Origin of the sequence: Faecalibacterium sp. An122, from assembly GCF_002160895.1 — a bacterium.
Classification (GTDB): domain Bacteria; phylum Bacillota; class Clostridia; order Oscillospirales; family Ruminococcaceae; genus Faecalibacterium.
This window is the reverse complement of sequence record NZ_NFLL01000007.1, coordinates 1-115,343: the sequence shown is the minus strand read 5'-3', so window position 1 is coordinate 115,343 and position 115,343 is coordinate 1. Positions and strand designations below refer to the sequence as shown.

Annotated in this window: 101 protein-coding genes, 3 tRNA genes and 2 riboswitches; of the genes, 54 read left to right on the top strand and 50 right to left on the bottom strand. The window is 61.3% G+C overall.

Going from position 1 to position 115,343, the window contains the following annotated elements; translation table 11 throughout:
• Positions 1-247: 247 nt before the first annotated feature.
• Positions 248-408: riboswitch (M-box (ykoK) riboswitch) on the bottom strand.
• Between the two features lie 58 nt (positions 409-466).
• Both B5E67_RS07000 and B5E67_RS06995 read right to left on the bottom strand, forming a co-directional pair.
• A complete protein-coding gene (locus tag B5E67_RS07000) occupies positions 467-1,816 on the bottom strand; it encodes an MATE family efflux transporter (RefSeq protein WP_087384291.1) in 1,350 nt (449 codons plus the stop codon).
• 167 nt (positions 1,817-1,983) lie between these two features.
• Positions 1,984-3,336 (bottom strand): MATE family efflux transporter, encoded by a 1,353-nt coding sequence (locus B5E67_RS06995; protein ID WP_087384288.1) that lies wholly within the window; start codon positions 3,334-3,336, stop codon positions 1,984-1,986.
• Between the two features lie 202 nt (positions 3,337-3,538).
• On the opposite strand from B5E67_RS06995, the gene B5E67_RS06990 reads away from it, so the two are divergent.
• The 6 genes from B5E67_RS06990 to galE all read left to right on the top strand — a co-directional run bounded on the left by B5E67_RS06990 (position 3,539) and on the right by galE (position 10,131).
• Positions 3,539-4,015, top strand: coding sequence for a peroxiredoxin (locus B5E67_RS06990; protein WP_087384285.1), 477 nt, complete (start codon positions 3,539-3,541; stop codon positions 4,013-4,015).
• Between the two features lie 15 nt (positions 4,016-4,030).
• Positions 4,031-4,372 (top strand): phenylpyruvate tautomerase MIF-related protein, encoded by a 342-nt coding sequence (locus B5E67_RS06985; RefSeq protein WP_087384282.1) that lies wholly within the window; start codon positions 4,031-4,033, stop codon positions 4,370-4,372.
• A 292-nt stretch (positions 4,373-4,664) separates the two neighbouring features.
• Positions 4,665-6,749, top strand: coding sequence for a penicillin binding protein PBP4B (pbp4b, locus tag B5E67_RS06980; protein WP_087384279.1), 2,085 nt, complete (start codon positions 4,665-4,667; stop codon positions 6,747-6,749).
• Between the two features lie 268 nt (positions 6,750-7,017).
• Positions 7,018-8,082: an aldose epimerase family protein gene (locus B5E67_RS06975; protein WP_087248828.1), complete on the top strand. Its 1,065-nt coding sequence runs from the start codon at positions 7,018-7,020 to the stop codon at positions 8,080-8,082.
• A 24-nt stretch (positions 8,083-8,106) separates the two neighbouring features.
• Entirely contained in the window at positions 8,107-8,835 is a 729-nt protein-coding gene (locus B5E67_RS06970; protein WP_087384276.1) for a hypothetical protein, read from the top strand.
• A gap of 270 nt (positions 8,836-9,105) precedes the next feature.
• The gene (gene galE, locus B5E67_RS06965) at positions 9,106-10,131 is read left to right on the top strand and encodes a UDP-glucose 4-epimerase GalE (protein ID WP_087248832.1); all 1,026 of its coding nucleotides are present in this window, start codon (positions 9,106-9,108) and stop codon (positions 10,129-10,131) included.
• A 96-nt stretch (positions 10,132-10,227) separates the two neighbouring features.
• Here the strand turns inward: galE and B5E67_RS06960 are convergent, their stop codons facing one another.
• A complete protein-coding gene (locus B5E67_RS06960; protein WP_087384274.1) occupies positions 10,228-11,151 on the bottom strand; it encodes a cation diffusion facilitator family transporter in 924 nt (307 codons plus the stop codon).
• A 119-nt stretch (positions 11,152-11,270) separates the two neighbouring features.
• A riboswitch (NiCo riboswitch) is annotated at positions 11,271-11,369 on the bottom strand.
• 221 nt (positions 11,370-11,590) lie between these two features.
• A complete protein-coding gene (locus B5E67_RS06955; RefSeq protein ID WP_242956847.1) occupies positions 11,591-13,054 on the bottom strand; it encodes a class I adenylate-forming enzyme family protein in 1,464 nt (487 codons plus the stop codon).
• Between the two features lie 396 nt (positions 13,055-13,450).
• Here B5E67_RS06955 and B5E67_RS06950 point away from each other — a divergent pair, with 396 nt between their 5' ends.
• From B5E67_RS06950 to B5E67_RS06930, 6 genes are all read left to right on the top strand, one after another.
• Complete coding sequence (locus B5E67_RS06950) at positions 13,451-14,227, top strand: hypothetical protein (RefSeq protein WP_143405400.1); 777 nt, start codon at positions 13,451-13,453, stop codon at positions 14,225-14,227.
• Complete coding sequence (locus B5E67_RS06945) at positions 14,181-14,462, top strand: PqqD family protein (protein ID WP_087384269.1); 282 nt, start codon at positions 14,181-14,183, stop codon at positions 14,460-14,462. Before B5E67_RS06950 ends, B5E67_RS06945 begins: the two co-directional genes overlap by 47 nt.
• A complete protein-coding gene (locus B5E67_RS06940) occupies positions 14,446-14,883 on the top strand; it encodes a S24/S26 family peptidase (protein WP_158098860.1) in 438 nt (145 codons plus the stop codon). The genes B5E67_RS06945 and B5E67_RS06940 overlap by 17 nt, the downstream gene beginning before the upstream one ends.
• Positions 14,884-14,960: 77 nt before the next feature.
• A complete protein-coding gene (locus tag B5E67_RS06935) occupies positions 14,961-15,185 on the top strand; it encodes a hypothetical protein (RefSeq protein ID WP_087384263.1) in 225 nt (74 codons plus the stop codon).
• 108 nt (positions 15,186-15,293) lie between these two features.
• Positions 15,294-15,470: a hypothetical protein gene (locus tag B5E67_RS15595; protein WP_158098859.1), complete on the top strand. Its 177-nt coding sequence runs from the start codon at positions 15,294-15,296 to the stop codon at positions 15,468-15,470.
• 139 nt (positions 15,471-15,609) lie between these two features.
• A complete protein-coding gene (locus B5E67_RS06930) occupies positions 15,610-17,010 on the top strand; it encodes a radical SAM protein (RefSeq protein ID WP_087384260.1) in 1,401 nt (466 codons plus the stop codon).
• 125 nt (positions 17,011-17,135) lie between these two features.
• Here the strand turns inward: B5E67_RS06930 and B5E67_RS06925 are convergent, their stop codons facing one another.
• The 4 genes from B5E67_RS06925 to B5E67_RS06910 all read right to left on the bottom strand — a co-directional run bounded on the left by B5E67_RS06925 (position 17,136) and on the right by B5E67_RS06910 (position 20,077).
• The gene (locus B5E67_RS06925; protein ID WP_087367456.1) at positions 17,136-17,459 is read right to left on the bottom strand and encodes a PTS lactose/cellobiose transporter subunit IIA; all 324 of its coding nucleotides are present in this window, start codon (positions 17,457-17,459) and stop codon (positions 17,136-17,138) included.
• Positions 17,460-17,462: 3 nt separating this feature from the next.
• Complete coding sequence (locus tag B5E67_RS06920) at positions 17,463-17,765, bottom strand: PTS sugar transporter subunit IIB (RefSeq protein WP_087384256.1); 303 nt, start codon at positions 17,763-17,765, stop codon at positions 17,463-17,465.
• Positions 17,766-17,772: 7 nt separating this feature from the next.
• Positions 17,773-19,185, bottom strand: coding sequence for a 6-phospho-beta-glucosidase (locus tag B5E67_RS06915; protein WP_087384253.1), 1,413 nt, complete (start codon positions 19,183-19,185; stop codon positions 17,773-17,775).
• 229 nt (positions 19,186-19,414) lie between these two features.
• Complete coding sequence (locus B5E67_RS06910; RefSeq protein WP_087384250.1) at positions 19,415-20,077, bottom strand: MurR/RpiR family transcriptional regulator; 663 nt, start codon at positions 20,075-20,077, stop codon at positions 19,415-19,417.
• 423 nt (positions 20,078-20,500) lie between these two features.
• On the opposite strand from B5E67_RS06910, the gene B5E67_RS06905 reads away from it, so the two are divergent.
• The 6 genes from B5E67_RS06905 to B5E67_RS06885 are packed head-to-tail and all read left to right on the top strand — an operon-like array spanning position 20,501 to position 24,816.
• Entirely contained in the window at positions 20,501-21,847 is a 1,347-nt protein-coding gene (locus B5E67_RS06905; RefSeq protein ID WP_087384247.1) for a PTS transporter subunit EIIC, read from the top strand.
• 3 nt (positions 21,848-21,850) lie between these two features.
• On the top strand, positions 21,851-22,705 hold the full coding sequence (locus B5E67_RS06900; RefSeq protein ID WP_242956846.1) for an aminotransferase class I/II-fold pyridoxal phosphate-dependent enzyme: 855 nt from the start codon (positions 21,851-21,853) through the stop codon (positions 22,703-22,705).
• Between the two features lie 36 nt (positions 22,706-22,741).
• Positions 22,742-23,041, top strand: a complete 300-nt coding sequence (locus B5E67_RS15900) for a hypothetical protein (RefSeq protein ID WP_242956844.1) — start codon at positions 22,742-22,744, stop codon at positions 23,039-23,041.
• A 4-nt stretch (positions 23,042-23,045) separates the two neighbouring features.
• Positions 23,046-24,161: an ethanolamine utilization protein EutH gene (gene eutH, locus B5E67_RS06895; RefSeq protein ID WP_087384244.1), complete on the top strand. Its 1,116-nt coding sequence runs from the start codon at positions 23,046-23,048 to the stop codon at positions 24,159-24,161.
• 2 nt (positions 24,162-24,163) lie between these two features.
• The gene (locus B5E67_RS06890; RefSeq protein WP_087384241.1) at positions 24,164-24,535 is read left to right on the top strand and encodes a RidA family protein; all 372 of its coding nucleotides are present in this window, start codon (positions 24,164-24,166) and stop codon (positions 24,533-24,535) included.
• A 20-nt stretch (positions 24,536-24,555) separates the two neighbouring features.
• Positions 24,556-24,816: an HPr family phosphocarrier protein gene (locus B5E67_RS06885; RefSeq protein ID WP_087384238.1), complete on the top strand. Its 261-nt coding sequence runs from the start codon at positions 24,556-24,558 to the stop codon at positions 24,814-24,816.
• A 159-nt stretch (positions 24,817-24,975) separates the two neighbouring features.
• Here B5E67_RS06885 and B5E67_RS06880 read toward each other — a convergent pair.
• The 3 genes from B5E67_RS06880 to sdaAB all read right to left on the bottom strand — a co-directional run bounded on the left by B5E67_RS06880 (position 24,976) and on the right by sdaAB (position 26,711).
• Positions 24,976-25,052, bottom strand: a tRNA-Arg gene (locus B5E67_RS06880).
• An 84-nt stretch (positions 25,053-25,136) separates the two neighbouring features.
• Positions 25,137-26,021, bottom strand: a complete 885-nt coding sequence (sdaAA, locus tag B5E67_RS06875) for an L-serine ammonia-lyase, iron-sulfur-dependent, subunit alpha (RefSeq protein WP_087365333.1) — start codon at positions 26,019-26,021, stop codon at positions 25,137-25,139.
• A gap of 24 nt (positions 26,022-26,045) precedes the next feature.
• Positions 26,046-26,711 carry an L-serine ammonia-lyase, iron-sulfur-dependent subunit beta gene (gene sdaAB, locus B5E67_RS06870; RefSeq protein WP_087384235.1) on the bottom strand — a complete coding sequence of 222 codons (666 nt, stop codon included), beginning with the start codon at positions 26,709-26,711 and terminating at the stop codon, positions 26,046-26,048.
• 164 nt (positions 26,712-26,875) lie between these two features.
• Here sdaAB and tig point away from each other — a divergent pair, with 164 nt between their 5' ends.
• The 5 genes from tig to B5E67_RS06845 all read left to right on the top strand — a co-directional run bounded on the left by tig (position 26,876) and on the right by B5E67_RS06845 (position 31,976).
• A complete protein-coding gene (tig, locus tag B5E67_RS06865) occupies positions 26,876-28,177 on the top strand; it encodes a trigger factor (protein WP_087246748.1) in 1,302 nt (433 codons plus the stop codon).
• A 229-nt stretch (positions 28,178-28,406) separates the two neighbouring features.
• Complete coding sequence (locus tag B5E67_RS06860; protein WP_158098858.1) at positions 28,407-29,528, top strand: 2-dehydropantoate 2-reductase; 1,122 nt, start codon at positions 28,407-28,409, stop codon at positions 29,526-29,528.
• A gap of 60 nt (positions 29,529-29,588) precedes the next feature.
• The gene (locus B5E67_RS06855; protein ID WP_087384229.1) at positions 29,589-30,491 is read left to right on the top strand and encodes a DUF4097 family beta strand repeat-containing protein; all 903 of its coding nucleotides are present in this window, start codon (positions 29,589-29,591) and stop codon (positions 30,489-30,491) included.
• Between the two features lie 60 nt (positions 30,492-30,551).
• A complete protein-coding gene (locus tag B5E67_RS06850; protein WP_087384226.1) occupies positions 30,552-31,103 on the top strand; it encodes a histidine phosphatase family protein in 552 nt (183 codons plus the stop codon).
• A 453-nt stretch (positions 31,104-31,556) separates the two neighbouring features.
• Positions 31,557-31,976: a DUF2798 domain-containing protein gene (locus B5E67_RS06845; protein ID WP_343286517.1), complete on the top strand. Its 420-nt coding sequence runs from the start codon at positions 31,557-31,559 to the stop codon at positions 31,974-31,976.
• A gap of 67 nt (positions 31,977-32,043) precedes the next feature.
• Here the strand turns inward: B5E67_RS06845 and B5E67_RS06840 are convergent, their stop codons facing one another.
• Positions 32,044-32,865, bottom strand: a complete 822-nt coding sequence (locus B5E67_RS06840; RefSeq protein ID WP_087246753.1) for a purine-nucleoside phosphorylase — start codon at positions 32,863-32,865, stop codon at positions 32,044-32,046.
• A gap of 209 nt (positions 32,866-33,074) precedes the next feature.
• Here B5E67_RS06840 and B5E67_RS06835 point away from each other — a divergent pair, with 209 nt between their 5' ends.
• The 3 genes from B5E67_RS06835 to B5E67_RS06825 all read left to right on the top strand — a co-directional run bounded on the left by B5E67_RS06835 (position 33,075) and on the right by B5E67_RS06825 (position 37,825).
• A complete protein-coding gene (locus tag B5E67_RS06835; RefSeq protein WP_087384220.1) occupies positions 33,075-35,153 on the top strand; it encodes an MMPL family transporter in 2,079 nt (692 codons plus the stop codon).
• A 5-nt stretch (positions 35,154-35,158) separates the two neighbouring features.
• Positions 35,159-36,901, top strand: coding sequence for a hypothetical protein (locus B5E67_RS06830; RefSeq protein ID WP_087384218.1), 1,743 nt, complete (start codon positions 35,159-35,161; stop codon positions 36,899-36,901).
• Between the two features lie 186 nt (positions 36,902-37,087).
• Complete coding sequence (locus tag B5E67_RS06825; protein ID WP_087384216.1) at positions 37,088-37,825, top strand: Type 1 glutamine amidotransferase-like domain-containing protein; 738 nt, start codon at positions 37,088-37,090, stop codon at positions 37,823-37,825.
• A 72-nt stretch (positions 37,826-37,897) separates the two neighbouring features.
• Here the strand turns inward: B5E67_RS06825 and B5E67_RS06820 are convergent, their stop codons facing one another.
• From B5E67_RS06820 to B5E67_RS06805, 4 genes are read right to left on the bottom strand one after another with little or no spacing between them, the layout of a single operon-like run.
• Positions 37,898-38,653 (bottom strand): ABC transporter ATP-binding protein, encoded by a 756-nt coding sequence (locus B5E67_RS06820; RefSeq protein ID WP_087384213.1) that lies wholly within the window; start codon positions 38,651-38,653, stop codon positions 37,898-37,900.
• A complete protein-coding gene (locus B5E67_RS06815) occupies positions 38,650-39,636 on the bottom strand; it encodes an iron ABC transporter permease (RefSeq protein ID WP_242956841.1) in 987 nt (328 codons plus the stop codon). Before B5E67_RS06815 ends, B5E67_RS06820 begins: the two co-directional genes overlap by 4 nt.
• Complete coding sequence (locus B5E67_RS06810) at positions 39,626-40,642, bottom strand: ABC transporter substrate-binding protein (protein WP_087384210.1); 1,017 nt, start codon at positions 40,640-40,642, stop codon at positions 39,626-39,628. Before B5E67_RS06810 ends, B5E67_RS06815 begins: the two co-directional genes overlap by 11 nt.
• A 60-nt stretch (positions 40,643-40,702) precedes the next feature.
• Complete coding sequence (locus B5E67_RS06805; RefSeq protein WP_087246760.1) at positions 40,703-40,930, bottom strand: hypothetical protein; 228 nt, start codon at positions 40,928-40,930, stop codon at positions 40,703-40,705.
• Between the two features lie 241 nt (positions 40,931-41,171).
• On the opposite strand from B5E67_RS06805, the gene B5E67_RS06800 reads away from it, so the two are divergent.
• The gene (locus B5E67_RS06800) at positions 41,172-41,837 is read left to right on the top strand and encodes a hypothetical protein (RefSeq protein ID WP_087384207.1); all 666 of its coding nucleotides are present in this window, start codon (positions 41,172-41,174) and stop codon (positions 41,835-41,837) included.
• A 379-nt stretch (positions 41,838-42,216) separates the two neighbouring features.
• On the opposite strand, the gene B5E67_RS06795 is transcribed toward B5E67_RS06800, so the two are convergent.
• On the bottom strand, positions 42,217-42,543 hold the full coding sequence (locus tag B5E67_RS06795) for an acylphosphatase (protein WP_242956838.1): 327 nt from the start codon (positions 42,541-42,543) through the stop codon (positions 42,217-42,219).
• 35 nt (positions 42,544-42,578) lie between these two features.
• Positions 42,579-44,234 carry a putative manganese-dependent inorganic diphosphatase gene (locus B5E67_RS06790; RefSeq protein WP_087246830.1) on the bottom strand — a complete coding sequence of 552 codons (1,656 nt, stop codon included), beginning with the start codon at positions 44,232-44,234 and terminating at the stop codon, positions 42,579-42,581.
• A gap of 281 nt (positions 44,235-44,515) precedes the next feature.
• Here B5E67_RS06790 and B5E67_RS06785 point away from each other — a divergent pair, with 281 nt between their 5' ends.
• The gene (locus tag B5E67_RS06785; protein ID WP_087384204.1) at positions 44,516-45,871 is read left to right on the top strand and encodes an MATE family efflux transporter; all 1,356 of its coding nucleotides are present in this window, start codon (positions 44,516-44,518) and stop codon (positions 45,869-45,871) included.
• A 117-nt stretch (positions 45,872-45,988) separates the two neighbouring features.
• Entirely contained in the window at positions 45,989-46,465 is a 477-nt protein-coding gene (locus tag B5E67_RS06780; protein ID WP_087384201.1) for a hypothetical protein, read from the top strand.
• 70 nt (positions 46,466-46,535) lie between these two features.
• Here the strand turns inward: B5E67_RS06780 and B5E67_RS06775 are convergent, their stop codons facing one another.
• The 5 genes from B5E67_RS06775 to B5E67_RS06755 all read right to left on the bottom strand — a co-directional run bounded on the left by B5E67_RS06775 (position 46,536) and on the right by B5E67_RS06755 (position 52,491).
• On the bottom strand, positions 46,536-46,769 hold the full coding sequence (locus B5E67_RS06775; RefSeq protein WP_087384198.1) for a hypothetical protein: 234 nt from the start codon (positions 46,767-46,769) through the stop codon (positions 46,536-46,538).
• A gap of 233 nt (positions 46,770-47,002) precedes the next feature.
• Positions 47,003-47,947 (bottom strand): tRNA glutamyl-Q(34) synthetase GluQRS, encoded by a 945-nt coding sequence (gluQRS, locus tag B5E67_RS06770; protein WP_087384195.1) that lies wholly within the window; start codon positions 47,945-47,947, stop codon positions 47,003-47,005.
• Positions 47,944-49,278, bottom strand: a complete 1,335-nt coding sequence (locus tag B5E67_RS06765) for a M18 family aminopeptidase (protein ID WP_087246766.1) — start codon at positions 49,276-49,278, stop codon at positions 47,944-47,946. The genes gluQRS and B5E67_RS06765 overlap by 4 nt, the downstream gene beginning before the upstream one ends.
• A 181-nt stretch (positions 49,279-49,459) precedes the next feature.
• Positions 49,460-51,013, bottom strand: coding sequence for a PTS transporter subunit EIIC (locus B5E67_RS06760; RefSeq protein WP_087384191.1), 1,554 nt, complete (start codon positions 51,011-51,013; stop codon positions 49,460-49,462).
• Positions 51,014-51,807: 794 nt separating this feature from the next.
• On the bottom strand, positions 51,808-52,491 hold the full coding sequence (locus B5E67_RS06755) for a hypothetical protein (RefSeq protein WP_087384187.1): 684 nt from the start codon (positions 52,489-52,491) through the stop codon (positions 51,808-51,810).
• A 169-nt stretch (positions 52,492-52,660) separates the two neighbouring features.
• Between B5E67_RS06755 and B5E67_RS15440 the strand changes: the two genes are divergently transcribed.
• The gene (locus tag B5E67_RS15440; RefSeq protein WP_143405399.1) at positions 52,661-52,882 is read left to right on the top strand and encodes a hypothetical protein; all 222 of its coding nucleotides are present in this window, start codon (positions 52,661-52,663) and stop codon (positions 52,880-52,882) included.
• 278 nt (positions 52,883-53,160) lie between these two features.
• Positions 53,161-53,760, top strand: coding sequence for a hypothetical protein (locus B5E67_RS06750; protein ID WP_087384184.1), 600 nt, complete (start codon positions 53,161-53,163; stop codon positions 53,758-53,760).
• Between the two features lie 70 nt (positions 53,761-53,830).
• On the opposite strand, the gene B5E67_RS06745 is transcribed toward B5E67_RS06750, so the two are convergent.
• Both B5E67_RS06745 and B5E67_RS06740 read right to left on the bottom strand, forming a co-directional pair.
• On the bottom strand, positions 53,831-54,955 hold the full coding sequence (locus B5E67_RS06745; RefSeq protein ID WP_087246769.1) for a DUF362 domain-containing protein: 1,125 nt from the start codon (positions 54,953-54,955) through the stop codon (positions 53,831-53,833).
• A gap of 114 nt (positions 54,956-55,069) precedes the next feature.
• Positions 55,070-55,900, bottom strand: coding sequence for an undecaprenyl-diphosphate phosphatase (locus B5E67_RS06740; RefSeq protein ID WP_087246771.1), 831 nt, complete (start codon positions 55,898-55,900; stop codon positions 55,070-55,072).
• A 366-nt stretch (positions 55,901-56,266) separates the two neighbouring features.
• Between B5E67_RS06740 and B5E67_RS06735 the strand changes: the two genes are divergently transcribed.
• The 4 genes from B5E67_RS06735 to B5E67_RS06720 all read left to right on the top strand — a co-directional run bounded on the left by B5E67_RS06735 (position 56,267) and on the right by B5E67_RS06720 (position 59,812).
• Positions 56,267-56,710: a PH domain-containing protein gene (locus B5E67_RS06735; RefSeq protein WP_087384181.1), complete on the top strand. Its 444-nt coding sequence runs from the start codon at positions 56,267-56,269 to the stop codon at positions 56,708-56,710.
• Positions 56,707-58,098, top strand: a complete 1,392-nt coding sequence (locus B5E67_RS15895; protein ID WP_087384178.1) for a hypothetical protein — start codon at positions 56,707-56,709, stop codon at positions 58,096-58,098. The genes B5E67_RS06735 and B5E67_RS15895 overlap by 4 nt, the downstream gene beginning before the upstream one ends.
• The gene (locus B5E67_RS06725; protein WP_087384175.1) at positions 58,095-58,742 is read left to right on the top strand and encodes an HAD family hydrolase; all 648 of its coding nucleotides are present in this window, start codon (positions 58,095-58,097) and stop codon (positions 58,740-58,742) included. Before B5E67_RS15895 ends, B5E67_RS06725 begins: the two co-directional genes overlap by 4 nt.
• 95 nt (positions 58,743-58,837) lie before the next feature.
• On the top strand, positions 58,838-59,812 hold the full coding sequence (locus B5E67_RS06720; protein ID WP_087384172.1) for a bacteriochlorophyll 4-vinyl reductase: 975 nt from the start codon (positions 58,838-58,840) through the stop codon (positions 59,810-59,812).
• A gap of 267 nt (positions 59,813-60,079) precedes the next feature.
• Here the strand turns inward: B5E67_RS06720 and B5E67_RS06715 are convergent.
• From B5E67_RS06715 to rpmH, 17 genes are all read right to left on the bottom strand, one after another.
• Positions 60,080-60,151, bottom strand: a tRNA-Glu gene (locus B5E67_RS06715).
• Positions 60,152-60,239: 88 nt separating this feature from the next.
• Positions 60,240-60,316: transfer RNA gene (locus B5E67_RS06710), tRNA-Met, on the bottom strand.
• Positions 60,317-60,634: 318 nt separating this feature from the next.
• The gene (gene serS / locus B5E67_RS06705) at positions 60,635-61,960 is read right to left on the bottom strand and encodes a serine--tRNA ligase (RefSeq protein WP_087384169.1); all 1,326 of its coding nucleotides are present in this window, start codon (positions 61,958-61,960) and stop codon (positions 60,635-60,637) included.
• Positions 61,961-62,024: 64 nt separating this feature from the next.
• Entirely contained in the window at positions 62,025-62,909 is an 885-nt protein-coding gene (locus B5E67_RS06700; protein WP_087246780.1) for a ParB/RepB/Spo0J family partition protein, read from the bottom strand.
• Between the two features lie 16 nt (positions 62,910-62,925).
• Positions 62,926-63,744, bottom strand: coding sequence for a ParA family protein (locus B5E67_RS06695; protein WP_087246782.1), 819 nt, complete (start codon positions 63,742-63,744; stop codon positions 62,926-62,928).
• A 183-nt stretch (positions 63,745-63,927) separates the two neighbouring features.
• A complete protein-coding gene (locus B5E67_RS06690; protein WP_087384166.1) occupies positions 63,928-64,239 on the bottom strand; it encodes a GNAT family N-acetyltransferase in 312 nt (103 codons plus the stop codon).
• Entirely contained in the window at positions 64,224-64,733 is a 510-nt protein-coding gene (locus tag B5E67_RS06685) for a GNAT family N-acetyltransferase (RefSeq protein WP_087384164.1), read from the bottom strand. The genes B5E67_RS06690 and B5E67_RS06685 overlap by 16 nt, the downstream gene beginning before the upstream one ends.
• A gap of 261 nt (positions 64,734-64,994) precedes the next feature.
• The gene (locus B5E67_RS06680) at positions 64,995-65,804 is read right to left on the bottom strand and encodes a ParB/RepB/Spo0J family partition protein (RefSeq protein ID WP_087246789.1); all 810 of its coding nucleotides are present in this window, start codon (positions 65,802-65,804) and stop codon (positions 64,995-64,997) included.
• 150 nt (positions 65,805-65,954) lie between these two features.
• Complete coding sequence (gene rsmG, locus B5E67_RS06675; RefSeq protein WP_087384161.1) at positions 65,955-66,662, bottom strand: 16S rRNA (guanine(527)-N(7))-methyltransferase RsmG; 708 nt, start codon at positions 66,660-66,662, stop codon at positions 65,955-65,957.
• Positions 66,655-68,544, bottom strand: coding sequence for a tRNA uridine-5-carboxymethylaminomethyl(34) synthesis enzyme MnmG (gene mnmG / locus B5E67_RS06670; protein WP_087246793.1), 1,890 nt, complete (start codon positions 68,542-68,544; stop codon positions 66,655-66,657). Before mnmG ends, rsmG begins: the two co-directional genes overlap by 8 nt.
• Before the next feature lie 56 nt (positions 68,545-68,600).
• Positions 68,601-69,971, bottom strand: a complete 1,371-nt coding sequence (mnmE, locus tag B5E67_RS06665) for a tRNA uridine-5-carboxymethylaminomethyl(34) synthesis GTPase MnmE (RefSeq protein WP_087384308.1) — start codon at positions 69,969-69,971, stop codon at positions 68,601-68,603.
• A 183-nt stretch (positions 69,972-70,154) separates the two neighbouring features.
• The gene (locus B5E67_RS15430; RefSeq protein WP_143405398.1) at positions 70,155-70,394 is read right to left on the bottom strand and encodes a hypothetical protein; all 240 of its coding nucleotides are present in this window, start codon (positions 70,392-70,394) and stop codon (positions 70,155-70,157) included.
• An 853-nt stretch (positions 70,395-71,247) separates the two neighbouring features.
• Positions 71,248-72,432, bottom strand: a complete 1,185-nt coding sequence (gene jag, locus B5E67_RS16035; RefSeq protein ID WP_087384160.1) for an RNA-binding cell elongation regulator Jag/EloR — start codon at positions 72,430-72,432, stop codon at positions 71,248-71,250.
• 5 nt (positions 72,433-72,437) lie between these two features.
• On the bottom strand, positions 72,438-73,523 hold the full coding sequence (locus B5E67_RS06655) for a YidC/Oxa1 family membrane protein insertase (protein WP_087384157.1): 1,086 nt from the start codon (positions 73,521-73,523) through the stop codon (positions 72,438-72,440).
• Positions 73,524-73,605: 82 nt separating this feature from the next.
• Positions 73,606-73,896: a membrane protein insertion efficiency factor YidD gene (yidD, locus tag B5E67_RS06650; protein WP_087246799.1), complete on the bottom strand. Its 291-nt coding sequence runs from the start codon at positions 73,894-73,896 to the stop codon at positions 73,606-73,608.
• Entirely contained in the window at positions 73,893-74,312 is a 420-nt protein-coding gene (rnpA, locus tag B5E67_RS06645) for a ribonuclease P protein component (RefSeq protein WP_087246801.1), read from the bottom strand. Before rnpA ends, yidD begins: the two co-directional genes overlap by 4 nt.
• A 282-nt stretch (positions 74,313-74,594) precedes the next feature.
• A complete protein-coding gene (gene rpmH / locus B5E67_RS06640) occupies positions 74,595-74,729 on the bottom strand; it encodes a 50S ribosomal protein L34 (protein WP_087231281.1) in 135 nt (44 codons plus the stop codon).
• 411 nt (positions 74,730-75,140) lie between these two features.
• Between rpmH and dnaA the strand changes: the two genes are divergently transcribed.
• A complete protein-coding gene (gene dnaA, locus B5E67_RS06635; protein ID WP_087246803.1) occupies positions 75,141-76,463 on the top strand; it encodes a chromosomal replication initiator protein DnaA in 1,323 nt (440 codons plus the stop codon).
• A gap of 133 nt (positions 76,464-76,596) precedes the next feature.
• On the opposite strand, the gene B5E67_RS15425 is transcribed toward dnaA, so the two are convergent.
• Positions 76,597-76,812: a hypothetical protein gene (locus B5E67_RS15425; RefSeq protein ID WP_143405397.1), complete on the bottom strand. Its 216-nt coding sequence runs from the start codon at positions 76,810-76,812 to the stop codon at positions 76,597-76,599.
• Positions 76,813-76,869: 57 nt separating this feature from the next.
• Between B5E67_RS15425 and dnaN the strand changes: the two genes are divergently transcribed.
• The 8 genes from dnaN (at position 76,870) to B5E67_RS06595 (ending at position 88,730) form a co-directional block, all read left to right on the top strand.
• Positions 76,870-77,976: a DNA polymerase III subunit beta gene (gene dnaN / locus B5E67_RS06630; RefSeq protein ID WP_087246805.1), complete on the top strand. Its 1,107-nt coding sequence runs from the start codon at positions 76,870-76,872 to the stop codon at positions 77,974-77,976.
• Positions 77,977-77,990: 14 nt separating this feature from the next.
• Positions 77,991-78,206: an RNA-binding S4 domain-containing protein gene (locus B5E67_RS06625; protein WP_087246807.1), complete on the top strand. Its 216-nt coding sequence runs from the start codon at positions 77,991-77,993 to the stop codon at positions 78,204-78,206.
• On the top strand, positions 78,206-79,309 hold the full coding sequence (locus tag B5E67_RS06620; RefSeq protein ID WP_087246809.1) for a DNA replication/repair protein RecF: 1,104 nt from the start codon (positions 78,206-78,208) through the stop codon (positions 79,307-79,309). The genes B5E67_RS06625 and B5E67_RS06620 overlap by 1 nt, the downstream gene beginning before the upstream one ends.
• Positions 79,310-79,332: 23 nt before the next feature.
• On the top strand, positions 79,333-79,602 hold the full coding sequence (locus B5E67_RS06615; RefSeq protein ID WP_087384154.1) for a DUF370 domain-containing protein: 270 nt from the start codon (positions 79,333-79,335) through the stop codon (positions 79,600-79,602).
• 285 nt (positions 79,603-79,887) lie between these two features.
• On the top strand, positions 79,888-81,876 hold the full coding sequence (gene gyrB / locus B5E67_RS06610) for a DNA topoisomerase (ATP-hydrolyzing) subunit B (RefSeq protein WP_087246813.1): 1,989 nt from the start codon (positions 79,888-79,890) through the stop codon (positions 81,874-81,876).
• Positions 81,877-81,966: 90 nt separating this feature from the next.
• Positions 81,967-84,552, top strand: a complete 2,586-nt coding sequence (gene gyrA, locus B5E67_RS06605; RefSeq protein WP_087246814.1) for a DNA gyrase subunit A — start codon at positions 81,967-81,969, stop codon at positions 84,550-84,552.
• Positions 84,553-84,991: 439 nt separating this feature from the next.
• A complete protein-coding gene (locus tag B5E67_RS06600) occupies positions 84,992-85,570 on the top strand; it encodes a manganese efflux pump MntP family protein (RefSeq protein ID WP_087384151.1) in 579 nt (192 codons plus the stop codon).
• Between the two features lie 139 nt (positions 85,571-85,709).
• Positions 85,710-88,730, top strand: a complete 3,021-nt coding sequence (locus B5E67_RS06595; RefSeq protein WP_087384148.1) for an ABC transporter ATP-binding protein/permease — start codon at positions 85,710-85,712, stop codon at positions 88,728-88,730.
• A gap of 569 nt (positions 88,731-89,299) precedes the next feature.
• Here the strand turns inward: B5E67_RS06595 and B5E67_RS06590 are convergent.
• Both B5E67_RS06590 and B5E67_RS06585 read right to left on the bottom strand, forming a co-directional pair.
• A complete protein-coding gene (locus B5E67_RS06590) occupies positions 89,300-89,959 on the bottom strand; it encodes an RluA family pseudouridine synthase (RefSeq protein ID WP_242956834.1) in 660 nt (219 codons plus the stop codon).
• A 1-nt stretch (position 89,960) separates the two neighbouring features.
• A complete protein-coding gene (locus B5E67_RS06585; protein WP_087246820.1) occupies positions 89,961-90,509 on the bottom strand; it encodes an NUDIX hydrolase in 549 nt (182 codons plus the stop codon).
• 438 nt (positions 90,510-90,947) lie between these two features.
• Between B5E67_RS06585 and nifJ the strand changes: the two genes are divergently transcribed.
• From nifJ to mgtE, 3 genes are all read left to right on the top strand, one after another.
• Positions 90,948-94,493, top strand: coding sequence for a pyruvate:ferredoxin (flavodoxin) oxidoreductase (gene nifJ / locus B5E67_RS06580; RefSeq protein ID WP_087384145.1), 3,546 nt, complete (start codon positions 90,948-90,950; stop codon positions 94,491-94,493).
• A 462-nt stretch (positions 94,494-94,955) separates the two neighbouring features.
• On the top strand, positions 94,956-95,663 hold the full coding sequence (locus B5E67_RS06575) for a hypothetical protein (protein WP_087384142.1): 708 nt from the start codon (positions 94,956-94,958) through the stop codon (positions 95,661-95,663).
• A gap of 718 nt (positions 95,664-96,381) precedes the next feature.
• Positions 96,382-97,968, top strand: a complete 1,587-nt coding sequence (gene mgtE / locus B5E67_RS06570) for a magnesium transporter (RefSeq protein WP_242956831.1) — start codon at positions 96,382-96,384, stop codon at positions 97,966-97,968.
• 292 nt (positions 97,969-98,260) lie between these two features.
• Here mgtE and B5E67_RS06565 read toward each other — a convergent pair whose 3' ends face one another.
• From B5E67_RS06565 to B5E67_RS06545, 5 genes are all read right to left on the bottom strand, one after another.
• On the bottom strand, positions 98,261-99,685 hold the full coding sequence (locus B5E67_RS06565; protein WP_087384139.1) for a hypothetical protein: 1,425 nt from the start codon (positions 99,683-99,685) through the stop codon (positions 98,261-98,263).
• On the bottom strand, positions 99,682-100,500 hold the full coding sequence (locus B5E67_RS06560; RefSeq protein WP_087247432.1) for a carbohydrate-binding protein: 819 nt from the start codon (positions 100,498-100,500) through the stop codon (positions 99,682-99,684). The genes B5E67_RS06565 and B5E67_RS06560 overlap by 4 nt, the downstream gene beginning before the upstream one ends.
• A gap of 23 nt (positions 100,501-100,523) precedes the next feature.
• Entirely contained in the window at positions 100,524-102,320 is a 1,797-nt protein-coding gene (locus tag B5E67_RS06555; protein ID WP_087384135.1) for a heparinase II/III family protein, read from the bottom strand.
• 84 nt (positions 102,321-102,404) lie between these two features.
• On the bottom strand, positions 102,405-103,667 hold the full coding sequence (locus B5E67_RS06550; protein WP_087368442.1) for a response regulator: 1,263 nt from the start codon (positions 103,665-103,667) through the stop codon (positions 102,405-102,407).
• Entirely contained in the window at positions 103,645-105,459 is a 1,815-nt protein-coding gene (locus B5E67_RS06545; protein WP_242956828.1) for a histidine kinase, read from the bottom strand. The genes B5E67_RS06550 and B5E67_RS06545 overlap by 23 nt, the downstream gene beginning before the upstream one ends.
• Before the next feature lie 302 nt (positions 105,460-105,761).
• Here B5E67_RS06545 and B5E67_RS06540 point away from each other — a divergent pair, with 302 nt between their 5' ends.
• The 7 genes from B5E67_RS06540 (at position 105,762) to B5E67_RS06510 (ending at position 115,332) form a co-directional block, all read left to right on the top strand.
• Positions 105,762-106,931, top strand: a complete 1,170-nt coding sequence (locus tag B5E67_RS06540) for an MFS transporter (RefSeq protein WP_087384133.1) — start codon at positions 105,762-105,764, stop codon at positions 106,929-106,931.
• A 265-nt stretch (positions 106,932-107,196) separates the two neighbouring features.
• A complete protein-coding gene (locus B5E67_RS06535; protein ID WP_087384131.1) occupies positions 107,197-108,513 on the top strand; it encodes an extracellular solute-binding protein in 1,317 nt (438 codons plus the stop codon).
• A 98-nt stretch (positions 108,514-108,611) separates the two neighbouring features.
• On the top strand, positions 108,612-109,541 hold the full coding sequence (locus tag B5E67_RS06530) for a sugar ABC transporter permease (RefSeq protein WP_087247442.1): 930 nt from the start codon (positions 108,612-108,614) through the stop codon (positions 109,539-109,541).
• Positions 109,542-109,556: 15 nt separating this feature from the next.
• Positions 109,557-110,417, top strand: coding sequence for a carbohydrate ABC transporter permease (locus B5E67_RS06525; protein ID WP_087247444.1), 861 nt, complete (start codon positions 109,557-109,559; stop codon positions 110,415-110,417).
• 158 nt (positions 110,418-110,575) lie between these two features.
• Positions 110,576-111,736 (top strand): glycoside hydrolase family 88 protein, encoded by a 1,161-nt coding sequence (locus B5E67_RS06520; protein WP_087247446.1) that lies wholly within the window; start codon positions 110,576-110,578, stop codon positions 111,734-111,736.
• A 99-nt stretch (positions 111,737-111,835) separates the two neighbouring features.
• On the top strand, positions 111,836-113,632 hold the full coding sequence (uidA, locus tag B5E67_RS06515; protein WP_087384128.1) for a beta-glucuronidase: 1,797 nt from the start codon (positions 111,836-111,838) through the stop codon (positions 113,630-113,632).
• Between the two features lie 14 nt (positions 113,633-113,646).
• Positions 113,647-115,332 carry a DUF2264 domain-containing protein gene (locus tag B5E67_RS06510; RefSeq protein ID WP_087384126.1) on the top strand — a complete coding sequence of 562 codons (1,686 nt, stop codon included), beginning with the start codon at positions 113,647-113,649 and terminating at the stop codon, positions 115,330-115,332.
• Positions 115,333-115,343 lie beyond the last annotated feature (11 nt).

Sequence of the window (115,343 nt, the reverse complement as noted above, 5' to 3'; positions counted from 1 at the left end):
ATGATGTGATCCTCCCTTCCCGGGAGAAGGGCGCAAAAAAGCGCCCGTCTCCACCGTTTCCGGCAGATCACGGACGCACAGAGCGCACGGAATCAAGGCATCAGGCCGGGATGCCTGTACCCTCTCCAATGGCTGTGCTGTCTGCGGTCTGCCCGCCTTCGTCTACTGCTGGGGTCCATTGCATCCACCTGCCTTTCTGGACCAAAAAACAAAATCCCGCTCGTCCGACAGGACAAGCGGGCAAAAAACACACATACGTTCGCCTGAGCTTTAGCTCTGCAGGGCGGTGTAGCTGCATTATGATGCGCCTTGTTGCGACGCATCCTGTTCAGACCTGCGCACGGTGTCTCCACCGTTTTGCGGCAGCAGCCCATATCCCTGTAGGAGCCTTACCTATCAAACGCCTACACTGTATCACAGCCTCCCGGGAATGTCAACCCGATTTGTTTGAGGATTTTGTGAACCTTCACACCGCCGCCGGCCGGTCCAGGGCGCCTTTGCGCCGCAGCCAGGCCATCGCAATCAGGCAGACCACCACCGACAGCAGCGAGCCGGCCACGGCGGCGCAGCCCATGGGCAGCAGCGTTTCCGGGAACAGCAGGGACATGAGATAGGCCCCCGGAATGCGGATCAGCACAATGGACAGGGCGTTGTGGAGGAAGGACACCCCCGACCGGCCATAGGCGCAGAAATACCCGCTGAAGCTGAAGTGCACCCCGGCGAACATACAGTCCCAGATATAGCCCCGGATGTACTGGCTGCCGGCGGCCACCACCCCGGGGGTGCTGTCAAAGAGGGCCACAATGTTTCCGGCGGTGAACTGCACCACAATGCCCACCACCAGCCCAAAGCCCAGGCACATCCCCACCGCATACCGGAGGGTCTGGGCGGCCCGGTCGTATTTGCCGGCGCCGATGTTCTGGGCCGCCAGGGCCGACACGGTGGACAGCATCGAGCTGGGCACCAGGAACACAAAGCTGATGACCTTTTCCACAATGCCCACGGCGGCCGCGTCGTCCAGGCCGCGGCTGTTGGCGATGACGGTAATCAGCAGAAAGGAAATCTGGATGAACCCGTCCTGCAGGGCCACCGGCACGCCCACCCGCAGGATGGAGCCCAGCACGTCCTTTCGGGGGCGGAAGCTGGCTTTCCCCAGGGTGAGGGCGGTTTTCTGGCGGGTCACCATCACCAGGGACACCACCACGCTGAGGGTCTGGGACAGGGTGGTGCCCAGAGCCGCGCCCGCCGGGCCCAGGTGCATCCCGCCGATGAACAGATAGTCCAGCAGGATATTGGCCGCGCAGGCCACCGCCACAAATTTCATGGGGCTCCTGGAGTCTCCCAGCCCCCGGAAAATCGAGCTGATGATGTTATAGGCGGTGATAAAGGGAATGCCGATAAAGCAGATGATGAGATACTGCACCGTTCCCTCCACCGCCTCGGCGGGGGTGGACATCACCGCCACAATGGGCCGCACCAAAGCCAGCAGCACCGCCGTCAGCACCACCGACAATCCCATAAACAGGGTGACGCTGTTGCCGATGGCCAGGGAGGCCTTTTCCCTCTCCTGACCTCCCACTGCCCGGCCGATGGCGATGGTGGTGCCCATGGCCAGGCCCACAATCATGACGGTGATCATGTGCATCACCTGGCTGCCGATGGACACCGCCGTGATGTCCGCCGTACCGCTGAACTGGCCGGTGATGAACAGGTCGGCCATACCGTACAGGGTCTGCAAAAAATAGGCCAGCAAATAGGGCAGTGAAAATCCCACAATGTTGCGGAATACGCTGCCCGTCGTCAGATTCTTTTCCATACACATCCGGCCGCATCCATGGCAGCCGCCCCTCCTTCAGGCAATACTTTATTCCAGTAAACACCCAAATTCCCGGCCTGTCAAGATGCGGGTCCTCCCTGGGGTCAGCTCCAGCAAAAAAGGAGACGCCCCGCCCGGAGCGTCTCCTGTCGATGATGGAACTGAATTTATGCCGGGTCGTAGATCTTCATCTGTTCCTTGTAGGCCCAGGCGAAGTAGATGATCTCGGCGATGGCTGTGATGCTCCAGGAGCAGACAAACAGCAGATAGAGGGACTGGAGGGTGCCGAAGTAGGCAAAGATGGTGTACACCCATGCCACACGGAACACGCAGGAGCCCATAATCACAATGATGGTGGGGACGATGGTACGGCCCAGGCCGCGGGAGGCGGCAATGGTGCAGTCCATGAAGGCCGACACCGGGTAGCACAGGCCCATAATCACCAGGCGCTGCATACCGGCCTCGATGACCGCCTGTTCGGTGGTAAAGAGGGCCAGAAAGGTCCGGCCAAAGAACACCAGGGACAGGCCCAGTACCGCGCCGATGCCGAAGGAATAGCCCAGGGAGATGAAATAGCTCCGCTTGACCCGGTTCCGCTTGCCGGCGCCGTAGTTCTGGCTCATAAAGCTGGAACAGGCGGTGTAGAAGGCGGCCATCACGTCGTAGACCAGGGGGTCGGCGTTGGCGGCGGCCGAGTTGCCGCTGACCACCACCGTGTCAAAGGTGTTGATGCCGGCCTGAATGAAGAGGTTGGCCAGGGCAAAAATGGCGTTCTGGCAGCCGGCGGGAACGCCCAGACCCAGAATGCTGCGGGTCATGGCGGGGTCCAGGCGAAGCTGATCCCGGCGGATGCCGTAGCAGCTTTCGGTGCGGGCCAGCGCCCGCAGAATCAGGCCCGCCGAGAGGTACTGGGTCAGGATACTGGCCAGGGCCACGCCCGCCACGCTCATCTGGCAGACAATGACAAAGAACAGGTTGAGCACCACGTTCAGTGCGCCCGAAATAGACAGGTAAATCAGAGGTTTGCGGGTGTTGCCCACCGCGCTGAACACGCCGTTGCCAAAGTTATAGATGGCCATGGCGGGCATGCCCAGGAAATAAATCCGCAGATAGAGGATGGCTCCCTCCAGCAGGTCGGGCTTGGTGCCCAGAAGCCGCAGCAGCGCCGGCGAGAACACCACGCCGATCAGCAGCATCAGGATGCCGGCGGCCAGACAGACCAGCAGGGAGGAATGGACCGATTTCTCCACATCCCGGGTGTTGCCGGCGCCGTAGAACCGGGCCACCAGCACGTTGACGCCGCCGCCCAGACCGATAAGGAAACCGGTGATGAGGGTGACGAAGATGGTGGTGGAACCCACCGAGCCCAGAGCCTGGGAACCGGCGAACCGTCCCACTACGGCGATATCCGACATATTGAACAGGGCCTGCAGCAGGTTGGACAGGACCAACGGCACGCTGAAGACCAGAATCTGCTGCGCCAGCGGCCCTTCCGTCAGGTTCTTTTCTCCAGATGGCATAACATGAATTCTCCTTTTGTTTGGTTCTTTTTCTCGTCCTTTTTCATGCGGAGGCTGCGCCGCTGCAGCCCCCGTCCGGGACAGTATAACGCGCCGCCGTCAGGCCGTCAAGAGGCAGCCCGTCCCCTGCTCCAAAGGCTTGCTCCCAGCTCCTAAATATGGTATCCTGAAGGCATCATCCACACAAAAGGAGGCATCTCTCATGCTCAGTGAAAACACCCTCGCACCCGACTTCGCCCTGCCCGACGCCGAGGGCCAGGTCCACCGCCTGTCCGACTTCCGGGGCAAGAAGGTGGTGCTGTATTTCTATCCCCGGGACAACACCCCCGGCTGCACCCGCCAGGCCTGCGCCTTCGCCGCATCCTATGGCGTATTCCAGCAGCGGGGCGTGGTGGTCATCGGCGTCAGCAAGGACTCCGCCGCATCCCACCAGAAGTTTGCCGCCAAATATGAGCTGCCCTTCCTGCTGCTGTCCGACCCCGACCACGCCGTCCTGGAGCTGTACGACGTCTGGAAGGAGAAAAAGCAGTACGGCAAGGTGAGCATGGGCACCGTCCGTTCCACCTACCTCATCGGGGAGGACGGCACCATCCTCAAGGCCATGCCCAAAGTCAAACCCGACACCAACGCCGCCGACGTTCTGGCCGCCCTGGATGCCCTGGACGCCGCCAACGGCTGACAAGGAGGACCCGCCATGCCTTTCATTGACCTGCGCACCACCCTGCCCGTCCCGGCCGACCGCCGGGAATCCCTCAAGGCCGCCTTTGGCCAGGCCATCACCACCCTGCACAAGACCGAAACCTATCTGATGGTTTCCATTCAGGACAGCTGCGACCTCTGGCTGGGCGGCCGCAAGCTGGACCAGGGGGCCTATATCGCCGTGAGTCTCTACGGCTCCGCCTCCCCCGCCGACTACGACAAGATGACCGGCCAGCTCAGCCGGATTCTTTCCGACCAGCTGGGCATCCCCGCCCAGGCGGTCTATGTCACCTATCATCCGGTGAGCGACTGGGGCTGGAACGGCCAGAATTTCTGACACGCCCCCGCCCATGCCGGCCCGCCGGGCGGCAAGGGCGGGATTTTCTTTTGCCTTCCGATTCCCGGAATATTGTATACCCATCCCCGTTTTTGTCCATTTGTTCTATAACTATTGGTCAATTATTCTGCATTTCAGGGTTTTATGAAACAACGTTTCTGTTTGTTCGAGTTTTATTGACAATTCTGTTCTTTCGCATTACAGTGTAGCCATCTCATCCGCCGCGGCGCTCTGCCGCCTGGCGTTTTATTTCGGTCGCCGTTTACACCAGCTTGGAAAGAAGGAACTTGTTATGACACAGATCAGCCGCCGCAACTTCCTCAAAGCATCGGTCGCCGCCGGGGCTGCCGCCCTGGCCAGCAGCGCCGCCCTCCCCGCCGCAGCCGCAGCCGGCACCGCCGCCCCGGCCCCCTCCGAAACCGCAGAGGAAAACTGCCTGTTCTCCTCCAAAGCCTCTGTCACCGCCGCCAGCCTCCCGGCCGGCACCTGGCAGGCCCAGCCCACCTTCCCCGACTGGGCCGGGTATGTGGACGATACCCTGGCCATGAACGGGATGTACACCTTCTTTGGCTACAGCGGCCAGGGCACCCTGTACGTCTGCCCCGCCGCCGGAGTCACCAGCTTCGCCTTCTTCGTCAACAACCACAGCGTGGACACCAGCCGGATGGCGGGCGGCGGCGTGTGGGCGGTGGATATCTCGGGCCTCACCGTCAACGGCCTCAACACCCTCCAGGTGAGCTGCATCCAGCCCGCCGGCCAGACGGTCCAGATCTCCATCCCCTATCCCACCGTCATTGAGGGCAAGCCCTCCGACGTGGGCCTCAGCACCTCGGTTCTGAACGCCATCGACGCCATTGTGGCGGCGGATGTGGCCCACGGCTTCACCAGCGCCCAGATGGCGGTCATCAAGGACGGCCGGATGATCTACCGGAACGCCTGGGGCACCGTCAACGCCTACAATCCCGACGGCACCCCCAAGACCGACAGCCCCGCCGTCACCAACGACACCCTCTACGATCTGGCCTCCAACACCAAGATGTATTCGGTGAACTACGCATTGCAGTATCTGGTCACCAACAACCAGATCAGCCTGGACGCCCGGATCGCCGACCTGCTGGGCAGCGCCTTTGTGGACAGCACCATCGACATCACTTTCAACGGCTACGAAAACCCCGGCCTGGCCACCGTCAAGCAGTGGAAATCCCAGCTGACCATCCGGGACGTGCTGCGGCATCAGGCCGGCTTCCCCGCCGATCCCCAGTACCACAACGATGCCTTTGACCAGACCACCCAGAAGGCCGCGCCCGGGGTGCCCAACGTCCTGTATTCCGGCTCGGCCGGGGACGACGCCACCCGCCACCGCACCCTGGAATCCATCTGCAAGACCCCGCTGATGTACCAGCCCGGCACCAAGACCCTCTACTCGGACGTGGACTATATGCTGCTGGACTTTGTCATCGAGCAGGTCACCGGCAGCCGTCTGGATGATTTCCTGTCGGCCCACTTCTGGCAGCCCATGGGCCTGACCCACATTACTTACCAGCCCCTGAACCACGGCTTCAGCCCCAACGACTGCGCCGCCACCGAGCTGAACGGCAACACCCGCGACGGCGCCATCTCCTTCACCGACGTCCGCACCTACACCCTCCAGGGCGAGGTCCACGACGAGAAAGCCTACTACGCCATGGGCGGCGTGTCGGGCCATGCCGGCCTCTTTGCCAACGCCTCCGATCTGGCGGTGCTGGCCTCGGCCATGCTGGACGGCGGCTACGGCAACCACCGTCTGTTCAGCCGCAACGTGCTGGACACCTTCACCGCGCCCAAGATTGAGTCGGCGGCCAACTGGGGCCTGGGCTGGTGGCGCGAAGCCGACCTGGCCCGCGCCTGGTACTTCGGCACCCAGTCCTCCTCCGGCACGGTGGGCCACCAGGGCTGGACCGGCACCCTCTCCCTCATCGATCCCGCCGAGCGGCTGGTGGTGATTTACCTCACCAACAAGATCAACTCCCCCGTCACCGACCCCGCCGTCAACCCCAACCAGTTCGACGGCAACTGGTACACCGCCTCCACCCTGGGCTTTGTGGCCCAGCTGCTGTACCAGGGCCTCAAGAACCGGGCCGGTTCCCCCGATGCCGCTCTGGATGCTCTGCTGGCCGACATGACCGCCGAGCACTTCAAACTGGTGAAGGACGAGCCCACCGCCACCAGCGCCTCCCATCCCCGCGTCCAGTCGGCCTACGCCATGCTGGAAGTGCTGACCGACCGGGCCGGACAGACCTTCCGTCCGGCTCCCCGCACCTACGCCCGCGACGCTCTGCAGCTGCTTGATCCCGTCCGCGATGCCGACGAACTGGCCGCGCTCCGCGAACGGCTCTAAACTCCTCCATACCTCCTTTCGCTCTGCCGCCCCGATTTTTCGGGGCGGCGTCTTTGTTTAAGCGGTTTTCTGCGCTCTGCCGTCTCGGTTATATTCCACAAAGAACTCCCGAAAATTTATATTCACAACACAAAAGATTTCCCTGCAAATGTCTGAAATTTGTGATATAATCATAGAGAAACGGATCGTTTTTTGTACCAGGTCCAATTTGGCCGGTGCGGTGTGTTCTGTGTGTCCGCCCGCATACCGGCAGAAGGAGGCAGACACAATGGCCAAGATCGAAACAAGGCTTTTTGGTTTCACCCACAGCGGAACCCCCGTCAACGAGTACATTCTCTCCAATCCCGGCGGCTTGACGGTCAGCGTGCTGGACTATGGGGCGATCATCAAAAACATCATCGTCCCGGCCAAGCGCGGCCCGGTGGACGTGGTCCTGGGCCACGACACCATGCAGGAATACGAGCTGGACACCGCCACCTACTGCGGCGCCTTTGTGGGCCGCTACGCCAACCGGATCGAAGGGGCGGCCTTCACCCTCAACGGCAAAACCTACCAGCTGGAAGCCAACAACGGCCGCAACCATCTCCACGGCTGCTTTGCCCGCAAGTCCTATGAGGTGAAAGCCTTCGGCGACACCCTGCTTCTGGAGGCCGAAAGCCCCGACGGGGAGGACGGCTTCCCCGGCAACATGAAGATTGCCGTCCGCTACACCCTCACCCCGGACAATGCCTTCCGGATGGATTACCGGGTGTCCTCCGACGCCGACACAATTGTCAACCTGACCAACCACACCTATTTCAACCTCAACGGCGGGGGCTCGGTCCTCAACCAGCGGCTCAAGCTGTTCGCCTCCACCTACCTGGAGAGCAACGAGGAGACCTGCCCCACCGGCCGCATTCTGCCGGTGGCCGGCACCCCCATGGACTTCACCAAGGGCAAGGCCATCGGCCGGGACCTGAACCCCGGCAGCGACCAGACCCGCATTGTGGGCGGCGGCTACGACCACTGCTTTGTCATCGACCGGCCCCGGGCCGGCGCCCGCCAGAGCATCTGTGCCTGGGCCACCTGCGATGAGAGCAGCATCAGCATGAAGGTCTACACCACCCAGCCCGGCGTCCATCTCTACACCGGCAACTATCTCCAGGACTGCCCCAGCCCCGGCAAGGGCCTGCATCCCATGCAGAAATACGACGGCTTCGCCCTGGAAACCGAACACTTCCCCTGCAGCCCCTCCCACCCGGAGTTCCCCTCCACGGTGCTGCGGGCCGGCAAGGTGTTCCGGGTGTCCAACACCCTCCGCTTTTTCACCGGCAAACAGTGCGGCGTGATCTGACCGCCGCCTTCTGAGGAGGTTTCTATGACCCGCACCATCCACCGCCTTGCATCCGTTCTGATGGCCGCGGCCCTGGTCTTTGTGCTGGCCGCCTGCGGTGACGTCACCCCCGACCAGGCCAGGGCCTACATCCAGGGCGATCTGGACGCCTGCTATCTGGGCCAGTACAACCAGGATTATCTGGATCTGATCGGCATCACCGCCGAGGAAGCCGAGGAACAGAATTACGTCTGGAACACCACGGCGGAAGCAGAAATCCTGATGGACTACTTTGACATCTATCCCACCGACGCCTCCGCCGAACGGGCGGTGGCCCTCATCCGGGATATTTACGCCCTCAGCAAGTACCAGGTGGGCGCCGCCAGCAAGCTGGACGACGGCAGCTATGCGGTGACCGTCACCGTTCAGCCCATGGACATCCTGGTCCGCTACACCAGCCAGAACGATGCGGCCAGCCTCTGGGCCGCCGCCCTGGACCGCCACGGCATCTACTCCCAGGAGGCCCTGGACGCCATGTCCGACGCCGACTATGAGGCCCTGGAGGACGACTATGCCGCCTCGGTGCTGGACGGTATCCGGGCCCTGCTGCCCGAGATGGGCTATGGCCCCGAACAGTCGGTGGTGCTGCAGCTCAAGCTGGAGGACGACACCTACACCCTGGTGGAGACCGACTGGCAGCACTTCGACAGCATGGTCATCGACTACAGCGGCCAGTACTGCGATGGGAGTACATCCTCCGTCGCCACCGCATAACCGGACATCCCAAAACCAGGCTCCCTGCCGGGGGGCCTGGTTTTGCGCGCCCGGGCGCAGGAATCCGGTGGTCTGATTCTTCATCAAGGCCGCATCAAAAATCGCGTGGGCCCATCCTCCATTTTTGCAACGCGCAACAAAATTACATGTATATAAGCGCACCGCCCCTTGATTCCGGGCGGCGTCTGCGGTATCCTGTAATCAAGAAGAGCCGGGGCGCTTGCCCAGGCAGGCAATATCCACAGAGTCGATCGAGAGGAAGGTTTTGTTATGGCAATTTTGGTATCGGGCGGCGCCGGCTACATCGGCAGCCACACCTGCATTGAGCTGCTGAACGCAGGCTACGACATTGTGGTGGCAGACAACTTCTACAACTCCTGCCCCGTCGTGCTGGACCGCATCAAACAGATCACCGGCAAGGACTTCCGCTTCTTTGAGGCGGACATGACCAACCCCGAGCAGGTCGAGCACATTTTCACCGAATGCCCGGACATCACCGCCGTCATCCAGTTCGCGGCCTACAAGGCTGTGGGCGAGAGTGTCCAGAAGCCCATTGAGTACTACTCCAACAACCTGAACTGCACCCTCACCATCCTGGACGTGATGCGCCGCCATGACTGCCACAACTTTGTGTTCAGCTCCTCGGCCACCGTCTACGGCGATCCCGCCACCGTCCCCATCACCGAGGACTTCCCCGTCGGCGCCACCACCAACCCCTACGGCACCACCAAGGTGTTCACCGAGCGGATTCTGGCCGACGTCTGCAAGGCAGATCCCAGCCTGAACGTGGCCGTCCTGCGGTACTTCAACCCCATCGGCGCCCACAAGTCCGGCCTGATCGGCGAGGACCCCAACGGCATCCCCAACAACCTGATGCCCTACATCGCCAAGGTGGCCGTGGGCAAGCTGGAGAAGGTCCATGTCTTCGGCAACGACTACCCCACTCCCGACGGCACCGGCGTGCGGGATTACATCCATGTGGTGGACCTGGCCCGCGGCCATGTCTGCGCCATCCGCAAGCTGGAGACCAAGTGCGGCCTCTTCATCTGCAACCTGGGCACCGGCAAGGGCTACAGCGTGCTGGAAGTCCTCCACGCCTTTGAGAAGGCCTGCGGCAAGACCCTGCCCTACGTCATCGAGCCCCGCCGCGCCGGCGACATCGCCGAGTGCTACGCCGATCCCTCCAAGGCCAAGCGTGAGCTGGGCTGGGTGGCTGAGTACGGCATCGAGGAGATGTGCGCCGACAGCTGGAACTGGCAGAGCAACAACCCCGATGGCTACCACACCGTGAAGTAAAAGTTTCCCCCATCCCTCTTCCATAAAGCAAACGCCCCCGCTGCGCAAGACCATGCAGCGGGGGCGTTTCTGATTTTTATGGGATGTTCCAGGCCGTCAGGCAGATTTTTCCGCCGGGTTGACGTGGATCATAATGTGCTTGATGTCGGTGAACTGGCTCTCCAGCTGGTCGTGAATTCGCTCGGCCACCTGATGGGACTGGCTCAGGGTTTCGCTGCCGTCCATGGCGATTTCCAGGTCAATGTAGACCTTGCTGCCGAACATCCGGGTGCGGAGCTGGTCCACCCCCACCACGCCATCCTGGGCCGAGACAAGGTCGATGATTTTGCTCTCGTACTCCTCGCCGCAGGAGGTGTCCAGCATCTTCACCACGGCGTCCTTCATGATGTCATAGGCCACCTTGATGATAAACAGGCAGATCACCACGCTGGCCACCGAGTCCAGCACCGGGAAGCCCAGCCGTGCCCCTGCAATGCCGATCAGGGAGCCCACCGAAGAAAAAGCATCCGACCGGTGATGCCAGGCGTCCGCCATAAAGGCGGAGGAATGGATCAGCTTGGCATAGTAGCGGGTATACCAGTACATGGCCTCCTTGCCCACAATGGACAGCACCGCGGCCACCAGGGCGATCATCCCCGGCGCCGCCAGAGTCTCATACTGCCCCGAGGCAATGGTTTCCAGGCCGTTTTTGCCCACCCACAGGCCGGTGATGAGGAGCACCGCTCCTAGCACCAGCGAGGCCACGCATTCCAGCCGCTCATGGCCATAGGGATGGTCCCGGTCGGGGGCCTTCTTGGAAATTTTCACCCCGAACCAGGCGATGAAGGTGGTGAGCACATCCGAAAAGGAGTGGATGGCATCCGAAATCATGGCGCCGGAATGGCCCGTCACGCCGGCGAACAGCTTGAACCCCGACAACACGGTGTTGCCCAGGATGCTGCACAGCGACAGTTTGCGGATGACGGCCTTTTCATTCAGGCTGACGGCGGTGGTGGTCTGCTGGCGGTTGTTGGTTGTCATAAAAGAACCCTCCTGTACATGTTTGCGTTGAATGACAGTGAATTTTTCTCTTATGAGCACATCGCCGAGATACGTTTGTTCCACCTGTGAAAAAAGAAAAAGACACCTGTGGAACATACAACTGTCCCACAGATGTCATAACACACTTCATCTGCTGCCGCACACGGCGGCCCGGCCCCATGACCTTGTCGGTTCATCGCCTGCTCAGTTTGTACTGTTGATCTCGCACCCGGCCGGGGCCGGATGTAATGCAGTGCAAAGAGGAATGTTCTGATCATATCTGCGGGATGCCGGTTTGTCAAGGCAAAAATCCACCATCCGACGTATACTTTCATTTTTTGTCCCGCACATCCTTTTTCTTGCATGGCATCCGGCAAAAAGGCAGGCCGCCCTTTTGGGGGCGGCCTGCCTTGCGTTTATTTGGTTTTCGTCCTCCGCATCAGCCGCGGACCAGCTTGCCGGTGGCGTTGCGGGCGAAGGGCTCGCTGCGGAACTCCACCAGGGTCATCCGCTTGTACAGGGGCAGAGTGCGGTTCACCTCGGTGATGTGGGCCCGCACGGCGTCCTGAGCCTCTGCCGGGCAGTAGACCTCGGCGCAGATTTTGCCGTCCTTCTCCTTGACAATGCACTCCTGCACATCGGTGCAGGCGGACAGCAGTTTCTCCAGCTCTTCGGGGCTGACGTTCTCGCCGCTGGCCAGGATAATCAGGTTCTTTTTCCGGCCGGTGATGTAGTAATAGCCTTCCTCGTCCTTCCGCACCAGGTCGCCGGTGTGGAACCAGCCGTCCACCAGCACCTCGGCGGTGAGCTCGGGCTCCTTGTAGTAGCCCATCATGACGGGATCGCCCTTGATGCACAGCTCCCCATCCTGGATGGAGTACTGGCAGATGGGCTCATCCCCCATGCCCACCGAGGAGATGTGCTTTTCGCTCTGGTCGTTGTTCCAGGTGCCGTCGCCGCTGGTCTCGGTCAGACCGTACATCTGCATGATGAAAAAGCCGTTGTGCATCAGATCCAGCATCATCTGGGGGGTGCAGGCGGCAGCGCCGCAGGTCAGGGTCCGCAGCTTGCCCAGACGGTCCTTCCGGCCCCGCATCACATCCCGATGGATGGACTGCAGCAGCACCGGCACAGCCGCCATGGTGTCGCAGGGCATCAGGGACAGGTCGCGGTAGAAGTTCCGCAGGTCGGTGCACAGGTTGTGAGCCATGCCCATGATGGCCCAGGACACCAGACTGGTAAAGGCCGCAATATGGAACATGGGCAGGACGGTGAAGTGGTTGAAGTCGTAGTGATCCACACCCATCTCCGCCAGCATCACATTGAAGGGATCGCAGTAGGCGGGCATGGGTGCAAAGAGGTTTTTCTGGCTGAGCATAACGCCCTTGCTGCGGCCGGTGGTGCCCGAAGTGAACATAATGGCCATCAGGGCCTCCCGATCCTGGCAGACCCGGCCCTCCGAGGGCTGGTACTTCTGATACCCGGTGATGGGCAGCAGTTTGTCGGCGTACACCTCGCCCAGCGCAGGCTCCCGGTCCAGATATTTCCCGTCGTGGAGAACGGCGGCTGCCTCCACCAGATCCAGCTCATAGTGGATGTCGTCCCAGCTCTTCTGCAGGTTCAGAGGCACCACCACGGCTCCCGCCAGAACGGAGCCGAAAATGCTGGCTGCATAGTGGTAGCTGTTGGCAGCCAGAATGCAGACTTTCTTCCCCACGGGGTCCGACAGGGTCGCTTCCAGCTCCCCTGCAATGCAGCGGATATCGTGGGCATACTGCCGGTAAGTAACCTCCTGGACGCCCTCTTTGGCGTCGTCGTAATAGCGCATGGCGATCCGGTCGGGGTATTCGGTCTCCATCCGGCGAACCAGCTGGTCAATGGTAAAGACAGGGAGAGTAAACATGGCGCTTTGTCCTTTCTGTTGTGGATGGCAGCCCGGGCCGGGCCAGGCCCGGCAGGCTGAGACAAATCCTGTGCCGGCCCAGGCTGCCGCAGCAGCCAAAACCGGCGTTTCAGATCCAATCGGCGTTCAGGGGCGGCCTGTGCCGTCCCAAAACTGTATACCTGTATTACAGGTCAGCAAGGACAGGATACCACGCCCCGGCCCCGCTGTCAAGGTCCGGGCAAAACCCGCCGCAAATTCTACTCTGCGCCATACACTTTTTGTTTTTAACCGCACAATTTTATTGACGAAGCATCTTATATATTATATACTGTAATAGGAATTCATCTTACTTGAGAGAGATCTGTGGAGGGGCTGTTTGAACACCTCCGGCCCCGCAGGAAAGGGAGAGAGTCTGTGTTTTGCGTCCGGATGGCCGGTATCCCCATCGGCATCAAACATCGCTATTCCTACATTCGCCGGCTTTGCGCCGGCTACATCACCCAGGACACTCCCCTGTTCACCGTCTGCGCATCGGACCAGGATCTGATCCGGGAGGCCGGCCCCGGCCGGTCCGACTCCCCCGCCGATGCCGAAAACGATTCCCGTTTCTGGGGCTACTGTGAGGGCCTCTGTCTTTACCGCGCCATCTGCCTGCATCTGGTGGATTACGGCGCGTTCCTGATCCATGGCGCCGTGGTGGCGGTGGACGGCGCCGCCTATGTCTTTTGTGCCCCCAGCGGCACCGGCAAAACCACCCACATCCGCCTCTGGCTGGAACAATTCGGCCCCGACGCCCAGGTCATCAACGGAGATAAACCCATTCTGCGGTTCATGGATGGGGTCCTGTGCGCCTGCGGCACCCCCTGGAACGGCAAAGAAGGAATGGGCTCCAACTGCATCTGTCCGGTGCGGGCGGTCTGCTTTCTGGAGCAAAGCCCGGAAAACCACATCCGCCGCCTGTCCGGCCCCGAGATCACTCCGCGGCTGTTCCATCAGCTGCTGGTCCCCCGGGACCAGCCCCGGCTGGACCGGTTTTTTGTCCTGCTGGACCAGATGGTCCGCACCATCCCCTTTTATCTGCTGCAATGCAACCGGCAGCCTCAGGCAGCCCGGTTGGCTTATGATACCATGAGGAGGAACCAAGATGATAAAGACCAAACCGGGCTTTCTGCTGCGCCGGCTGGGAGATGAATCCATGGTCATCGCCATCGGCGAGGCCAGCGAGAGCTTCAACGGGATGATCCGTTTGAACTCCACCGGCGTATTCTACTGGGAACTGCTGGAACAGGGCGCCACCGAGGACCTGCTGGTGGCCAAGACTCTGGAACGCTTTGACGGACCGGACGAAGTCACCGCCCGCCAGGATGTACAGGAGTTTTTGCAGACCATCTCAATGGCCCTGGATTTCGATGCAAAAGACCATTGAGCAGGTCCTGGCCGAGGAGGGCCGCGGCTTTTTTCAGACCTCCGGCGACAGCATGGAGCCGCTGCTCCATCACCGGAAGAGCACCGTTGTCATCCAGGCCCCGGCGTCCCGGCTCAAGCGCTGGGATGTGGCGCTGTTCCGCCGGCCTACCGGGGAGTATGTTCTCCATCGGGTCATCCGGGTGGAGCCGGACAGCTACCGCATCCTGGGAGACAACCGCCTCTGGCCCGAGATGGTGCCGGCCGGGTGGGTCATCGGGGTGATGGCCGGGTTTTACCCGGATGAGAGCGGGCAGTACGTTTCCTGCCAGAGCCCGGCTTATCAGTCCTATCTGAAAACCCTGCGGCTGCGCCGCGCGCGGCTCTGGCTTCTGGCTCTGCCGGGACGGGTGCGCCGCAAGGCGTTTTCCTTCCGCCGCTGAGCCGAAACCCCCGCGCCCCGCACAATTCCCAACCAAAGCGAAAGAATTTCACGCAAATTCGAACCAAATCAGCGCTATTGATTGACAGTGCCCGCCAAATCCGATATACTGTCATCTGCAAAGAAACCACCGGATTCAATGGGGAGGAATTTTTATGGTACGAAAAGGCAGCAGCTGAGATCGTCCTGTTTGACAACAGCGACGTCATTACCACCAGCGGACTCGACGGCACCAACGACGGCGATTGCCTGCACGGCCAAAGCAAGGGCAACTGCTACGGCAGCAATAGCAAGGGACTCTGACCCCGCCCTTCCCCCGCAGTCTATGCGCCGGGAATCCGCAAAAATAGGGAGAATACGCAGGAGATTCCATCTGTTGTATATTTCTCTGGTTGAAAGGAGGAACATTTCATGACTTACACAAAGGCTTCTATGGAGGAACATTCCACGACTTACACAAAGGCTTCCGCTGAAGTGATCTGTTTTGACAACAGCGACGTGATCACCACCAGCGGTGAAAATGGTGGTTGTCTAACCTGGTCCAACCAGAACGGCGTGGCCTGTCATTATGGTTTGACGGAAACCTAAAAACGAAAAAGGCGCGGCATCTCCCCCCTTTTGGAAGGAGCGTTCCGCCAAAGCCTCAAACAATCGGCAAACCCGGTATTGTCAGCCGTGTTTGCCGATTTTTATACCTGCGCATTTGAGAAGAAACCGAGGATCAGCTATGTTTTACAGACTCACCCCCGGCCATATACTCCGCGGCTGGGAACAAATGACCCACGTTTTGATCCGGCGGCCCCAAAATTTGACCCGCCCCCTCCCGGCGGAGGCCTTTCGGCTGCTGCTGCTCTGCGACGGCGAGACCGATCTGAACCGCATCCCCCTTACGCCCGGGATGGAGGCCGCCCGCCTGCAATATGAGCAGGAGGGGGTCATCGTACCCATCTCTCAGCCCCAGCCGCTGGAACCGGATCAGTATTACAAGTATTACAAAAATCGTTACGTCCAAAGTATTTTCTGGTCTATTACCGGGCGGTGCAATTACCGCTGCCGGCACTGCTTCATGGACGCCCCCTGCGGGAAACTGGGCGAACTCACCACCGAACAAGCCTTCGATTTCATCGATCAGATGGCAGACTGCGGGGTACTGCGGGTGGATATCACCGGCGGCGAGCCCCTGATCCGAAAGGATTTCTGGCAGCTGGTGGACCGGATTCTTTCCTACAAAATGACCATCGGAACGATTTATACCAATGGCTGGCTGCTGAACGAACAGGTGCTGAACGAATTGGAACGCCGGAACATCAAACCGGGTATTTCCATCAGTTTTGATGGTGTGGGCTGGCATGATTGGATGCGGGGTGTGCCCGGTGCGGAAGACGCCGCTTTGCAGGCGCTGAAACTCTGTGACGAGCGCGGATTCCTGACCGATGTGGAAATGTGCATTCACCGCGGCAATGTGGACACATTTTCCCAGACCATCGAAGCGCTGCGGGACGTGGGTGTCCAAAATGTAAAAGCGTCCAACGTGGCCCCCACACCGCTGTGGGAGCACAACAGTGAAGGAAACGCCCTGACCAATCAGGAATTCATCGAGGCGATGCTGCCCTATATTACCTGGTATTACCAGGCGGGCAAGCCCATTGAGTATTTGACCCTCGCCAACATGGTTGTTCTGCGCCGGGACCAGCCCGGCAAGATCGTAGCAGAGGCCCACGACGGCACGGAAAAGTGCCTGAACTGTTACATGTGCGGTGCGGCGCGGATGTCCTGCTATATCACGCCGGAAGGCCGCCTGCTGCCCTGTATGCCCATGACATCCAGCCCGGACCAGGAGAATTTCCCCAAAATACAGGACATCGGTTTGAAGCAGGGGCTGAGCAACAGCTACTATATGCAGTTTGTCAACGGAAGAATCAAGGACTTGTTTGCAGCCAATGCCGAATGCGCCGCCTGTGCGTACCGCTACAAATGCGGCGGCGGCTGCCGTGCAACCGCCCTTTTGGACGGCAGCCATTCCCTGATGGGCTGCGACAGCATCATGTGTATGCTGTGGAAGTCGGGCTACGTTGAACGCATCCGGCAAACCCTCACCCAGGCCGAGGCCGCCTACGGTTCCGCCTGATTGTTAAAACATCAAACCGCCGCTTCTTCCCAGACGGACGAGGCGGCGGTTTATAGACAAAACGGCCGCCCCTCACGCCACGGTGCGTGGAGGGCGGCCGTCTGTTGTTTCAGCGCCTCAAGCGATTAGTCTTTCACGCCGTATTTATCTTTGTACAGGTAGATGAATTCTTCTGCCATCATGCGCGTTTGTTCCGCGCTCATCATCTGATCCTCGGCGTGGATCAGGATCAGACTGGTGGGCAGGCCTTCCTCGGAATCCTGCATCCCCAGCAGGTCAATGTGGATATCATGGGCCTCCTTGTAGAAATCATCGCCCTCTTTCAAGAGGCGGTCAATCTCGTCAAAGTTGCCTTCCCGGGCGGCTGCCATTGCTTCCATGTAGTTGGACTTGGCGCTGCCCGCTGCACCAATGATCTGGAAGATCGTTACCAGCAGTTTTTCATCCATAGCTCAGTCCCCCAGGGCCTTCTTGGCCATTTCAACTACGGATTTTCCATCCATCAGGCCATAGGCCCGCATATCCACCGCATCCACCTTTTTGTCGGGGAACTGGGCGGCGATCTTCTTGACGGCATAGCGGACCTGGGGTCCCAGCAGAATCATATCCGCCTCTGCGCCCTTGACATCCACTTCCGACAGAGGCCAGGCGGCAATGGTGACATCATACTGCATGGCAGCGGCGGCGGCCTGCATCTTTTTCACCAGCATGCTGGTGCTCATACCCTGGTTGCAGAACAGGTAAATGGTTTTCATAGAAGCATTACTCCTTTACAATAGCCCCGTTGGTTTCAATCACTTTTTTGTACCAGTAAAAACTCTTTTTCCGGCTGCGGGACAAATCCCCGTTGCCATCATCGTCCTTGTTCACATAGATCAAGCCATAGCGCTTGCTCATTTCTCCGGTGCTGGCGCTGACCAGGTCAATGCAGCCCCAGGGAGTGTATCCCATCAGTTCCACATGATCTTTCTCCACAGCATCCATCATGGCCCGGATGTGCCGGGCCAGATAATCGATGCGGTAGTCATCCTGCACCCGGCCGTCCTGGTCCACCGTATCCCGTGCGCCAAGGCCATTTTCTACAATGAACAGCGGTTTCTGATAGCGATCGTAGAGATAGTTTAACGCCAATCTCAAACCCGTGGGATCAATCTGCCAGCCCCATTCGCTGCTTTCCAAATAGGGGTTTCGGCCTCCGGCCAGGATATTGCCTCCCGTTTCATCTACGCCGGCGCCAACGATGTTGGAGCAATAGTAGCTGAACCCAATGAAGTCCACCGTACCCTGCGCCAAAATTTCTTCGTCGCCGGGCTGGCGGCTGGGTTCCGCGCCAAACTGCTGCCACACCGCCTGACAGGCCCCCGTGTAACGGCCGCGGCAGTGGACATCCCCAAAGTAATAGGTCTGGCGCATCTGCTGGTAGGCCTCCAGCTGGTCCCGAGGCGCACAGGTGGCCCCGTAACGCAGCGGGTACAGGAGCATGCAGCCGATCCGGTTGGCCGGGTCAATTTCATGCCCCAGCCGCACCGCCCGGGCGCTGGCCAGCAGCTGATGGTGGGCAGCGTTCAGCATGGATTGGGCGGCGTTTTCATCCTCTCCATAGACAAGGCCCGCCTGCAGCCAGGGACGGCTGCTGAGCATCAGGGCATTGATCTCGTTGAAGGTCAGCCAGTACCGGACAACGCCCTTATACCGCCGGAACACCGTCTCACAATAGCGGGCAAAAAACTCCACCAGCCGGCGGTCCCGCCAGGCGCCGTATTTTTGGACCAGGGCCAGGGGCATCTCGTAGTGGCTCAGGGTCACCACCGGCTCCATGTTGTACCGGTGCAGCTCCGCAAAGACTTCGTCGTAGAACTTCAGCCCGGCCTCATTGGGTGTTTCCTCATCGCCCTGGAGGAAAATCCGGCTCCAGGAGATACTCATTCGAAAGCACTTGAAGCCCATTTCAGCAAACAGGGCAATGTCCTCTTTGTAATGGTGGTAAAAATCCACCGCCTCGTGGCTGGGATAGTAGGCGCCGGGCTGGATCTGGCCGTCAATCTGCCGGGTCTGGCCGCAATGACAGCCGCGGTGCACATCGTTCACCGACAAACCGCGCCCGCCTTCACGGTAGGCACCCTCGTATTGGTTGGCCGCTGTGGCGCCTCCCCAAAGAAAATCGGGTGAAAGCATCGGGTCGACATTCCTCCTTTTTGTGCAGCGAACCGGAATGTCCGCTCAAATTTTGCTTGAAACGTGCAACGAAACTAGAACTTGCGTCAAGGATATCATGCCGGCCCGGTAGTGTCTATAGATCCACTGTACCGCATTCGGGGAGACTGTTTCAGATTTGGTTACAGCTTCCCAATATGCACAAAAAAGGAGCAGGAGCTTTGTGCAAAGCTCCTGCTCCCTTGTCTTTTCAATACGTTTCTTCGTTGAAATACTGCTGACAGATCAGATTTCCCAGCAAATCCAGACTCAGATTGGCGCCGTCCAGATAGTGGCCGGTGCCCGTATTCAGAGTCATGGTAACATAGGGCTCCGGGCGGTAGTCCGGATTGCAGGTCAGCATGACCAGTTCCACATCCTTCGGCAGATGCAGCTGGAACCCTGCCGGAAAATACTTACTGAAGAACACCCCGGACACCGAGAACACCAAAATCAGCTGGGGCTGCGCGCCAAAGTCTGGCGACATGAAAAATTCCACCTGTTCCGCCGGGCGTATATACGAATCAATCATTTTGCCCGCGCAGAACAGATTCTGCTGAAACGCAATGGCATTGCAGGCCGCCTGCATATGACCCATCACCACCACGTGATCGTACCGGCGGATTTTCTGAACAATCTGACGGATCTGCTCTGTGGGCACATGCCGGCGCATCTGACGGATCTGTTCCTCCACCCGCCCCAAATACGGCTCATAGATATCCTTTTGCCCGTGCAAAAAGGGCAGCAGCAGCATCTCTTTGGGATCGCTCCGGTTGCGCACCCAGTTGTACAGGTCCATCCGGAGATCACTGAAATCCTCATACCCCATATCCCTGCAGAACCGGGTCAGGCTGGTTTTTGAGACATTGCACATCTGGGCGACCTAACCGCTGGAGATCTTCTCGATGGTATAAAGATTTTGCAGCAGTTTTTCTGCAATGATAAAATTGACCGACTGGCGCGGCTCCGTCTGATAGATCCCCCATAGCAAAACCACACATCGTGAGTTCCCCATGGATACCGCCTCCTTTGTCTTTGCAGTAGAAACAAACCTGTTTGATGGAAAGGTTTTTCTGCCAAAAATGTTCCCAAAATTCCTGGAGTATACAAATTATAATCAGTATAACAAAGTGGTCTTTGTTTGTAAACAAGAAACACTGTTTCTGTTTCTGTGACAGTCGGATGATGGATTTTGCCCTCCCAATCTGCTATAGTGAATTCAGCTTGAAACGAACTGCAACGAAACGAACAACGAACCGAATATCCATCCACCAAAACTTATGAGGAGCAAACTGAAATGAAAAAATCTTTGAAAGACGTTTTCATGGATGGCCTTCTGCGCGTTGCAGATTTCATGCAAAACGAACGTCATTTTGCGGCTGTCAAAAATGGCTTTGCCATCATCATGCCCATCATCCTGGTGGGCTCCTTCTGCACCCTGTTCAGCAGCATGGTGTGCAACACCTCCGAGGGATACATCTCCCTGGCCAATATTCCCGGCATGGCCTGGCTGGGCAATTTCCGCCCCATGTTCGATGCGGCCAGCTACGGCACCATGACCATCATGGGCTTTGCCGCCGTCATCGCAATTTCTTCTGAGCTGGCCAAGAGCTACGGCGTGGAGGACAAGGTCCTGCCCATCATCGCCCTGGGCAGCTACATTTCCCTGTGCGATACCACCGTCCTGACCGAGGTGAATGGCGTCGAGCAGCTGGTTTCCAATGTGCTTTCCAGCCGTTACAGCGGCTCGGAGGGCCTGTTCGTGGCCATGTTCACGGCACTGGCTACGGCCGAACTGTACTGCCGGTTTGTCAAGACCGACAAGTTCGCCATCCGCCTGCCCGACGCTGTGCCCGCCAACGTGGGCCGCTCCTTTACCGTTCTGTTCCCGTCGGTCTTTACCATGTTCATCATTTCGGGCTTCGGTATGGTCTTCAACTGGGTGTTCAAGATGAGCCTCTTTAACGCCATCACCTACCTGATCCAGGCTCCTCTGACCAACGTGGTCGGCAGCCTGCCCGGCTATGTCTTTATCATGAGCCTGACCTGCGTGCTGTGGTTCTTCGGCATCCACGGTTCCTCGGTTCTGAAGCCCGTCTACGTCGCCTTTACCTTCGGCGCTCTGGCTGCCAACTCGGAAGCTTATCTGGCCGGCGAGCCCATCCCCTACATCCTGAATTCTCCCTTCCAGAACTGCTTCACCATTACCACCGGCGCCGGCATCACCGGCGGCCTGATCATCGCCATCCTCCTCTTCTCCAAGCGGGAGGACTACCGTTCCATCGCCAAGCTGTCTCTGCCCTGCGCCATCTTTAACATCAACGAGCCCCTGATCTTCGGCCTGCCCATTGTCATGAACCCCATTATGGGCATCCCCTTTGTGATTGCCCCGGCCGTCACCTCCATCATGGGCTATATTCTGACCGATATCGGCTTCTGCGGCCGGATGATCTCGGAGGCCCCCTGGACCACGCCTCCCTTCCTGAAGGCTTTCCTGTCCTCGGGCGGCAGCGTCGGCGCAGGCATCGCCGAGCTGCTGGCCATTGCCGTGGCAACCCTGATTTACATTCCTTTCGTTATCCTCTCCAACAAAGAGGCCGAGAACGAAGCAAAACAGGCTGTCTGTGAGGAAAGCGAGGGTTAAATCATGTCTGTATCCTATGATTTTACGACCGTCACCCCCCGTTACAACATGGGTTCGGGCAAATGGGATGAGATGAAGACCATCAACCCCAACGTCGCGCCGGATGTGATCCCCTTTTCGGTGGCCGATATGGAATTCCAGATGGCGCCGGAAATCATCCACACCTTGCAGCAGGAGCTGAACACCCGGATTCTGGGCTACACCAATGCCACCGAGAGCTACAAACAGTCTGTTTGCAGCTGGATGGAGCGCCGCCACGGCTGGAAGGCCCGGCCCGAATGGATCGAGCCCTTCCACGGGGTGGTGGACGCTCTGTTCACCTCGGTGAAGGCATATACCCAGCCGGGCGACGGCGTTCTGCTGATGACCCCTGTCTATTATCCCATGTATTCGGCCATCCAGCGGATCGGCCGGGTGTTGGAGGATTGCCCTCTGATTCGCACCGGCGATACCTACAAGATTGATTTCGACAAGCTGGAAGCGCTGGCTGCCAAGGATTCGGTCAAGCTGATCCTGCTGTGCAGCCCCCACAACCCCTGCGGCCGGGTATGGACCCGGGAAGAGCTGACCCAGGTGGGTGAGATCTGCCTGCGGCATCACGTCCTGGTGGTTTCGGACGAGATTCACTCGGATATCATTATGCCGGGCCACACCCACACGGTTTTCGCCAGCATCAGCGAAGAATTCGCACAGAACAGCATCATCTGCACCGCCCCCAGCAAAACCTTTAACATCGCTGGCCTGCAAACCACCAATGTCCTGATTCCCAACCCGGTACTACGGGATCAGTTCCACCAGGAACTCCGCCGCAGCGGCTCCAACCCCAAGTGCAATGTGCTGGGCTACATTGCCTGTTAGGCCGCCTATGAAAAGGGCGAACCCTGGATGAACCAAATGCTGGACGTTGTGTGGAAAAACTATCAGATCGCCAAAGACTTCTTGCAGCGCGAGTTCCCCCAGATCACCGTTTTCCAGATGGAGGGAACCTATCTGATGTGGATGGACTGGAACGCCCTGGGCTACGACGCCAAGGAGCTGGAGCGCAAAAACCGGATGGAAGCGCAGCTTTTCTTTGATGAAGGCGCTGTGTTCGGGGAAGCCGGCCGGTGCTTTGAGCGCTGGAATCTGGCCTGTCCCACCCATTGTGTCGAGGCCGCTCTGGAACGGATGAAAGCCGTCTACGGCAAGAAATAAGCCAATGACCGCAAACGAAGTCTTTATGTCGGTGATGGCTGTGGGTGTCGTGCTGGGCGGAGCGGACAAGCTGCTGGGCTGCCGTCTGGGGATCGGCCAGCGCTTTGTGGACGGGCTGAACTGCATCGCCCCCATGGCCATGAACATGGGCGGCATCCTGGTCATCGCCCCGGCTTTGGCGCAGCTGCTGCAGCCGGCCGTTTTGCCGGTCTTTCAGGCCATCGGCGCAGATCCGGCCATGTTCGGAGCCCTGTTTTCCATCGATATGGGCGGCTACTCTCTGGCCTCCGCCCTGGCTGAGGACCCGCAGCTGGGCCTGTTTTCGGGGCTGATTGCAGCCGCCCTGTTTGGCGGCATCATCTCCTACATCATCCCGGTGGGGATGGGGCTGATCCAGCCCGAGGAACAGGAATTTTTCATCAAGGGCATCCTCCTTGGCCTTTTAGGGCTGCCGGCAGGTTGTTTCGCCGGTGGTCTGCTGATGCATCTGCCGGCAGAAACCCTTCTGCGGAATCTGAGCCCCATCATCCTGCTGTCTCTTTTTCTTCTGGTGGGGCTGCTGCGTTTCCCCCGGCAGCTGCTGCGGGGCTTCGGGCTTTTCAACCGCGGCATCTCCGCCCTGGCTATCCTGGGTTTGATGGTGGGTGCCATGGAATATCTCACCGGCATCGCTCTGCTGCCCGGCGCCCAGCCCATTCTGGATTCTTTTGTGATTCCAGGGCGGATCGCCGTCATGCTGATGGGCTGCCTGCCCCTGCTGGAATTGTTATTCCGGCTGGCACACCGTTTGCTGGACCCTCTGGGCCGCCGGCTGGGCGTCAATGGTGTCACCCTGGAAGCACTCCTGCTCATTACCACCACGGCCATCCCCGCCTTTTCCATGCTGCGGGATATGCCGCCCAAAGGCAAAACCGCCGCCATCGCCTGGATGTGCGGCACCATGGGTCTGATCACTTCCCATTATGCCTTTGCGCTGGGGGTTGATCCCTCCGTCTGCCTGCCCCAGGCCGCCGCCAAACTCATTGTAGGCGGCATCGGGCTGGGCATCGCTCTGGCCATCCCCGCCGCATCCGCTTTTTACAACGGGACCGCCACCGGTCCCCTTCCAAAGGAGCATTGAACATGAACGTACTGCAAACCGAAAAAGCACCCGGCGCCATCGGGCCCTACTCCCAGGGTTATGAGGTAAACGGGATCCTCTACCTGTCCGGCCAGATTCCGGTGGACCCTGTCACCGGCACCGTACCGGAAGGCATCGCCGCACAGGCCGAACAAAGCTGCAAAAATGTGGCCGCCATCCTGGAGAGCGCCGGCAGCAGCCTGGACAAGGTGTTCAAGACCACCTGTTTCCTGGCGGATATGGGCGATTTTGCCGCCTTCAACGAGGTATACGCCCGCTATTTCACCTCCAAGCCCGCCCGCAGCTGTGTGGCCGTCAAAGCCCTGCCCAAAGGCGTTCTCTGTGAAATTGAGGCCATCGCTGTCAAAGCCTGAGGGAAAGGAGAGTCTTTCTTATGCAGCAGTTTACCTACACCATCCAGGACCCCCTGGGCATTCATGCCCGGCCGGCTGGCATGTTAACCACCGCGGCCAAGCCCTTTGCTGACACCACCATTACGATTGCAAAAGGCGACAAGGCCGTCAAAATGACCCAGCTGATGCGTCTGCTCAGCCTTGGTGTCAAAACCGGCGACACGGTTACCGTCACCGCCGAAGGTCCTGCCGAAGAAGAAGCTTTGGCCGCCATCAAGGCTCTCTTTGAGAAAAATCTGTAAGATGCGCTCTTGATCCGCAAAAAAGCGGTATCCATTCTTTCCGTTGAAAGTTTGGATACCGCTTTTTCCTGTGATTATTCCTTCAACAGGGCGTCGAGCTCCTTCACGCACAAGTTTCCGGAAAAACAAAAAAGCTTCACGATTTCTCGTGAAGCTTTTTGGTGCGATGGAAGGGACTCGAACCCCCGGCCTACTGATTCGTAGTCAGTCACTCTATCCAGCTGAGCTACCAACGCATGTGTTCCGTTCGGAACGAAACATATTCTACCATCAGTTCGGCCATTTGTCAATGGGTTTTTGAAAAATATTTTAAAAAATTTTTAGACCCCTCCGGCCTCACTGGCCAGACGGCGGGCAATGGCCCGTCCGGTGGGGGTGGCGGCCAGGCCGCCGGCGCCGGTTTCCCGCAAATCTGGGGACAACTGCAGGCCCACGCGGCCCATGGCGTCGATGACCTCGTCGCAGGGAATGGCGCTGTCAATCCCCGACAGGGCCATATTGGCGCAGGCCACGGCATTCACCGCGCCCACCACGTTCCGCTTGACGCAGGGCACCTCCACCAGGCCGGCCACCGGGTCGCAGACCAGGCCCAGCAGGTTGCCCAGGGCCATGGCGGCAGCGGAGGCGCAGGATGCAGGGGTGCCGCCTTTCAGGTAACACAGGGCGGCGGCGGCCATGGCGCTGGCCGCGCCCACCTCGGCCTGACAGCCGCCCTCTGCGCCCGCCAGGGTGGCCCGGGCAGCAATCACCTGTCCAAAGCCCGCCGCCACATACAGGGCGTCACAGATGGCGTCGTCGTCCGCCTCCCCCATCCGGGCCAGAGGCAGCAGAACCGCCGGCAGAACGCCGCAGCTGCCCGCCGTGGGGGCCGCCACAATCCGCTTCATGCAGGCGTTGCACTCGGCGGTCTTCAAAGCTTCCGCCGTCACCGCCGACAGGTATTCCCCGCCCAGCAGCTGGCCGGCTGCGGCCGCCCGCTCCACTTTGGCGGCGTCGCCGCCCACCAGGCCACTGCGGCTGCGGCGGTCGGGATCATAGTCCCGGCTGGTGGCCTGCATCACCTGCCACAGCCGCCGCATCTCGGCCCGGCTGTCCGCCTCGGTGAGGCGGCTCTCGGCCAGGTCGCTGCGCAGCACCGCTTGGGCCAGGCTGCACCCCTGTTCATGGGCATAGGTCAACATCTCGGCACAGGATAAAAAGGACATCTTCTTCCCTCTCTTTTTTCGTCGTTACGGGGTGTCATCCACATTCAGGCAGGTGACCTTGTGGATGCCGGACACCGCCCCCAGCTGGGGCTCCAGGTCCGCCGGAATATGGCTGTCGCATTCCAGCACCATTACCGCCTCGCCGCCCGGCGCAGAGCGGAACACCTGCATGGATGCGATATTGATTCGCCGGGCCGCCAGAGCCCGGGTCACCTCGGCAATGCAGCCGGGGGTGTCTTCGTTGTGGATAATCAAGGTGTTGGCGTCGCCCCCGAAGTCGGCGCTGACGCCGTCAATGGAGGTCACCCGAATCCGTCCGCCTCCCACCGAGGCCGCCGTCAGGCTCAGCTTCCGGCGCTTGCCTTCCAGGGTCAGGACGGCGGTGTTGGGATGGGCTGCACGCAGCTCCACCGAATGAATCACGAACTCCATCCCGGCCTCCTCGGCCAGGGCGAAACTGTCGGGCAGGCGGGGGTCGTCCGGCTTCATATCCAGCAGGCCCGCCACAATGGCACGGTCGGTGCCGTGGCCCCGGCCGGTAGTGGCAAAACTGCCGTACAGGCCAATGTCGGCGCGCATGGGCGCTTCACCCAGAAGCTGGCGCGCCGTGCGGCCGATCCGGGCCGCGCCGGCCGTATGGCTGGAGGATGGGCCGATCATCACCGGGCCCAGTACGTCAAATAGGCGCATCGTTGCAAAACCTTGCCTTTCGTTGTGGGTTTGGCGCGCTCACCCGGGGGCTGCGCGCAGAAAATTACAATTTTATTATACCGCTTTTGCGTTATATGTGCTATAATAATTTTAAATTGACTATACTGCGCCCGTAGGGGGCTGCACGGAGGGTAAGATCGACTATGAAATTGGTAAGTGTAGAAACGCCTGAAAAGAACGTCTGCAAGATGACCTTCAGCGCCTCAGCCGCCGAGCTGGAGGAGGCCGCCGAGGCCGTATATCAGCGCACACGGGACACCTTTACGATCAAGGGCTTTGCCAAGGGCCAGGCCGACCGCGCCCAGATCGAGGCGGACCGGGGCGAACACATCTTCTGGTACGACGCCATCAACGACCTGATGGACCGCGACGTCCCCGGCCTGTACGAAAAGGCTCTGGCCGACGGCAACCTGCGCCCGGTGGACGAGCCCAGCTACGATCTGGTCAGCGTCAAGAAAGAGGACGGCTTTGTGGCCACCGCCACCGTCGCCCTGCAGCCCGAGCTGAATCTGACCAAGACCTCCGGCTTTGAGGTCACCTGCACCATCCCCGCCACCTCCGACAAGGAAGTCAACGGGGTCATCGAGCGCCGCCGCGCCGGCTTTGCCGAGCTGGTCCCCCACAAGGGTCCCGCCGTCAAGGGCAATATCGTCCACATGGACTACACCGGCTATCTGAACGGCGAGCCCTTCCCCAACGGCAGCGCCCAGAACCAGGCCATCGAGCTGGGCCGCGGCCGGATGATTCCCGGCTTTGAGGAGGGTGTCATCGGCCACCAGGCCGGGGACGAATTCGACCTGAAGGTCACCTTCCCCGCCAACTACCACGCCAAAGACCTGGCCGGCCAGGAAGCCACCTTCAAGATCAAGGTCCACGATGTCTGCATCCGCCAGCTGCCCGCCCTGAACAGCGATTTCGCCAAGAAGGCCGGCAAGGTGGACACCATGGAGGCATACCGCGCCCAGGTTCACGACCAGCTGGCCGCCCGCAAGCGCACCTCCGCCCTGAACCACGCCCGCAACCAGGTCCTGATGCTGCTGGCCGACGCATCCGAAGGCGAGCTGCCCGAGATTCTGGTGGAGAACGCCTACCACAATGAGATGCAGAGCTTCCAGCAGCAGCTGCAGATGCAGCGGATGAGCCTGGACAAGTACCTGGGCCAGATTCACCAGACCCGGGACGAGTTCAAGGCCACCGTCCGCAAGGTGGCTGAGAAGAACACCCGCGCCCGGATGGCTCTGCTCCAGATTGCCGACACCGAGAAGCTGGTTCCCACCGACGCCGAGCTGGACGCCCAGCTGGCCCAGCGCGCCGAGATGGCCAAAAAGACCCTGGAAGAGGTCAAGTCCAAGACCGACATGCGGGCTCTGCGCCGCAATGAGTCCATCCGCCGGGCTGCCGACTGGGTGATTGAGCACTCCACCATCACCGAGAAGCAGGCCTGAGCCTGAAATTTATCCCATTCGACCTTTCCCCCGTCCTTTCCGGACGGGGATTTTTGTTTCCGGGGCGGGACCTGTCAACTCCGCCAAAAGCGGGGCGATATTTTCTCACCGGGTTTATGGGTTTTGTGACCCAAACACATTGACGGGGTGTTTCGGCTCCGTTATAATGAGGATAAAATATCAAATATTTGACAGGTGTCCCGGACCCATGCCAAAGGAGGGCAAAACCATGGAACTGTATCAGGTGACCCAGATGAGCGAGGCCGACTACGGCTGCGAAGAACTGCCGGAGGGCGCGCCGGTACTCTGTGCGGTGTCTCTGGCCGATTCCCAGGGCCAGACCCGGACGCTGGAGCTGCCCGACGCCGCTCTGACGGCCGCCGGCATCCAGGAGGGTGACACCGTCCTCTGCACCGAAACCGGCCTGGAAAAGGTCCGGCCCATCCGCACCAGCGCCCTCATTGGGCTGGGCGCTCTGGGCATCCTGTTCGGGCGGAAGATGCCGGGGGTTCAGGTGATTGCGGGGCCGGAGCGGGCCGCCCGCTACGCCGCCGAACCGGTTCTGTGCAACGGCGAGCCCTGTCATTTCAACTACTGCGCCCCCGCCGACGGGCAGCCGGTGGACCTGATTCTGGTGACCGTCAAGGCCACCGCTCTGGAGGACGCCATCCGGGACATGGCCGCCTTTGTGGGCCCCCACACCGTGATTTTGAGCCTGCTGAACGGCATCACCAGCGAGGAGCGGATCGAGGCCGCCTACCCCGGCCACACTCTGTGGAGCGTGGCCATCGGGATGGACGCCAACCGCAAGGGCCGCCAGCTGGTGTTCCAGGCGCCGGGCCGGATTCAGTTCGGCGAAAAGGACGGCTCCATCACCCCGCGGGTGGCGGCGGTGGCCCAGTATCTGGACCGCTGCGGCATTGTAGGCGAACCCTGCACCGACATCCTCTACAAGCAGTGGCACAAGCTGATGATCAACGACGGCCTGAACCAGGCCTCGGCCGCCTTTGGGATGACCTACGGCGGCCTGGCCCAGGACGGCCCCGAGCGGGCCAAAATGCTGGAGGCCATGCAGGAAGTCATTCGTCTGGCCAACGCGGAGGGCGTTCCCCTGCCCCCGGACGACGACGTCCAGTGGCTGGCGGGGGCCATCCCCACCTTCAAGCCGGACAACAAGCCCAGCATGGGCCAGGACGTGGCCGCCCACCGTCCCACCGAGGTGGAGGAGTTCGCCGGCGTGGTCCGGCGGCTGTCGGCCAAGCACGGCCTGCCCACCCCCGCCAACGACTTTTTCTATGAGCGCATCCGGGCCATTGAGGCCAGCTGGAGCGATCCCCAACAACAAGCCTGATCCGGGCCCTGTGCCCGGCCCATCCACCATGAACCCTATACAAGAAAGGAGCCTGTTTCCATGAAGCACCATCTGTCCACCATTGTTCTGTCCGCACTGGCTGTTGTGGCTGTCGGCGGACTGACGGTCCTGCGCACCAACCTTGTGGCAGACGCCGCCTGGCGGAGCACCGCCACCCTGGTAACCAAGAATTATCCGGTGAGCGCCGGCTTTACCGACATTTCCATCACCGAATATTACGCCGACGTGGAGCTGCGAGCTTCCCGTGACGGCACCGTCAGCGTCACCACCCGGGACGCTGAGGATGTCACCCACACCGTCACCGTCAAAAACGGCACTCTGAGCATTTCCCGCCCCGAGCCCACCGTCGGGGAGCGGTGGTTCCACGACGATGACGACGACCCCAAGGTCGTGGTCTATCTGCCCGCCGGGGATTACGGCGCCCTGACCGTCAATACCACCAGCGGCGATGTGGAGAGCGCCAGCCAGCTGAATTTCTCGGCGGCCAGCCTCACCACCGTCAGCGGCGACATCGACCTGATGGGCTCGGTGACCGGCGCTGTGAACTGCACCTCCACCAGCGGCGACATTGAACTGCGCAGCCCGGCGCTGGGTGCGGTCAAAACCAACACCACCAGCGGTGATACCGAAATCACCGGCGCCCTGATCCAGAGCCTGAAGGCTGAGACGGTGAGTGGCGATGTGGATCTGGAGCGGACCACCGCCTCCGGCGCCATCGAGATCAACACCACCAGCGGCGACGTGGATATGGAATCGGTGGACGCCGCCAGCCTGAACATCCTCACCACCAGCGGCGAGGTGGAGGGTTCTCTCCTGTCGGGCAAGAACTTCTCGGCTTCCAGCACCAGCGGCCGGGTGAATGTCCCTGCATCCACCCCCAACGCCGGCGCATGCACCGTCTCCACCACCAGCGGCAGCATCCGGCTGACCGTCCGTCCGTAACGCCTGTTCTGCCCGGCCCCCGCAGGGCCGGGCTTTTTGGATGACCCCCATGGAGGAGCTATGAAAACGGTTTACTTCACCCGCCACGGCCAGACGGTCTGGAACGTGGAAAACAAAATCTGCGGCGTCACCGACAGCCCTCTCACCGATCTGGGCCGCCAGCAGGCCCGGGCCCTGGGGCGGCAGCTGGCCGCCGACAACCACGGCATCACCCGGATTCTCTGTTCGCCCCTGAGCCGGGCCCGGGAGACCGCCGAGATTGTGGCCGCCAGCACCGGCCTGCCCCTGACGGTGGAACCCCGCCTGCGGGAACAGGCCTTCGGCCGGTATGAGGGCACTCCCCGGAACGGCGCAGCCTTTGCGCTGGCCAAGCTCCACTTTGCCGACCGGTTTGAGGGCGGCGAGAGTATGTTCCAGCTGGCGGCCCGCATTTACAGCCTGCTGGACGATTTGTCCCAGCAGGACGGCACCGCCCTGCTGGTGGCCCACAACGGCATCGCCCGGATGGTTCACTCCTACTTCAACGAGATGACCAATGAGGAATTCGCCCTGTTCGGGATCGGCAACTGCGCTTTGATCGGCTACGATTTCCCCGAATCCAAACCCTATTGATTGTTCGGGCTGTCCACTGGGTACCATACACTCTAGCCGCTCTTTATGACGCGGCAGGGAGTTGCAGACTATGCCGCGCTCACCCAGGTCCGGGCTGTGCCCGGATACGATGCAAACTCCAATATAACCCTGGAGTTCTCTTTTTGAGAAATCTGTGTGAAGATTTGGACGACTGTCTCAAACAATAAAAAGCTCCTCCGCCGACAGGATGAAGGCGGGGGAGCTTTTTGCAGGGGCAGAAAGGAGAGAAAACCGTGGGACGTCTCGGGCTGTCCGAAGGACAGCCCGAACCTTTTTTCCCATCACCGCCCGAATCAACCTCGCATCGTACCCGGCCGCAGGCCGGACGTAACGTGAGCGCGGCCCAGCCTGCAACCTCCTCAAACGTCATAAAGAGCGGCCAGAGTTCATGGTACCCATTACGTCGTCTTTACCGCCATCATGGCCATCTGTATGGTCTATGGCATGATCGTCTACAACGTGGCCCTGAACACCGGCGGCGTCCACGCCGAAACCTTCGCGCTGGCTCTCCATGAACTGTACATCATGGCCCCCATCGCCTTTGTTCTGGAATTCTTCGTGGTGGACAACCTGGCCCACCGGCTGGCTTTCACCTTCATGAAACCGGACGACCGCCCCCAGTTCATCTCCTATGCCATCTCCTGGTGCATCTGCTGCGTGATGTGCCCCATCATGAGCCTGATCGCCACCATCCTGTTTAAGGAAGAACACACCTTCGCGGTGTGGGTCCAGACCTGGGGCATGAACCTGCCCTGCGCCCTGCTGTGGCAGCTGTGCTACTGCGGCCCCCTGGTCCGGCTGATTTTCCGGACCCTGTTCCGCGAAAAACAGGACTCCCCCGCCTCCCGCTAATCCAAACGCCCCCGCCCCGGCTGACGCCGGAACGGGGGCGCTTTTTTGTATCGTATGCAGATGGGGCTTACATCTTCTGGATGACTTCGCCCAGCCAGCGGCACATCCGTTCGCCGGCGGCATTGGCAATCTCCAGCACCCGCTGATGGCTGTGCTTGACGGTCTGGATGCCGGTGGCCATGTTGGTGATGCAGCTGACCGCCAGCACCTTGATGCCCAGATAGTTGCAGACCATGGCCTCGGGCACAGTGCTCATACCCACGGCGTCGGCGCCCATGCCGGCAAAGGCCCGGATCTCGGCGGCCGTCTCATAGCAGGGACCCATGAAGCCCAGATAGACGCCCTCTTTGTACTCGATGCCCTGGGCGTCCGCCACGCTCTTGGCCAGGTCCAGAAGCTGGTGGTTGAACATCTCGGTCATGTCCGGGAAACGGGGGCCGAACCGCTCGTCGTTGGGTCCGATGAGGGGATTGGTGCCCATCATGTTGATGGTGTCGGTGATGAGCATGAGGGTGCCGGGCTCAAAGGTGCGGTTGACGCCGCCGGCGGCATTGGTCAGGACCACCTTTTCGATGCCCAGCAGCTTGAACACATAGAAGGGATAGCAGACCTCCTTCATGGTGTAGCCCTCGTAGAAATGGAACCGGCCCTCCATGGCCAGCACCGGGGTGTCCCCCAGCTTGCCCTCCAGCAGGGCGCCCTTGTGGCCCGCCACCGTGGACTGGGGGAAGCCCGGAATATCCCCGTAGGGGATCTCCCGGGTATCGGTGAAATCGGCGGTCAGGTCTCCCAGGCCGGAGCCCAGAACCACCGCAATCTTGGGATCAAAGCGCAGCTTCTCCTTCAGGTAAGCCGCGCTGGCAGAGGCTTTTTCATACAGTTGTTCCATGGTATGACTCTCCTTTGCTTTTTTCTTTTATTATACGGTTCGGCCCCCGGCTTTGCAAGATACAGTCCCCCTTTAACAAACCTTATCTTATGTACAAAAAAATTCACAGGTTGTTCATTCCCTTTCTCTGGCAAAACTCTTATAATAAAGGGCAGAATGTTCCGGCGCAGACTCTGCCCCGGGAACACGTTTTAGAAAGGAACCGCTTCATGAAAGGAACAGGCTTTTTTGCCGCCGTTGTCCGGCGCCGCAAACAGGTGCTGGCCGGCTATGCCATCGCATCGGTCCTGTGCGCCGTGCTGTGGATGCTGGTGTCGGTCAACTACGATATCAACGATTACCTTCCCCCTACGTCCCCTTCCACCACCGCCATCGAGGTGATGGAGGACGCCTTTGCGGGAGGCATCCCCAACGTGCGGGCCATGGTGCAGGACGTCACCGTCCCGGAGGCCCTGGCCTACAAACAGCAGATTTCCCAGCTGGAGGGCGTCACCGCCGTCACCTGGCTGGACGACGTGGTGGACGTCACCGTCCCCCTGGAAATGCAGGACCAAAAGACGGTGGAGGCCTACTACAAGGACGGCGCCGCCCTCTTTACCATCACGGTCCTGGACAGTGAGCGGACCGAGGCGGTGGACGCCATCAGCCAGCTGCTGGGAGACCAGGGCGCCCTGACCGGCTCGGCGGTCTCCACCGCCGCGGCCACCAATTCCACCGTGGTGGAGGTGGCCAAGATCGCCGCCATCGCGGTGGTGTACGTCTTCTTCATTCTGGGCCTCACCACCAACAGCTGGGCCGAACCATTGCTGATTATGATCGGCATGGGTGTGGCCATCCTGCTGAACAACGGCACCAACCTGATGTTCGGGGAGATTTCCTTTGTCACCAGCGCAGCCGGCAGCATTCTGCAGCTGGCGGTGTCGCTGGACTATTCGGTCTTCCTGATTCACCGGTTTGAGGAAGTGCGGGCCGCCCGGCCCGGCGCAGACCCCGGGGACTGCATGGTGGAAGCCCTGTCCAAGTCGGCCTCCTCCATCCTGTCCAGCGGCCTCACCACCGTCATCGGCTTTGCGGCCCTGATCCTGATGCAGTTCCAGATCGGCCCCGACCTGGGCCGCGCCCTGGCCAAGGGCGTCGCCCTGAGTCTGGTGACCGTCTTTACCTTTGTGCCGGCCCTGGTGGTCACCGCCCTGCCCTGGATGGACCGCACCCGTCACAAGCCCCTGCTGCCCAGCTTCCACGGCTTCGGCCGGTTTGTCAGCCGGATCATGCTGCCCATGGTGGCGGTGCTGGTCATTGTGATGGTCCCCTCCTATCTGGCCTCCAACGCCAACACCTACTACTACGGCGCCGGCCATATGTTCGGCACCGATACCAAGGTGGGCCGGGACACCCAGGCCATCGACGACACCTTCGGCCAGAGCGACACCTATGTCCTGCTGGTCCCCGCCGGGGACACCGCCACCCAGAGCGAGCTGTCCGATGCCCTCCACGGTCTGCCCGAGGTCACCAGCATCATCTCCTATGTGGACAACGCCGGGCCCGAAATTCCCCCGGAATATCTGGACGACGCCACCCTGTCCCAGCTGGTTTCGGACGGCTACACCCGAATGGTGATTTCGGTGGCCGCCGACTTTGAGGGAGACGCCGCCTTTGCCCTGGTGGAGAACGTCCGGGCCATCGCCCAGGAATACTACCCCGACAGCTGGTATCTGGCCGGCCAGGGGGTCAGCACCTACGACCTGATGGACACCATCACCGGCGACATGACCAAGGTGAATTTGGTGGCCATTGCGGCGGTGTTCCTGATCCTGCTGGCCCTGGAACACAGTCTGGTGCTGCCCATTGTGCTGGTGCTGAGCATCGAGACCGCCATCTGGTTCAATTTGGCCCTGCCCTATTTCACCAGAACCACCGTCTTTTACATCGCCTACCTGATCATCAGCTCGGTGCAGCTGGGCGCCACGGTGGACTACGCCATCCTGTTCTCCGACCGCTACCGGGAATACCGGGAGACCATGGACAAAAAGCCGGCCATCGCCTCCACCGTGGCCACCGTCACCACTTCGGTGCTGACCACCGGCAGCGGCCTGGCGGTGGTGGGATTCCTGATGGGAGCCATCTCCACCAACCAGCTGCTGAGCCAGCTGGGCACTTTCCTGGGTGTGGGCAGCATCGCTTCCCTGACCATCGTGCTGCTGGCCCTGCCCGGCATCCTCTATCTCATTGACCCGCTCATCACCCGCAAAAAGCCCGGGGCTTCCGCCCCTGTGCCCAAGGAGGGCTGAACCCCATGAAACTTGCATCCCTTTCCCGCCGCGCCATCGCGGCATTGCTGGCGGCTGCGGTGCTGTGCACCACAGCCCTGCCAGTCTTTGGAGCCGACGAGGCTCCTGCCGTCAACGACCTGCCCAAAGAGGAGGTCATCTACGGCAAGCTGGCCGCCGACGGCAGCGTCCAGAGCATCTATGCCGTCAACCACTTTGAGGCCTCCGCCGGCGACGCCATCACCGACTACGGCCATTACACCGCCGTCCGCAACATGACCACCACCGACCCCCTGACCCAGGGGGACAACACGGTATCGGTGACCCCTGCCGGCGACGGACCGGTGTATTACGAGGGCACCATGGACCCCTCCACTCCGCTGCCCTGGCTGATTGAGGTCCATTACATTCTGGACGGCGTCGAGAAAACCGCCGAGGAACTGGCGGGACAGAGCGGCGCGCTGATCATCCGCATCAACGTCAGCCCCAACCCCGACTGTCCCGGGGACTGGTTTGACCAGTACGCCCTTCAGACCACCGTCACCCTGGACACCGCCAACGCCTCCAACATCCGGGCCGACGGCGCCACCATCGCCAGCGTGGGCAGCCAGCGGCAGATTGTCTTTACCCTGCTGCCCGGCCAGACCAGCGAGGTGGAAGTGGCCGCCGACGTAACCAACTTCACCATGCCGGCCATCACCCTCAACGGTGTACTGCTCCAGCTCAAGCTGGACATCGACGGGGTGTCCCTGACCAACCGGATCAACCAGCTCACCACCGGCACCGGCCAGCTGGACGAAGGCACCGTCGCCCTCAGTGAGGGCATCGCGGCCCTGGAGGAAGGTCTGGCCATGCTGAACGAACAGTCCGGCCTGCTGACCAGCGGTTCCTCCGCCATCCACAGCGCCCTGCTCCAGCTGCAGAGCGCCGTGTCGGGGATTTCCGCCTCCAATGACCAGCTGAACGCCCTGCTGACTGCTTCCAGCCAGATCGGGGACGGTCTGGCCCAGCTGGACGACGGCGTGGCCCAGCTGGACAGCCAGGTGAATTACGACGCCTTCAAGGCCATTCTGGCCCAGAACGGCCTGGATCTGGACACCCTGGCCGCCGGCAACGCCCAGGCCATTGCCATGCTGCAAAATCTGACCGGCCTGCCCTTCGGCATCGGCGACCAGATCAGCCAGATTGTCCTGCTGCTCCAGGGCAACGCCGCCCTGGCCGGGACGGTCCAGGTCTATCTGGACACCGTCAGCGAGGGCATCGGCACCCTGCGCCAGGGCACTTCCGCGGTGCGGGAGGGATACGCCGCCTTTGACAGCGGCATCCAGGCCATGGCCTCCATCCTCACCGGGATGCTCCAGAATCTGGCCCTGCTGTCCGACGCCGTCACCACCCTGGCCACCCAGTACGGCACCTTCGACACCGGCGTCCACGCCTACACCGCCGGCGTGGAACAGATTCTGGCCGGCGCACAGCAGCTGAACGCCGCCTCGGCCCTGCTGGTGGCGGGCGCGCACCAGCTCTACACCGAGACCAGCAGCCTCCACCTGGATGAAGAGCTGAGCAGCCTGCTGGACGCCCTGTCGGGCGGCCAGGCTCCCGCCTCCTTCACTTCCAGCCAGAACACCAACGTCACCGCCCTGCAGTTTGCCCTCCAGACCCAGCCCATCGCCCTGGACGAAAGTGCATCCGCCCAGGAAGAGCCGGCCAAGGAATTGACCTTCTGGGAAAAGCTGCTGGACCTCTTCGGTCTTTACAAAGAGGACTAAAACAAAAGAATATTCCGAAGAAGTTTCACTTTTGTGCGTTTTGTGAAAAGTGAAACTTTTTCTTTTGGTGGAAATTGCACTCCCCACTTGCGGCGTTTTGTGCTACAATAGTACCGCTGTACATACTGGCCGGCTCTGCGCCGCCGGATGTAGCTTTATGTTTCTGGCCATGAAAGAGGAATCCGTATGACCCTGTTTTTGACAAGCAGCCCCACCGGCTGCCCCTTCGAACCCGGCCCTCAGCCCGCTGCTCTGGACCCCAAAAACCAATTTGTTGACAAGCTGCGCGCTGTCTGGCCCGAGGAGCCCCCCGAAGGGCTGTATCTGGCAGCCGACCCCGAAGCCCATGCCGCCAACGACGAGGCCTGCGCCTTTTTCGCCGGCTGCTTTGCCCGGGCAGGGCTGCGTCTGGACGGTCTGACTCCCTGCGACAGCCGCAATAAAGACGAGATCGGCGAACTGCTGACCCGGTGCAATTTCCTGATTCTGGGCGGCGGCCACGTTCCCACCCAGAACCGCTTTTTCTCTGAGATCGGCCTGCCTGCCCTGATCCAGAGCTACGAAGGCATTGCGGTGGGCATCAGCGCCGGCTCCATGAACGCCGCCCGCATCGTCTACGCCCAGCCCGAAGAGGCCGGCGAAGCCACCGATCCCCTCTACAGTCGCTGGATGTCGGGCCTGGGCCTGAGCTATGTGAGCATCTGGCCCCACTATCAGTGCTCCAAAGACCTGTCGGTGGACGGTCAGCCCCTGATGGACATTGCCCTGGCCGACAGCAAGCGCCGGCCCTTCATGGCTCTGCCCGACGGGTCCTATATTCTCTGCGCGGACGGCCACGAGACCCTCTACGGCGAAGGCTGGTATTTCAGCAACGGCCGCGTCTCGCTGGTCAACGAGGAGGGCGAGGAGCTGCCCCTCTGGTAACCCGCCGCAAGATCATTCTGCAACAAAAAATCCGCATGTTTCCGGCTGGAAACATGCGGATTTTTCTTTTTGTCACAGGTAATAGTAGTGCCAGCCGTTTTCGGCCTGAATCCGGCCGATCCGGACCCCGAAGGCCTCTTCCAGCGCTCCCGACTGCCAGACTTCCTCAGGGGTGCCCAGAGCCATCAGCCGGCCGCCGGCCAGCAGGGCCACCCGATGGGCGGTCCGCAGGGCCAGACTCAGTTCATGGGACACCAGGCCCACAGCCCGGCCCTCGGCGGCCAGATCCCGGGCGGTGGCCATCACTTCCAGCTGGTGTTTGGGGTCCAGCCAGGTGGTGGGCTCGTCCATCAGGATGGTGGGGGCCTGCTGGGCCAGCGCCATAGCCAGATAGACCTTCTGGCGCTGGCCGCCCGAGAGGGTATCCATCATCCGGCCCGCCAGGTCGGCGGCGCCGGCGGCCTTCAGCGCCGCATCGGCGGCGACATAGTCCGCGGCCCGATACTGCCGCGGGAAAGACAGGTACGGGAACCGCCCGTGAAGCACCATCCGCCGGACGTCAATCCGGGGCGCAGGGCGGTTCTGGGGCATATAGGCGGCCTTGCGGGCGGCCTCGGTGGGGGTCATAGCGGCCAGGTCGGTCCCATCGTAGAGGACCTGTCCCGCCACCGGGTCCAGCAGACCCAGGGCGGTTTTCAGGAGGGTGGTTTTGCCGCAGCCGTTGGGTCCCAGCAGCACCGTCACTTCCCCCGGCCGAAAGGACAAGCTCACGTCCTCCACCACCGGGCGGCCGTCGTAGCCTGCGCTCAGGTGAGAACATTCGATCAACGCCGCCGTCCCCCTTTCTGCCGCAGCAAAAGCCAGATGAAGAAGGGCCCGCCGCCCAGGCTCAGCACCACGCCCACCGGGATTTCATAGGGGGCAAAGAGGGTGCGGGCGGCGGTGTCGCAGACGGTCAGCAGGGCCGCGCCTCCAAAGGCGCAGCCGATCACCAGCGGGCGGCTCTCCTCCCCCAGAAACCGGCGGATGAGGTGGGGCACAATCAGTCCCACAAAGCCGATGAGGCCCGACACGCTGACGGCGGCTCCCGCCAGACCGGCGGCCAGAGCCAGCAGAATCACCCGCATCTTCCCCACCCGCAGGCCCAGGCTGCGGGCGGTCTCGCTGCCCAGAGCCAGCACGTCCAGCTCGTTGGTCAGCAGCAGGACGCCCGCCAGGCAGATCAGCCCCACCGCGGCGGCGGGGCCCACCCGGGCCATGGTGACGCTGCCCAGGCCGCCCACCCGGAAATCCGAATACCCGTTCAGGGCGTCGGGAGCCAGAGTCACCACCAGATCCACCAGGGCGGAAAAGATACTGGACAAAGCCACGCCGGTGAGAATCAGGGTCATCCGGGAGGAACCCGCCCGCTGGGAAATGGCCAGCACCAGCATGGCGCTGCCAAAAGCTCCCAGAAAGGCGGCCACCGGGGTGATGCCCACCACGGTGGGGGCCACCGCACAGCAGAGGGCCACCGCCGCGCCGGCGCCGGCGTTGATGCCGATGACGTTGGGGGAAGCCAGCGGGTTGGCCAGCACGGTCTGGATCACCACGCCCGCCACCGCCAGCGCCGCCCCCGACACCAGGCATCCCACCGTCCGGGGAAGGCGGACATACAGCACAATGGCGGTGCCGGTGCCGGTGCTCTTTCCGGTCAGGGCGGCCAGAAGGTCCCCGGGCGGCACCGTCACAGCGCCCACGCAGATGCTGAGCACCGCTGCCAGCACCGCCAGCAGAACGGTGACCCCCAACACCGTCTTTTTATGCGCCATAGAGGATGTCCACCAGCTGCTCATAGGCCTCGCCCCAGCGGGCGTTGGGCTTGAGGTGATAGAGGTCCTTGTCCATGTAGTAGTAGTTCTCCTCCTGCACGGCGGTCAGCTGCTGCCAGGCGGGATTGGACAGGACAGCGCCCTCCAGCTGGACCCGGGCCGGCTCGGGGTCGGCGCCCTGCAGGACAAAGAAAATCTTGTCCGGATCGGCGGCCAGAATGGCCTCCATGCTCAGATCCTCCAGCAGGGTCTCATCCTGATCCGCAATGTTGATGCAGCCCAGGTCCTTCAGCATGGCGCCCAGCACGTTGCCCTTGGAGCTCTTGGCCTTGACCAGAGAGGCCGCGGCGCGGATGTAGAGGACGGTGGGCGGGTCCTGGGTTTCCAGGGCTGCGGCGGCCTTGGCCCGGGCGTCTTCCACCTGCTGGGCCACCTGGGTGCCGTAGGTCTCATAGTTTTCGGGGCAGCCGGTGAGGTCGGTGCAGACCTTCAGCACCCGCAGATAATCCTCAAAGGTATCCACCCCAAAGTAGGCCACCGGAATGCCGGCAGACTCCAGAATGGACTGCATTTCCAGGTTGGAGGAGGTGTTGGTGCTGGCCAGAACCAGGTCCGGCTCGCTGGCCAGCAGGTCCTCCACGCTGGTGGACATGGCGCCGCCCAGGTTCACCACATCCTCCGACAGGCCCAGATCAAAGTCGGTCCAGGCATCCGAGGCGGTGGCGCACAGGGTATCCTTGCCGCCGGCGGTGCACCAGATATCGGCGTAGCTGCCGATGGTGGCGGCCACCCGCTGGGGGGCGGCGTTCAGGGTGATTTCCCGGCCCAGGTCATCGGTGAAGGTATAGCTGTAGGCTGCATTTTCCTCCGAGGAAGCCGCGGAAGAAGAGGCGGCCGGCGCCGCCTCCGAAGAAGCCGCGGAAGAAGCCTGGCCGCAGCCGGCAAACAGCAGGCCGCAGGCCAGCAGGAGCGCCGTGACGGCGCAGAGGGTCTTGTGTTTGTTCATGGGAAATATTCCTTTCAAAGTGATGGGGCCTGCCGAGGCAGGCCGGACGCGGCGGGCCTTTTAAAAGGGCCGCCAGCCAGTGCAGTAGCGCGCATAGTCCCGGTCTGCATTCTTGACGTAGAGGACATACTCCTCCTGGCCCTGTTTGTTCCGGCGGGTGCGGACTTTATAGGGCAGGCCCGCCCGGGAGAGGGTTTCCAGAATGTCGTCGATGGTCTCTTTTTCCTCGCTGGTGTCAAACTCCACCCAGTGGCACAGAAACAGCCAGAACTTGATGAGCGGTTCCATAACAGCTTCCCCTTTCACGACGTGATTTTGCTGGAACAGGTTTCATTATAACACAGCCGCGCTGGTTTGTCATCGCCGGGCGGCGGCGGCAATTGTGAATCTTTACCAAAAAACCGGGCGCAATTTTTCCGCCCGATCCGCCGGGGCTCTCACATTTTCACCATTTTTCCATAGTATACTTCTTTTTGGCAGTCGGCTTTTGCCGAACTGTGAACATTAAACCAGAAAGAAGGCTTTCCCCATGCACTCAGCCGCCCCGGTCCGCCGCAGTCTGGCAGCGCTTTTCCTTGTTTTGTCGCTGTGTTTGACTTGTCTGCCCCGCGCCTTTGGCGCCAGCCTCGAAAATTGGTACGGCATCCAGGTTTTGTCCTTTGACACCTCCCAGATCCTCTCCATCGGCAACCAGGCCCCCGGCCAGTGCAGCCTCTACGCTCTGCGGTACGCCCGCACCATTCTGGACGGCACCACCAATTCCGGCGCCGGCATGTGGTCCAATGGCGCGGTCTGGTCGGCGGGCGGCTATACCGGCTTTTCCGGCGACCTGTCCGCCTGTCTCACCAAAATCTACACCGAGCTGGCCGCCGGCCATCCGGTGATTGTACATCTGCAGAATACCACCGTCAGCGGCGTCTCCAAGCACACCAACCGCACCTCCACCGAGGAATACCACCTGACCAGCAGCGGCTGGGATGTGGTGAACTATCCCCACATCTCCACCAGTTCCACCTATGGTCACTGGGTCTGTGTGGTGGGTTTTGACACGGCCGCCGACCCCAACAATCTCCAGGAAAGCGACTTCTTCGCCCTGGACCCCGCCCGGGTGTCCGCCAACGGCACCCTGGCCTTGACCCGCCTGCTGAACGGCACCATCTGGACCGAAAACAGCCCCCTAAAAATCCTGGCCTGAACATAACAAAAGCTCCCCCATCCGCCTTTGCGGGCCGATGAGGGAGCTTTTTCTTTGCGGTTATGATTGCCCTTGCGAAAAAGGGCAAACTTTATGTCTTGAGCCCCTGCGGGGCAACGGCAGCGACTGCGTCCTGTGGACGAAACAAGGAGCTGCCGTTGGCGCAGCGGTCTAAAGATTCAAGCATCCATTCCGATGCGCCGAATCTTTAGGGAACCGCAAGAGGACAGACCGCAGGTCGGGGGGAAATGCCCCCCCGCCTCAGGCGGGCGGCCCTCTTGCGCTTAGCCAATTTTCCCTGCGGCCATAAATGTCCTTGTGAAAATTGGAGCGCTGCGCCTACTTCGCCTCGCTGTTTCGTCCACTGGACGCGCTCGGCTCAGTAGCCTCTGACCGAAAAGCCCCGGGACCAAGGGTCGGGCGGGAGTTCCTCCGACCGGATGCCGGTGATCTCAATGTATCCGCCGGCGGCGATCATATCAAACATCCGGTCAAACAGCTGCGGATCGCCCTGGACCTCCAAAGTGACGGTGCCGTCGTCCTCGTTTTCCACCCAGCCGGTCAGGCCCAGCTGGCCGGCGGCGTACCGCGCCCGGTACCGGAACCCGACCCCCTGCACCCGGCCCGACACCCGGTAGCGGCGGCGTACCGTCCCCTCCGGCAGGGTGGGCGGGGTGCGGTCTTTTTGTTTCAGAAAGTCAAACACGGTTCCTGTTCACCTGGCCTTTCCCGGTGTCTCTCTTACAGTTCCTGATAGGCGTCCATCATGGCGGGGATAAATTGCTTTTTGCGGCTGACCACACCCGGCAGAACCCAGCTGCCATCCTCCTGGGGCTCGCTGTCAAAGGCAGCCCGCAGCATCTCGGGGGCATGACGGCCGGTGCAGATGACCACGCTCTCCTTCCGGGGCACTTCGGTCAGCATCATATACAGGTCCTCTACGTTCTGCTTGCGGCGGGCCTCCTCCAGATAGGGCATCAGCAGGGACTGGGCCGCCTGCAGGTTGGAATGGGTCATGTAGCTGCCCTGGGCCACGCCGAACCGCAGGTCGCCGCACATAAAGACCTTGAAGTCCTGCAAAAAGACTTCCTCGGGGGTCTTGCCGTCCAGCCGCTCGCCGGCCTCGAACATTTCGGCGGCGAAGTCCTCCAGGTTGACCCCGGCAATGGTGGCCAGCCGCCGGGCGGTGGCCTCATCCAGCGGGGTGCAGGTGGGGCTGCGGAACATCAGGGTATCGGACAGGATGGCGGCCATCATCAGGCCCGCCATCTGGGGCGGAATCTCCACCCCCTGCTCGTCGTACATCTGGGTCACGATGGTGCAGGTGCAGCCCACTGGCTGGTTGCGGAAATACACCGGGCCGCTGGTCTCCAGGCTGCCGATCCGGTGATGGTCGATGATCTCCAGGATCTCGGCCTGATCAAAACCTTCCACCGCCTGGGTGGCCTCGTTGTGGTCCACCAGAATCATCCGGCGCTTGCGCAGGTTGATGATGTTCCGGCGGCTGACCATGCCGCAGTATTTGCCGTTCTCGTCCAGAATCGGGAAATAGCGATGGCGGTATTTGGCCATCACGCGGGTCACATCCGCCACCGGGGTCACCCGGGTGAACTTGAGGATGTTCTCGCTGGTCATATAGTACGAAATGGGGGCGCACTGGCTGATGAGCTTGCCCGCCGCATAGGTATCAAAGGGGGCGGTCATGATGTTGACGCCGGTCTCCTCGGCAATGCGGCTGATGGTCTTGCCCACCTTGGAGTCGTTGCAGATGATCAGGAGGGAGGCCTCCTGCTCGATGGCGCACAGCTGGCTCTCATAGCGGTTGGTGAGGATGACGATGTCCCCCTTCTCCACCACGTTTTCCAGCATTTCGGGGGTAGCGGTACCGATATGGACGTTGCCTGCGGTGCAGACCCCGTCCTCACTGCCCACCACCATCTCGCCGCCCAGGGTCTCCAGAATGTTCCGGTAGGTGGTGTGGGTCTTGGCCAGCACCGCCGTGTCGAACACGTCCATGTTGGCGGTGGCGATATCCTTCACCGTGATGACGCCCAGCAATTCATTGTCGGCGTTCACCACCGGCAGGGTGTCGATATCCCTGTCCCGCATGATCTGCCAGGCCCGGCGCAGGCTGGTGGAACCGTCGATGCCCTCCATCTCGCGGTAATCCACATCCCGGATTTTGGGGTTGACGTCGGTGCACATCCGGGGCGGCTCCACCCCGAAGCGCTTGAGGACAAACTCGGTCTCCTGGTTCATCTTGCCGGCGCGGCGGGGCTCACAGACCAGGTCGCTGGTGCGGTTCTTGAGGGCCGCATAGGCAATGGCCGAACAAATCGAATCGGTGTCAGGATTGCGGTGGCCGATGACCACCACTTTATGTGCTTCTTTGGGCATGTTTTCATTTACCTCCATCCATTGGATTCAATGCCTCTCCCGGCCTCCTGCACGGGCCGCGGAGGGCTGGCTTTCCCTTCTCATTCCTGTTTTTATTGTAGCATATCCGCCCGCGGGGGTAAATAGCTCCCCTGCGAAAATCCTGCACAGAGGACCGGGGCGAAATTTGGTTTTCCCACCGCTTGCATCGGCTATTGCTTTGTGCTATAGTATCCAAAGTAGTATACAACATATCATCCCCTTTTTCGGGGCGCTGCGCGCGGGGAGGAATCGAAATTCACATGACAGAATCCGTCTCATCCAAGCCGGTCTTTACCCGGCAGCAGCTGATTGCCCTGCTCCTGCCTCTGGTGGCGGAACAGGCCCTCAGCGTCACCATCGGTCTGGCCGACACCCTGATGGTTTCCTCGGTGGGCGAAGCCGCCGTGTCGGGCGTCAGTCTGGTGGACACCTTCAACACCCTGATGATCCAGATTATGACCGCTCTGGCCACCGGCGGCGCGGTGGTCACCAGCCAGTACATCGGCCACCGGGAACCCAAAAACGCCAAGAACACCGCCGGCCAGATCATTCTGGTGATGGTGGCCTTCAGCTGTGCGGTGGCCCTGGTGGTGGTGTTTGGCCGCCACATGATTCTGCGGGGCATCTTCGGCGCCATCGACGACGACGTCATGGCCTTCGCCGAGACCTATTTCCTGCTGTCGGCGCTGAGCTATCCCTTCATCGGCCTGTACAACGCCGGAGCGGCGCTGTTCCGGGCCCAGGGCAACAGCAAAATCAGCATGCTGTCCAGCCTGGTGATGAACGTGCTGAACATCGGCGGCAACGCCCTGTTTATCTTCGGGTTCAAGTGGGCGGTGTTCGGCGCGGCCCTGGCCTCCCTGCTGTCCCGCATCATCGCCTGTACGGCGGTGATCTTCCTGCTGCAGCGGCCCACCAGCATGCTGCGGGTGGACAGCATCCAGAACCTGCGCCCCGACCGCAAACTGATCCGCCGGATTCTGGTCATCGGCATCCCCAACGCCATCGAAAACGGCATGTTTCAGGTGGGCAAGCTGGCGGTGTCCAGCCTGACCAGCACCCTGGGCACGGCAGCCATCGCCGCCAACGCCGTGGCCAACAATACCACCACCCTGCTGAACATCCCCGCCAACGCGGTGGGCATGGGCGCCCTGACGGTGCTGGGCCAGTGCCTGGGCGCCGGCGAAAAGAAGCAGGCCAAGCGGTACGGCGGCCTGATGATGGGTCTGGCCTATACAGGCGCCTGGATCATGAACCTGACTGCCTTCTTCTTCGGCAACCGGTTTATGCTCCAGTTCTTCAACCTCTCCCCCGAGGCCAGCGCCATCGCTCTGGAGGTCATGATGTGGTTCAACATCATCTCCCTGTTCATCTGGCCCTCCAGCTTCACCCTGCCCAACATCCTCCGTGCTGCCGGCGACGCCCGCTACACCATGGTGGTGAGCATCGCCTCCATGTGGCTGTTCCGGGTGGGCCTGTGCTACCTGCTGGTGGGACATTTCGGCGGCGGGCTGCTGGCCATCTGGACCGGTATGTTTGTGGACTGGGGCTGCCGCTCTTTGTTCTTTGTCATCCGCTTTATCAGCGGCAAATGGATGGAAAACTCGGTTATCTGATTGTACCTATATTTCAAGGCCGCTGCGGGCTTCCGCGGCGGCCTTTTTCATTGACAAGAGGCCGGGCCATCTCCTACAATAGAGAAAAGCGTTCTCACCCCGAAAGGAGGCCCCGCCATGCAAAAACCATCCGCTCCTTCTCCCCGTCTGCGCCGGACCCTCTGGGCCGGCCTGCTGGTCCTTATGCTGGGCCTGGCCCTGTTCTGGTGGCTTCGGGTGGACCTGCGGACTTCCCTGGCCCGGTCGGACGGGGCATGGGTCCGCACCGAGACCTACAGCAGCATCCGGGAGCCCGAAATCACCACCGCCGAGCTGGTTTTGGAGGACCCCGCCTACCGGGCTCTGGTGGATCTCTTTGCCGCCCAGAGCTACCGAAAAGTTCTCCTCCCGCAGAACTCCTCCCACGACCTGACCGGCGGGGCCAATGTCACCTTTCTCACCCTTGACTTCACCGCCGGCGGCGTCCGGACCTTCAGCCTCACCCTGACCTCCGACGGCACCCTGCAGGCCGACGGGGTCGCTCTGGACACCTGGCCCGGCCAGCCCGACGGGCAGGCCCTCTTTGAACAGGCCATGGCCATCCTGCAATCCTGAACCCAACCAAAAAGCCGCCGCGGACTTCCGCGGCGGCTTTTTCCATCATTGTTCCACGTGGAACAAAACATCACAGAACAAATGCAAAAATCGGCACAGAGCCCAGCACGGTGCCCAGAACCCCCAATACCAGGGCAAAGGTCTTGTAACGCTTCATGGCGTCCCCCATCTCGGCCACCTGGATGCTGCGCACCATGCCCAGATAACACCCGATGAACACCAGATAGAAGAAAATGTACACCATGATCAGGTCAGCGAAGGCATCCGTCCCCCAGAGGGTCCCCATGGCCCGGCCCAAATACATGGACCCCAGGCCCCACAAGGCAAAGGGAAAAACAAGACAGGCACTCAGAAGGCCATCCCAGTTTTGATTCGGTTTCGTGCACAGTCACTTCTTCCTTACAAGGCGAGGTGCTCCGCCTTCATCCTACCACACCGCCGGGCAAAGCTCAACGCAGATACACGCTTTTGGAACAAGGCACGAAAAAGCGCCATCCCTTTTGACACCCAAAGGGACGGCGCAGCGAAAACAAAAAATCAGAACAGGCCCGGCTCCAGGCAGACGTCCTGTTTGGGCACTTTGGCCCAGTCAAAACCGTCCAGCAGGCTCTCGGGGGTGCGGGGGACCGGCTCGGGCTGCAGGCCGTAGAGGTAGGCCAGCTTGCCGATGATTTCGGGGGCGGTGTAGCGGCTGCGGAGGTTTTCCAGGCTCTGGTCCCCGTCCCGCTTGGAGAGGCGGCGGCCGTCCACATCCAGCAGCAGCGGACAGTGGGCAAAGGCCGGAGGCGTCAGCCCCAGCAGCCGGTAAAGGTATATCTGCCGGGCGGTGGAGGACAGCAGATCCGCTCCCCGGACCACCTGGGTGACCCCCATCCGGGCGTCATCCACCACCACCGCCAGCTGATAGGCAAAGACGCCGTCGGCCCGCCGGAGATAAAAATCCCCGCAGCCGGTGAGCAGGTTTTCCCGGTGCTCCCCCATGCACAGGTCGGTGAAGGTCACTTCCTCATCGGGAACCTTCACCCGCCAGGCGGGGGCCTTGGTGCGGCTCTTTTCGGCAATCTGGGCGGGGGTCAAATTCCGGCAGGTGCCGGGATACACCACGTTCCCGTCCGAGGTGTGGGGCGCGCTGGCGGCGTGGAGCTGGGCCCGGGAGCAAAAGCAGGGATACACCAGCCCCATCTCCTCCAGCTTGTGATAGCTCTCCAGATAGATGGGGGCGCACTCGCTCTGATAATAGGGGCCGTTGGGGCCACCGTCCGAGCCGCCCTCATCCCACACCAGGCCCAGCCACCGGAGATCCTCCTCCAGCTGGTCGGCATAGACACGGGGGCAGCGGGCCGCGTCCAGATCCTCAATCCGCAGCACAATCCGCCCGCCCTGGCTCTTGGCGGACAGCCAGGCCAGCAGGCTGCAGGCCAGGTTCCCTAGATGCAGCCGCCCGCTGGGGCTGGGGGCAAACCGCCCGACCGGGCCGCTCACAGGCCCAGCTTCCAAACCCCGTCGGCGGGCTGGAAGATCGGGGTGTTATAAAAGACGGTGCAGGCCTTGACCATGGCGGTCACGTCGTCGCAGCTGGCGGTTTCCACGGCCGAGTGCATGGCCAGCTGGGCCAGGCCGATGTCCACCATGGGAATGGCAATCTGATGGCCCAGCAGGTTGCCCAGGGTGGAGCCGCCCCGGACGTCCGCCCGGTTGGCGAAGATCTGGACCGCCGCGCCGGCCTTTTCACAGATCCGCTGGAAGGCGGCAGCGGTCAGGCCGCTGGTGGTGTAGGTCTGGCTGGCGTTATACTTGAGCAGGATGCCGCCGCCCAGACGGACCGGGTTGCGGGGATCGCTCTTTTCGGGGTGGTTGGGATGGGTGGCGTGGCCGTTGTCGGCGCTCAGCAGCAGGCTGTTGGTCCGAGCCCGGACGCTCTCCTCCCGGGTGACCCCCATAGCCTCCTCGATGCGGGCCATGGTGTCGGCCATCAGGGTGCCCTGGGCGCCCTGACGGGAAGACGAGCCCACTTCCTCGTTGTCGAACATGCACCAGATGTCGGCCCGGCCCTCCTCGCGGCCCTCGCCGGCCAGGAAGCCGCAGAGGGTGGTGTAGGCGCACTCCAGGTCGTCGATGCGGCCGGACATGAACAGCTCATTGTCCACGCCCACCCGCTCGGCCTTCTGGCGGATGCACAGGACCAGATCGTGGGCCAGGATATCCTCTGCGCTGACCCCGGCCTCGGCGGCCAGAATCTCCATCAGGGAACGGCCGTTTTCCAGGCCGCAGATGGGCTGCAGGTCCACCTGGTAGTTCCAGTTTTTGCCGGTGTTGGCCTCCCGGTCAAAGTGGATGCAGAGATTGGGAATGCACAGCAGCGCCCGGTCGGGAGCCACCAGGCGGGTTTCCACGCCGTCGGCGGTCTTGACCAGCAGGCGGCCCGCCACGCTCAGGGGCCGGTCCAGCCAGGTGGAGGCGATCATCCCGCCGTAGCCCTCGGTCTCGGCCTTCAGGTAGCCGCCCTCCTTGATGTCGGGCACCTTGATCCGCCAGGTGGGCGAATCGCTGTGGCTGGCGGTGGCGTGCCAGCCGGTCAGCTTGCCCTGCGGCATGCGCCAGGCCAGCACGGCGGTGCCGTTGCGGGTGGTGTAGTAGCGGCCGCCCTCGTTCAGCTGCCATGCCTGGCCCTCGGGGCAGAGGGTGTAGCCCTCCTTCTCCAGAATTTCACAGGCCGCGGCAGCCGAGTGGAAGGGGCTGACGCTCTTGTCCAGAAACGCAAACAGCCCGTCCAGCAGGGACTGCTGGTCCCGGTAGAGTTCCTTGTTTTCCATGTTGGTTCCTCCAAAAGGGAGAGGCCGGGGAATTCCTTCCTCTCCGGTATGTTATCTAAGGTATTCCGATTATAGCGCGTTTGGCATCACCGGTCAACCGTCACACCCTTCCCCCATTCAAAAGGCCGCAGAACGCCGCCCCCACGGGGCGCATCCTGCGGCCAAAAGAGATCCTTGTTTTTCAGGGTGAAAGGGCGCTCACGCCCAGCAGCTCCTCCAGCTGCCGGCGAGCCTGCACGGCATCGAAACCGAACACAATCTGTACTTCCTTGCTCTGGAAAATCAGGCCCTCGGGGGCCAGGGCCCGCAGCTGGTCCTCGTCCAGCAGGCTGGTGTCTTTCACCCAGACCCGCAGACGGGTGATGCAGTTGTCCACCCGAGCAATGTTGTCCCGGCCGCCCAGGGCGGCCAGCAGTTTCTTATACGGGAACCGGCCTTTTTCCTCTTTCGTCGCGGCGGGGACCTGTTCTTCCCGGCCGGGGGTGCGGATATCGAAACGGCGGATCAGGAAGGTAAACACCCCGAAGTACACCAGAATTTCCGCCGCTGCCAGCAGGTACAGGACCGGGTAATGGGTCCGTTCCACGCCGGCGGACAGGTTCATGGCCAGCGAGGAAAACAGGCCGCTGGTAAAGCCGGTGACGCCGCAGACGTCCAGCAGCACCATAAAGACGCCGGCAATGACGCCATGGGCCAGCCAGAGGACCGGCGACAAAAAGCAGAACAGAAAATCAATGGGTTCGGTGACCGAGGCCAGCGAAGCCGTCAGGAGCAGCGGCGCCAGCACCGCGGCGGTGCGGCGGCGGTTTTCGGGGCGGGCGCAGAAGATAAAGGCGCCCACAATCCCGAAATATCCAAAGGTCTTGGTGAAGCCCACATACATCCAGCGGATGCCGTCCGAGAAGGGCATCCCCATGGCGTATTCCGCCATCAGGACGGGGTACGCGCCGGCATAGACCCGTTCCCCCACCGTCAGCGTGCCGCCCAGGGAGCTGAACTGAAAGGGCATATACACCAGATGATGGAGGCCGGTGGGAATCAGAATCCGTTCCAGAAAGCCATACAGAAACAGGCCGGTATCCCCTGCCGCCGCAATCCAGCCGGTGAGGCCGTCCACGGCGTTTTGGATTGGGGGCCAGACAAAGCAGGACGCCAGGCCCAGCGCCGCCGCGGCGCCGCCGATGCACAGGAACGACCACCGCACCCCGCCATAGATGCGCAGCGGCGTGGGGCGGAAGGTCTTGCCGCAGGTGCGGTTATAAATCCAGCCAGTCAGAAAACCCAGCAGAATCCCGCCGGTGACCCCCATATCCACCGTCTGGATGCCCAGTACCACGGCTTGTCCGGTGCCGTACAGGCCCAGGTTGGGGTCTGCGGCGGCCAGCTGGCCCAGCTGGTCCAGGGTAGTATGACCTGCGGTCAGGAAGATCAAATACGAAAGCAGGGCGATCATGGCGGCCTGCTGTTTATCCTTCCGGGCCAGGAAGGAAGCAATCCCAACGCAGAACACCACACTGAGATTCTGCACAATCACCATCATGGCATCGTAGGCCAGATTGCCCACGAAGGCCAAAGGTTCCCATTTCAAGATGGGGATAAAGGTTCCCAGTCCGGCCGAGGCCAGCAAGGCGCCCACGGCCAGAACCACGCCCGCCACCGGCAGGTAACCCAGAGCCGACAGCATCGCCGTTGAGAATTCCTCCAGCGTGCACAGCATCCGCTCTTTTGGCTTCATCCCTGCATCGCTCCTTTTCTCACAGTTTCCCGCGGGCGCCGGGCCGGGATTCTGCCTTGCAGAGCCCTGCTTTTGCAGGCCGGGACAGCGTTTTCCCCCGCTATGAGCTCATTATACAAACCCCTCCAACCCTTGTCAATCGCCAACAAGTTGCATAAAGTGCAATATATTTGCACTTTATTCTCCTTCCGCTTTCCGCTTTTTCGAGAAAAAGCTTGGCAAAAAGCTTTACTGGGTACCATACAGTTTCCGGGTCTCCCAAAGTTCCGCGGGGCCTTTACGCTTCGGCTCGTTCCCGGCGTTTGGGGCTGTGCCCCGGTACGATGCAAACCACCTCATAGCCTGATTTTTTGACCTGAGAAAAATCTCTATAAAATCACAAATCCCTGTTTCTTCTGAAAGGAGCGGGGATTTTACTTCCACCGGGGCCTAGGATTAGCCTCTTGCGGTGCCCTGAATTTTCAAGCATGATGCTTGAAAATTCAGACCGCTGTGTTTGCCCCGGCGGGGCTCTGGACACGGGGTGCATTCTCTATTCTGTACGTTTTCCTCACAACAAACAATGCGAGGGCCAGCTCGTGAGAGCCGGCCCTCGCAGAGGGACCCTATCTTTCGTGACGCAAAAGTTCTTTTGTTTTGGTGCGATCAACAACAGAAGGAATAGTGGTTAGGTATTCCCCTTTGTCGCCACATCGGATGGGTTATTTACCCGAGCCTTTGAACGGTCTCTTGTTCAAAGGCCCCTTATATCAGCTCCCGGCCATGGTGCTGCCGGGGGTGTTATAAGTAAATACTCAGGCCAGGTTACGGGTAACCTGAACAGCGATGAAAGTCAGGCCCTTGCCATGATCTTCAGTAGCAATCTTGCTATAAACGCTCACAGCGCCAGAATAGGTATAGCGCTGAGTAGTCACATTATTAACTGCCTCATTATCCAGCTGCAGGCCTTTGAGTGCGTTATCCATGTTGTTAGCAATCCCAGCCAGAGCGTTTTCGACTTCAACTCCACTGTTGACAACATACAGAACAGTGACATTCAGATCATCATCCCACTGGTTGGCGGCAGACGGAGTCAGCTTGCCCATTGCGCCTGCTACATTACCCTCATTACCAAAGTTCTCAGACTCCAGATCATCAATCAGATCCATTGCAACAGTACGAAGTACAGTGTTAGCATGGGTATTATCCACAAACTGAACACTATTCATACCATTAGCATCATAGATCGCTGCAATAGAGCCGGTACCAACATTACCAATGGCAGAAATCAGCGCATTATCCAGCTCATTGCTTGCACTAAATTTGATCTTGTCCAGATCAACTTTTTCGGTCAGAGTTGCTGCAATACCTGCCATAGCATTGCTTTCGGGGGGAACATCCCCGCTATTGCCGTTATTGCTCTTACTATCGCAAGCAGTCAGCATGCTGACGGCCAGGATGCCGGCCAGTGCCAGAGAAACAATCTTCTTGAGTTTCATAATGAATTTTTCCTCCTTAATGGTGTAAAAGATAGAGACCCAAAACAGGTTTCAAAGGAAGGTCCTTTCCTTTGTGTGCCTATAATACCATACCCCCCCCCCGGTGTCAAGACCCGATTTCAAATTTTCCCATTTTTGCTTTATTTTCTATAGTTGGGAAAGACCCATCTTGGATACAAGCTATTTTGAGGACGGGAAAGGCGGAGGAAAATTCCTCGGTTTTGTCCCCCGTATCAAAAAATTGTTATCATCAAGCCCGCAAAAGGACATCATCCCAAATGGCCAAAGACCTCAAAAACGTCACTTAAAAACGAAAAATCCCCGCCCCAAACGGAGCGAGGATTTTGTCTTTGATGAACCTTTGGGACGTATCGGTGCAGAACGCCGCTGAAACTTGGGATAAACAGGCCATGTCGGGGTTTGCATCGTACCGGGGCACAGCCCCAAACGCCGGGAGCGAGCCGGAGCGTAACGGCCCCGCGGAACTTTGGGAGACCCGGAAACTTGATGGTACACAGTAAAAGTCTTTTGCCTACTTTTCTTTCAGAAAAGTAGGGCAGAAAAGTAGGGCCGTTGACAAGGAGAAGCAGGGACAGTATACTGATAATAGAATCCGAGTGATGATAAAAGGACTGCCGCCTCAGGGCGCAAAAAGGAGGTCTTTTTGATATGAAACATGGTCATTTGTTCCGCACCTGCGCTGCAGGATGCTGCGGAATTTTCCTTCTCTCGCTGGTATTGGCAGGCTGTACCCCGTCTGCCAGCAGCAGCTCGTCCTCTTCTTCCTCCCAGGCTCTGAGCGAGGCTCCCACCTCCCAGGCTGTGCCTTCCGGCGAGGATGACACGGCCCCCGCGCCCGTGGTGGACGGCAGCGAAAACGGCTTCAACGGCATCAGCGATCCCGCCGACGCCTTCGCCGGCAGCCTGGGCTGGGGCCCCGGCACTGCAGGCACCTCTCTGAAATCGATGGCCGCCGCCGCATCCATGATGGAATGGGCCGACGAGAACGCCGCCGCCAACCGCAGCAGCGATGCGCTGAACGACAGCCTGTCCCAGTGGTTTGATTCGCTGGAACAGGTGGATCAGGAGAACTTCGCCGAGGCCTGGCCCCTGATTGAGGAATCCGCCCAGCGGATTCTGGACGACCCCAAGGCCGTTCAGGGCGAACTGTCCGACGCCGGCGTCCAGGAGACGCCCTCCTGCTCCGAGGAAGACTGGTCCGCAGTGGCGGGCGTTCTTAACGCCATCGTCCCCGCACCCCAGCAGTAAAACCGGAAACCAAAAGGCCGCAGCCTTCCACAGGCTGCGGCCTTTGTTGTTGAAAAGTCAGTGCGCGGGATCAGATTTTCTTCAGGACGTAAGCCCGCTGGCCCAGACCGATCTTTTCGGCCTGCTCCAGGGTTGCCTTCCACTCGATGTTGGGGTTGGAATCCTTGAAGTTGTCGTGGTAGCAGTTCCAGCCGGGACGGGCCAGATTCTGGCCCAACTGGCTGTTGGCAATGGGAGTCGCCGCCAGGCAGGCATCGGCGCAGGCCTGATCCAGAGCCACCGGGTCAAAGGATGCGAACATGCCGATATCCGGCAGGATGGGTGCATCGTTCTCGCCGTGGCAGTCGCAGTTGGGGCTGATGTCCTGCACCAGGCTGATGTGGAAGCAGGGACGGCCGGCGCAGACGGCGGCGGCGTATTCGGCCATCTTGCGGTCCAGATCCTCGTTGGCGCTGCTGTCCTTGGAATAGACGGCGTCAAAGCTGCAGGCGCCGATGCAGCGGCCGCAGCCCTTGCACAGATCGTAGTCGATGACGGCCTTGTTCTCTGCGTCGTAGTGGATGGCGTCCGAACCGCACTCTTTAGCGCAGCGGTGGCAGCCGCGGCACAGTTCCCGCTGAACCGCCGGAGCGCCCGAAGAATGCTGTTCCATCTTGCCGGCGCGGCTGCCGCAGCCCATGCCGATGTTCTTGATGGCGCCGCCGAAACCGGTGGACTCATGGCCCTTGAAGTGGGTCAGGCTGATGAAGATATCGGCGTCCATGATGGCGCGGCCAATCTTGGCGGTCTTGCAGAACTCGCCGTTGGGCACCGGGACTTCCACCTCGTCGGTTCCCCGCAGGCCGTCGCCGATCAGCACCTGGCAGCCGGTGGTCATGGGCCAGAAGCCATTCATCTGAGCGCAGGTCAGGTGCTCCAGGGCGTTCTTGCGGCTGCCCGGATACAGGGTGTTGCAGTCGGTCAGGAAGGGCATGCCGCCCTGTTCCTTGCACAGGTCGGCCACCACCTTGGCGTAATTGGGCCGCAGAAAAGCCAGGTTGCCCAGCTCGCCAAAGTGCATCTTGATGGCCACAAAGCGGCCGTCCATCTCAATGTTGCGGATGCCCGCCGCCAGGCACAGGCGGCGGAGTTTCTCGGTCAGGCTGGTACCCACCGGGCACCGGAAATCGGTATAGTATACAGCAGAACCTTCCATGTTGTTTGTCCTCCTTTGGGGCCGGGCGGGCAGCCCGCCCAAGATTCTCTCTTATGGGAAAGTATACCACAAACCCGCAGGTCAGGAAAGACAAACCGGGGATTCTCTGCCCGCTCAGCCGAAGGCGCTGACGGCGGCCACCGCCAGCACCACCACGCCCAGCGCGATGCGGTAGACGCCAAAGAACTTGAAGTCATGGCTCTTGACGTAGGACATCAGGAACCGGATGGCCACCATACTCACCACAAAGGCGGACAGGCAGCCGGTGACCATGATGGCGATTTCGGTGCTGGTCATGGTCTGGCCTTCCAGCACAAACTTCACCACCTTCAGCAGGGACGCGCCGGCCATCACCGGGATGGCCAGATAGAAGGTGAACTCAGCCACCGCGGCCCGGGACAGGCCCAGCAGCAGGCCGCCCACGATGGTGGCGCCGCTGCGGGAGGTGCCGGGGATGATGGCCAGGGTCTGCCACAGGCCGATGATGAGGGCCTCGCGGTAGCTGATCTGATCCAGGCGGGTGACCCGGGCGGCTGCGCCGCGGTTTTCCACCAGGATGAACAGGACGCCGTACAGAATCAGCATGGCGGCCACCGTGATATAATTATAGAACTTGGCCTCCATCCAGTCGTCCAGCGGGCTGATGACCAGCACCGGCAGGGTGGCCACCACCACCTTGAACCACAGGCTCCAGACCGGGGCCTTGGAGGTAATGCGGCCATGGCGCAGGCCAAAGGGCCACAGTTTGCCCCAGAACAGGACCACCACCGCCAGAATGGCGCCCAGCTGGATCACCACCCGGAACATGGACATAAACGCATCGCTGGCGTCAAACTGGATCAGCTGTTCCACCAGAATCATATGTCCCGTGGACGAGATGGGCAGCCATTCGGTGACGCCCTCCACGATGCCCATCAGCAGGGCCTTGATGATTTCAATCAACATAGAAATTTCCTCCCTGTGCGCCATCACACGCGCACGTTCTCACATTGATTCTTTCAGTATACCATACTATGAGCCTGCCTGCACCCCTAACCCCCTACTTTTCTGGAAGAAAATTCGGGCTTTCCTGCGTCTTAAAGCCAAAGCGGGGCGGACGGCGGTCCTTCTTTTCTCCTGCGGGGCGGATGGTTTTGGGCCCCGTTTTTTGCGAAAAAGGAGGGTTCCGGCCGGTTTTCCCTTCCATCGTTGACGCTCCCAGCCAATCCGTATATAATAAGGGCGGAACGCCGGACGGCCCGCCGGGCCGCAACGTTCCGTTATAAAAGCATCACACATTCCCTTTTGTAGCGTCAGAAAGGAGGCCGCGCCATGGAACAGCTCTTCGATCTCGCTGGCTCTGCGTCTACACCTACCCCTCGAGGCAGGGCGGTCCTCTGTGTCTGGGCGGCGCTGCCCGGCCTGATTGCAGCGCCCTTCCTGTTCTGGCAGGGGCTGGGATGGGGCTTTGGTTTCTGCGCTTTGTGGTGTGCGGTGGTGTTCGGGGTGTGGGTCCGGTCCTGCAGCCTGGTGGCCACCCTGGATGATTTCACCCTGACCCTCTACATGGGGGTAGCCTTTCCGGTGGAGCGGGTCATCCCCCGAAACAGCATCACCTCCACCCTGATTTTCCGCACCCCGCTGCTGCGGCTGGCGGGGGCCTGCGTCCTGGTGATCTTCACCCCCGGCATGTGGGCCATTCTGCCCGGCATCCCCCTGCAGGAGGCCGACGCCATCGGGAAAGCCCTGCTGGCCGGCGGGGAGGACGTCCTATGACCGGCACCGGACCGCGGCGCTATCACCCCTTCTTTTCCCTGCGCTTTCTGCGCCACACCCTCCTGCTCTATCTGGTGCCCCTGGTACAGGTTTTCTTTGCCCGGGAATGGGAGGTCCTCCGGACGGCGCTGGCGCAGGATCTGGTCCTGTTCTGCCTGCTGGCTCTGGTGAGCTATGTGATGCTGCGGGCCTCCAGCTGGGAGCTGGATCAGGACGGGGTGCTTCGCCTGCACTGGAATCTGATCTTTTCCTTTGAGCGGACCATCCAGGCCAGCCAGCTGGCCGCCATCCAGATGGAACGGCCGGTGATCTACCGGCTGGGCGGAGCCAGCCGGGTGACCCTTTACCCCACCCTTTTGCCCAAAAACCAGGCGGTGACCCTCTGCCTCACCCGCAAAGACGCCCAGATGCTGGCCGACCGTTTGATGCCTGCCCCCGCCGAGGAATACTATCACCCCGCCGGCGGCGAGCGGCTGGCCCTGGCCCTGCTGGGCGCCAACAGCCTGTCCACCCTGTTTCTGGTCTGGGTGGCCCTGCGGCAGGGAAACAACGCCGCCGAGGAGATTGCGCTGGAACAGCTGGACCACGCCGTGACCTGGGCGGCCCACTGGCTGCCCGCCAGCCTGGCCTGGGCCCTGACCCTCTGGACCGTTCTCTTTGGCCTGAGCCTGCTGCGCAGTTTCAGCCATACCGTCCGGTATGCGGTCTGGCGGGGCAGCGGGGTGCTGGCCAGCCGGGGCGGGCTCCTGCTGCGGGTGGAACGCCGGTTCCGGATGGACCAGCTCACCTGTGCCGAGGTGCGGCTGTCCCCTGTGGCGCGGCTGCTGCGGTGCTATCCCGTCTATCTCACCGCCGGATGCTACAACGCCGACGATCCCCTCTTTGTCTACCGGGCCGGCCAGGAAGAACTGGTGCGGCGGCTTCTGCCCAGCTTCCGGCTTCCCCCCAACCGGCGGGCTTCGCTGGCTCAGGTGCGGGGCCGCAGCCTGGCCCTGATTGCCCCCGCCGGCGGCTGTCTGGGGTTCTGTGTGCTGCTGCTTCTGGTGGCCTCCTGGGCCCTGCCTGCCGCCGTCCCGCTGCTGGCTCTGCCGGCCGCAGGCTGCGGGCTCTGGTTCCTGTTCCAGGTGGAGGGAATGTTCCGGGAGGGAGCCTGGCCCACCGACGGCCGTCTCACTTTTCTGCGGCAGCGCCGGATGTCCCTGCGCTGTGTCTGCATCTTTTCTCCGGTGGTGTGCCTCCGCATCTCCCAGACGCCCTGGGCGGTGGTGCGGGGCCGCGCCAACCTCACCTTTGCTTATCCCGGCCGCTTCCATGAGCGGGTGCGCAGCATCCCGCTGGCCGACGCCCGCGCCTGTGCGGCCTTTTTTGAAAGGAAGGATTTTTCATGATCGATACCATCCTCTTTGACCTGGACGGCACCCTGCTGAACACCATCGACGACCTGGCCGACGCCGGAAACTGGGTCTGCGAACAAAACCACTGGCCCACCTTCACGGTGGAGCAGTACAAGCACATGGTGGGCAACGGCATCCCCAAGCTGGTGGAGCGGTTCTCCCCTGAGGACTGCCGCACGCCCCAGCAGCTGGCCGCCACCCTGGCCCAGTTCACCGCCCGGTACGATGCCCACAAGGAGGACAAAACCGCCCCCTATCCCGGCATCCCCCAGCTGCTGGCCGCCCTCAAGGCGGAAGGCATCCGCACCGCTGTCTTTTCCAACAAGGCGGACACCCTCTGCGGCGGCATCATCGACCACTACTTTGGGCACGATGTCTTTCTGGCGGTGCGGGGCAGCCGCCCCGGCGTGCCGGTCAAGCCCGACCCCACCGGGGTCTACAGCCTGATGGAACAGCTGGGCGCAGCCAAAGCCTCCACCCTCTTTGTGGGTGACAGCAACGTGGACATCGCCACCGGCCACAACGCCGGTCTGGTGACCCTGGGTGCCGTCTGGGGCTTCCGCGGGGCCGAAGAACTGCAGGCCGCCGGCGCGGATGTTCTGGTGTATAAACCGGAGGAGATTCTATTGCATTTATAATTTCAATGCCAATCTCACCCTATTCGCGAAAATTTCATCTCCTATTAAGGCTGGGTTTCAGTCAACTTTTCGTACATCTGAGACTGGAGAATCATATGACAAATGAATTAAATCCATCGATTTCACAATTCAATTTATCCTTGGAAAGTGTAATTTCAACTGCACTTCAAATCCCTGGTGTTAAAGTCAACCGAAAAGCCTTTCTATGCGAGCAATTCAAATATGAAGATTCCTCCCTAGTAGATCTTATACTCAAGAAAGGCCCCGTTCTGGCAGGCTGTCCACGCAAAGTTCTTTATTCGAAAGCCTCCTCTGTTGTAAACAAAAACACCATTACTTCCACTGGTGCATCTTTTGTGGCAGGACTTCCTGGAGGCTTTGCCATGGCGGCAGCCATTCCTGCTGATCTTTTGCAATTCTATGCAGTTGCACTTCGTACAGCACAAGAGATTTCTTACCTATATGGCGCAGAAGATCTGTGGTCAGATGAAATTCTAGATTCAGAAAAAGTAACAGGCCAGCTAATTCTATATTGCGGTGTAATGTTAGGAGCTTCTGGCGCTGCTCAGGCAGTTCGGGTTCTTTCTTCATCGCTTGCTCAAAAGCTACTCCGTCAACTACCTCAAAAAGCGTTGACCAAAACATTTTACTATCCTATTATTAAATCCATTGCAAAAGCTTTTGGTGTAAAGATGACCAAGAATGTTTTTGCAAAAGGAGTGTCCAAAGTTGTTCCCGTTTTAGGCGGCATCGTGTCAGGCGGCATTACATTCGCTACAATGAAACCAATGGGTATGCGCCTGGTCAATGCATTGGATGAAGCAAACTTCAATTACACAGAAACCGCATTCGAAGCGGACTGGCAAGAGATCAACAAAGTCAATGCTACTATATTTGCAGATGAAGAAAACGAAACATTGAAAGAAGACCCACCTACTCCTCCTAAAACAGAGGATGTGAACACCGCTGTGCTAGAACAAATTCAACGTGCCAAGAAAATGCTTGACGATGGAATCATCAACCAAGAGGAATACGATTGCATCAAACATAAACTTATCTCACAGCTTTGAAAGAAAGCCTTACACAAAGTTCTTGTGTAAGGCTTTCTTTTCTATTTGATACTATCTATATTCATTACGCCCAGCAGCTTCATTTCTTTTTCGTTGGACGCGGTCGGCAGCGTTGTCTCGTACGGCTATATGACCCGTACGGGAATACCCGCGGGCTAAAATTGATCCACTGGATCAATTTTGCGGCCTGCGGGCCGCCGCCCTGTTCGATTCCACGTACGGCTTGCATAAAAAAATCCCTCAGCCTAAGCTGAGGGATTTTTTATATGACCCGTACGGGAATCGAACCCATGTTACAGCCGTGAAAGGGCCGTGTCTTAACCGCTTGACCAACGGGCCTTAGAAACACAGAGCTTCGCTAAAATCTCCGACATCCTCGTCCACTATTGCAGACGACATCCCCCTTATTTTAGCGAAACTCTGTAAATGGTAGCGGTAACTGGATTTGAACCGGTGACACTTCGGGTATGAACCGAATGCTCTAGCCAACTGAGCTATACCGCCATATTCATCTTTGCGCTCCCGCGGAACGCTCCATTATTATAACCAATCCTTCGCAATTTGTCAACAGGTATTTTGAAAAAAGTACACTTTTTTCTCACAAGTCCTGACAGGGCGCCGTTTCTCCCTTTAGCATAGCCCAGCCGGGACGGTTTTATACCGGCCGGCTGCCTCTCCAAGCCGGCCCATTCCCCCGCCCCGGGGCCACGATCCCAGCCTTTTCCTTCCGGCCGGCGTGACCGGCCCAGCAAAAAAGCCGCCCCCGGTCCCGCTGTGGGGCCGAGGGCGGCTGAAAACGCTTTTAAGGTTTTGCGGGGGTGATTACTTGTGGTTGGGGACCATCACCTCAAGGCCGCCCATATAGGGCTGCAGGACCTTGGGAATGGTGACCGAGCCGTCGGCCTGGAGATGGTTCTCCAGGAAGGCGATCAGCATACGGGGAGGAGCCACGCAGGTGTTGTTCAGGGTGTGGGCCAGGTAGCTCTTGCCGTCGGCGCCCTTGACGCGGATGTGCAGGCGGCGGGCCTGGGCGTCGCCCAGGTTGGAGCAGCTGCACACCTCGAAGTACTTCTGCTGGCGGGGGCTCCATGCCTCGATATCGCAGCTCTTGACCTTCAGGTCGGCCAGGTCGCCCGAGCAGCAGACCAGCTGACGGACGGGAATCTCCATGTTCTGGAACAGCTCCACCGAGTAGCGCCACAGCTTCTCGTACCAGTCGTTGCTCTCCTCGGGACGGCAGACTACGATCATCTCCTGCTTCTCGAACTGGTGGATGCGGTAGATGCCGCGCTCCTCGATGCCGTGGGCGCCCTTCTCCTTGCGGAAGCAGGGGCTGTAGCTGGTGAGGGTCAGGGGCAGCTTGGCCTCGTCGATGGTCTGGTCAATGAACCGGCCGATCATGGTGTGCTCGGAGGTGCCGATCAGGTACAGATCCTCGCCCTCGATCTTGTACATCATGGCATCCATCTCGGGGAAGGACATAACGCCCTGCACCACGTTGCCGTGCATCATGAAGGGAGGAATCACATAGGTGAAGCCCTTGCTGATCATGAAGTCGCGGGCGTAGGCCAGGACAGCCTCGTGCAGCCGGGCGATGTTGCCCAGCAGGTAGTAGAAGCCGTTGCCGGCCACACGGCCGGCGGCGTCCATATCGATGCCGTCAAAGCTCTCCATGATCTCGGTGTGGTACGGGATGGGGAAATCCGGCACCACCGGCTCGCCGAACCGCTGCGCCTCCACGTTGTGGGTGTCATCGGGGCCGATGGGCACGCTGGGATCGATCATGTTGGGGATGGTGTACATGATCTCCTGGATGCGGGCGGCCATCTGGTCCTTCTCGGTGTCCAGGGCAGCCAGCTGTTCGGCGTCGGCCTTGACGGCGGCGTTGTTGGCGTCGATCTGGGCCTGCAGCTCCTCCTTCTTGGCCTCGTCGGTGCACTTCTTCAGCTGACCGAACAGGGGGCCGTTGGCCTTGCTCAGCTTGTTCCGCTGGGCCTTGAGGTTCTCGGCTTCCTGCAGGCACTTGCGGTACTTGCCGTCCAGCTCGATGACCTCATCCACCAGGGGCAGCTTCGCATCCTGGAACTTCTTGCGGATGTTCTCTTTGACTGCGTCCGGATTCTCACGGACAAATTTGATGTCAAGCATTTCGATTTCTCCTTTATATCACTCAGGTTTCCCACAAAAACAATCGCACCGGAGCGCCGGGGTTTTACACCCCGCTCCCCTGCTGTTCGTAATGGCCCAGCAGGTTGGCAAACGCCCGCAGCTGATCGTCCGAGTAGAAATGTACCGTCAGGCTTCCTCTGCCGTCCTTATAGGCCACCGACACCTCATTGCCCAGGGTCTGGCGGAGGCTCTCCTCCACTTCCACCGGCAGGGCCGGACGGGGCGCCGGTTCCGGGGCCGCCGCCTCTTTGGCCTCCTTGGCCAGACGGCGGCACAGTTCCTCGGCCTGGCGGACGTTCAGGTTGTGCTCTGCAATGAGCTGGGCTGCCTGAACCTGCAGCTCGGGGCTGGGCAGGCCCAGAATGGCTTTGGCGTGGCCCGCCGTCAGCTTGCCGGCTTTCAAAAGTTCCAGGGCCTCCGGGGGCAGGTTCAGCAGGCGCAGGCTGTTGGCCAGAGCGCTGCGGCTCTTGCCCAGCCGGCGGGCTGCCTGTTCCTGGGTCAGCTCACACCGGTCCATCAGTTCCCGGATGCCGCAGGCCTCTTCGATGGGGTCCAGGTCCTCCCGCTGGAGGTTCTCGATCAGGGCCAGCTCCATGGCCTCCTGATCCGACACGTCCAGGATGATGACCGGCACCTCGGTCAGGCCCGCCAGCCGGCAGGCACGCCACCGGCGCTCGCCCGCCACAATCCGGTACCCGCCCATGGACTGGGGCCGCACCGCGATGGGCTGCAGCAGGCCGTGCTGGCTGATGCTGTCGGCCAGCTCGGACAGGCTCTCCTCCGGGAAGGTTTTGCGGGGCTGGCCGGGGTCCGGCTCAATCTCCCGCAGGGGGACGGTGCGCACCCCGCCGTCTGATTCCAGGCTGGGGGCTGCGTCCTCAAACAGACTCTCCAATCCGCGGCCCAGGCCGCCTCTTCCTCTTGGCATCTGTCACCCTCCCCTCTCAAGCCGTTTCCGGCTTGGCTGCTTTGGCGCGACGGCGGCGGGGCTGGGGGTCCCGCGGGCGGTTGCGCTTGACGAATTCAATGGCCAAATCCATATAGGCCTCGCTGCCCTTGCCCTTGGGTTCGTAGTAGTTGATGGGCTGGCCGTAGCTGGGGGCCTCCGAAATGCGGATGGCCCGGGGAATGGTGGTCTGGTAGACCTTGTCCCCGAAATACTTCTGGACCTGTTCCACCACCTGCAGGGTCAGGTTGTACCGGCCCGCGTACATGGTGAACACCACGCCCTCAATGTCCAGGTAGTTGTTGTACTTGCGGCGGACGGTCTTGAGGGTGCTGATCAGCTCGCTCAGACCTTCCAGGGCGTAGTACTCGCACTGGATGGGAATCAGGACGCTGTCGCAGGCGCACAGGCCGTTGAGGGTCAGCAGGTCCAGGCTGGGGGGGCAGTCGATGAAGATGAAGTCGTAGTCCTGCTGGATGGGAGCCAGGGCCTTGCGCAGGCGGCTCTCCCGGTTGGGCAGGTCGATGAGCTCCAGGGCGGCGCCCGCCAGACGGGTGTTGGAGGGCAGCACGTCGGCCCGGAAGGATGTCTTGCGGATGGCGTCCCTGGGCTCGGCGTCGCCGATCAGCAGCTCATAGGTGCCGGTCTCGACGCTCCGCTTGGAGATGCCGTAGCCGGTGGTGGCGTTGCCCTGGGGGTCCAGGTCCACAATCAGGACCTTCTTGCCCAGGGCGGCCACGCAGGCCGAAAGATTGACGGCGGTGGTGGTCTTGCCCACACCGCCCTTCTGATTTGCCACTGCTATGATCTTACCCACGAACCGGAATCCTCCCTCTCATGCAATGTTCCACGTGGAACATTTCTCAGTCTCGTTACGCACTCTATTATAATCCATTCGCAGGGGAACGTCAAATGATTCACGCCGGGAATAGGGCAAAAACCGGTAAAATTTGGGTCTGAAAAAGGCCCCCGGTTTCGGCGGGGGCCTTCTCTGCCCTTTTCAGCGGCCCAGCCGGCAGGCGGCGTGGTCCTTCTCCCATCCGTCCACCAGGACGTCGGCCTCCTCGGGATGGCGCTCAAACCAGTCCCGGGCATAGGAACAGGTAACGCGGGCCCTGCGGCCGGTGGACCGCAAAGCGTCGGCGGCCCGCTTGACCAGCTGGCCGGCCACTCCCTGTCTCCGCAGGGACGGGTCCACCCAGGTGTGGTCAATGACCACCGTCTCCGGCCCGCAGTCCGGGAAGGTAATCTCCCCCAGAACCTGGTCCTTCTCCACCGCTGTAATCCGGTTGCTGATCACTCTGTATTCCATTTGTCCAACCTCCCTGTTTCTTCTATTTCCCGCACAAGGTAGAAGGACCGGCGGCCCTCCTCCTCAAACGTTTCCTGGATGGCGAAGCCGTTCTTTTCCAGCACCCGCACCGAGGCGGGGTTGTCGGCGTAGGCAAAAGCTCCCACCCGTTTCAGGCCGAACCGGGGCCCGGCATCGGCCAGGAACTGTTCCAGCGCCCGGCTGGCAATCCCCTGCCCCCAGCGGTCCTTTTCAAAGATGCAATAGCTGACCATGGCGTCGGGGTCGGGCTCGGCGTGGATGCAGTAACACCAGACGTCCCCCACATAGACACCGTCGGCCCAGATCGTCCGGCCATAGCTGTCCGAGCCGGGAGCCAGGGACCGGCGGTAGTCCTCCAGGGCCTGCTCCACCGTCTGGCTGCGCTGGGGAATCCGGGCCTGGATCTCCGGGTCCCGGGTGCGGGCAAAGTAGATGCGGACCTGTTCGGTCCGGGGACGCAGTTCCAGCTCCATGGGTGATCCCCTCCTTTTCCTCCATGATACCAGACCCGGGCCCGCCGCGCAAGATGTTCCACGTGGAACCTTTTCCCACAAAAAGGCCCCCGCCCCAGACCGGAGGGTGGTCTGTGCGGGGGCCCTGAAATGGGAACCGGTTTGCGGGCCGGAGGCCCGTCCACGCCGCCCGGCCGGCGCAGGAGCGGCCCGGCCGTCCGGCCCATCCCCCGCCCTGCGGCGGGGCTTGTCCGGCGGCGGAGCCGGGGGGCTTGTCCGGGTTTATTTGCCGGTGCCGGGGCCGGTGGGAATCCGGACGGTGTACTCGATGTAGCCGTCCCCCTCCTCCCGTCGAGCGGTGGCGGGGACGCCGTTGTCGGTCATCAGCCGGATGGCATGGTCGATGGTGTTGACAAAGATCCGCACGTCCCGCACCATGGGCAGGCGGCGGGGTTTCTGGGCGGGGGTGTCGGTCTCCTGCAGCAGCTGTTCCACATAGCGGTCGGCGGCCCGGGCATTCATCCGGCGGCGGCTGATGGTGATGAGGGCCTCGCTGCGGCGGTTCTCGGGCAGCCGCAGCACCGCCCGGGCGTGGCGCTCGGTGAGGTGATTTTCCAGGATGAACTGCTGCTGGTCGGCGGTGAGCTGAAGCAGCCGCAGCTTGTTGGCCAGGGTGGGCTGGGCCATCCCCAGCCGCTTGGCGGCCTCGGCCTGGGTACAGCCCCAGAGGGCCAGCACGTCCTGCAGGCCCCGGGCCTGCTCAAAGGGGTTCAGGTCGGCCCGCTGGATGTTTTCCAGCAGGCTCAGGGCGGCGGTCTGGTCGTCCTGATAGTCCCGCAGGATGGCGGGCACCCGGTCCATGCCGGCCAGCTTGCAGGCCCGCAGCCGCCGCTCCCCTGCGATCAGCTCGTACCGGTCGGGGCCCAGGCGGCGGACCGTCACCGGCTGCAGCAGCCCATTCTCCCGGATGCTGGCCGCCAGCCCCGCCAGCTCCTCCTGGTCAAAGACGCGGCGGGCCTGATACGGCGAGGGCTCGATCTGCTCCACCGGCAGCGCCACCACCTTCCCCACCGGTTTTCTGCGGTCAAACACGGCTTGTCCTCCTTCCCGTGAAGTCCCATCCCGGGCGCAAACAAAAAGCGCCCCCGTGGGAAACTCTTCCAGTTCAAGAGTACCACAGAAGCGCTGCGCTTTCCAGAAAAATCGTTCGCCGCCGTTCGAGGCAAGCCGAGATATTCCGCCTTATTTCAGGGGCGCTTTCGCAATTTTTCCGCCGTTTCTGGGATATACGGTCGGAGTCTGCGAAATTTTTTCCACCAGCACCAGGCTGCGGGCGTCCCCGCCCGGAAGATGGAAGGCCCGGGTCTCCCGGTACTTGCCTCCCAGCTTGCGGATGGCCCCCTGGGCGGCCTCCAGCTCCTCAGCAGCGGAGGCCCCCTTCATGGCCAGGAAGTGTCCCCCCACCCTGGCCAGGGGCAGGCAGTATTCGGCCAGCACCGGCAGGGCGGCCACCGCCCGGGCCGACACCAGGTCGAACTGTTCCCGCCAGCTCTTGCGGGCGGCCTCCTCGGCCCGCTCCTTGGCAAAGCTGACCCCCGTCAGACCCAGGGTCTCGCAGGCGTACCGGAGGAAGTCCACCCGCTTGCCGGTGGGCTCCATCAGGGTCAGGTCCAGGTCGGGCTTGTAGATCTTGGTGACGATGCCGGGGAACCCGGCCCCCGCCCCCACATCCACCATCTTCCCCGCCACCTCGGGCTGGCAGGCAAACAGCAGGCTGTCCAGGAAGTGCTTGTCCTCGATGCCCTCGGGGTCGGTGATGGCGGTCAGGTTGACCTTCTGGTTGTAGCTCACCAGCAGCTCGGCGTACTGGTCCAACTGGTCCAGCTGGGTGCCGGTGAGGGCGATGTTCCACGTGGAACACTTTTCCGCAAGGCGGTTTTTATCAATCATGGGAGGCCTCCTTCTTCTGGGCCGCAGCCAGCGCGATGCTCAGCTGGGCAAGGTCGGACGGGGACACGCCGGGGATGCGCCCCGCCTGTCCCAGGCTGCGGGGCCGGATCTTGTTGAGCTTTTCCCGGGCTTCCAGGGTCAGACCGGTGAGGCCCTCGTACTGGAAGCCGGCCGGGATGAGGGTCTTTTCCCGCCGGGCCATGTCCCGGATCATCCGGTCCTGGCGGGCAATGTAGCCGGCGTACTTGATCTCGGTTTCGATCCGCTCGGCCAGCATGGGGGTGACCCCCTCCCCCCAGCCGATGACCTGGGCCATCAGGCTGTAGTTGATTTCGGGACGGCGGAGCAGTTCATCCGCCAGGCCGCCCTGCTGGGCGGGGGTCAGGCCGGCGGCCTCCATGGCCGCCTGGAGGGGCGCGGTCTTGACGTGGGTTTCGTGGAGGCGGGCCCGCTCGGCTTCCAGCACCCGCCGGGTCTCCTCGTACCGGGCCCACCGCTCATCCGACACCAGGCCGTATTCCCGGCCGATGGGGGTCAGGCGGGTGTCGGCGTTGTCCTGCCGGAGGGTCAGCCGGTATTCGCTGCGGCTGGTCATCATCCGGTAGGGGTCCATGACCCCCTTGGTCACCAGGTCGTCCACCAGGGTGCCCAGGTAGCTGGTCTGACGGGGCAGCACCAGCTGTTCTTTTCCCAGGGCGCGGCGGGCGGCATTGAGGCCGGCCAGCAGGCCCTGGGCCGCCGCCTCCTCATAACCGGAGGTGCCGTTGAACTGGCCCGCACCGTAGAGGCCCTCCACCTGCCGGCTCTCCAGCGTGGGGGCCAGGCTGGTGGGGTCCACACAATCGTATTCGATGGCGTAGGCCGGGCGGAGAATCTCCAGATGCTCAAAGCCCACAATGCTGTGGTAGAAGGCGTTCTGCACATCCTCCGGCAGGCTGCTGGACGCACCCTGCAGATACATTTCCTCGGTGTTCTCACCGCAGGGTTCCACAAAGATGGGGTGCCGGTCCTTGCCGGCAAACCGCACCACCTTGTCCTCAATGGAGGGGCAGTAGCGGGGCCCCACCCCCTCGATCATGCCGCCGTACAGAGGGCTGCGCTGGATGTTGTCCAGGATGATCTTGTGGGTCTCGGGGTTGGTGTAGGCAATGTAGCAGTCCACCAGATTGCGGACCGGCTGGGTGGTCATGAAGCTGAAAGGCTGCAGGGTTTCCTCCGGGTCGCCGGGCTGGCGCTCCAGTTTGTCGAAGTCGATGCTGCGGCGATGGACCCGGGCGGGGGTGCCGGTCTTGAACCGGCGCAGGGGCAGCCCTGCCGCCCGCAGGCTCTCGGTGAGGGCGTTGGAGGCGTGCATTCCGTCGGGGCCCGAGGCGTACCAGGCATCTCCCACAAAGATCTTTCCGCCCAGGTTGGTGCCGGTGGCAATCACCACGCACTTGGCGCCGTACTCTCCGTTCAGCTGGGTGACTACCCCCTTCACCCGGCCGTTCTCAATCTGGATGGACACCACCTCGGCCTGATGAATGGCCAGGCCGGGGGTCAGTTCCAGAGCGTGCTTCATCCAGGCATTGTACTTCTTGCGGTCGGTCTGGACCCGCAGGGCGTGGACCGCGGGGCCCTTGCCCCGGTTGAGCATCCGGCTCTGAAGGGCGGTGGCGTCCGCCGCCAATCCCATCAGGCCGCCCAGAGCGTCCACCTCCCGCACCAGGGTGCCCTTGGCGGTGCCGCCGATGCTGGGGTTGCAGGGCATATTTCCCACCGCGTCCAGGCTCATGGTAAAGACGGCGGTGCGGGCGCCCAACACCGCCGCCGCGTGGGCCGCCTCAATGCCGGCATGGCCCGCGCCAATCACAATCACATCATAGTCTCCAAGATGGTTCATAGAGTTCCTTTCCATTTGGGGGGATGGCTCCGGTTTGGTCCTCTCCCCTGCGCCGGTTATTTGCCCACACAGAATTTCTCAAATACCTGGTCGATGACCGCCTCGGTGGCGTTCTCGCCGGTGAGGGCGTAGAGGGCGTCCAGGGCGTCGTCCACACAGACCGACACCGCGTCCAGGCCAAAGCCGGTGGCCAGAGCGTCCAGCGCGCCGTTGACACCGTCCCGGGCCCGAAGGGCCGCCGACAGCTGCCGCTGGCCCGAGAGGCTGGCGGCGTGGGGGTCGATGCGGCCGGTGCCCAGCAGCCGGGCCACCGCCGCGGCGATGACCTTCCTGGCCCCTTCCTCTTTGCAGCAGACCGGGATCACCATGGCGAAATAGGGGGCGATCACCTCGGCGTCAAACTGGATGGGCAGGTCCTCCTTGTTGATGAGGGCGATGGCCCGGCACTCAGCACAGCGGCGGGCCAGGTCCAGATCCTCTTTGGCCAGGGGGGACGAGCCGTCAAACACCGCCAGAACCAAACCCGCCTCGGCCAGCTTGGCCCAGCTGCGGCGGACGCCTTCGGCCTCCACCGGGTCGTCGGTTTCCCGCAGGCCGGCGGTGTCGAACAGGTTGAGCCTTATCTCTCCCAGCTGGACCGCCTGCTCCACCACGTCCCGGGTGGTGCCGGCGATGGGGGTGACGATGGCCCGGTCAAAGCCGGCCAGCAAATTCAGGAGGGTGGATTTGCCGGCGTTGGGGCGGCCCACAATGGCGCAGTCCACCCCTTCCCGCAGCACCGCGGCGGCGTTGTAATTTTCAATCAGTTCATCCAGCCCGGCCTTTACCTCTTCCAGAGAAGCGCGCAGGGCATCGGTTTCCAGGGCGGGGACATCCTCCTCGGGGAAATCCACCCATGCGGTCAGGTGAGCCTGCAGGTCGGTGAGGATCTGCTGCTGGACGGAAATCTTCCGGGCCAGGGCACCGTCCCGGGCCGCGTTGGCCAGAGCTGCGCCCTGCCGTCCGCCGGCCGAAATCAAGTCCATCACCGCCTCGGCCTGGGTGAGGCTGAGTTTGCCGTTCAAAAGGGCGCGGCGGGTATACTCACCCGGACCGGCCGGGACAGCACCCGCGGCCAGGCAGGCTTCCACCAGGCGCCGGGCCACGGCGTTGCCGCCATGGCAGGACAGTTCCACCACGTCCTCTCCGGTATAGCTGCGGGGAGACCGGTAAAAGAGGGCGACCCCGTCGTCAAAGGTTTCTCCCCCGTGGACAAAGGTTCCATACAGGGCGGTATAGCCCTTGGCGTCGGCCACCCGTTTGCGGGAGTCGGCGGGGCGAAATACTTTCTCCGCCACCGCATAGCTTTCGGGGCCGGACAGGCGGACCACCGCAATACCGCCCTGGCCGGGGGGCGTAGCGATGGCCGCAATGGTACTGTTTTCCATCATGGGGTGTCCCTCCTTTGGTGTTGTGTGTATTGTACCACGTTTGGACAAAAAATGAAATACAGCCGGCGGGCGGTACATTTTCCACCGGTTTCTCTTTTCCTGTGGAAAAACATTTCCTCTTTTGCATTTTCCAAACTGTATATTTTCTTCAAAAGATACACCTTCAAAACCATCCCTGCATCATTTTGCCTTCTCTGGATGGCTATTTTCCATTTTTTGTCCTTCCATCGTGATACTTTTTCGAGAAAAAGTATCCAAAAAGCTTTTCACTGTGTACCATCCAGTTTCCGGGTCTCCGACAGCTCCACGAAGCCGTTCCGTTCCGGCTCGTTCCCGGCGTTTGTGCCTGCGGCACGGTACGATGCAAACTACAACATAATCTAGAAAATGCCCAAACAGCTTTTCAATGGGTACCATCAAGTTTCTGAATCTCTGACAGCTCCACGAAGCCGTTCCATTCCGGCTCGTTCCCGGCGTTTGTCCCTCTTGCGCTTAGCCGGTTTTTGCGGCGTGCCAAGAATGGCGCTTGCAAAAACCGGAGCGCGGCGCCTGCTCCCTGCTTCATCCACCGGATACGGTCGGTGTGTTTGCCCCCGCCCTGCCGCTGAAATCTGAGGGCCAGTTTTCCACAAAGATTTCCTGTTCTGTGGAGAATCCGAGACCCTTTTGAAAAAAGCTCATCCCTCCCCTTTTAGCCGCACATCCGATACCCCCAAAGCCGATGGACTATCAGACACACAGCCCCTGTCAAACAAAATTTCCCCGCCCCCAAAGGAGCGAGGAAATTTCTCTGTTATAGGTGCCGCAATGCGCGGTTATAGCAAAACAGATGGGACCGCTTTTCTCCGGGATCGGGCGGACCTTGCAAAAAGAGGAATCAGGGTATACCAACACTTTGCATCGTACCCGGGCGCAGGTCCGGGTTGCCGTTGCCCAAATTTTCTGCGCTGGACGCGGTCCGCTTGAAAATTTGGACGGCTGTCCTCTTGCGCTTAGCCAATTTTCCCGGCGGGCGGCAATGCGCCCTTGTGAAAATTGGAGCGCTGCGCCAAGCACACCTCACTGCATCGTCCGCTGGACGCGCTTCGGTGTGCTTGCCCCAACTCCGGCTCGGCTGTTTCTGCCGCAGGCAGCGCCTCGCCTACGTTGCCAAACCTAACGTGAGCGCGGCAAATTCCGCAACCCTCCGTCGCCCTATAAAGAGCAGCCAGAGTGGATGGTACCCAGTAAAGTTCTTTTTGCCTACTTTTTCTTTCAAGAAAAAGTAGGGAGGTTAGAGTTCGATTTTGCCGAAGTCCAGGTCGGCGAAATCGTCGACGCGCTGGCTGCGCTTGGGCGCAACGGGTGCGGCGTCGGCAGCGTCCACCGCCACATAAGTGCGGTCAGGCACGCTGGAAGGACGGGGTCCGCGGCTGCCGCCCGAACGGGAACGGCTGCCGTTGCCGCGGCCCGAACGATCGTTGCGGCCGCGGCCGTTCCGGTCACTGGGCCGGCGATCCCCACGACCGCCGCGGCTGCGGCGCTCGTTGGCCTCGGTCTGGGCGCCGGGCTCGGTGGAATAGATCACCACATGGCGGTCCTTGCCCTCGCCCTTGCTCTCGCTGCGCAGGCCTTCCATCTGGCTGATGGCCGAGTGGATGATCCGGCGCTCGTAGGGATTCATGGGCTCCATCGAGAAGCTGCGTCCACTGCGGCGCACCTTCTGGCCGATCTTCTGGGCCAGAGCGGTCAGGTCGTTCTCACGCTTGCCGCGGTAGCCGGCCACATCCAGACCCAGCTTGATGTAATCGCCTTCCAGGCGGTTGGCCACCAGGCTGGCCAGATAGGACAGGCTCTCCATGGTCTCGCCGCGGCGGCCGATGAGCGCACCCATCTTGTCGCCGTCCAGGCGGATGATGGTGGCCTCACCCTTCTGCAGGGCGCTGAAGGTCACGTTCTCCACGCCCATCAGGGCCACGATCTCTTTCAGGTAATCCACCGCGGCTTTCACCTTGGCGTTGGACTCAATATCAATGGGCACCGGGGTCTCGTCCACCAGCGCGGGAGTGGCCGTCACAGCGGCCTTGGGCTCTGCCTTGGCCTCTTCCTTAGCGGGAGCGGGCTTCTTGGCAGGCTTGGCAGCGGGCTCGGTCTTTTCCACAGGCTGTGCGGCCTGGGCAGGCTCAGCCTTCTCGGCGGGTTCAGCGGGCTGGGCGGGTTCCGCCTTTTCGGGCTTCTCCACCTTCACGGCAGCCTTCACCACCGGCTTTTCCACCGGAGCGGGGGTCGGGTCTTCCTCCTCGACCATGACCCGCACCCGGGCAGGAATCTTCTTCAGGCCCAGAAATCCGGTGCTCTGGGGCATTTCCAGAACTTCATAGCTGACGTTCAGGTCATCTTCGTTGACACCCAGGGCTGCGCAGGCTGCGGCACGGGCTTCCTCCACCGTCTTGCCGGTGGCTTCCTTGGAACGGATCATTCTGCTCACTCCTCCTTCGTTTTGTTCAGCTCAGACAGAGGTACCGTCCTCTCGTCTTTGTACTTTTCCTGGTCCAGCTGGCGGGCGTACTCCAGACGGCGCTTGTTCATCTCGCTGGCCGAGATGTTCTTCTCCACGGTCTGGCCGGTCTTTTCGTCCACAACCTTCACCACGGTGCTCTTGACGCCGCGGCGCTGTTCCTTGCGCTTGGCCTCGATCTCGGCGGCCACCTGGGCCTTGACCTCGTCGGGGTTATAGATTTTCTTCATGACGGCGCTCTGGATCACCATGACCACGTTGGAAATGACGTAGTACAGAGAGAAAGCGGTGGGAACGGTGAAGCAGAAGAAGATATACATCAGGGGCATCAGGTACATGGTGACCTTCATGCTGCCCTGGAGTTTCTGGCCGCTGCTGTTCATGCTGTACCAGGTGGAGGCAAAAGTAGTGATGATGGCCAGGATGGGGAAAATCAGCAGAGGCAGGTTGTCAGGGGCCAGGCTGTACTGGGGCACCTTGGTCAGATCGATGCCGAAGAAGCTCATGTGGTTGCTGAACTCGGTGATGGTCTGCAGCTGGCTGTCCGAGAAGATGCTGATGATGCTCTGCTCCCCGGCCAGGATCTGCTCAATGATCAGGTTGTCCCGGGTGATGTTGGTGAACTGAATGCCCAGGTTGGTCAGAGCGGTGCCGGCGGTGGTCAGCAGGTCGTTGCTGATGTGGAAGATGCGGTTCAGGGGCTCATAGACGACGCCGATGACGCCGAACATCACAAAGAAGTTCAGCAGCATGGGCAGGCAGCCCGAGGTGGGGTTGTAGCCGAAATCCTGCTGCAGGCGGAGCATCTCCTCCTGCTGCTTTTCGGGCTTGTCCTTGTACTTTTTCTGGATCTCCTCAATCATGGGCTGGAATGCAGTCATCCGCACCATGTTTTTCTGCTGTTTGAGGGACAGCGGGATGCTCAGGAGCCGGATCAGCAGGGTGAAGATGATCAGGTCCCAGCCGTAGTTGGGGATGATGTTGTAGATCAGCTCCATGACGTAGCCGAGCGGCCAGGCGAGAATGTAGAGAAAATTCATATGCGCTTCCATTCTGTCCCGCCTGTGAGCGCGGAACGTTTTTTATGCGTGGGACAACCCGCTCACAGCTGCCGGGCCGTCACAAGAAGCAAAGTTATTTTTTGGGCCTGCGGGCCGGATGCAGCACCCGGCGGGGGCTGCGCCACCGTCCCGGCTCGGGGACGGGGTCATAGCCCCAGCGGCCAAAGGGATTGCAGCGCGCGATCCGCCAGGCGGTCAGCAGCAGTCCTTTCAGACAGCCGTGGACCTGGATGGCCTGGATGGCGTATTCGCTGCAGGTGGGTGTGAACCGGCAGTTGTGCCCAAGCCCCGGGCTGATCCAACGCTTGTACAGCCGGATGGGGACGCACAGCGCATCCCGGCAGAGTTTCTGCCAGCGGTTCACGGACGGCTCCCCTCCTGGGCGGACGGGGCGGTCTTTCTTGCGGGGGGCAGGCTGGAGGGCGGGGGTGCGCCGGGTTCCAGAGCCCGGTCGGGCAGGCCGGCCTGGCGGAACAGCCGGGCCACGGCCCGGGACACCTGCCAGCTCTTGAGGCGGGGTGTGGCGGCGCGGGCCACAAACACCAGGTTATAGCCCCCGATGTTGTAGTCGAGATGTTCGTCGATGGCCGCCTTCATGACCCGGCGGGCGCGGTTGCGCTGGACGGCGCAGCCCACCTTCTTGGTGGCGGTCAGGCCGACGCGGGTCTGTTTGGCGCGGGTTTTCAGCACATACAGCACAAGGGCATGGTCCACATACGCCTTGCCCCGCGCATAGACCCGCCCGAACTCACTGTTATGCCGCAGCGGACGGTATCGCATCTGCGGGCCTCCTATCTTGTCCGGTCCTGTGTGAAAAGCAGGGCCCTACCATGTCAGTATAGCAAAAAACGGGCGGCTTTAAAAGACCGCCGCCCGAATTTTTTCACACAATTCCAGTTTTTCCTGAAAAAATAAGGCCACCAATTTCCATCAGCGGCCTTTTTCGTGCGCATTCTTTGATTGTCTGGCCGGAACTGCCCGCCCTGCGGCCTCCTCGGCGGGCCGCCTTAAAGGCAGCCCGGACGCCGCGGCAGCCGGATGCAGCCGGCCTCACTGCTGCAATCAGACAGTCAGGCTCTTGCGGCCCTTGGCACGGCGGGCATTGATGACCTTGCGGCCGTTCTTGGTGCTCATACGGGTCAGGAAGCCGTGAACCTGCTTGCGCTGGCGCTTCTTGGGCTGAAACGTTCTCTTCATGGTGATATCCTCCTAAAACTTGTCCCCCGGGGTGCGGGGTGATCGTCGGTTATGCGCCCCTGTAATGCGCCCCTGAAACGCGGGGCCAGAGGGGACAGGCTTGCGATTTAATAGTATATCGCATCAATTTGCCTTCTGTCAAGCATTTTTTCGCTTTCCATCAAAATTTTTCTGTGCAAAGTTTTTCAACATTTTCACTTTTGGCCGTTGAAAACCGCCCCATACACAACATTTTGGGGATAGGCGCCGTTCCCGACACAACATCAAACCGGCGCATGGAACCCCCGTTTGCGGCCCATACTCATTACATTATATAAATAGACCCCCGATTCTGGACGTTTTGGCGATTTTGTGTTATACTGACAGGGTATCGGTACCTATGTTGAAAACTTCAATGGAGTGGATGTTTTTATGGATTCTTTCAAGGACGTATTAGAAGCCGCCCAGCTCTACTGCAAAGGCCAGATGGCAGAGCCCACCTACAACCTTTACATCGACGGGCTGGAGCCGGTGAGCTTTGAGGACTCGAGCCATATCACCTTGTCGGTGCGAAACGATTTCATCTGCAAGATTGTGAGTGACCGCTACCTCGGGCTGCTGAAGGAAGCTTTCAAGTCTGTCCTTGGCTTTGACGTGGACATTCAGTTGGTTGTCCCCAGCACCCCGCCCCATGAAGTGGTCCTGGCTCAGCAGTATGACCTGAACCCCGCCAGCCCCCAGGGCAATTATGAGTTCACGTTTGAAAACTTCATCAAAGGCCCGTCCAACCAGTTCGCCTTTGCGGCGGCCCAGGCTGTGGCGGCCAACCCCTCGGGGGCCTACAATCCCCTGTTCATCTACGGCGGCTCGGGCCTGGGCAAGACCCACCTGCTCACCGCCATCCAGATTGAGATCAAGCGGACCCATCCCGACTTTGTCATCATGTATGTCACCTGCGAGCAGTTCACCAACGAGCTGATCGCCGCCATCCGGGCCGGCAGCACCGAGGATTTCCGGATGAAATACCGTGTGGCCGACCTGCTGCTGATCGACGATATCCAGTTCATCGCCGGCAAGGAGTCCACCCAGGAGGAGTTTTTCCACACCTTCAACTCCCTCCACGACGCCCACAAGCAGATTGTCATCGCGTCGGACCGCCCCGCCAAGGAGATCAAGAGCCTGGAAGAGCGTCTGCGCACCCGCTTCGAGTGGGGCCTGACCGCCGACGTGCAGCCGCCGGATTTTGAGACCCGCGTGGCCATCGTCAAGCGCAAGGCCGAGCTGCTCCACCTGGATCTGCCCGAAAATGTGGCGGAATTCATCGCCAATCACCTGAAAAACAACATCCGCCAGCTGGAGGGCGCCGTCAAGAAGCTGAACGCCTACTATATGCTGGAGGGCATTCAGCCGGTGATCTCGGTGGCCCAGAACGCCATCAAGGACATCCTGAACGAGACCCAGCCCATCCCGGTGACGGTGGAAAAGATCATCGGGGAGGTGTCCCGCACCTTCAACGTGTCGGTCACCGACATCCGGGGCACCAAGCGGAACGCGTCCATTGCCAGCGCCCGCCGCGTGGCCATCTATATCCTGCGGGAGGTCACCGGCATGAGCATGGAGGACATCGGCCGGGAGTTCTCGGGCCGGGATCACTCCACCATCGTCTACTCCCTCAAGACCATGGAGCGGGACATGAAGAACGACCAGCACCTGCGGGAGACGGTGGACGACATCATCAAGAACGTGAAGGCCTGACCGGAAACAGCCGTCAGCCGTTGGATTTTCCCCAAAAAAGGCAGAACAAGTCGAAAACCCGGGGCCTCTCCCCTGCTTTTGTCCAAAACGGGCCGGAGGGCCGGAGAAGTTCTCCACTTTTTACACCGAGTTTTCAACATTCAACTTTTCTTTTCCACAGCGCCTGTGAAAAACCTGGACGCCAACCCCGATTCCACCAACTGTCCACAAACCCTTCACAATCTGGTGGAAAAGCAAAACCCCTGTCAGGAAAAGGAAAATCCGAGTTTTCCACACAATCCCCAGCCCCTACTACTTTTACTGCAACAAGTTTAATAGAGAGGCGCTGACGCACCTCTTTTTGATCCAAACGGCCGGTCTGCCCAGACGCCCCGGCCAATAAGAGCAAGCAAAGGGAGAACATATCTTGAAAATCATCTGTGATAAGACACTTTTGAGCGCCGCCATCGACGGCGTCTCCCGGGCGGTGACCCTCCGGTCCACCGTGCCGGTGCTGGAAGGCATCCTGTTGAAAGCTGAAGGTTTCACCCTGACCCTCACCGGCTACGACCTGGAGCTGGGCATCGTCACCACCATCGAGGCCAACGTCCTGGAGCCGGGCGAAATCGTGCTGAATGCCAAATTGCTCAGCGACATGGTCCGCCGGATGCCGGCCGGACAGATCAACATCTCGGTGGCTGACAACGGAAAAACAACGATCCAGGGTGGAGTTGCCCAGTTTGAGATCCAGAGCATGCCCGCCACCGATTTTCCCCAGCTGCCCAACACCGGCGCCGAGGAAACCCTCACCATCAAGACCGGCACCTTCCGGGAGATGGTGGAGCGGACCCTGTATGCCGTCAGCCAGGACGAAAAACGCCCCGCCCACACCGGCGAGCTGTTTGAAATCGGCACCGAGAGCCTGACGGTGGTGGCCCTGGACGGTTTCCGGCTGGCCATCGTGGAGCGGAAAGTCCCCGCCAACAAGGAAATCCGCATCATCGTCCCCGGCAAAACCATGAACGAGGTGCTCCGGCTGCTGGCCAACGACGATGAGGCCGAGGTCCGCATCTGCGCCAACCGCCGCTATGTGGTCTTTATTACAGCGGGTTATACCATCATGAGCCGCCTGATCGAGGGCGAGTTCCTGAACTACAAGAACGTCATCCCCGAGGGCTACCGCACCCAGGCGGTGCTGGACACCAAGGGCTTCATCGAGACCATCGAGCGTGCCTCTCTGATTATTACAGAGCGTTTAAAGAACCCCCTCCGCATTACTTTTACAGAGGGTAAAGTCATCGTCCGCTGCCAGACCAGTCTGGGCCGCGTGGTGGATGAATTTGCCGCCGCCTGTGAGGGCGAAGAGGTTGAAATCGGTTTCAATAACCGCTACCTGCTGGACGCCCTGCGCAATGCCCGGACCGAACAGGTCCGCATCCAGCTGAGCGGTCCTCTGAGCCCGGTGAAGATCCTGCCGGCCGAAGGGGAAGATTTCCTGTATCTGGTGCTGCCGGTGCGGTTCCGGAACGATTGAGGAGGCTTGTGGGTATGGAACGGGTTGTGATTCACACCGAATATATCAAGCTGGACGCCCTGCTGAAATTTGCGGGCCTGGCCGAGACCGGCGGCGAGGCCAAGGAGCGGATTCAGGCCGGCGAGGTGCTGCTGAACGGCGAAGTCTGCACCATGCGGGGCAAGAAATGCGTGCCCGGCGACACCATCCAGCTGGACGGCCGGACCGTCAAAATCGCTGAGGGACAGTAATGCGCCTGGCTTCACTGACCCTGGAAAATTACCGCAACATCGCCGCGGCCTCCCTGGTGCCCGGGCCTGAGCTGACCGTCATCTGCGGCAACAACGGCCAGGGAAAAACCAACCTGCTGGAGGCCGTCTGGCTTCTGACCGGGGGCAAGAGCTTCCGCGGCGGCAAGGACATCGAGCTGATCCGGCGGGACGCCCCTTTCGCCGCCCTGGAGGCGGTCACCGTGGGGGACAACGGCAAGGAAAACCAGATCCGCCTCACGGTGGGCGCGGCCGGGACCGAGCGCCCCGGCCGTTACGCCGTCTGGAACGGCGCCGCTCCCAAGCGGGCCTCCAGCCTGGCGGGGAGCTTTCCGGCGGTGGTCTTTGATCCCGGGCATCTGAGCCTGGTGAAAGGCCCTCCCGACGGCCGGCGCCGCTTTCTGGATGCGGCTCTGTGCCAGCTCTACCCCGGCTATCTGGCCCTTTACCGCCGGTATACCCGGGTTCTGCAGCAGAAAAACAGCCTGCTGCGCCGCTCCTCCAGCCAGCCGGAAATTCCCCTGCGGGAAAAGCTGGATCTGCTGGAGGTGCTGAACCTGGAACTGGCCCGCTGCGGCGAGGAAATCCAGAGCCGGCGGCGGGACTATCTGGCCCTGCTGTCCCCCATGGCGGCGGATAATTACCGGGAACTGTCCCGGGGCGCCGAACAGCTTTCCATCCGGTATGAGGCTCAGTTTGAGCCGGGCGGGATGGCCCAGCTGCTGGCCCGCCGCCGCGACGAGGAACTCCGGGCCGGTCAGAGCCTCTGCGGCCCCCATCGGGAGGACCTGGCTCTGGATCTGGACGGCCAGCCTGCCCGCAGCTTTGCCAGCCAGGGCCAGCAGCGCAGCGTGGTGCTGAGCCTGAAAATGGCCGAGGCCGACGCCTCCGCCCGGATCACCGGGGAACGGCCGGTGCTGCTGCTGGACGACGTCCTCAGCGAGCTGGACGAGGGCCGGCGGGCCTATCTGCTGACCCGGATGCGGGAGCGGCAGACTTTTGTTACCAGCTGCGACGACGCGGCCCTGCTCCATACCGACGGCGTCATCTGCCGGATGGAGGGCGGCGTCCTGACGCAGCTTTAGCCTTTCAGAGAGGGAGGCAGACCATGTATCTGCATCTGGGCCGGGACTATGTCCTGAACAGCCGGGACATCATCGGGATTTTCAGCCTGGAGACCACCACCGTGTCCCCCCGGGGACGCAGCTTTCTGGAGTATGCCCAGAAAAACGGGGCGGTGGTCAGCTTGTCGGACGAACTGCCCCAGAGCTATGTTCTGGCCGACAGCCCGGTGGACACCGTCTATTTGTCCGAGCTGTCCAGCGCCGCTTTGCGCCGCCGCGCCGAGCAGCCCCTGCCCGACTGGGCCGGAGACTAGGGTGTATCTGAAAACTCCTCAACGCTGTCTTATTCTGCCCCAAAGCGCATCTGCCGCGTTGCAGTCGCTTGCATTCCACAAAGGAGTGCGGCGCTCCTGCGCCTTGCAGCTGCATCTTTGGGGCGAATGATCCAGCATTTCTGAATTCTCAGATACACCCTGAGGCCCGAAACGCAGATTTTTGCCCTTTTCAGCGCAGGTTTTTCCCGCTGAAAGGACACACTGACATCCACCGCGAAAAAACGTTTGAATAGAAGCAAATCTGATACAAGAGGGAGAGATACAATGGCAGAGGATATCATCACCGGCGCCGACACCGCCACCGACCACGAGTACGACGGCAGCGAAATTCAGGTCCTCAAGGGCCTGGAAGCAGTCCGCAAACGGCCGGGTATGTATATCGGCTCCACCGGCGAGCGGGGCCTGCATCATCTGGTCTATGAGATCGTGGACAACTCCATCGACGAGGCCCTGGCGGGCCACTGCGACCACATCGAGGTCAAGATCAAAGAGGGCGACATCATCGAGGTCACCGACAACGGCCGCGGCATTCCGGTGGGCGTACAGCCCGACACCGGCCTGCCGGCCGTCACCGTCGTCTTTACCATCCTGCACGCCGGCGGCAAGTTCGGCGGCGAGAACTCGGGCTATAAGGTCTCGGGCGGCCTCCACGGCGTGGGCGCCTCGGTGGTCAACGCCTGTTCCGAATGGCTGAACGTCCGGGTCCGTCGGGATGGCAAGGAATACGAGCAGACCTTCCGCCGCGGCGACCCCGACGGCCCCCTCCACGAGGTGGGCGACGCACCCGAAGGCTCCACCGGCACCCGGGTCACCTTCAAACCCGACCCCGAGATGTTCAAGGAGACCACCGTTTTCAGCTTCGACACCCTGGAAAAGCGTCTGCGGGAGGAGAGCTTCCTGAACGCAGGCCTGAAAATCACCCTGACCGACGAGCGGGAGCTCTACACCCCCATTCTGGAGGACGGCCAGGAGGGCGAGCCCTGCTTCCGGCAGGAGGTCATGTGCTATGAGGGCGGCATCCGCAGCTTTGTCAGCTACCTGAACGAAAAGCGGAATCTGGAAGTGCTGCACCCCAACGTGATCTATCTCTCGGGCAAGACCGAGCGGGCCGAGGCGGAAATCGCCATGCAGTACAACACCAGCTACAATGAGCTGCTGCTGAGCTTCGCCAACAACGTCAACACCCCCGACGGCGGCACCCACGAGGAGGGCTTCAAGTCCAGCCTCACCCGCGTGTTCAACGACTATGGCCGCAGCCACGGCCTGCTGAAGGACAAGGACGAGAACCTGTCCGGCTCGGACGTTCGCGAGGGCCTGATCTGCGTCATCTCGGTCAAGCTGCAGGAGGCGGAGTTTGAGGGCCAGACCAAGGCCAAGCTGGGCAACACCGAGATCCGCACCCTGGTGTCCAACATGGTCTACAGCAAGCTGACCGAGTTCTTTGAGGAGAACCCGGCGGTGGCCAAGGCCATCTTTGAGAAGGCCACCCAGGCGGCCCGCGCCCGCGCCGCCGCCAAGAAGGCCCGGGAACTGGTCCGCCGCAAGAGCGTGCTGGAAAACAGCCGGATGCCCGGCAAGCTGGCCGACTGCCGCGAAAACGACCCCTCCAAGACCGAAATCTTCATCGTCGAGGGCGACTCGGCCGGCGGCTCGGCCAAGATGGGCCGCGACTCGGCCATCCAGGCCATCCTTCCCCTGTGGGGCAAGATGCTGAACGTGGAAAAGGCCCGGGCCGACAAGATCTACGGCAACGACAAACTGATGCCGGTGGTGCTGGCTCTGGGCTGCGGCATCGGCGATGAGTTCGATATCTCCAAGCTGCGCTACGACAAGGTGTTCATCATGGCCGATGCCGACGTGGACGGCTCCCATATCTGCACCCTGATGCTGACCTTCTTTTTCCGGTATATGCGGCCCCTGATTGAGCAGGGCCACATCTACGTCGCCCAGCCGCCCCTGTTCCGGGTGCAGAAGGGCAACGTGGTCAAGTATGCCTACAACGAGAAGGAAATGGCGGCCCTGAGCCAGGAAATGCCCGGCGCCAAGGTCAACCGCTACAAGGGCCTGGGCGAAATGAACCCCGAACAGCTGTGGGAGACCACCATGAACCCCGACAACCGGGTCATCGTCCAGATCACCATCGAGGACGCGGAGAAAGCCGACGAGGCCTTCACCATCCTGATGGGCGACCAGGTGGAGCCCCGCCGCCGCTTCATTGAGAACAACGCCCAGTACGCACGGCTTGACGTATAACCAGGCGGAATACGGAACAAACCCTGCGGCCCGCCGCCGGATTCCCACCCGGAACAGCCGGCGGCCCTGCGCCGCTCTTTTGGAGGAACTATGGAAGAAGATTACGTCATGATACCCGGCACCGGGACCAAGAAAATCATCCGGGACGTCAAGAAAGAAATTGAGACCGCCTTCCTGGATTACTCGATGTCGGTCATTGCCTCCCGTGCTCTGCCCGACGTGCGGGACGGCCTCAAGCCGGTTCACCGCCGCATCCTGTTTACCATGCACGAGCGCGGCAACGACCCCAACCATCCCTACCGCAAGTCGGCCGACACCGTCGGCGCGGTGCTGGGCTCCTATCACCCCCACGGCGACGCGTCGGTCTACGACGCCATGGTCCGTCTGGCCCAGGACTTCTCCCTGCGCTACCCGCTGGTGGATGGCCAGGGCAACTTCGGTTCGGTGGACGGCGACCCCCCGGCTGCTTACCGTTACACCGAGGCCCGCATGAGCCGGATGGCGGTGGAAATGCTCACCGACATCGACAAGGATACGGTGGACTGGGACCCCAACTACGATGAGACCAAGAAGGAGCCCCAGGTGCTGCCCTGCCGCTTCCCCAACCTGCTGGTCAACGGCAGCCAGGGCATCGCGGTGGGCATGGCCACCAACATCCCGCCCCACAACCTGGGCGAGGTCATCGACGGGTGCATCGCCTACATCGACAACCCCGACATTGACCTGGCGGGCCTGATGGAGCACATCAAGGGACCCGACTTCCCCACCGCCGGCATCATCATGGGCCGCAGCGGCATCCGCGCCGCCTACGCCACCGGCCGCGGCAAGATCACCCTGCGGGGCCGTGCCGTCATCGAGGAAAAGAAGAATGGCCGGTTCCAGATCGTCATCACCGAGATCCCCTATATGGTCAACAAGGCCCGGCTGATCGAGAGCATCGCCGACCTGGTGAAGGACAAGCGGATTGAGGGCATCACCGACCTGAACGACGAGACCAACCGCAAGGGTATGCGGGTGGTCATCGACCTGCGCCGGGACGCCAACCCCCAGGTGGTTCTGAACCAGCTGTACCGCTACACCCAGCTTCAGGACACCGTGGGCGTCATCATGCTGGCCATCGACCACAAGATCCCCCGGGTGCTGACCCTCAAGCAGATGATCGCCAAGTACGTCGAGTTCCAGGACGACGTCATCCGCCGGCGCACCGGCTATGACCTGAAGAAGGCCCAGGAGCGGGCCCACATCCTGGAAGGTCTGAAAAAGGCCACCGACATTGTGGATGAGCTGATCGCCACCATCCGCGCCTGCAAGGGCGGCATGGCCGAGGCCAAGGCCGCCATTATGGAGAAGTTCGGCTTTGACGATCCCCAGGCCGACGCCATCGTGAAACTGCAGCTGGGCCGTCTGGCCGGCCTGGAAATCCTCAAGATCGAGGAGGAGCTGGCCGCCCTGCAGAGCAAGATCGACGACTGGCAGGCCATCCTGGCCGACGACCAGCGGGTGCTGGCCATCGTCAAGGAGGAGCTGCTGGAAATCAAGCGCCGCTTTGGCGACGAGCGCCGCACCGAGATCGAGACCGTCACCGGCGAGGTGGATATCGAGGACCTGATCGCTGAGGAACAGTGCGTCTACACCCTCACCGAGGCCGGCTACGTCAAGCGCCAGCCCAAGGCCATCTATCAGGCCCAGCACCGCGGCGGCCGCGGCATCCTGGGCATGACCCGGAAGGAAGAGGACATTGTCCAGGAAATGTTCGTGGGCTCTACCCATGACTATGTCCTGTTTGTCACCGACCGGGGCCGCCTGTTCCGGATCAAGGGCTATACCATCGCCGAGGGCAGCCGCACCAGCAAGGGCGCCCATATCGTCAACCTGCTGCAGCTGGCCGAGGGCGAAAAGGTCACCAATATGCTGCGCCAGGCCGCCAAGGACAGCGGCGAGGACGGCTTTGTCACCATGGTGACCCGTCAGGGCCTCATCAAGCGGACCCCCCTCAGTCAGTACGCCAACATCCGCAAGAGCGGCCTGATTGCCATTTCCCTCAACGAGGGGGATTCCATCGCCTGGACTCGCCTTACCACCGGCAACGACACCCTGATTGTGGCCACCCGCAACGGCCAGGCCATCCGCTTCTATGAGAGCGACGCCCGGCCCATGGGCCGCGGCGGCCACGGCGTCCGGGCCATCCGACTGGAGGAAGGGGACGAAGTGGTGGGTGTCTCCATCTGCCGTGAAGGCGCCACCGTCCTGACCGTCACCGAACAGGGCAAGGGCCGCCGGAGCCAGATCGAGGACTACCGCCTCACCGGCCGCGGCGGCAAGGGCGTGCGCAACTACGACGCCTCCAAGGACAAGGTGGCCGGCATCAAGATCGTGGACGACATCGACGATGTGCTGCTCAGCAGCCAGGAGGGCGTCATCATCCGGATGCACGCCGCGGATATCACCATCCAGAGCCGCTACGGCAGCGGCGTCCGGGTCATGCGCCTGGGCGACACCGACCGGGTGACGGTGGTGGCCCGCACCGACCACGACGACGAGGCCGAGACCGCAAAGCCCGAGGCCGACACCGCCGACGGCGAGCCCACCGCCGAGGAAGTGGCCGCTCTGGAGGCCGCAGAGGCTGCCGAAGCCGCCGCGGAAACCCCGGCCACCGATACCGACACCGAGGAATAACCTTCCCCGCCGCCGGATTGTTTCCCATACCGACCCAAGCCCCCGCCCGGACCCCGGACGGGGGCTTTTTGGCGTCCTTTGGCCGGTTTCCGCCCAAATCCGCGCCGAACCCAAAAAAGCCGCGGCCCCCACGGTTTCTATGGACAAACCCCGGAACCATATGATATCCTAGGGCGGAACAAGCAAAACATCCATGAGGGAGTAGCGGGCGCCGGCTGCAAACCGCCGGCGCGGCAAGTCAACATACTGGCCGTCGGACGGCCTGGCTTGCCAGAGGGGACGCCGGTCAGGGCGTGCCCCTATTGCGAGACTCATGTCCTCAGCACGCAGGTGCTGTGTACATGGAGTCTGCCTTTTTGGGAACAACGGATCGATGGACACAGCCCGCGGGGCTGTGTCCGTTTTTTATGCTGCTTGTCAGGAATGGAGGAACTGTAAAATGACCTGGAGTCTGCGTTTTTTTGTCAACAGCCTGCTTTTGGGCGTGGGCCTGGCCATGGATGCCTTCTCGGTGTCCATGGCCAACGGCCTGCATGAGCCCTGCATGAACCGCCGCCGGATGGGAACCATTGCGGGGGTGTTCGCGGGGTTCCAGGCCCTGATGCCCCTGCTGGGCTGGATCTGCGTCCACACCGTTTTGCAGCTGTTTGAGGGCTTTACCGTCTTTATCCCCTGGATTGCCCTGCTGCTGCTGTGCTACATCGGCGGCAAAATGCTGCTGGAGGGCATCAAAAGCAAGGAGGACGAGGAGTGCGAAGGGGTCAGCAAGGGCGGTTTGATCCTGCAGGGCATCGCCACCTCCATCGACGCGCTGTCGGTGGGCTTCACCATCGCCGAGTACGGCCCCCTGATGGCGGTGGTCTGCGCCGCCATCATTGCGGTGGTGACCTTTGTGATCTGCTGGGGCGGCCTGGTGATCGGCCGCACCTTCGGCACCCGCCTGGCCGGCAAGGCCTCCATCCTGGGCGGCGTCATCCTGATCTTTATCGGCCTGGAGATTTTCGTCTCCTCCCTCTGAGGCGGGGCAGCGGCCGGAAAAAAGTTTTTACAAAAGGACCGTCTGTAGATAAAAAACGTTCATAATTGTAAGGTATACTACAGAGGTTCCCATCTTTTGACTGGCTTATACTGCAGAAGGAAAGTGAAAGTAATCCGCCATGCTTGAATTACGCAACATCAAGAAAGATTACCCCATGGGCGCTACGGTGGTTCACGCCCTGAAAGGGGTGAGCATCCAGTTCCGGCGCTCGGAGTTTGTGTCCATTCTGGGCCCCTCGGGCTGCGGCAAGACCACCCTGCTGAACATCATCGGCGGCCTGGACCAGTACACCGACGGCGATCTGATCATCAACGGCCGCTCCACCAAGTCCTTTCAGGACCGGGACTGGGACGCCTACCGCAACCATTCGGTGGGCTTTGTGTTCCAGAGCTATAACCTGATCCCCCATCAGACCGTTCTGCGGAACGTGGAACTGGCCCTGACCCTGTCCGGCGTCAGCCGGGCCGAGCGCCGGGACCGGGCGGTGGAGGCCCTGGAAAAGGTGGGCCTGGGCAATCAGCTGTTCAAGCGGCCCAGCGAGATGTCGGGCGGCCAGATGCAGCGTGTGGCCATTGCCCGCGCCATCGTCAACAACCCCGACATCATCCTGGCCGACGAGCCCACCGGCGCTCTGGACACCGAGACCAGCGTCCAGGTGATGGAGCTGCTGAAGGAAATCAGCAAGGACCGCCTGATTGTCATGGTCACCCACAACCCGCCCCTGGCGGAACAGTATTCTTCCCGCATCATCCGGGTGCTGGACGGTCAGCTCACCAGCGATTCCAACCCCCTCACCCCCGCCGAACTGGAGGCGGAGCGGGCGGCCGATGCCGCCGAGGTGGAGGCCAGCCGGGGCAAAAAGATCCGCAAGCCCTCCATGTCCTTTGCCACCTCTTTCGGCCTGTCCCTGAAAAATCTGTTCACCAAAAAGGGCCGCACCACCCTGACGGCCTTTGCGGGGTCCATCGGCATCATCGGCATCGCCCTGATTTTGTCGGTGTCCCAGGGCATGACGGATTATATCAACGTCATGCAGGAGAACGCCCTCTCCTCTTACCCCCTGTCCATTCAGGCCACCAACATCAATTTGACCAGCCTGATCCAGACCTTTATGAACCTGCGCACCGAGGAGATCGACCACGGGCTGGACGCGGTCTATGAGCGTCCGGCGGTGCGGGAACTGGTGACGGCCATCAACAATCTGGACGTGGCCCAGAACGACCTGAAATCCTTCAAGCGCTATCTGGAGGACCAGCTGGCCGACCTCGAATCCCCCCTGAGCGGGGCCCTCAGCGGCATCCAGTATTCCTATGCCATCAGCCCCCAGGTGTACACCAAAAACACCGACGGCCAGATCATCCAATCGGACACCACCCAGATGATGCAGAAACTGCTGGTGTCCATCATGGGTACGGACGCCATGTCCTCTCCCTGGATGGCGGGCATGACCGGGGACAGCTCCTCCATGAGTTCCATGATGGGGATGTCCTCCATGATGGGCGGCGGCATGATGACCCTGTGGCAGGAGCTGCTGCCGGGGGACAACGGCGCCCCGGTCAACGACCTTTTGACCCGCCAGTATGACCTGGTGTACGGCGCATGGCCTTCCAGTTACGACCAGGTGGTGCTGGTGGTGGACGAAAACAACGAGCTGGACGACATGACCCTCTACGCCCTGGGCCTGATCCCGGAGGACGAGATGATGGCCCTGGCCGACGGCGAGGCCACCGCCTCCGACCGAAAGGACCAGTGGAGCTATGAGGAGATCTGCGGCAGCGATTTCCGTGTGATTCTCCCCTCCTCCTGCTACAGCTACGACGAAGCCACCGGCCTCTACACCGACCTGCGGGAGAGCGAAGCGGGCCTGAAATACCTCTACGACAACGCCCTTAAACTCCACGTCAGCGGCATCATCCGGAAAAAGCCCGATGTGGAGACCACCATGATTTCGGGCAAAATCTGCTATACCTCCGGCCTGATCGACTACATTGTGGAACAGGCCGAGCAGTCGCCGGCGGTGCAGGCCCAGAAGGCCAACCCGGACCGGGACGTGCTGACCGGCCTGCCCTTTGCCTCCCGCGCCGACAGCCTGACCAAAGCGGAAAAGGAACAGGAGCTGCGGGCCTATATTGACAGCCTGGACCAGGCGGGCCAGGCTCAGGTCTATGTGACCATCATGAGCCAGCCCGACACCGAATTCATTGCCCAGCAGGTGGATTCCATGCTGGCGGACATGACCCGGGAGGAGATGCTCTCCACCCTGTCCTCGGTGCTGACCCAGCAGATGAGCGTCAGCCAGGAGCAGATTGACAGCTATGTGGCGGACATGAGCGACGAGGAACTGAAGTCTACCTTCTCCCAGATGCTGACCGCCCAGCTGGAGAGCCAGTATTCCCAGCAGGTGAGCCAGCAGCTGGCCGCCCTGCCGGATTCCCAGAAGGTCAACGCCCTGAAGCTGGCCATGGACGGCTACACCCCGGACCAGTGGGCGGCCTACTATGAAGTGGTGATGGAGTTCTCGGAGTCCACCTACGAGGACAACCTGACCACCCTGGGCTGCATTGATCTGGATTCTCCCACTGCCGTCAACCTCTACGCCGCCACCTTTGAGAGCAAAGCCACGGTGGAAGATGTGATTGCGGCCTACAATGAGGGCATGGACGAGCTGCACCAGATTTCCTACACCGACTATGTAGGCCTGATGATGTCGGCGGTGACCTCCATCATCAGCGCCATCACCTATGTGCTGATTGCCTTTGTGGCCATTTCCCTGATTGTCTCCTCCATCATGATCGGCGTCATCACCCTGATTTCGGTCCAGGAGCGGACCCGGGAGATCGGCATTCTGCGGGCCATCGGCGCATCCAAGCGGGATGTATCGGTGATGTTCAACGCCGAGACGGTCATCATTGGCTTTGCCTCGGGTCTGCTGGGCGTGGTGGTGACCTATCTGCTGTGCATCCCGGTGAACATGGTGCTGCATTCGGTGACCGGAATCCAGACCCTGAATGCGGTTCTGCCTTTGCCGGCGGCCATCATCCTCATTGCCATCAGCATGTTCCTGACCCTCATCTCGGGCCTGATCCCCTCCCGCAGCGCCGCCAAAAAAGACCCCGTCGTCGCCCTCCGCAGCGAATAACCTACTTTTCTGGAAGAAAAGTAGGCAAAAGACTTTTCAATGGGTACCATTCACTCTGGCCGCTCTTTACGGGGTGACAGATGGTTGCAGACCATGCCGCGCTCACGTTAGGTTTGGCAACGGCGGCGACCGCGTCCAGTGGACGAAACAGGGAGCCGCCGTTGGCGCAGCGCTCCAATTTTCACAAGGGCATTCATGCCCGCAGAGAAAATTGGCTAAGCGCAAGAGGGTTCACTGGGTACCATACAGTTTCCGGGTCTCCGGCGGTTCCGCGGAGCCGTTACGTTTCGGCTTGCTTGTTACGTTTGGAGCTGCGCTCCGGTACGATGCAAAGTTTCCTGATAACCTGGTTTTCTAACCCTCTAACCCGTAGAAAAGCTCTATAAAATCAAAAATCCCCGCTCCTTTTGGTGGAGCGGGGATTTTCATTTTTAAGCATGATTTTTGACATTGTTTTTGGCCGGAGAAACGCATGGTATAGAGAATGTACCCTGTGTTTCAGCCCTTGGGGGCGGCGGCGCAGCCGCGGGGGAAATGCCCCCCGCCTCAGGCGGGTGCCAAGCTTTTTTTCAAAAAAGCGGGAAGGGGGAGCATGGGGGCGCAGGGAGGGTGAACACCAGGGGCTGGCCGGTTTCAGGATGGCTGAAGGCCAGACGGGCGCTCTGAAGGGCGATGGCGCCCTTGTACCGGCTCCCGTACTTGCCGTCGCCCCAGAGCGGATGGCGCCGGGATGCAAACTGTACCCGGATCTGATGGGTCCGTCCGGTTTCCAGCTGGATTTCCACCAGGCTCAGAGGCCCCTGTTCCCCTTCCCGGGTGTCCAGAATGCGGTAGTTCAGCACCGCTTCCCGCACCCCTTTCCGCAGCCGCTTGACCGGGTACACCCGGCCCGCACGGCTGTCCTTGAACAGATAATCCCGCAGCTGTCCGGCCCCAGGCAGGGCCTCGTCCGGGCCGCCGGCAATCACCGCCCGGTATTCCTTGCGGAAGGTCCCCGCCTGCACCTGGCGGCTGAGGGCGGCGGCCGCCTCAGGGGTTTTGGCGCAGACCATCAGGCCTGACACCCCGGCGTCCAGCCGGTGCACCAGGCCCACAAAGGCCTCCGGATTCCCCCACAGTTCCCGCAGGGCCGCCGGCAGCTGATGTTCGCTGTCCATGCCGGCGGGCTTGTCCAGGACAATGATCTGCCCGTCCTCGTACACCGGGGAAGAAATGTGCTTTGCCTCCACCTTACAGCCGCCCTTCGTCCAGCAGAGCTTTGAATTTCAGGATGCCCGCCACCGTCTTGGCGTCCTTGATCTCTCCCGACAGCACCATCTCATAGGCCTTTTTCAGGGGCACCCGCTCAGGGGTCAGGAACTCGTCGTCGTCCAGGTGCATATGGGCCGGATGCAGGCCCCGGGCCGCCCAGATGTAGATGATTTCGGTATCATAGCCCACGGTGGGATAAACTTCGCCCAGGGAGATGTACTCGTCGGCGGTGACGCCGCACTCCTCGGTCAGCTCCCGCTGGGCCGCCACAAAGGGGTCCTCCCCGGCTTCCAGCTTGCCGGCAGGCAGCTCCCACAGCTCCTGCTGCATGGCATAGCGGAACTGACGCACCATGCAGATGGTCCCGTCCTCATAATAAGGCAGGATGCAGGCCCCGCCGTGGTGGTGCACCACGTCCCGCAGGGCGGTTTCTCCGTTTTCCAGCAGGGCGGTGTCCCGGGTGACGGTGATGACCCGCCCTTCATAGACGATTTGGCTGTCGATCTTTTTCTCGAAATGCGTTTCCATGGGAAGCTTCCTTTCTTTCATGTGTGGACAGAAACAGCGCGGCGGCCCGTTGATTTTTATGAGTCGTCCGCCGGTGGAAAACAGGTTGAAACGGTGGAGAAACAGCCGGTCTGTTCTCCTTTTCAGTTTACCCGGGCCGCGGCGGCCTGTCAACCGCTCTTTGCCCGCAAGATGTATCCAAAAGCGCAAAAGCCCCGGCATGGCCCATGTGAAAGTATAAAAACCTCACAAATTTTTATGAGAATTCTTGGTGTGTTTTACCAGAAGGATTGCGTTTACTTTGGGGCGGGAATTTGCTATTATAATAGATGAACAATTATGCCCATCCGGCGGCGGCCCTGCCGGCGGCAGTTGTTCGGCAAAGTCCCCAAGGCAGTCTGACGGCCTTCCATGCCGACCCGGCAGGCAGCCTTAATAAAAAGTAATGGAGGAAGAAAAATGCCTAGAGCAAAGCAAACCATGGATGGCAACACCGCGGCCGCGCATGTAGCTTATGCGTTTACCGATGTTGCTGCCATCTATCCGATTACCCCTTCTTCTCCGATGGCTGACTCCGTGGACCAGTGGTCCGCAGCAGGCCAGAAGAATATCTTCGGCAACCAGGTCAAGGTTGTTGAGATGGAGTCTGAGGCCGGTGCAGCTGGCGCCGTTCACGGCGCTCTGGGTGCTGGTGCCATCACCACCACCTTCACCGCTTCTCAGGGTCTGCTGCTGATGATCCCCAACATGTACAAGATCGCAGCCGAGCAGCTGCCCTGCGTCTTTGACGTGTCGGCCCGTACCGTCGCTACCCAGGCCCTGAACATCTTCGGTGACCACAGCGACGTCATGGCCTGCCGCCAGACCGGCTTCGCTATGCTGGCCGAGAGCTCGGTCCAGGAAGTCATGGACCTGTCCCCCGTCGCACACCTGTGCGCCATCGAGGGCCACGTTCCCTTCCTGAACTTCTTCGACGGCTTCCGCACCTCTCACGAGTATCAGAAGATCGAGAAGTGGGACTACGCCGACCTGAAGGAAATGTGCAACATGGAGGCTGTCGAGGAGTTCCGCAAGAACGCTCTGAACCCCGAGAACCCCAAGATGCGCGGCTCCCACGAGAACGGCGACGTCTTCTTCCAGCATCGTGAGGCCTGCAACTCGGTTTACAATGCGCTGCCCGCCATTGTCGAGAAGTACATGGCCAAGATCAACGAGAAGATCGGCACCAACTACGATCTGTTCAACTACTACGGCGCACCCGACGCTGACCGCGTCATCGTCGCTATGGGCTCCATCTGCGACGTGGCCGACGAGGTCATCGACTACCTGAACGCCCGCGGCGAGAAGGTCGGTATCATCAAGGTTCGCCTGTACCGTCCCTGGGTCTCCGCTTCCCTGCTGAAGGTTCTGCCCGAGACCGCCAAGAAGATCGCTGTTCTGGACCGCACCAAGGAGCCTGGCTCTCTGGGCGAGCCCCTGTACCTGGATGTGGCTACCACCCTGCGTGAGGCCGGCAAGAACGACGTCACCGTCATCGGCGGCCGCTACGGCCTGGGCAGCAAGGACACTCCCCCGTCCTCGATCTTCGCTGTCTACACCGAGCTGACCAAGGATCAGCCCAAGGAGCGCTTCACCCTGGGCATCACCGACGACGTGACCTTCCTGTCTCTGCCCGAGGTCAAGCCCGCTCCCATCACCGCTGCAGAAGGCACCAAGGAGTGCAAGTTCTGGGGTCTGGGCGGCGACGGCACCGTCGGCGCCAACAAGAACTCGGTCAAGATCATCGGCGACCATACCGACAAGTACGTTCAGGCTTACTTCCAGTATGACTCCAAGAAGACCGGCGGCGTCACCATCAGCCACCTGCGTTTCGGCGACAAGCCCATCCGCAGCCCCTACTACATCAACCAGGCTGACTTCGTGGCCTGCCACAACCCCGCTTACGTCAACATGGGCATGAAGATGGTCCAGGACGTCAAGCCCGGCGGCGTCTTCATGATCAACTGCCAGTGGACCGATGAGGAGCTGGGCCGCCACCTGAACGCCGAGGCCAAGAAGTACATCGCTGACAACAACATTCAGCTGTACACCATCAACGCCATCGACAAGGCCATCGAGATCGGCATGGGCAAGCGCACCAACACCATCCTGCAGTCCGCTTTCTTCAAGCTGGCTGAGGTCATGCCCATCGATGACGCCATCAACTTCATGAAGCAGGCTGCTCAGAAGAGCTACGGCAAGAAGGGCCAGGACGTCGTTGAGATGAACTGGAAGGCCATCGACGCCGGCGTTGACGCCATCCACAAGGTGGACGTCCCCGCAAGCTGGTCCAACCCCGAGGCCGATCCCGCTCCCAAGGAGCTGGCTGGCCGTCCCGAGCTGGTCAAGCAGATCCGCGACGTCATGGAGCCCATCGCCCGTATGGACGGCGACAGCCTGCCTGTCTCCGCCTTCGCCCACAACGCCAACGGTCAGTGGGAGCAGGGTGCTTCGGCTTATGAGAAGCGCGGCACCGCTGTCACCGTCCCCGAGTGGGATGCTGCCAAGTGCGTCGGCTGCAACCAGTGTGCATTCGTCTGCTCGCACGCAACCATCCGTCCCTTCCAGCTGACCGCTGAGGAGCTGGCTGCTGCTCCCAAGCAGACCAAGAGCCGCGACAACCGCCCCGCCAACGAGTACAAGTTCGTCATGGCTGTTTCTCCGCTGGACTGCATGGGCTGCGGCGAGTGTGTCACCGTCTGCCCCACCAAGGCTATCACCATGGTGCCTCAGGAGAGCCAGGCTGCCGAGCAGGAAGTCTTCGACTACTGCGTCGCCAACATCTCCAAGAAGCCCAGCAAGTTTGCTGACGATACCGTCATCGGCTCGCAGTTCAACCAGCCGCTGCTGGAGTTCTCGGGCTCCTGCGCAGGCTGTGCTGAGACCTCTTACGCACGTCTGATCACCCAGCTGTTCGGCGAGAAGATGTACATCTCCAACGCCACCGGCTGCTCCTCCATCTGGGGCGGCACTGCTGCGATCTCTCCCTACACTGTCAACAAGGACAGCGGCCACGGCCCCGCTTGGAACAACTCCCTGTTCGAGGACAACGCTGAGCACGGCCTGGGCCTGTACCTCGGCCAGAAGACCATCCGCGAGAACCTGATCCGCGAGATCGAGGAGATCGTCAACTCGGATAAGGCTTCGGACGAGCTGAAGGCTGCTTACGCCAAGTTCACCGAGACCAAGAACAACACCCGCGCCAACGACGAGCCCGCAAAGGCCCTGATCGCTGAGCTGGAGAAGGCCGCTGCTGCTGGCTGCGAGAAGTCCGCTGAGGTCCTGAAGAGCAAGCAGTACATCGCCAAGAAGTCCGTCTGGATCTTCGGCGGCGACGGCTGGGCATACGACATCGGTTACGGCGGCCTGGATCACGTCCTGGCTTCCGGCGAGGACGTCAACGTGATGGTCTTCGACACCGAGATGTACTCCAACACCGGCGGACAGGCTTCCAAGGCCTCCAACATCGGTGAGGTCTGCCAGTTCGCTGCAGCCGGCAAGGAGATCAGCAAGAAGAGCCTGTCCGAGATCTGCATGACCTACGGTTACATCTACGTCGCACAGATCGCTCTGGGCGCCAACATGAACCAGGCCATCAAGGCTATTTCTGAGGCTGAGGCTTACCCCGGCCCGTCCCTGATCATCGGCTACGCTCCCTGCGAGCTGCACGGCATCAAGGGCGGCATGACCAACTGCCAGAACGAGATGAAGAAGGCTGTTGAGGCCGGTTACTGGAACCTGTTCACCTTCAATCCCGCTCTGAAGGCTCAGGGCAAGAACCCCTTCACCCTGACCTCCAAGGCCGTTGACGCTGAGAAGTACCAGAACCTGCTGGCTACCGAGACTCGTTACAGCCGTCTGAGCCGCGCCTTCCCCGACCGCGCCAAGAAGCTGTTCGACGACAACCAGAAGGCTGCAGAGGCTCGTTACGAGCACCTGACTCGCCTGGTCGAGCTGTACAAGTAAGCCGCCAAACGGCGGCGGGCATTTCCCCCGCGGCTGCGCCGCCGCCCCATAGGGGCTCTTAAGGGATAGGCCCGTCCACCGAGGCTGAACTTACTCCAAAGGCAAACAAAGTACCCCGTCTGTCTGAAAAGGCAGGCGGGGTACTTTTTGTGTTTGGGGAGATGTTTGGGGGTGAGTTGACGTCCCCTGTTCCCCGCGGTGCACTATGAAAAGGGCGGGATCTCCTGCCTTGGATTCTTCGCGCTCCAGAGAAATTTCCTCCGCCTCTCCCGTCCGCAAAACATCTTGTATCCAAGATGGACCTTCCCCAACTATAGAAAATAAAGCAAAAATGGGAAAATTTGAAATCGGGTCTTGACACCGGGGGGGGTATGGTATTATAGGCACACAAAGGAAAGGACCTTCCTTTGAAACCTGTTTTGGGTCTCTATCTTTTACACCATTAAGGAGGAAAAATTCATTATGAAACTCAAGAAGATTGCTTCTCTGATGCTCGCTGGCGTTATGGCTGTCAGCATGCTGGCTGGCTGCAAAGGCAATGGCACCAACGATGCTGGTTCTTCTAGCAGCGAGCAGACCGTTGTTTCCGGTTTCTCTGCTACCCTGGCTGCCAAGCTGGGTGATACAGTTGATGAAGACTATATCTCTGTCAAGGATAATGCTGCTGATGTCACTGCTCTGGAGAAGGCTCTGAACTACATCAGCGAGCCCACTCTGCAGGATCTGGCGGAAAAGAAAACTGTACAGAATCTTGGTGACCATAGTGGCAAGGCTGACGTTGCTAACATGATTGCCGACTTTATGGATCGGGCAGGTTTCACTCTTGACGATGGCAAGATTGGCGTAGATGGTCTCGATATGACTTACTACGCTGAGAACCATGGCTACGACAACCGCACTGTTAAAGATGGTACCATCTATATTGTTAATGGCGCTGTGGGCGAAGATGAGGCTGTGAAGCTGGTTGCTGCCGAGGTTAAGGAGGTTCTTCAGGACGAGGACGCTCTGCCTAAGCACAATGATATTACTGCTGGTCAGGATAAATATGATTACGAGTATGTGATCTCTGCCAGTGTTGCAACCAAGGCTCTGGACGACACTTATGTTGGCGCTGCTAACTCTGTTGTCTTCGTTGCTGTGACCGTTACCCGCACTGCTAGTGCTGACTAATCTGTTCCTTTACTTATAACATCCCCGGCAGCACCATGGCCGGGAGCTGATATAAGGGGCCTTTGAACAAGAGACCGTTTGGAGGCTCGGGTAAATAACCCATCCGATGTGGCGACAAAGGGGAATAATTAACCACTATTCCTTCTGTTGTTGATCGCACCAAAACAAAAGAACTTTTGCGTCACGAAAGATAGGGTCCCTCTGCGAGGGCCGGCTCTCACGAGCTGGCCCTCGCATTGTTTGTTGTACGGGGAAACGTATAGAATAGAGAATGTACCCTGTGTCCAGAGCCCTTGGGGGCGGCGGCGCAGCCGCGGGGGAAGTGCCTCCCGCCTCAGGCGGGAAAAGTAGGGGGTTGACCGAGTCTAAATGGTGCGTTATAATCAGACTAGCGACAAAACTGGGAGGTGAACGCAGAAAGATGGACCCGGATCATAGTAGATCCGAGCGGTACAGCGCATCGGAAAATGAAGAAGCTGCGTTCACCCGCAGGGAGAACGAGAAGGAATAAAACGGCGCCGGGGGCCAGTATGCCCGGGCGCAGTTTGGTGTGAAGGATGGAGGGGAGCCTGTGGGCATCCCCTGTTCCCGTCTGGACACATGGCGTGAGCGCAGCCTGCGCGGCGGAAAGACTTTCCGCCGCCTGTTGGCTGCGCCTTTTTATATCCCGATGGACTGTACCCTCCTGTGATAGTTTGTGATGGAGGAGATAGAACCCATGGATAAGAGAGAAAAAAAAGAAGTGTTGGACCAGGAAATGATGGAGCATCTGGAACAGATGCCCGCCCAGGAACTGCCCGACGATATTCCCGCCGAAGTGCGTGAACAGCTGGCCCGGGATCTGAACGACGCCGAGGCCGCCGAAGACCTGCGCCAGGACGTGCGGGACGCCGAAAAGGAAGAGGCCAAGGAGGCCCCTCCCGCCCCCAATGAGCTGACCAAGAGCCGCCTGCTCAAGCTGCTGGTGAAAAAGCAGTACCTGAAACTGCGCGAAGTCACCGAGGACGTCCAGCCCGCCGACCTGGCCGAACTGCTGGAAGAACTGGACGAAAACAACCGTCTGGTGGTGTTCCGGCTGCTGAAAAAGGAAGTGGCCGCCGAGGCCTTCACCTATATGTCGGACGACGCCCGGGATGACCTGGTGGAGGCCTTCTCGGATGTGGAGCTGATTGCGGCCATCGAGGAGATGAGCCTGGACGACGCCGCCGACCTGCTGGAAGATATGCCCGCCAGCGTGGTCAAGCGGGTGCTGGAGAAATCTTCCTCCCAGACCCGCGAGAGCCTGAACAAGCTGCTGAATTACCCCGAAAATTCCGCCGGCAGCCTGATGACCCTGGAATATGTCCGCCTGCGGAAAGATATGGATGTCCGGGGCGCGTTTGCCGCCATCCGGCAGCAGGGCGAACAGGCCGAGACCCTGTACACCTGCTATGTGGTGGAGAAAAACCGGCTTCTGGGCGTTGTGTCGGTCCGCAGCCTGCTGCTGGCCGACCTGGATACCCCCATCACCGAGATCATGGACGACAACGTCATCGCGGTGCGGGTCACCGACGACCAGGAATACGTCTCCCGTGAGATGCAGCGGTATGACTTCACCGCCATGCCGGTTCTGGACAACGAGGGCATGTTCGTGGGCATCATCACCATCGACGACGCCATCGACGTTCTGACCGAGGAGTCCACCGAAGACATGCAGAAGATGGCCGCCATTCTGCCGGATGACGAGGCCACCACCTACTTTGGCACCAGCGTCTGGACCCACGCCAAACAGCGTATCCCCTGGCTGATGATCCTGATGCTGTCGGCCACTTTTACCGGCATGGTCACCACCCACTACGAGGAGGCCTTTGTGGCCCTTCCCCTGCTGGTTTCCTTCATGCCCATGCTGATGGACACCGCCGGCAACTGCGGCAACCAGGTCAGTACCCTGATGGTCCGCGGCCTGGCTCTGGGCGAGGTCAGCCCCGGGGACTTCCTCAAGGTCCTGTTCAAGGAGCTGCGGATTTCCGCCCTGGTGGGCACAGTGCTGGGCCTGGTGAACGGCCTGCGCATCTGGCTGATGTACGGCGTCCTCTACGCCGGCATGTATGAGAACGTGCCCGGCTATGTGCTGGTGGTCAGCCTGTCGCTGTTCCTGAGCGTCATTCTGGCCAAGCTGGTGGGCGGTATCCTGCCTCTGGGCGCCAAGAAGCTGGGCTTCGACCCCGCCATCATGGCCACCCCCTTCATCACCACCATCGTGGACGCCTGCAGTCTGATCCTCTACTTCCAGATCGCCATGCGGGTATTCCACAACATGATGTGAGCCTCACCCCCAAAAGAACCCAAAACACCCCTGCATCCCGAGGGATGCAGGGGTGTTTTTTGTCTGTGTCCGGGCCGGCGGGGTAATTTTTCCACAAGCGCACAAAATCTCGGTGGAAAACCTGCCGGCCGAAACGCCGCAAGAGGAGCGGCCCGGGCGGACCTCCCCTCTTTTACGCGTGTGATTTTCGGAGAATGGGGTCAGGGACCTGTTTCCTGACCGCGGCTTTATGATACCGCCGCGGCGGGGCAAATACAATCCCTTTTCCGCCCAAAATCATCAAGAAACCGACTTACGAGGCCGGATGGGTCAGCAGGTCCCACAGTCCGTCCGAGCTGTCCAGCACCGCGATCTGATAGTCGGCAAAGAGCTCCTGCACCGACTGACTGGTGGAGCCGTCGGCGGAGGTGTCGTAGCTGCCCAGATCGGCGCCGGCCAGGGTGGGAACGTCGGTCCAGGGGATGAGCTGTCCGGCCCAGTCGCTGCCCAAAGCCTCGCTCAGGGCGCCGTAGGCCTCCTCAAAGCCCTGGGGATCGGCCAGAATCCAGATGCCGCTGTCCCCGTTGGACAGGTCGGTGTTCATCCGGGTGGCGCCCGCCATCTGGCTGTTCATGTCGGTGAGGGAGGCATCGGCGCTCCAGGTGTAGACGTTGAGGCTCACCACCACCGCCCCGTCCCCGTTGCGGTCCACGCCGTAGCTCTCCAGCACCTGCTGGAGCTGGAGGGCGGAGGAATCGGGCAGGGTGTCGGGGGTGACCACCGCCACGTTGTAGTCGGGGTCAATGGTGGTGGTCAGGCCGTGAACCACATAGATCACCGCCACCACCAGCACCGCCGCAGCCGCCACCAGGCCCCAGTTGTAGTACCACCAGTTGGCCCGGGCCCGGGCTTTTTTCTGCTTTTCGGTCATGAGGGGGCCTTCCTCCTCGTCGTCGGCCGAGGGAGCGTGCTCCACGTCCAGGTCATAGATCTCCCGCAGCACCGGGAAGAAGATCTGCATGGCCACCAGCACCGGCAGCCAGAAGCCGAACAGCATGGCCCACAGGGTGCTGATGGGGAAAAACAGGATCAGGACCGCCACCCCCGCAAAGATGACGGCGCTGCCCCCCAGGGCCCGCCCGGGGGCATAGAGCATCATGTGTCCGGCGGTGCGCAGCAGGCTGCTTAGAGAGGTCTCCCTGGCGGGGGCGGCGGTCAGAGCCGCCACCGTCAGGCTGCCCGCCACCGCCAGCACCAGCATATCGAAGCCCAGGAACACCAGAATGGCGCTGCCGGGGTACTGGCCCGACTCCATCACCTCGAACAGGAAGGCCCAGACAAAGGACAGAGCCCCCAGCAGGGTGATGAGGATGGCGCCCACAGGCAGGGCGGCCTTCCACTTGGCGGAGATGGTCTGGCCCATCCGGGGCAGCCAGGGGGACGGATCGTTGCACAGGCTGCGGAGGGCGCAGTCGGCCATCACCAGAAGGCCGATGCCGGCCAGCATGCCGCCCAGCAGGCCCGCCAGAAGGGTCAGGGGGAAGTTCAGCAGGATGATGCCCAGAGACACCCCCAGCGCCGCCGGCAGCACCAGGGCGCAGACCAGAAAGTTGGTGGCGATCAGCTGGCCGAAGTCCCGGCCCAGAATCTGGAAGAACCGGGCCAGGCCCTTTTTCTCGGGCTCGTTGGGGTTTACGCCCCGGCCGTTGCCGCCGTAGAATGCGTCAAACCAGCTCATGCCTGCGCCTCCCCGCCCTCGGCGCCGGCCTCATAGCCCCAGGCCTCGATCTGGGTCAGGGCCGGGAAGGGCGACGGACCCTCGGCCTGGATCAGCTCGCTGAGCACCAGGCTGCGGACCCGGCGGGGCGGGAAGGTAATGCTCTGGGGTTTGGCGCTCTTGACCAGAGGGATTTCCAGCCGGGAACCGTCCGAGAAGGTGACGGTGGCCCGAATCCAGTAGTTGTCATGGGGAAAGTCGGCCCGCTCGGTGATCCGCAGCTCGTCCAGCACCACTTCCCGGCCAAAGTCCAGGGTCAGGGCCGCGTTGGGGTCCCGGTTGATGCCCCAGCTCTGGTAGGGATATTCCCCGTGGGAGCTGTTCTCAAAGATGCCGTCGATGGCGTTGCGGGCGGCAAACACCGCCTCGCCGCGGGTCTCCACGTTGGCCGAAGCATGGGGATAAAAACCGGTGTCCCCGTGCTCATCGTAGCAGTTGAAAGCCAGATTCCGGCGGACGGCCAGCTCCTCGGGCCGGGCCAGCCGGGCCCGGATCAGATGCCGGTTGCCCTGGAAGCTCTTGGGGGAATAGGTGATGGCCTGCTCCCCAAAGGGAATGTGGAAGTTGATCTCCCGGTTGACCACATACACCAGGGCCGGGTCCATGGTATCCTCCAGCTGGATGACGCAGAACTGGCCCGGGTGATCGATCTCCAATGCGATGCGGTCGCCGGGCTGGTAGGCGTTGGTGTAGACCAGAGATACCTCCTGATCGGCCCGGCAGGTCATCAGGGTATGGCCCGTCTGGTTCAGGACTTTCAGCTTGATGGTTTCCATGACAAAAACTCCTTTTCCTCTGCTCAGTTCAAATGTAAGATCAGCTTATTGTAGAAATACATGCTGATTTTCCAAATGGTATCAGGCCAGGCGGTGCGCAGCCGGGGATCGGTCACCGGCACCGGCTGGACCGTCAGCTCCACCCCGCTGCCGGGCTGGATCAGGCCCAGGCCCTCCAGGCTCAGGCCGCCGCCCCAGAGCTGGGGATGCAGCTGGGTCATGAGGGTCAGTTCCACTTCCCCGGGCCAGTCGGTCTCGTCCACCAGGGTGATTCCCTCCGGGGTGACCGACACCGTCCGCCGGTAATGGTTCAGCCCCTGGATGGGGGGATAGGCCCCCGACAGCTCGGCCGAAATGCTCCCCTCCCCGATCTGGATGTCCCGGGCGGCGTATTCTGCGCCAGGCAGCTGCATCACCCCGTCAAAGGTGGGCAGGTTGTGCCAGCCGCTCTGCATGGTCCAGATCTCGTACCGCTGGGGGCTGAAGGTCTTGCGGGTGTAGCTCTCCACGCCGATGTCAATCAGGAAGGGCCGCCCGTCCTTGTAGACGGTGATGCTGCCGGTGTCGTTGTGGTTGTGGCTGTCCCCGTTGGAGCCCATCTTGGCCCCCAGAACCCAGCTGCCCCGCCGGGCGGCAAAGACCCCCACGCTGGGGTACCACACGTCCCCGGCGGGGGCGGCGGGGGCGGGATGGCTTTCCAGCTCCCGCTGGGTGAAGGCGGTGAGAAGCCGGTACCACAGGTTGATCCGGCTGCTGGCGTCCTGGGCGGTGAGGTGGTCGGGGTCCGGGTCGGCCCGGAAATCCGACGCCGCCAGGGCCGCCAGAGAGGGGCTGCCCACCGCTTTGGCAAAGAGATATTCCCGGGCGCCGCAGCGGCCCGCCAGAGGGCTGCAGTCCCCGAAATTCAGGTAATAGGGCCCGTCCACATGGACGTTCAGGATGTACTCGGCAATGTTGCGGATTTTCTCCTCCCGGAACAGGGGCTCGAAGGCCTCGGGAGCGGCGCTGGACAGGATGTGCAGGGCGCCCCAGAGGGTCAAACCGGCGTGGCGGTAATATTGGGCGCCCTCGTTGCAGCAGCCGTCGGGGCCGTAGTCCTTCAAAAAGCAGTCCAGGCTGTAGGCGGCCTGACGGACGGCGGCCCGGCGCTCCTCCTGGCTGACATCGGGCAGCAGGAAGAAGCAGAGCAGCACGTTCTGGGTGCACCAGCTGGTCCAGTTGCACATGGGCTCATTGCCGTTGCCCATCCACCAGAAGTGATCCTGCAGGTAAGGGGTCAGAATCCGGTTCCGGACCTCCTGTTCGATGCGGGTGGTGAGGCCGGGATAGGCTTTTTCCAGCTCAGGCCCCAGCAAGAAGTGGACGGTGGCCAGCAGGGCCCCGGCCTCGGCCGCAAACAGGTCGATGAGGGGCCGGGCGGTGTCGGGCAGGGGCAGCTGGGGGGTGTCCCGGACGTAGGAGTTGTGGGCCGGCAGCTGCCAGGCGCTCTCCTCGCAGATGGCCCAAATGGTGTCGGCGATGGCGTCCAGGTAGCGGCCCCGGTACTCCACACACTCGGCGCAGACCAGGGCGCACAGCCGGGCCCGGCGGGAGAAGGTGGCCTCCTCCCAGTCGGCCCGCCGTCCGCTGCGGATAAAGTCCAGCCAGAGGGTCAGGGGCATGGGGGCAATGGACCGGGCCGCCTCGGCCTCGCCGGCGTCCAGAAGGCGCTGGCGGGCGGTGTCGGGCAGGGATTCCCAGTCCGCCCGCTGACAGGCCGGAGGGCAGGGCCGGAAGGCGGGCAGCACCGCCGGCAGAAGGGGTAGTCTTTCGGTAAACATGGAACATCTCCTATCATGGATGACAGACAAGGAAACAGAGCGGACAACGCCCCTCTCCCCTGCGCCCGGTGACGGCGCGGGGCGCTACAGTTTCTGCTGGTATTCCCGGGGGCTGAGGCCGGTGGCCTTTTTAAAGACCTTGGAGAAGTAGAAGGAGCTCTCAAAACCCAGTTCCTCGGCGATCTCGTAGATCTTTTTATCCCCTTTTTCCAGCATTTCCTTGGCGGCAGCCACCCGGGCCTCGGTGATGTACTCCACAAAGCCGCCGCCGTACTTGCCGAACAGCTGGCTGAGGTAGCCGGGGGAAAAGCTGAACACGGCGGCAACGTCCGCCAGGGTCAGTTTTTCGGACAGATGGTCCCGGATGTAGGCCTTGACCTGGGCGACGGTCTGCAGCTTGGATGCGCTGGCGTCGCTGTCCATGTCCTCGGCAAAGAGGATGGGTTCGCTGTCCGACAAAAGAAGCCGGAGGGTATCCAGCTCGCGGCAGCGGCGGGGCAGGCCCAGCGGTGCAGCGGCGGGCCGCCCCACGGCCCACAGGAGCCGGGCGGAAAAGTAATTGTAGAGAATCTGGCTGGCCTTTTTCAGCAGCGGCTCCAGAAAGGCCTTCACGTCCCGACCCTGTTCCTCGGTGAGGCTGAACAGGGCGCTGAAATGCAGCACGTCGGTGCCGGTGGCGTGGACCGGCAGATAGTTCTGGAGGGTGGTTTCCAGCATCCGGCAGCAGGCCAGATTCAGCTTGAGCTGCTGCTCGGTGGTCATGGCGGCGTTGGCGGGCAGAATCTCGCCCCAGGCCGCAATCAGACAGGGCTGGTCCAGGTGCAGGTCCAGCCCCTTCATCTCCTGCTGCAGATGGGCCTCGTCAGGGATCAGGCCCGCATACAGCCGGATCAAAAACCGGTCCTGCAGGGTCCGCAGCCCTTCCTCCATCTCGCTTTTGCTGGGCATCTGGCCGGTGAGGGCCCGCTCTTTCTTCACCTTTTCGCTGGCCCGCTCCAGCGCGCCGCACAGGCTGGTGGGGGTCAGGTCCATCTTGACCAGATAGTCCACCACCCCGGCCTCAATGGCCCGCCGGGCATAGCTGAAATCCTCCGAGCTGGTGAGCATGATGAACACCGGCAGAGGGCCTTTTTCGTGGCAGGTATGGGCCAGAGACAGCCCGTCCATCACCGGCATCTTGACGTCGGCGATGACGATGTCGGGCTTTTCCCGCTCGATGGCTTCCAGGGCCAGTTTGCCGTTGCGGGCGGTGCCGCAGATGGTGTAGCCCTGCTTTTCCCATTCCAGCATCCCCTGCAGGCCGATCAGGACCAGGGGCTCGTCGTCAGCCAGTAGGATCCGCAGCATGGGTCGTTTCTCCTTCCTCTTTGGGGTGATAGGGCAGGCGGATGGTCACCGCCGTGCCCACGTCGGGTTCGCTCTCCACCGTCAGGCCGTAGTTTCTGCCGAAGGAGTATTGCAGCCGCCGGTGGACGTTCCACAGGCCCACATGGCGGATTTTGTCCTGGGCGGCGGCCTGGTCGGAGGGCTCGTCCAGCAGATGGGCCACCTGTTCCGGGGGCATTCCCACCCCGTCGTCGGTCATGGTGACCAGAACATCCCCGTTGTCGGGGCTGATGTGAATTTCAATCAGTACGCTGCCAAAGCCGCCCTTGGGCTCCAGACCGTGAAAGATGGCGTTTTCCGCCAGGGGCTGGAGGGTGAACCGGGGGATCATGCAGTCCCGGCAGATGGCTTCGTTGTCGATGTGGGACACCTCAATCTGCAAATCCCCGCCATAGCGGTACTGCTGGATGGTGAAATAATCGTTCAGCAGGGCCAGCTCGTCCTGGAGCGGCACCAGTTTTTCGGTGCTCTTGGAAACGCTCTTGGTGAGCCGGGCGAAGGCGGTGACCATCTCGGCGATGCCGGTGGCGTTCTGGATGGTGGCCATCCACCGGATGGAGTTGAGGGTGTTGTAGATAAAATGGGGGTTGATCTCGGTTTGCAGCATCTGGTATTCCAGGTCCTGCTTCCGCTTTTGATCTTCCAGGCGGCGGGCCAGCAGGCCCTCCACGTTGCCGGCCAGGTGGTTGATGCCCCGGCCGATGTCGCCCAGCTCGTTGGACCACTCGATGGAGTGGTCAATGGTGAAATTGCCCTCGCTGATCCGGTCCAGCCGCTGGCGGAGGGCCGCCACCGGCCGGGTGATGACCGAATCCAGCCACCGCAGCAGCAAAGCATCCATCAGCCACAGCAGCAGAATGCCCAGGCCGATCAGGAGCAGATAAATCATCCGCTGGTTCAGGAAGGTGCTCTCGGGGAACAGCTGAATCAGCTGGGCGTCCCAGCCATCCAGAGGCACCACCACCGACAGAAACGCCCGGTTGTTCCGCATGACGCGGAATACCTGGGTGTCGGGGCTGGCTAGCCCGGCGGCCCGGTAGGGCTCGGTGTCCAGGCCGTGTTCCACCGGGGTGAGGATGTGGCCGTCCATCCGCCAGAGCTGACCTCCCATTTGCCAGTAGAGGACGCCTCCCTCGGGCATGATGTAGTCGTCGGCGGCGCTGGTGATGACGGCGGTGTCCAGGCCCAGATAAATCCACCCGATGGAGTGGGTCTCGGTGCTGGGGCGAATCTGCTGGCGCAGCACCAGACAGGTGGGGTGAGAGGGCAGCAGGGGGTCCAGGGCAAAGGTGAGCCGGTTCTCCGGGCCCAGGAACATGGTCAAAGTGCCGGCGTTGAGGCTGGCGGAACTGGTCAGGTTGCCCAGCTGAAGAAACCGGTCGGTGCCGTTGGTGACGAAAAACCGGGTGATCTGGGTCTGGATGGGACTGGACAGATACCGGTCGGAAAAGGTGTCGTAGGCGGAGGTAGTGAGCTGGCCGGTCATCTCGGTGGTGGTGAGATAGCGGCGGAGGGTGCTGTCGGTGGATGCCCAGTTCAGCAGGTTGTCGGCGTTGTTCAGCTTGGCCTCCACCGAGGTGGCCATCTGCATCAGGTTGAATTCCACCGAGCGCAGGGTGTTGCTGCGGATATAGGAGTCGGACAGAGCAAACAGCACGATGCCCAGCAGCAGGCTCACCACCGCGGTGAACATCTGGGTGCCCAGGACAATCTGGCGCCGCAGGGTCATTCTGCGGATGAAATCGAAGCTCATGGCCCTCCCCCTTTCCGGCCTGCGCAGCGGTGCGCGATTCAGGATACAACACTTATAAAGTAACGTTTTTTGGGTGGATTGTCAACCGTCCGCCGCCGCTTGTGCAGACGGGCCTTTTGTGTTATACTGGCCTTACTTTACCAGCCTGTGAAAGGAACTGCTGCAAGATGAAACGGTTGACTCGTCCTTAAACATATCCAAACCGTCCGGTGTGCCCCGTCCAGGGGTACGCCCTGGGGCGTGCTGTGCCCTGCCCCGGGAAAACGCTGTTTTTCTGAACGTTTGATGTGAGGTACGAGAAAATGAAATCGTTTATCTGCCCAGGCCGTCCGCTGGACGGTCTGACGGTCATGTCCTTTTTGAACGGGCTGGTCTTTTTTGGCCCTGTTTCCCTGCTGGTGCGCACCACCGCAGGGGTGAGCGTCAGCCAGTTCTTTCTGCTGCAGGCGGCCTTGTCCCTGGCGGTCCTGCTGAGCGAGGTGCCCTCGGGCCGCCTCACCGACCGGATCGGCTGCCGCCGGTCCATCCTGCTGTATGAGTTTCTGTTTGTGATGGCCCGGGTGCTGCTGCTGACGGCCTTTCTCACCCGGTCCCTGCCCTTGTTCTGGCTGGAAGCCATGGTGGAAGGAGCAGCCCTCAGCTTTGAGTCGGGCACCCTCAGCGCCTATCTCTACGGCACCCTGCCGCCGGAACGGTATCTGACCAGCACCGCCCGGGTGCGGAACCTGGAAACCGCCGGCTTTGTGGTCAGCACCCTGTGCTATGCGGGCCTGTACGCTGTGGGGGGTATTCCCGTCCTGCTGGCGGCCAGCGTCCTCACCAGTTTTCTGGCCTGGCTGGCCTCCTTTTCCCTGCCGCCGCTGCCGGTGCAGCGCCGCCCGCCCCGGACCGAAACCGCACCCCGGCCCGGCCTGGCCCATATGGTGCTGACCCGGCGGGCCCTGGCCCTGATTGCCGCCCTGGCGGCCTTGAACATGGGTCAGATTCTGGTGAATTTCTTCTACGCCGACAAGCTGCTGGCCTGCGGGGCCCGGGCCGAATGGCTCACGGCCATCATTCTGGGGTATTCGGTGATTCAGATGCTGTCGGGGCCGCTGCTGGACCGGCTCAAGCCGGAACACACCCTGCAGGCCCTGGCGGGGCTGTTTGTGCTGGCGGGGGCCGGCATGGCGGTTCTGGGCCTCGTAGACCGGACCCTCCCGGCGGTGGCCCTGATGCTGACTCTGCCCTTGCTGCTGCGGATGCCCGGCTGCATCCTGGAAAAATTCCAGAACAACCTGGTGGACGCCGCCGGCCAGGAGGAACGCCGGGCCGAAGCCCTCTCGCTGTTCAATATGAGCGGCAGCGTCTTTGAGGTGATGTTTTTGGTGGGGTCCTCGGCGGTGGCCGCCGCGGGCCCGGCGGCCTGCTTTGGGGCGGCGGGGCTGCTGCTGGCGGCATCCGGCTGGGCAGCGTATAAAATCCTGTCCTGATCGCCGGAGAACCCTTGTGTATATAGTACTGAAAAAATCGAATACAGCAACAAATTTTTGTGCAAAAATGGATTAATTGCATCTTTGAGTTTAAGATATTGCATCTTTTCTGGAAAAAATAAAAAAATTACAGACGCTTTTTTGGATTTTCCATTCCGAAAAGGGACAGGCGGGCTTATAGTATAAACAAGGAAAGCGGACCCGCCGACACGGGGCGGGACGCTGCATCGAAGAAGAAAGAGAAGATTTCCAGGAGGCAAAGATCATGAGAAAGATTTCCCGCCGTTCGTTCCTGCAGGCCGCCGCTGTGGTGGCCGGCACCACCGCTCTGGCCGCCTGCGGCAGCTCCAGCTCCAGCTCCACCGCCGCATCCACTGCTGCATCCACCGCTTCGTCTGCTGCCGAAGGCACCACCAACCTGGTCTGGACCATCTGGGATCTGGAGTCCACCGCTTACTGGAAGGCCATGGCTGACGGCTACATGGCTACCCACCCCAACGTCACCATCGAGATGCTGGACCTGGGCTCCACCGATTACATGACCGTTCTGGCCACCCAGCTGGCCGGCGGCGCCGACATCGACGTCCTGAGCATTAAGGACATCCCCGGCTACGCCAACCTGATCAACCTGGATTACCTGGCACCCATGAACGACGTGCTGACCCGTGACACCGCCGACTTCAACGGCACCATCGAGCAGCTGACCACCGACGACGGCAACTTCTACGCCGTTCCCTTCCGCAATGACTTCTGGGTCCTGTTCTACAACAAGGATCTGTTCGACGCCGCCGGCGTTCCCTATCCCGCCAACGACCTGCCCATGGAGGAGTACGACGCTCTGGCCCGTCAGATGACCAGCGGCGAGGGCGACGCCAAGGTTTACGGCTGCCACTACCACACCTGGCGCTCCTGCGTGTCCCTGTTCTCCATCCTGGACGGCGAGAACACCATCGTGGACGGCACCTATGACTTCATGAAGCCCACCTACGACCTGGTCCTGGCTCAGCAGAACGACGGCATCTGCATGGACTACGGCTACCTGAAGACCTCCTCCCTGCACTACTCGGCCGCTTTCGAGAACCAGCAGTGCGCTCTGCTGCCCATGGGCAGCTGGTTCATCGCCACCCTGCAGACCTATATGGCCGAGGCCGAGACTCCGTTCAACTGGGGCATGGTCAAGTATCCTCACCCCGCCAACGCTCCTGCCGGCTCCACCCTGGGCACCGTGACCTCTCTGGCCATCAACGTGGATTCCGCCAAGGCTGAGGCTGCTGCCGACTTCATCAACTGGTGTGTCTCGGATGAGGGCGCCAAGGTCATCGCTGAGACCGGCACCTTCCCCGCCTGCGGCTCCGAGGAGACCAACGCCATCATCCGCGCCACCGAGGGCTTCCCTGCCGACGACGCTTCCGCCGAGGCTCTGAACACCGTGGCCGTCTACCTGGAGATGCCCTACACCCAGTATGCTTCCGATATTGAGACCATCCTCAACACCGAGCACGACGCCATCATGACCCTGAGCGAGACCGTCGACGAAGGCATTCAGAACATGAATGATCAGGTCTCGGTCATCCTGGCCTAATTTCTCGCTGAGCGCCCTATCTTTTGTACCGGCGCGGGGCGGGCTGCCTGCCCGCCCCGCTTTTTTGTGAGGATTGTTTGGAAAGGAGGAGTTTCCCTATGGCAAATCCTGCCGCGTCAACCGTCAAGGCGGATAAGCCTCCCCGCAAGGCCCTGAAGAAATCGGTTCGGGACACCCTGACCGCTTACACCTTCATTGCCCCCAACTTCATCGGTTTCTGCGTGTTCACTCTGGTGCCGATGGTCTTCGCCATCGCCCTGGCCTTCTGCTCCTGGGACGGCCGCCACGCCATTGAGTTTGTGGGCCTGAGCAACTTCATCAAGCTGTTCAAGACCGACAAGATCTTCCAGGCCGCCCTGGTGAACACCATCGTCTACGTTCTGGGCACGGTGCCCCTGACCCTGGTGTGCAGCCTGGCCATGGCGGTCCTGCTGAACCAGAATGTCCGCCTGCGCAACTTCTTCCGCACGGTGGCCTTCTTCCCCTACGTCGCATCGCTGGTGGCGGTGGCTGCGGTCTGGAACATGATTTTCAACCCTGCCATGGGCCCCATCAACTCCCTGCTGGCCGCGCTGGGCGTGGAGAACCTGCCCCGCTGGGCCGCCGGCAAAGAGACCGCCATGCTGACCGTCATCCTGTTCAGCGTCTGGAAGAACATGGGCTACTACATGGTCATCTACCTGGCGGGCCTCCAGGGCTGCAACCCTGACCTGAACGAGGCCGCCGAGCTGGACGGCGCCAACCGCTGGCAGCAGTTCTGGCACATCACCCTGCCCCAGCTGCGTCCCACCACCTTCTTCGTGGTCATCATGCTGACCATCTCGGGCTTCAAGGTGTACGACCAGATGTACATGATCACCCAGGGCGGTCCCGGCAACGCCACCATGACCCTGGTGTATTACATCTACAATGTGGCCTTTGTCAACACGCCCAAATACGGCTACGCCAGCGCCATCGCCATGGTTCTGTTTGTCCTGGTGCTGATCGTGACCATCGTCCAGTTCCGCGGCTCCCGCGGCGAAAACTGAGAAAGGAGGAGCACCATGGCTGTATCTGCAATCAAAGATCATGCCTCCCAGAAGCGGCGCAACGCCATCATGCGGTTCATGATCTATTTCTTCCTCATCGTCATCACCGCCTTCATGCTGATGCCCTTCCTGTGGATGCTGTCCTCCTCCTTCAAGGAGAACAAGGACGTGTTCGGCTTCCCCATCCAGTGGATTCCCGCCAATCCCCGCTGGCAGAACTATGTGGACATCTGGACCGAGATCCCCCTGCTGACCTTCATCAAGAACACCGCCAAGATTACCATCGTGGTCACCCTGCTGCAGCTGTTCACCTCGTCTTTTGCGGCCTATGCCTTTGCCAAAATGCAGTTCAAGGGCAAGAATGTGCTGTTCCTGGGCTACATCGCCACCATCGCGGTGCCCTGGCAGGCCTACATGGTGCCTCAGTTCATGATGATGAGCTCCTGGGGCCTCAACAACACCCATCTGGCCATTATGTGCCTGCAGGCCTTCAGCGCCTTCGGCGTGTTCCTGATGAAACAGTTCTATGAGGGCGTGCCCAGCGAGCTGTGCGAGGCCGCCCGCATCGACGGCCTGACCGAATACGGCATCTGGTGGCACATCATGCTGCCCCTGAGCCTGCCGGCTCTGTCCACCCTGACCATCTTCACCTTCGTCAACACCTGGAACGACTTCCTGGGACCCCTGATCTACCTGACCCGCACCGAACTGAAGACCATCCAGATCGGCCTGCGCATGTTCATCTCCCAGTACTCGGCTGAGTACGGCCTGATTATGGCCGCCTCGGTGGTGGTGCTGATCCCGGTGCTGATCGTGTTCCTGTCCCTGCAGAAGTACTTCGTCCAGGGCGTGGCTTCCTCGGGCATCAAGGGCTGATCGCTTATCCCAAACTGAATCAGGCTTTTTACAGCCGGCGCCTGCCGGAAAGCAGGCTGGATTCCCATTGTTTCGTGGGCGGGGCCGGGGCTTTTTGCCCGGCCCCGCTTTTTGGTGTATACTGGAACCAAACTTTTTCAAGGAGGCTTTGTCACCTTATGAAAACCTTCCCCAACCGTGTTTTGTCCGACGCCGAGGCCCGGGAGGCCCTGGCCGCGGCCTGCCGTCAGGTGGAGGCCAATCTCCCTCTCTACACCTGGCAGTGCCAGAATCATTCCAGCGTCAACAACATCTACCCCGGCTGCCCCAACAACCAGTGGACCTGCGGCTTCTGGCCGGGAGAAATCTGGCTGGCCTATGAGGCCACCGGCAATGAAGCGTTCAAACAGGCGGCCCTGATCCAGGTGGACAGCTTCGCCGACCGCATCCGCCGCAAGGTGGAGGTGGACCACCACGACATGGGCTTTTTGTACAGCCCCACCTGCGTGGCGGCCTGGAAGCTGGTGGGCAGCGAAAAGGGCCGTGACGCCGCCGTGGCGGCCGCCGACCAGCTGCTGACCCGCTATCAGCCCAGCGGCAAATTCCTGCAGGCCTGGGGCACCATGGACGACCCCGACAACTACCGCTACATCATCGACTGCATGCTCAACGTGCCCCTGCTGTACTGGGCCACCGAGACCACCGGCGACGACAAATACCGGGCCATTGCGGCGGCCCACACCGCCACCTGCCTGGCCAACTCCTTCCGGGAGGACGGCAGCACCTACCACACCTTCTACATGAACCCCGACGGCACCCCCAAGGGCGGCCGCACCTGCCAGGGCTACCGGGACGACAGTTTCTGGGCCCGGGGCCAGGCCTGGGGCGTCTACGGCAGCGCCATCGGCTACACCTACACCCACGATGAAAAATTCCTGGATGTGTTCCGCCGGGCCCTGGACTTCTACCTGTCCCGCCTGCCCGAGGACCTGATCCCCTGCTGGGATATGATTTTCGCCCCCGACAGCGGCGAACCCCGCGACTCCTCCTCGGCGGCCATCGTGGCCTGCGGCCTGCTGGAGGCTGCCAAGTATGTGGAGCCCGCCGAGGCCGAGAGCTGGCGGACCCTGGCCCGCCAGATGCTGGCCTCCCTCTACGACCACTACGCCGTCCGCACCGCCACCCTGGGTTCGGGCCAGCTGCTCCATGGCACCTACAGCAAAAAGAGCCCCTACAACACCTGCACCCCCGAGGGCGTGGACGAGTGCACCAGCTGGGGCGATTACTTCTACATGGAGGCCCTCACCCGCCTGACCAAGGACTGGGAGATGTACTGGTAAGAAACGTCCGGGGGAATTCGATTTCCCCCGCTGGGCCCGGGCCGCAGCCACAGAGCATCCGGCCCGGACAGATCACCCGTTTGGATGGGAGGAACAACCATGCTTTATCCTCAGCAGAACGCCGCGCGGCTCACCCTGAGCCTGGACGGCATCTGGAACTTTGCCCTGGACCACGGCGACCCCGCCGCCCCCAGCCTGGACCCGGCTTCGGCCCTGCCCGGCGCCGAGACGGTGGCGGTGCCCGCCAGCTTCAACGATCAGAAGCCCGACCGCGCCTGGCGGGATCATTACGGCTGGGTGTATTATCAGCGCACCGTCACCCTGCCCCGCAGCTGCGCCGGTCAGCGGGTGGTGCTGCGGTTCGGCTCGGTGACCCACCAGGCCAAGGTCTGGCTGGATGGCCAGCTCATTGCCGAGCACCGGGGCGGCTTTTTGCCCTTTGAGGCCGACGTCACCGGCCGTCTGGCCCCCGGTGCCACCGCCCTGCTGACGGTGGCCGCCGACAACCGGGTGAACCGCAACACCCTGCCGGTGGGCAACGAGCCGGGCGAAATCGCCTTCTTTGGCTCGGACAACGCCGGCATTCCCTCGGTGGAACACGCCAAGGCCAACGCCAAGCCCATGAACCGCCCCAACTTCGATTTCTTCAACTATGCCGGCATCCAGCGCCCGGTGACCCTCTACACCACCCCCAGGGCCTACATCGCCGACATCACCCTGGTGCCCCACTGCGACGGCCGGGTGGACTATCGGGTGGACACGGTGGGCGAGGGCAGCGTCTCGGTGGAGATTCTGGACCCGGCGGGCAAGCCGGTGGCCGCCGCCCAGGGGGCCGCAGGCAGCGTCACGGTGCCCGATCCCCAGCTGTGGGAACCCTGGCCCGGCACTCCTGCCCTCTACACCGCCCGGGTGACCTTTGGGGAGGACTGCTACGACGAGACCTTCGGCATCCGTGAGGTGAAGGTGGAGGGAACCAAACTTCTGCTCAACGGCAGGCCGGTCTACCTCAAGGGCTTCGGCAAGCACGAGGACAGCGCCCTCCATGGCCGCGGCCTCAACCAGGTGGCCAACGTCACCGACCTGCACTATATGCACTGGTTCGGGGCCAACTCCCTGCGCACCAGCCACTACCCCTACGCCGAGGAATTCTACGCCCTGTGCGACCGGGAGGGCATTCTGGTCATCGACGAGACCCCGGCGGTGGGCATCAACGGCGCATCCCGGGACCCCTACAAGAACGATCTCCTGGCCGCCCATCACCGCCAGGTGCTGGACGAGATGATTGCCCGGGACAAGAACCATCCCTGCGTCATCCTGTGGAGCCTGGGCAACGAGCCCGACCTGGAACACTATCCTGAGTCGGCCCTGGAATACTGGCACGCCCTCTATGAGCAGGCCCATGCCCAGGATCCCCAGGACCGTCCCGTCACCCTGGTGTGCTGCCAGAACGACTACACCAAGGACATAACCACCCGCACCATGGACGTGGTCTGCATCAACCGGTACTATGGCTGGTACAACCTGTCGGGCGACCTGGACGCCGCCTGCGCCGGCCTCAACGAGGAACTGGACTTCTGGGCGGGCATGGGCAAGCCGGTGGCCATCACCGAATACGGCGCCGACACCGTCAACGGCCTCCATGACGCCTGCGGCGGAATGTTCAGCGAGGAGTACCAGGCGGAATACTATCAGCGGATGGGGGAAGAATTTGACAAGAGGGATTTCTTCATCGGAGAGATGCCCTGGAACTTCGCCGACTTTGCCACCATTCAGGGCCCCATGCGGGTGGGCGGCAACCGCAAGGGCCTGCTGACCCGGGACCGCCGCCCCAAGCTGGCAGCCCACACCCTGCGCCGCCGCTGGACGGCCATCCCCAACTTTGACTACAAGAAATAAAAGAGGAAACAGCCATGGAACTTTCCACCAAACAGGATTTTCAGGCGCTGATGCACCTGTTTCTTGACCCCCTGAAACCCTATTATTCCGAGGGCAAAGCCCGGCTTCACCTGGGAGAAACCGGCGTGACCTACGGTCAGGCCGCCATCGAGCTGGAGGCCTTCAGCCGGCCTCTGTGGGCTCTGGTGCCCTTCTGGGTGGGAGGCGGCTCCGACCCGGAATTTGAGGAGATCTACCGCCGCGGCCTGGCCGCCGGCTCCGACCCCGAAAACCCCGAGTACTGGGGCGAGTGCGGAGACTACGACCAGTGCTTTGTGGAGATGGCGGCCATCGCCTGCGGCCTGCTGACCGCCCCCGAAAAGCTGTGGGACCCCCTGTCCGACACCGAGAAGCAGAATCTGGCCCGGTGGCTGGAACAGATCAACCACCACGTCATCCCCGAGTGCAACTGGCAGTTTTTCATGATTCTGGTGAACCTGGCCCTGAAAAAGTGCGGGATGCCCTACGACCCCGAGAATCTGGCCCGGGGCCTGGCGCGGATTGACAGCTACTACAGCGGAGACGGCTGGTCCACCGACGGCGCCAGCCCCCAGAAGGACTACTATATCCCCTGGGCCATCCAGTACTACGGCATCCTCTACGCCAAGTTTGCCGCCGACACCGACCCCGAGCGGGCGGCCCTCTACCGCAGCCGGGCCGAGCTGTTTGCCAAGCAGTTCATCTACTGGTTTGACGACAACGGCGCAGCCCTGCCCTATGGCCGCAGCCTGAGCTATCGGTTTGCCCAGTGCTGTTTCTGGTCGGCCTGCGTCTGGGCCGGTCTGGAACCCTTCCCTCTGGGCGTCATGAAGGGCCTGATCGCCCGGAACTTCAACTGGTGGCTGAATCAGAAGATGTTCGACCGGGACGGCATCCTGACCATCGGCTACTGCTATCCCCAGATGTATATGGCCGAGCGGTACAACGCCCCCGGCAGTCCCTACTGGGGTATGAAGTGCTTTATCCTGCTGGCCCTGCCCGATGGCCATCCCTTCTGGACCGCCGAGGCCCTGCCTGTGCCCCAGCTGGACGCCCTCAAGCCCATGCCCCACGCCAATATGCTGGTGGCCCGCTCGGAGGGCCGTGTGACGGCCTATCCCGCCGGCGTCAACGAGGGTCACGGCCACGGCCAGTTCCCTGAGAAATACGCCAAATTCGCCTACGACACCCGGTTCGGCTTCTGCGCTTCCCGCAGCCGTGAGGTGATCTACCAGGCCGCCCCCGACAGCATGCTGGCCTTTGTCATCGACGACAATGTCTTTGTCCGGAAGGTGTCCATCTCCCACGAAATCCGTGAGGACCGGGTGGTGAGCCGCTGGTCCCCCTTCCCGGGCATCGAGGTGACCACCACCATCTTGCCCACCGCAACCGGCCACATCCGCCGCCATGAGATCGACAGCGCTTACGACTGCGAGGCCTATGACTGCGGCTTTGCGGTGCCCCGGTTCGCCTCCGGCTATCTGGAGTCCACAGCGAACGGCGCAGCCACCGCCCGCAACGCATCGGTGTCCTGCACCGTGTCGGGCAGCGGCGAGGGGACCGTCATCAAGTGCGACCCCAACGTCAGCCTGTATTCCACCAACGTCTCCCTGCCGGCGGTGCGGTACGTCATCCCCAAGGGCCACTCCTCCATCGAGACCGAGGTAAAGGCCCAGGCCTGATACAACCCGCC

Excerpts from the sequence above, each read along its gene's own strand:
- B5E67_RS07000 (WP_087384291.1), bottom strand. The coding sequence starts at position 1,816 with ATGGAAAAGAATCTGACGACGGGCAGCGTATTCCGCAACATTGTGGGA.
- B5E67_RS06995 (WP_087384288.1), bottom strand. The coding sequence starts at position 3,336 with ATGCCATCTGGAGAAAAGAACCTGACGGAAGGGCCGCTGGCGCAGCAG.
- B5E67_RS06990 (WP_087384285.1), top strand. The coding sequence starts at position 3,539 with ATGCTCAGTGAAAACACCCTCGCACCCGACTTCGCCCTGCCCGACGCC.
- B5E67_RS06985 (WP_087384282.1), top strand. The coding sequence starts at position 4,031 with ATGCCTTTCATTGACCTGCGCACCACCCTGCCCGTCCCGGCCGACCGC.
- pbp4b (WP_087384279.1), top strand. The coding sequence starts at position 4,665 with ATGACACAGATCAGCCGCCGCAACTTCCTCAAAGCATCGGTCGCCGCC.
- B5E67_RS06975 (WP_087248828.1), top strand. The coding sequence starts at position 7,018 with ATGGCCAAGATCGAAACAAGGCTTTTTGGTTTCACCCACAGCGGAACC.
- B5E67_RS06970 (WP_087384276.1), top strand. The coding sequence starts at position 8,107 with ATGACCCGCACCATCCACCGCCTTGCATCCGTTCTGATGGCCGCGGCC.
- galE (WP_087248832.1), top strand. The coding sequence starts at position 9,106 with ATGGCAATTTTGGTATCGGGCGGCGCCGGCTACATCGGCAGCCACACC.
- B5E67_RS06960 (WP_087384274.1), bottom strand. The coding sequence starts at position 11,151 with ATGACAACCAACAACCGCCAGCAGACCACCACCGCCGTCAGCCTGAAT.
- B5E67_RS06955 (WP_242956847.1), bottom strand. The coding sequence starts at position 13,054 with ATGTTTACTCTCCCTGTCTTTACCATTGACCAGCTGGTTCGCCGGATG.
- B5E67_RS06945 (WP_087384269.1), top strand. The coding sequence starts at position 14,181 with ATGATAAAGACCAAACCGGGCTTTCTGCTGCGCCGGCTGGGAGATGAA.
- B5E67_RS06940 (WP_158098860.1), top strand. The coding sequence starts at position 14,446 with ATGCAAAAGACCATTGAGCAGGTCCTGGCCGAGGAGGGCCGCGGCTTT.
- B5E67_RS15595 (WP_158098859.1), top strand. The coding sequence starts at position 15,294 with ATGACTTACACAAAGGCTTCTATGGAGGAACATTCCACGACTTACACA.
- B5E67_RS06930 (WP_087384260.1), top strand. The coding sequence starts at position 15,610 with ATGTTTTACAGACTCACCCCCGGCCATATACTCCGCGGCTGGGAACAA.
- B5E67_RS06925 (WP_087367456.1), bottom strand. The coding sequence starts at position 17,459 with ATGGATGAAAAACTGCTGGTAACGATCTTCCAGATCATTGGTGCAGCG.
- B5E67_RS06920 (WP_087384256.1), bottom strand. The coding sequence starts at position 17,765 with ATGAAAACCATTTACCTGTTCTGCAACCAGGGTATGAGCACCAGCATG.
- B5E67_RS06915 (WP_087384253.1), bottom strand. The coding sequence starts at position 19,185 with ATGCTTTCACCCGATTTTCTTTGGGGAGGCGCCACAGCGGCCAACCAA.
- B5E67_RS06910 (WP_087384250.1), bottom strand. The coding sequence starts at position 20,077 with ATGTGCAATGTCTCAAAAACCAGCCTGACCCGGTTCTGCAGGGATATG.
- B5E67_RS06905 (WP_087384247.1), top strand. The coding sequence starts at position 20,501 with ATGAAAAAATCTTTGAAAGACGTTTTCATGGATGGCCTTCTGCGCGTT.
- B5E67_RS06900 (WP_242956846.1), top strand. The coding sequence starts at position 21,851 with ATGTCTGTATCCTATGATTTTACGACCGTCACCCCCCGTTACAACATG.
- B5E67_RS15900 (WP_242956844.1), top strand. The coding sequence starts at position 22,742 with ATGCTGGACGTTGTGTGGAAAAACTATCAGATCGCCAAAGACTTCTTG.
- eutH (WP_087384244.1), top strand. The coding sequence starts at position 23,046 with ATGACCGCAAACGAAGTCTTTATGTCGGTGATGGCTGTGGGTGTCGTG.
- B5E67_RS06890 (WP_087384241.1), top strand. The coding sequence starts at position 24,164 with ATGAACGTACTGCAAACCGAAAAAGCACCCGGCGCCATCGGGCCCTAC.
- B5E67_RS06885 (WP_087384238.1), top strand. The coding sequence starts at position 24,556 with ATGCAGCAGTTTACCTACACCATCCAGGACCCCCTGGGCATTCATGCC.
- sdaAA (WP_087365333.1), bottom strand. The coding sequence starts at position 26,021 with ATGTCCTTTTTATCCTGTGCCGAGATGTTGACCTATGCCCATGAACAG.
- sdaAB (WP_087384235.1), bottom strand. The coding sequence starts at position 26,711 with ATGCGCCTATTTGACGTACTGGGCCCGGTGATGATCGGCCCATCCTCC.
- tig (WP_087246748.1), top strand. The coding sequence starts at position 26,876 with ATGAAATTGGTAAGTGTAGAAACGCCTGAAAAGAACGTCTGCAAGATG.
- B5E67_RS06860 (WP_158098858.1), top strand. The coding sequence starts at position 28,407 with ATGGAACTGTATCAGGTGACCCAGATGAGCGAGGCCGACTACGGCTGC.
- B5E67_RS06855 (WP_087384229.1), top strand. The coding sequence starts at position 29,589 with ATGAAGCACCATCTGTCCACCATTGTTCTGTCCGCACTGGCTGTTGTG.
- B5E67_RS06850 (WP_087384226.1), top strand. The coding sequence starts at position 30,552 with ATGAAAACGGTTTACTTCACCCGCCACGGCCAGACGGTCTGGAACGTG.
- B5E67_RS06845 (WP_343286517.1), top strand. The coding sequence starts at position 31,557 with ATGGTCTATGGCATGATCGTCTACAACGTGGCCCTGAACACCGGCGGC.
- B5E67_RS06840 (WP_087246753.1), bottom strand. The coding sequence starts at position 32,865 with ATGGAACAACTGTATGAAAAAGCCTCTGCCAGCGCGGCTTACCTGAAG.
- B5E67_RS06835 (WP_087384220.1), top strand. The coding sequence starts at position 33,075 with ATGAAAGGAACAGGCTTTTTTGCCGCCGTTGTCCGGCGCCGCAAACAG.
- B5E67_RS06830 (WP_087384218.1), top strand. The coding sequence starts at position 35,159 with ATGAAACTTGCATCCCTTTCCCGCCGCGCCATCGCGGCATTGCTGGCG.
- B5E67_RS06825 (WP_087384216.1), top strand. The coding sequence starts at position 37,088 with ATGACCCTGTTTTTGACAAGCAGCCCCACCGGCTGCCCCTTCGAACCC.
- B5E67_RS06815 (WP_242956841.1), bottom strand. The coding sequence starts at position 39,636 with ATGGCGCATAAAAAGACGGTGTTGGGGGTCACCGTTCTGCTGGCGGTG.
- B5E67_RS06810 (WP_087384210.1), bottom strand. The coding sequence starts at position 40,642 with ATGAACAAACACAAGACCCTCTGCGCCGTCACGGCGCTCCTGCTGGCC.
- B5E67_RS06805 (WP_087246760.1), bottom strand. The coding sequence starts at position 40,930 with ATGGAACCGCTCATCAAGTTCTGGCTGTTTCTGTGCCACTGGGTGGAG.
- B5E67_RS06800 (WP_087384207.1), top strand. The coding sequence starts at position 41,172 with ATGCACTCAGCCGCCCCGGTCCGCCGCAGTCTGGCAGCGCTTTTCCTT.
- B5E67_RS06790 (WP_087246830.1), bottom strand. The coding sequence starts at position 44,234 with ATGCCCAAAGAAGCACATAAAGTGGTGGTCATCGGCCACCGCAATCCT.
- B5E67_RS06785 (WP_087384204.1), top strand. The coding sequence starts at position 44,516 with ATGACAGAATCCGTCTCATCCAAGCCGGTCTTTACCCGGCAGCAGCTG.
- B5E67_RS06780 (WP_087384201.1), top strand. The coding sequence starts at position 45,989 with ATGCAAAAACCATCCGCTCCTTCTCCCCGTCTGCGCCGGACCCTCTGG.
- B5E67_RS06775 (WP_087384198.1), bottom strand. The coding sequence starts at position 46,769 with ATGTATTTGGGCCGGGCCATGGGGACCCTCTGGGGGACGGATGCCTTC.
- B5E67_RS06765 (WP_087246766.1), bottom strand. The coding sequence starts at position 49,278 with ATGGAAAACAAGGAACTCTACCGGGACCAGCAGTCCCTGCTGGACGGG.
- B5E67_RS06760 (WP_087384191.1), bottom strand. The coding sequence starts at position 51,013 with ATGAAGCCAAAAGAGCGGATGCTGTGCACGCTGGAGGAATTCTCAACG.
- B5E67_RS06755 (WP_087384187.1), bottom strand. The coding sequence starts at position 52,491 with ATGAAACTCAAGAAGATTGTTTCTCTGGCACTGGCCGGCATCCTGGCC.
- B5E67_RS06750 (WP_087384184.1), top strand. The coding sequence starts at position 53,161 with ATGAAACATGGTCATTTGTTCCGCACCTGCGCTGCAGGATGCTGCGGA.
- B5E67_RS06745 (WP_087246769.1), bottom strand. The coding sequence starts at position 54,955 with ATGGAAGGTTCTGCTGTATACTATACCGATTTCCGGTGCCCGGTGGGT.
- B5E67_RS06740 (WP_087246771.1), bottom strand. The coding sequence starts at position 55,900 with ATGTTGATTGAAATCATCAAGGCCCTGCTGATGGGCATCGTGGAGGGC.
- B5E67_RS06735 (WP_087384181.1), top strand. The coding sequence starts at position 56,267 with ATGGAACAGCTCTTCGATCTCGCTGGCTCTGCGTCTACACCTACCCCT.
- B5E67_RS15895 (WP_087384178.1), top strand. The coding sequence starts at position 56,707 with ATGACCGGCACCGGACCGCGGCGCTATCACCCCTTCTTTTCCCTGCGC.
- B5E67_RS06725 (WP_087384175.1), top strand. The coding sequence starts at position 58,095 with ATGATCGATACCATCCTCTTTGACCTGGACGGCACCCTGCTGAACACC.
- B5E67_RS06720 (WP_087384172.1), top strand. The coding sequence starts at position 58,838 with ATGACAAATGAATTAAATCCATCGATTTCACAATTCAATTTATCCTTG.
- serS (WP_087384169.1), bottom strand. The coding sequence starts at position 61,960 with ATGCTTGACATCAAATTTGTCCGTGAGAATCCGGACGCAGTCAAAGAG.
- B5E67_RS06700 (WP_087246780.1), bottom strand. The coding sequence starts at position 62,909 with ATGCCAAGAGGAAGAGGCGGCCTGGGCCGCGGATTGGAGAGTCTGTTT.
- B5E67_RS06690 (WP_087384166.1), bottom strand. The coding sequence starts at position 64,239 with ATGGAATACAGAGTGATCAGCAACCGGATTACAGCGGTGGAGAAGGAC.
- B5E67_RS06685 (WP_087384164.1), bottom strand. The coding sequence starts at position 64,733 with ATGGAGCTGGAACTGCGTCCCCGGACCGAACAGGTCCGCATCTACTTT.
- rsmG (WP_087384161.1), bottom strand. The coding sequence starts at position 66,662 with ATGATTGATAAAAACCGCCTTGCGGAAAAGTGTTCCACGTGGAACATC.
- mnmG (WP_087246793.1), bottom strand. The coding sequence starts at position 68,544 with ATGAACCATCTTGGAGACTATGATGTGATTGTGATTGGCGCGGGCCAT.
- mnmE (WP_087384308.1), bottom strand. The coding sequence starts at position 69,971 with ATGGAAAACAGTACCATTGCGGCCATCGCTACGCCCCCCGGCCAGGGC.
- jag (WP_087384160.1), bottom strand. The coding sequence starts at position 72,432 with ATGATCCGTTCCAAGGAAGCCACCGGCAAGACGGTGGAGGAAGCCCGT.
- B5E67_RS06655 (WP_087384157.1), bottom strand. The coding sequence starts at position 73,523 with ATGGAAGCGCATATGAATTTTCTCTACATTCTCGCCTGGCCGCTCGGC.
- rnpA (WP_087246801.1), bottom strand. The coding sequence starts at position 74,312 with ATGCGATACCGTCCGCTGCGGCATAACAGTGAGTTCGGGCGGGTCTAT.
- rpmH (WP_087231281.1), bottom strand. The coding sequence starts at position 74,729 with ATGAAGAGAACGTTTCAGCCCAAGAAGCGCCAGCGCAAGCAGGTTCAC.
- dnaA (WP_087246803.1), top strand. The coding sequence starts at position 75,141 with ATGGATTCTTTCAAGGACGTATTAGAAGCCGCCCAGCTCTACTGCAAA.
- B5E67_RS06625 (WP_087246807.1), top strand. The coding sequence starts at position 77,991 with ATGGAACGGGTTGTGATTCACACCGAATATATCAAGCTGGACGCCCTG.
- B5E67_RS06620 (WP_087246809.1), top strand. The coding sequence starts at position 78,206 with ATGCGCCTGGCTTCACTGACCCTGGAAAATTACCGCAACATCGCCGCG.
- B5E67_RS06615 (WP_087384154.1), top strand. The coding sequence starts at position 79,333 with ATGTATCTGCATCTGGGCCGGGACTATGTCCTGAACAGCCGGGACATC.
- gyrB (WP_087246813.1), top strand. The coding sequence starts at position 79,888 with ATGGCAGAGGATATCATCACCGGCGCCGACACCGCCACCGACCACGAG.
- gyrA (WP_087246814.1), top strand. The coding sequence starts at position 81,967 with ATGGAAGAAGATTACGTCATGATACCCGGCACCGGGACCAAGAAAATC.
- B5E67_RS06600 (WP_087384151.1), top strand. The coding sequence starts at position 84,992 with ATGACCTGGAGTCTGCGTTTTTTTGTCAACAGCCTGCTTTTGGGCGTG.
- B5E67_RS06595 (WP_087384148.1), top strand. The coding sequence starts at position 85,710 with ATGCTTGAATTACGCAACATCAAGAAAGATTACCCCATGGGCGCTACG.
- B5E67_RS06585 (WP_087246820.1), bottom strand. The coding sequence starts at position 90,509 with ATGGAAACGCATTTCGAGAAAAAGATCGACAGCCAAATCGTCTATGAA.
- nifJ (WP_087384145.1), top strand. The coding sequence starts at position 90,948 with ATGCCTAGAGCAAAGCAAACCATGGATGGCAACACCGCGGCCGCGCAT.
- B5E67_RS06575 (WP_087384142.1), top strand. The coding sequence starts at position 94,956 with ATGAAACTCAAGAAGATTGCTTCTCTGATGCTCGCTGGCGTTATGGCT.
- mgtE (WP_242956831.1), top strand. The coding sequence starts at position 96,382 with ATGGATAAGAGAGAAAAAAAAGAAGTGTTGGACCAGGAAATGATGGAG.
- B5E67_RS06565 (WP_087384139.1), bottom strand. The coding sequence starts at position 99,685 with ATGAGCTGGTTTGACGCATTCTACGGCGGCAACGGCCGGGGCGTAAAC.
- B5E67_RS06560 (WP_087247432.1), bottom strand. The coding sequence starts at position 100,500 with ATGGAAACCATCAAGCTGAAAGTCCTGAACCAGACGGGCCATACCCTG.
- B5E67_RS06555 (WP_087384135.1), bottom strand. The coding sequence starts at position 102,320 with ATGTTTACCGAAAGACTACCCCTTCTGCCGGCGGTGCTGCCCGCCTTC.
- B5E67_RS06550 (WP_087368442.1), bottom strand. The coding sequence starts at position 103,667 with ATGCTGCGGATCCTACTGGCTGACGACGAGCCCCTGGTCCTGATCGGC.
- B5E67_RS06545 (WP_242956828.1), bottom strand. The coding sequence starts at position 105,459 with ATGAGCTTCGATTTCATCCGCAGAATGACCCTGCGGCGCCAGATTGTC.
- B5E67_RS06540 (WP_087384133.1), top strand. The coding sequence starts at position 105,762 with ATGAAATCGTTTATCTGCCCAGGCCGTCCGCTGGACGGTCTGACGGTC.
- B5E67_RS06535 (WP_087384131.1), top strand. The coding sequence starts at position 107,197 with ATGAGAAAGATTTCCCGCCGTTCGTTCCTGCAGGCCGCCGCTGTGGTG.
- B5E67_RS06530 (WP_087247442.1), top strand. The coding sequence starts at position 108,612 with ATGGCAAATCCTGCCGCGTCAACCGTCAAGGCGGATAAGCCTCCCCGC.
- B5E67_RS06525 (WP_087247444.1), top strand. The coding sequence starts at position 109,557 with ATGGCTGTATCTGCAATCAAAGATCATGCCTCCCAGAAGCGGCGCAAC.
- B5E67_RS06520 (WP_087247446.1), top strand. The coding sequence starts at position 110,576 with ATGAAAACCTTCCCCAACCGTGTTTTGTCCGACGCCGAGGCCCGGGAG.
- uidA (WP_087384128.1), top strand. The coding sequence starts at position 111,836 with ATGCTTTATCCTCAGCAGAACGCCGCGCGGCTCACCCTGAGCCTGGAC.
- B5E67_RS06510 (WP_087384126.1), top strand. The coding sequence starts at position 113,647 with ATGGAACTTTCCACCAAACAGGATTTTCAGGCGCTGATGCACCTGTTT.